Genomic DNA, 113,697 nt, shown 5'->3' with positions numbered 1-113,697 from the left:
GGGCGCGTCGGTCGCGGCTGCATCGGCTGCATCGGCTTCGACGGCGTCGAGCGCGATGCCATTGGTCTCCGGCAACATCAGCGCGGCGAGCACCGCGAAGCAATAGCCGACGCCAGCCACGAGCGGAATCGCGAGCGTCAGCGTGAAATGGCCGTTCGCGAGCCAGCCCGCCGCGAACGGGAACACCGAGCCGATCACGCGTCCCACGTTGTACGCGACGCCATAGCCGGTCGCGCGGATGGCGTTCGGATAGGTCTCGGCGATGGTCGCGGCCACGCCGGAAAACGTCCCCTGCATCAGCACGCCGAGCAGAAAGCCGATCAGCAGCATGACCGGCGTCGGCGCGTCGATCAGCATGTACGCGATGCTCATCGCGAACGCGCCCGCCGCAAACAGGATGTACGTGGGGCGTCGTCCGAAGCGGTCCGTGGCCCATGCGCCCAGTGCGTAACCGGCCAGCGAGCCGCCGATCGTCACGGCGAGCCACACGCCGGTGCCCGTCACTGAAAGGCCGCGCTCCGACTTGAGCCACATCGGCATCCACGTCGCGATCGCGTAGTAGGAGCCGAGCATGCCGCCCGACAACAGGCTGCACCACAACGTGCGCGCGGCGAGCCGGCCGCTGAACACCGCGCGCAACGCCTCGCCCGCGCTGGTGTTGCGGCGCGCAGCGAGCGTGCGGTGGAACGATTCCGGCTCGAGCAGATTGCGCCGCAGCCACACCACCAGCAGCGCGGGCAGAATGCCGACGAACAGACACACGCGCCACGCCCACTCCGGCGGCAGCCAGTTGAACAGCACGCTATACGCGAGCGCGGCGCCGGCCCAGCCGAACGAATAGCTGCTCGCCGTGAAGCCCGAGAATTTCCCGCGATGCGCGGGATTGCGGATCATCTCCGTGACCAGCACCATGCACAGCGACGACTCGCCGCCGAACCCGAGCCCCTGCACCGCGCGCAGTACCGCGAGCTGGGTCGGCGAATTCGCGAACCCGCACGCGAAGCACGACAGCGCGAACAGCGCGATGGTCCAGCGCAGGATTCGTACGCGGCCGTATCGGTCGGCGAGCAGACCGGCGCCGATCGCGCCGACCAGCGACGCGACCAAGGTCCACGTGACGATGCTGCCCGCCGTCGCCTTGCTCATGTGCCAGGTCTGCATCAGAACGGGGATGAGGAACGAATAGATCATGAAGTCGTAGACGTCCACCGCGTGACCGACGAACGCGCCGGCAAACGCCTTCTTTTCGTTTTTTGACAGTGAGGTGAACCAGGACATGAGCGTGGGCTCCGTGTGCGATCGAGTGAGTCGGGTTCGGCGCGCGGCATCAGCGCTTAACGGGTTTGTTCACAGTGCACCGGGCGGTGCGTATGCGGCGTAGCCTTCGGCTTCGAGCAGGCTTGCCACCTGAATCGAGCGTAGGTCGTGATACAGCGGCGCGACGATCTGCACGCCCACCGGCAAGCCGTTCGCGGTGCGTCCCGCTGGCGCGACCGTCGACGGCAAACCGCACAGACCCGAGTGCCCGGCCCAGAACAACTGAGTGGTGAGCGGCTGCGGCTCGCCGTTCACATCGAGCGTGCGCTGCCACGGCGCGCCCTCTTCGTTGAGCGTGAACGCTGCCGTCGCCGCTACCGGACATAGCAACACATCGACGCGCGTGAAAAGCACGCGCCACGCCGCCGCATATTTCTCGCGCAGCGGCTGCAATTTCAGCCAGTCGCGATGACGCATCGCCGCGCCCGTGTATTGCAGCGACGCGTAGGTCGTGTCGGCGGGAATAGCGGCGTCCGCGGCGGCGAGCGCGCTCGCGAAGGCTTCGTCGCCGAGATAGCCGCACGTCGATGCGCGCAGCAGCAGCGTGTACGTGCGCAGCAACTCCGCGGCGTCTAGTTGCGGACGCGCATTCCACAGCACTTGCGCGCCGCGCCGCTCCAGCGCGCGGCCAAGCTCGACGATGCAGCGCTCGACTTCGGCATCCACCGGCGCTACCGGATGGTTGCTCAATACGCCGAAGCGGATCTGATCGAGATTCTTCGTATCGCAGCGCGGCAGCTCGAAACGCACCGCGCACGCGGCATCGGGCGGCGGGCCCATGATCGCTTCGAGCACGAGCGCGAGATCGTTCGCGCTGCGTGCAAGCGGTCCGGCAACGTTGATGTCGGGACACGCGACGCCGCCCGGCAAGCCATGTCCGTCGAGCGACACGAGGCCGTGCGTGCTCTTGTGCGAGTAGATGCCGCAATAGTGCGCGGGGTTGCGGATCGACGAGCCGATGTCGGAGCCCACATCGAAAAACGCCAAGCCGGTACTCACCGCCGCCGCGCTGCCGCCCGACGAACCGCCCGGCGTGCGCGCGAGATCATGCGGATTGCGCGTGGTGCCGTAGATGTCGTTGTAGCTTTGCCAGTCGCGCAGCCATAACGGCACGTTGGTCTTGCCGAGCAGCACTGCGCCGGCATCGCTCAGACGCTGCACGACGGCGGCATCGCGCGCGGCGATGTTGTCGCGGAACGCGGGATCGCCCACGGTGGTCGGCCAGCCGGCGACGTCGAAGGACTCCTTGATCGTGAACGGCACGCCGTGCAACGGACCGCGCGGGTGGCCCGTCGCGAGTTCTTCGTCGCGCCGCCTCGCGATGGCGTGCGCGCGCTCGAAGTCGCTTAGCACGAGGGCGTTGACCCGCGGGTTAGCCTCGCGCCAAGCCGCTTCGCACGCGGCAACGAGCTCCCGGGAACTGACTTCGTGGCGGCGCAGCGCGGCCGCTGCGCGCGCAGCCGACGCATAGCGCCAGGCTTCAGCGGCCTGTCCCGTTCCGACGCGGGCGACGTTCTCTGCGAGATCTGACATCGGCGTTCACTTTTCAGTATTTTGTATACCGTCTCAGGACAAATTTGCGTTGTCAAGTGCTCGCGGATGGGCGCTGCGGCACGCTGACATGCAGCTGCCGCCGGAAACGGCTTCGGTGCGGCCGCGCGAGGCGGTCAGGCCGCGTGGCATCTACTGGCGCTTCGCGCGCCATGCAGTCTTTGCGGCGCGGGGTCGGGCGGGGTTGGAGGCCAATGATTACGGGTACCTTCCGTCTTGATCAACGGGAGGAGCGTCCATCACAAATAAACGACGCGTATGTACTATGCCGCGCTATTGGGCGGGTTCCGACGGAGCTTGCCATGCGGGGATCAGTGGGATGAGATCCACGTCGGCGATTGAGTCCGCGTCAGCTTAACGGCAGCGGACGGGGCGGTTGAATGCCCGCTTGTTGGTGCTCAACCGACACCTCAATGTCCGGAACTCGGTGGGGCGAACGTCCCTTCATGGCCGACCTCTGCCCGACGGCGGTCGGCCCTTCGCGACCCGTTGCTGACGGTCGTTTTCCGCGAGCCAATGTCTGCTCTCGATCGCGAGGCGGTCGCTCATCGTAATGCATCGCCAACAGTCGTGCTCGACGAGACTTCAGCTGTCTCCGGTTCGCCCTTAGCAACGACTCGGGCTGCCCACGAATCAGGCATCGAAGGCATTGACCGGGCCAACGAAATCCAACTTCTTGAGATCGACGCCATTCGTGCGCATAATCGCGTAAGCCATGGCTACGTGGAAGTAGATGTTCGGGATCACGATCTGCAGCAAATAGTTTTCGCCAGTCAGCTTACCCGGCACCCAGGATACTTTTACGATCTGACTGGCGGCGTCAGCGTACCGGTCTACCGCCACGCTTTCAGCAAAGTCGATCGCCTTGCGGATGCGCGCACGTGCTTCATCAAGCGTCTGCTCATTGTCTTCATGCCGCGGCGGCTGCTGTCCTGAAAGCCAGGCGGCTCCGCCTTTCAGATAGTCGCAAGCGCTTTGTATCTGATAGAGCAGCCCGCCCATGTCGGGAGCGAGACGGGTCGACAACAGCACGGCAACATCGAACTTCTTTGCATTCGCGTGGCGCTCAGCCTTGTCGAGATAAGTCTCGATTGTCTTTACTGCTTGCACGCATTGCGCAATAGCCTCTGCATACATCGGATTCTCCAGGGAGATGTTTTTCGCCAACTCATGCTTTGATACGACCGTTTCAGCTTGTGCGTGGAAACTTCACATACAATACTGCGACCTTATCCCCACGTGAGCGAACGCGTTGGACCGACTAGAAGCCATGGAAATGCTGCTGACCGCCGTGGACAGAGGAAGCCTGTCGGCAGCAGCGCGCGAACTCAAGATTCCTGTCAGCACACTCACTCGTAAGGTCGCCGATCTTGAGGAGTTGCTCGGAACTCGGCTGCTGATACGAACCACGCGAAAACTCACATTGACCGACGCGGGCATGTCATACGTCGCGGCGGCACGGCGCATTCTCGACCTCGTGCGTGAACAGGAGCACGAGGCCACGGGCGAGTTCGCGACCGCGAAAGGCGAGTTGGTAGTGACTGCGCCCATGCAACTTGGCCGTCTGCATGTCTTGCCCGTCATCAATCAGTTCCTCGCGCAGTATCCGGACATCACCGTTCGGCTCCTTCTCTCCGATCGAAACATCGATCTCATTGATTCGCACGCCGACCTCGCCTTGCGGATCGGAGAACTTGCGGATAGCAGCATGATCGCCACGCGCATCGGCTCATTGCGCCCGATCGTCTGCGCGAGTCCCGCCTTCCTTGCCAACCATACGCCGCCGCGCGAACCCGACGATCTCGTGAAGTACTCGTGCGTCGTGTTCAATAGCCCGTATCTTTCGCCCTGGCGCTTCCGCCTTCCCGCGACGAGCAAGATCTATGTCCTCGGCGTGAAACCCCGGCTCGAGGTCACGACACCCGACGCTGCCGTCAGCGCCGCCGTGGACAACGCAGGCATCACCTACGTCTTCGAGCACGATGCCGATGAAGCGCTCCGTAACGGGCAGCTCGAGATACTCCTGCCACAGTTCGAGATCGAGCCCGTGCCGGTCCATCTGGTTCATGTGTCCAGAAATCTGATGGCCATCAAACTGCGGCATTTCATCGACTTCGCGGCACCCAAACTTAGGCAATCGCTCTCCCGATTCGGCAAGCAGAAGCGGCACTAGCGATCTCTCGATTCCCTTCGTTCACGACTCGTCGCTCTCGTCACCGAGTACCCGATCATTCCGGTTCTCGATAACGCCCCGCGTCGCCTTCGTTGCACCCGGACCGGCAGCGAACCGCACGTCCCGGTATGTCAGCGCCTGCCCGCCCGTCGCGCGTACTTCGACGGCCTCCACGGGACTCCCGCTTGCATGCTCCACCAAGGTGATCGGCGGCTTTCCATTTGGCCTTAGCCACTTGTCTCCCCATTGCATGAGCGCGACCAGCACCGGGTATAAATCCGCCCCTTTCGAGGTCAAACGGTAACCAAACGTGTTCGCGCGTTCCGCGACCGGGAAACGTTCAAGGATATCCAGTTCGATCAAACGTTCCAGCCGGGCCGTGAGGACATTGCGGGCGATACCGAGCCCGCTCTGAAATTCGTCGAAGCGCCTGCTGCCTTGCGTACACTCGCGAACGATCAGCAGCGTCCACCACTCGCCCACCTCGTCAAGGGCGCGAGCAATCGAACAGTCCATTCCATCGAAGCGTTTTCTATACATGATGGAGCATATCCTAGCGCAAGTTTCGTCACGCAACTTAACCGGATTGTGGGGAACAGCTTCCCGGTTTCGCCCAGTAGTGTGACGCAACGGCGTTGCCTATAGTTGCGTCACGAAACTTAGCCGGCAGTCGTTCACGGAGAAGCCTCCCAGGAACGCGGCCAGATTCTGGACTACGCGGCTTTCTTCATACGAGAGAGCAAAGATTGATCATCTGACGGGCGAGTTGGGCCACAACCCTATGTTGTATAGCCTGCTCCCATAATTAGGAATGCGATGAATACTGAAATTGATCCGGCCGAGACGAGCGTTACGACTCCCGCCAACCCGGCGCCCTCCAACCCGCTTCGATGGGTCGGCAAAGGTGTCGCAGCCGCGGTGATCGTCGCGATCGCGGCCACGGCAGCTCACATGCACTGGTCGAGTGCAGCGCCCGTTGCCGCACCGCCGCCTCCGTCGGTTGCTGTCAGCGCACCGTTGCAGCGTGATATCGAAGGGCGGCTCGGCTTTCTCGGCCAGTTCTCGGCCGTCAATCGAGTCGACTTGCGCGCGCAGGTCGGCGGCACGCTCGTGCAGATCAATTTCAAGGACGGCGACATCGTGCATAAAGGCGACGTCCTGTTCGAGATCGATCCTGAGCCGTATCAGATCAAGCTGAGCCAGGCGACGGCCGGACTCGAATCCGCGAATGCGCGGCTGGCGCTCGCCACGCGCGAGCTTGCCCGCGCGCAGGAACTGCAGCGTTCTGAGGCGGGCACGGTCGAGAACGTCGATCAGAAAGTCGCTGAACAACGTGCCGCTCAAGCGGCTGTCGACAACGCCAATGCACTCGTTCGCGACGCCCGGTTCGACCTGGATCGCTGCAAGATCACGGCACCGTTTACCGGGCGCATCGGCACACACCTCGTCTCGACGGGCAATCTGGTATCCGGCAGCCGCGCCGGCAGCGGCCCCACGACGCTGCTCGCGACCATCGTTTCGCTGGACCCGATCTACCTGGATTTCGACATTAGCGAAAACGACTACGCCGCCTTCCAGCGTTCTCGTGGAAACCAGAAAGGACCACTCGCAGACGCAGTGAAGATTTCGCCGACAGGCGACAGCGACTATGCGCGCACCGGCACCCTCAACTTTATCGACAACACGCTCGATCGTTCGAGCGGAACGATTCATGCCCGCGCAACGATTCCCAATAGCGACCTGTCGTTGACACCCGGTGGCTTCGCACGCCTGCGGCTGGCGACGACTGCACCGCAACCGGCATTGCTCGTCCCCGATGCCGCCGTACTCCAGGATCAAACGGACCACATGGTCTACGTCGTCGGAGACGATAACGTGGCCTCGCCCCGAAAAGTCGAGATCGGCGACCTTCGAGGTGGCCTGCGCGTCATCCGATCCGGACTTGCCGCGACCGACCGGGTCGTAATCGACGGCATTCCTTCTGTTCGTCCCGGCGCGAAGATTTCTCCCCGCGCGGGAGCGATTCAGTTCTCGGCGGAGCACGGTGGCCAAGGAGCCGAATCATGAAACTGACTCACTTCTTTATCGAGCACCCGCGCTTTGCGGCGGTGCTCAACATATTCGCGGTGTTGATCGGTCTGGCAACCATGGTGAAGCTGCCCGTCGCTCAATATCCGAACATCGTTCCCACGACCATTCAGATCACGACTTCGTACCCCGGTGCATCGGCCGACACGATTGCACGCACGGTCGCCACGCCGCTCGAGCAGTCCGTCAATGGCGTCGAGAACATGGATTACATTTCGAGCCAGTCGACCAGCAACGGTCAGTTGACGATCACGGTGATCTTCAAGGTCGGAACCGATCCGAATACCGCGCTTTTGCTGACACGTAGCCGCGTCGAAGACACGCTGTCGCGCCTGCCTGCCGAAGTGCAGTTGCAGGGCGTCCAGGTGAAAAAGACTATCCAGGCGCTGCTGCTCGGCGTTCACGTGTATTCACCCGACGGCTCGCGCAGCCCTGAATACTTGTCGAATTACATGCTCAAGGTCCGCGATCAGATCGCGCGTCTGCCGGGCGTGTCGGACTTTCAGTTGTTCGGCGAACGGCAGTACGCGATGCGCATCTGGATCGATCCGGACAAGGCAGCCTCGTACAACATCAGCGCGAATGAAATACTGGCAGCGCTTCGCGCGCAGAACGCCGCCGTCTCGGCAGGTGTGCTCAACCAGCCGCCTGTATCGAACAATGGCACAGGTGCCTATCAGATCAATATCGACGCGCTTGGCCGTCTGACGACACCCGAACAGTTTGGCGACGTCGTCGTCAAGTCCGATACGCAGGGACGTCTGACGCGCATTCGCGATATCGGCCGTGTGGAGCTCGGCTCGGTGGACTACGGCTCCAAAGCTTACGCTGACAGGTATGCCGCCACGCCGTGGTTCGTCATTGCCACGCCCGATGCAAACGTGGTGCAGGTCGAGCACGACGTGTGGGCCAAAATGGCCGAGCTGAAGAAGAGCTTCCCGCCCGGCGTCGACTACATCAAGATCTACGACCCGACTACCTTCGTATCCCAATCGATCGAAGAGGTCGCGAAAACCATCGGCATTGCGATTCTGCTGGTGGTTGGTGTGGTGTATCTGTTCCTGCAGAACTGGCGCGCCACGATCATCCCGGTTGTCGCGATTCCGGTGTCTCTGGTCGGTACGTTCGCGATCCTTTCGCTGTTCGGCGCGTCCATCAATAACCTTTCGTTGTTCGGACTCGTTCTGGCCGTCGGGATTGTCGTGGACGATGCGATCGTCGTGGTCGAGAACGTCGAACGGAACATGGCGCTCGGCATGTCGCCGAAAGAAGCCGCTCATCGAACGATGAACGAGGTTTCGACGGCCATTATCGCCATCGCCCTCACATTGTGTGCGGTGTTCGGCCCCACTGCGCTGATGTCCGGCATCTCGGGGCTGTTCTTCAAGCAGTTCGCGATTACGATCGCCGCGTCCACCGTCATCTCGTGCTTCGTCTCGCTTACGCTGAGCCCGGCTCTGTGTGCGGTGCTTCTCAAGCCGCACGAGATGGAAAAGTCCCGCGGCGGATCGACCGCGATGGGGCGCCTCCATCACGCGATTTTCGGCCGGTTCAATGCGTCGTTCGAATGGCTGTCGTCGCGCTACGGAAGGATGACGGGCCGCGCCGTGCGTGCGACCACCGTGATGCTGATCGTCTACGTGGGCCTGATTGGGGCAACTGCGTTGCAGATGTCGAGAATGCCGACCGGCTTCATTCCGGAACAGGACATCGGCTATCAGGCGGTAATTGCGTTCCTTCCTCCGGGCGCCAGTCTCGAACGCACCGACAAGGTGATTCGCGAAATCAACGACATCGTGCTCGATACGCCCGGACTCAAGGGCGTAACACACACGTCGCCTGTGTCGGGCCTCGACGTCACGACGGGCACGATTGCGCCCAACGTCGGCACGCTTTTCTACGGGCTGCCTTCGCTGTATGGCAAGCATGTCCCCGGCGTCAATGCGGCGTCGATGCTGGTCGAACTCCGCAAGCGTGTCGCGGGTGTCAAGGATGCGGTGGTCATCGTGATCAATCCGCCGCCCGTGCAAGGGCTGGGCGCGGCAGGCGGCTTCAAGCTGATGCTGGAAGACCGTGGCGGACTCGGCCCGCAAGCGCTCGCCGACGCGTCACGTGCGCTCGTGGCTGCAGCCAACAAGGACAAGGTATTCGGTGGTGTCTTCACGCTTTACAACGCGGGCGCGCCATCAGTCTATGCGGACATTGACCGCCTGAAGGCGGAAAAGATCGGGCTCACGCCCACCGATGTGTTCTCCACGATGGATCTATACCTTGGCTCGCAGTACGTGAACGACTTCAACTTCATGGGCCGCACGTACCAGGTACGCGTTCAGGGCGATGAAGCATTCCGCCGGACACCCGAAGACATCGGACGGCTCAAGGTGCGCAACTCGACTGGCGATATGGTGCCGATCAGCAGCGTAGCGACGTTCAAAAACACGACCCAGCCGTATCGCGTGCCGCGCTACAACATGTATCCCGCAGCGGAAATCATGGGTGCAGCCGGTCCCGGATATTCGTCGGGCGACGCCATCCAGCACATGGAACAGCTCGCAGCGCAGGTGCTTCCGAACGGCATCACATACGAATGGACCGATCTCGCTCACCAGCAGAAAGAGCAGACCATGTCGCCGCTCGTGATCTTTGCTGCCTCGGCACTGTTCGTGTTCCTCGTGCTTGCTGCGCAGTATGAAAGCTGGAAGACGCCTCTCGCGATCGTGCTGATCGTGCCGATGTGTCTGCTCGCCGCAGCGATCGGTCTGAACGTGCGCGGCATGCCGATCGACATTCTTGCGCAGATCGGCTTCGTGGTGCTCGTCGGACTGGCCGCGAAGAACGCCATTCTCATCGTCGAGTTCGCCAGACAGCGCCAGGAGGAAGACGGTGTCGACGCGGAGGACGCCGCCACCCATGCGGCACATGTGCGGTTGCGTCCTATCCTGATGACGTCGTTTGCGTTTATCGCGGGCGTGGCACCGCTCGCCATTGCCAGCGGCGCCGGCTCGGAAATGCGGCAATCGCTCGGCACAACGGTGTTCTTCGGCATGCTCGGCGTGACGCTCTTCGGGCTCGCATTCACCCCTGCGTTTTACGCCTTCGTTCGCAAACTCGGCATCAAGAGCGCGCCTGTTTTGCGGAAACTCGGTAGTGGAGAAGTGGAATGAACGGCTTCGTATCCAGAACTTCGAAAGCGATCACCGGCAGTCTGATTGTCAGCGCAATGCTTGCGGGCTGTGCGGTCGGGCCCGACTACGTTGCGCCTCACACCGAGATGGCGCCGTTTCACAACGCGAAGGTCGTCGCCGACCGGCAAACGACGTTGCCCGCCCCGAACCTCGATAGCTGGTGGAAGGGCTTCAATGATCCCGAACTGGTCAAGGTGGTGCAACGGGCGCTGGATCAAAACCTGAGCCTCCAGGCTGCGATCGCACGCGTCGCGCAATCACGCGCCGCGGCTCAGGCGGCCGGCGCCCGCCTGCTTCCGACAGTCGATGCCAATGGGTCGTACACGGCATTACACCAGAGCACACAAAGTCCGCTTGGCACGATTGCGAGCGCGTTTCCCAACTACAGCCGCGACCAGAAGGAGTATGTCGCCGGTGCAACGGCAAGCTGGGAAATCGATCTGGCGGGCGGCCTGCGGCGCGCGCATGCGGCGGCCACCGACGAAGAGCAGGCCGCCGAGGCCTCTCAACTCGGCACGCGCGTGACGGTTGCCGCCGACGCAGCCGACGCTTACCTGCAAATCAGAGCGCTGCAGGCGCAACTGGCCGTCACCCAGGACCAGGTCGATACCGATGCGCGTCTGCTCGAACTCGTGAAAGCGCGTAAACAGGCGGGCGCATCGGATGAACGCGAGGTGGCGCAGGCTGAAGCCCTGTTGCTTCAGGCACGTGCCACCGTTCCGAGCTTGCGCGTGTCGCTCGAAGCGCAATTGAACCGGCTCGATGTGCTGATGGGCGCCCAGCCGGGGACCTTTGCGGCAGAACTCGGCACGAACGCGGGTGTGATTCCGGACGTGCCCGCCATCGGCAGCGCGGATCAACCCGTCGACGTGCTGCGGCGGCGCCCGGACATCATCGCTGCCGAACGCCACCTGGCGGCTTCCAACGAAGCGATCGGCGCAGCAATTGCCGATTACTACCCGAAGATTTCGCTCTCGGGCGCCCTGGGATTCGACAGCATTTCAGCCAGTCACTTTCTTAGCGCGAAGTCGTTCCAGCCAATCGGCACGGGTGCGCTGCAGTGGCGTCTGTTCGATTTCGGCAAGGTGGACGCCGAGGTCAAGAATGCGCGCGGCGCTTATGCGGAAGCGTTGGCGGAGTATCGGGAGGCCGCCCTCAAGGCAACCGAAGACGTCGAAGACGCGTTGATGACGCTTTCGCAAACAGAGATTCGCGCGCAGGAAATTGAACAGGAAGTCGCCGCGTTGACGAAGGCGCGCGATCTGTCGGAGAAAGCGTATCGCGCGGGTTCGATCACGCTCACCGATGTGCTCGACGCCGACCGGCAACTGCTCGATGCGCGCGACGATCTCGATGCGACGAAGGCAGACGCTGCCCGCGCCGCGGTGAGAACGTTCCGCTCGCTCGGTGGCGGATGGGACGCCTCGCATCAGCACCTCGCGCAGACGAAGTGACCCGGCGCACGACTTAACCGGTTTATGGGGAACAGCTTCCTGCTTTCGGCTCGTAGTGCGATGCAGTCGGTTTCCCTATAGTTTCATCACGAGACTTAATTCGTAATCTTTCTGGAGAAGCCGACATGGATCGCCGCCTTCTAACACTCTCACTCGGTATGTTTGCGCTGGGCACCGACAGCTTTGTTTTCGCTGGCATCCTGCCTGAAATCGCGCACTCGTTTGGCGTCAGCATCGGCGCTGCTGGCCAACTGATCAGCGTCTACGCGCTGAGCTATGCCCTGCTCGGTCCGACCATAGCAGCGCTTGCTGCGAACGTTCCACGCAAGCGTCTGCTGCTCAGCGGCATCGGATTGTTCGTCATCGCCAATCTCGGCACTATCGTGGCGCCGAATCTCGGCATCGCATTGGCCACGCGCGCTTTCGCAGGCCTTGGTGCAGCGATGTTCTCGCCGACTGCCAGCGGAACGGGCGCGTCACTGGTGCCGCCGGAGCGTCGCGGGTACGCGTTGTCCATCATCGTGGCGGGACTGACGACCGCTACCGCGCTGGGTTCGCCCATAGGTGCCGTGATCGGCGGGCTCGCGAGCTGGCACTGGACGCTGGTGCTCGTTGCCGCGCTCGGTGCAGCCGCGTTCGCCGGTATCGTGGCATTCCTGCCTGACGTGCCGTTGCCGCCGGCCATCTCGCTGCGTGAGCGCCTGTCTCCCCTGACGGACTCGCGCGTCGGACTCACGCTCACGACGACTGTGCTTGCACAGATCGGCACCTTCATCATCTTTAGCTACTTCTCCGTTGTGTTCGATCGTGCGGTCGGCCACAGCGCCCTGGTGCTGGGTGGATTGCTTGTCCTCTGGGGACTGGCAGGAACCTTCTCGAATCTGCTGACAGGACGGATACTAGACAAGATCGGTTCGCACAAAGTCGTGCTGATCAAGCTCTCCATCGTCGCAATCGTCATCCTCACCATGCCGATCACCGGCGCACATCTTTGGAGTGCAGCAATTGCGGTGACGATATGGGGCGCTTGTGCATGGGGTGTGCTGGTACCGCAACAGTTCCGTCTCGCAAGCCTGAATCCGCCGATGACGGCTGTGCTCGTCGGTCTCAACACTTCTGCGACTTATGTAGGTGTGTCAATCGCTGGGGCGCTCGGTGCTGCTGTGATCCCGGTCATCGGCAGCCATAACCTCGGCTACCTCTCCAGCATTCCCGTGGTCATCGCGATCCTTGTCTCCGGGCTCGCGACGCGCCGCATCGCATCGTTTGCAAAAACAGCAAAAGACGCTGTAGCGGCTTGAGTTTCCATTTCCGTTCAAGGAAAAAGCAATGTCTAACGTAAATACATTCCGTCAGTTGCACGATAATTCGGTCCCGCTCCGCTTGCCGAACGCGTGGGATGCCGGAAGTGCACGTCTCATTGAATCGCTGGGTGCACCCGCCATTGCCACGACAAGCGCCGGCTTTGCGTGGGCATTGGGTTATCCGGACGGCCGCCTACTTCCTTTCGATGAGGTCGTTGCTTCTGTTCGGCGTATCGTCCGCGTGCTGAACGTGCCCTTGTCGGTCGATGTCGAGAATGGCTATTCGGACGATCCAAAGACCGTTGCGGACCATGTCATGCGACTGGTGGATCTCGGCATCGCCGGCATCAATATCGAAGATGGCTTAGATCCGGCATCGCTTCTCGCCTTGAAGATCGAGGCGATCAAGGATGCGCTTGTGATGTCGGGTTCGGATCTCTTCGTCAACGCACGCTCCGACGTCTTTCTTGCGGGCCTCGCTGAAAAATCCAAACAAGCCGAAGAGTCGATTGCTCGCGGCAATCTATATGCATCGGCCGGCGCGGATGGACTTTTCCTGCCGGCCCTCGTGCAGTCATCCGATATCGAAACGATTGCGGGCGCGACGCGTTTGCCTCTTAACGTCATGGCCGTGCCAGGACTCGCCGATGCAGTGGCGCTCGGCAAGCTCGGCGTGCGCCGGTTGAGCGCGGGCAGCGGCATCTCGCAGGTCGTGCTCGGCAAGGCGAAGGCCCTCGCGCAGGACTTTCTGAACGACGGTCGTTCCGAAACGCTCGCTAGCAATCCCTTGCCGTACTCCGAAATCCAGAACCTTTTCGCCGGACTGATCAAGCGATGAGCGAGAGACGTATCGCGAAGGTTCGATCGTCGACGTCCGCTCGAACTTCTTTCACTACTGAACACACAGGCAACTGGTTGCTAGTTTCGTGGCTGTGCGGCATTGCCGGATACCGGCGGCATTCACGAACCTGCGAAGCAGGATAAATAGTTGCGGTAAATGGCGGCTATTGGGTTGTTCAATTGGATATTCCCATCAGGAATGTGAATGGATGTGACGTGACTATTCTAGCGCTCTGCGCCATTGATGAACTGCGTGACCCTGCTATGGCGCTCAGCAGTAGTGGCGCAGATTGATCATCGTATAGGCTCGCGTCTTGAAGGCGTAGTGCACGTCACTGATGCGTTCGAAGCGCAGCAGCAGACGGTGAAATTTATCTTCCCAGGCGAACACGCGCTCAATGGTGCGAAAGCGCTCTTCAAAGATCGCCGGATCGAAGCGTCGCTTACGACCGCCTTTGAGCTTTTGCGTCCACGCGGCTTCTCGGGAATGTTGGGAACCATGCCGCGATTGATAATCGCCTTGCGGTTGGCCCGGCAGTCGTAGACGCCGTCCAGACTAACGATCGCGCCTTGCAGGTCCATGCCGATGCCGCGCGCTATCTGGCTGAGCTGGGGCAGCGCCTCGCGCAGCAGGGGCGATTCGCTGCGCCCTGCAAGGCTAAAGGCATTCACCGCTTATCTGAAAGATCTGTCGCCCAAGAAGCGGCCTGTCATTGAGGCTTCAGATCCTGTGCCCTACTACACCCCGAAAGTTAAAAAACCGCGACGCGCTATGCATGAAGCTATGCGCGCTGGTTTGAGGTAACGCTATGCCCACTCGCACGAAGGTAGTCGCATTTCTGGTTGGATCGCCCGCTGATCTGATCAACTTGATTTCCATTTCTACGGTCTTCTCCTACCCGCGAGTTGATGGGAAGTCTGTGTACGCGACCAAGATCCTCTCGACTCAGCCGACCCAAGTCGTCCACGGTTCGGGTGGAATCACGCTTGCTGACTGCATCCCCTACTCCGAGTACACAGGTCCAATTGACACACTTGTGGTCGTCGGAGGTATCAGTGCATTTGCTGAGGTTTCGCCGGACTTGATTCAATGGGTGCGTAGACGTGCATCCCAAACACGCCGTCTCGTTTCTGTCTGTACCGGGGCGTTTGTTTTGGCTCCCACAGGCCTACTTGACGGGAAGCGTGTAACTACCCATTGGCATCACGCAGCAAAGCTTGCCCAGCTCTTCCCGAAACTGAAAGTCGATAAGGACAAGATTTTTCACAAAGACGGGAAAGTCTACTCCACGGCCGGCGTAACGGCAGGGATAGATCTGGCACTCTCTATCGTTGAAGAAGATCTCGGACACCAACAGGTTGCTGCAATCGCTCATACGATGGTTCTCTACGTCCGTCGCCCTAGTCATGAATCGCAGTACAGCACGCTTCTTGCCCAACAGGCTGACGTCAGCGGTACACGCCTTCGCGACCTGCCCGCATGGGCACAATCACGCCTAACGCAAAAGCTGGATGTCAACACGATGGCAAAGGCGGTCGCCATGACACCACGAACGTTCGCTCGTCAGTTTGAGTTGCACTTCAAGACGACTCCGGCACGTTGGGTTCAGAAGATTCGAGTGGAGGCAGCTTGTGTGTACCTTACGACCGACGATCTGCCAGTGAAGGCGATCGCAAGACTGACCGGCTTCCGCGACGAACTGTCACTTCGCAGAGCATTCAGTCAACAACTCACGATGACGCCGAAAGACTATCGTCGAAGGTTTGGCATGGCTCGGCATGTTTCAATCAGCTGAATTGCAAAACGTCGCAGCTTCATAGAAAGACGCTCAATGACGAGGTTCATAGCGATACTCGGTTTCATGATTCATGACGGTACGGTGTGCTTTGAGGATAGGAGTGGTCTATGTTGCAAATGAAGAGTTCGTGTGAACGCTGCGGAACCGACCTAGAGAAAGAGACGACGCAAGCACGGACTTGCTCTTACGAATGACATAAGTCCAGAGAGAGGGGTTTCTACGAGAATAAAGAACGCAATCAATGTGCCTACTGCGATTCCAGTGAAGCGGATCAGTCGGGGAGAGCCGACGAAAATCAAGATTGCGATCATGAGGAGAAACGAAATCGCTAGTTCCGCGATGAAAGCGGTCAAAACACCTGCGGCCCCTGGAATTGTGACGGCATAGAGTACCGGCGGCTCTGTGAAGAGCTTCCCGGCTGGAGATCACCCAATCACCAGCTTTCAACGTCTTGAACTCAGTCAGGATCAGAAAGGCAGTAAAGGGGTTCATACCGACTTGAGCCATCTGGCCAAGATCACCTTCGGGCAGAGCCCGCTGCCACGTCTCGTTGGTCTTGATGCGGGTTGACCAGGTTGTGTTCTGAAGCATGGGCGCGATGACTCGATCGCCCACCTTGACGTGTGTAACGCAGCTTCCTACTGCGGACACGCGCCCGACGCCCTCGCATACTAAACCGTGAGGGAGTGGCGGCAGTTCGCCATAGATGCCCGCAATGATGTACTGATCGGTCGGCGAGACCGGCACGGCTTCCATGTCGATAATCCACTCATCGGCTGCCAATGGGCCGAATTCTGGCTGCTCGACCAGCTTGATCACGTTTTTGGGGTCGCCGTAAGCGGTGAGTTGAAGTGCTTTCACCGGAAAATTCCTTTCATGTAGTGGCGCGCCATGAGCGCTGTCGCTGAAGGTGTCGCGTCGGAAGCGCGCGGGGGCGCCTCCGAACGCTTCGGGCTAGTGGCCGGCAGTGCGACCGCCGTCGACATAGTGGATTTCGCCAGTGACGTAGTCGGCATCTTCGAGGTAGTTCATCGCGCGAACGACGTCTTCGATCTTGCCGTTACGGTTCAAAGGAGAGAACGACTTCAGGTCCTCCGGATTTGATCCATCGTGAAGCGGCGTGATCACGATGCCGAGCGAGATTCCGTTCACGCGGATGTTGCTCGAGGCCAACTCCATGGCCAGACCACGCGTAGCAGCAACGCAGGCACCCTTTGAGAGTGAAGCAACAACCGCCGGAACTGTTTGCAGGGCATGCTCGACGAGGCTGGTCGAAATCTGGACGATATGGCCACCTCCTTGCTTCTTCATCGCCGGGACTGCAGCTTGCGTTGCGAAAAACACGCTGTCGAGATTAGTCCGCATTACTTCGCGGTAAGTCTCTTCCGAGATATCTTCGATTCTTCCCGGACGCCAGATTCCTGCGTTGTTGATTAAGGTATCCACGCGACCGAAGCGGTCGAGCGCGGTATGGATGACTTTCCGTGCAATTTCAGGATTGCCGATATCACCAGGGACGGTGATGTAGTCAGGATCATTCGATTCGGCTATGGTGCGTGCATTCCCAACGACTCGCCACCCACGCTCGCGATAAGCGTTCACAAACGCCGCACCGATCCCGTGGGATGATCCCGTCACAACTACAACTTTCTGGATATCACTCATAGTTCTTTATTCCTCAGGTTGGTTGAAGCGGACTTGCCCACAGAGCCGCCCGCCACAAGCGCAAAGCTAAGCGGCTGTCGCAGCAGCCTTCATCTTGTTCACAGCTTCCTCAGTCGTCCAGAGACCGTTCGCCATGAAGCGCCAATTGACCATGGCAGCCACATAGCCGTCGCCTTCCTCGTTCTTCGGTCCCGCTACCGCGTCCCGTACCATTGCAACCTCGAAACCAGCTTCGATGAGGTCACGCATGTGAGATTCCAGGCAGATATTCGCCGCCGGGCCAGCCATGATGACTTTCTCCACTTTGCGCATCCGGAGCTGCTTGACCATGTCATTCGCCATCGTTCCAAAGTGCTTGTGCGGTGATGTGTTGCAGGTGTGTCCGTCCATCAGATACTTCTTGAACGGCTCGTAATAGTCCGCCCGCGAGTGAGCAAAGCCCTCCAGGTCCACCGGGTCCTTGCGCCCGCAGAAACCAATCCCTCCGAGGTAATGCGCGATAGCGCCACCGGGAACCACCCATTGAAGATCTGTTGGGTAGTACCAGTGGGGGGAGTGAAGGATGTAGTAGCCCAACTCTTGTGCAGTTTTGAGAAGCTGTTCCGTGTGTGAGATCACGTTCCGTTCTTTCAGCGAGTCCGCGATCAGCTCGTAGTAGGTCCCGGTCTTTTCTTCAAAAAACTCGTTTTGCATGTCGACCAGCACGAGCGCCGTGCGCTTGTGGTCAAGTTCCATCTCGGGGTTGCGATGCGTGAACAACATATCTGAGCCTCCCTAATGGGGTCATAGCGCCTTAGTATTCAGGCATACCAATTAAGTATTGCAGATTCCAAAGGGGAACACTCTGACAAAAACAGGGCAGATTCTGCCGCCCAACCAAGACTGCCGGAGCAGTCGAAGCGCTCCGCGACGACCACGATCTAGTCTGGAACCGAAGTCGAGGTTCATCTTCAGCTTTTATGCGCTAGTGAAGGAAGTACCTCGTTCAATTGACCGCTTTGGAATCTCAAAGTGGCAGAGTTCGCACTCTATTTGTCAGATCAAATTGATCGGCATTTCAACCAGTTGTGAAGATGCTGGCCGGGAAGCGCTTTACCAGTTCTGCCATTCGCCACAATTCGATCGGGAACTCCTCGTCTGTCTCAAAATGAGCAGCAATAACGTGACCGATGAGGAAAACAACAGCGCAAGCCGTTTGCGGTAGCTCAGGGCAGGAGGCCGGAGCACAGTAGCGCAATCTCCATCGAATGGCCGGACTCGGCAGTGCTCCGGTCATTCGAAGCTGCATGGTCGGTGTCTCTTGATGGCCGACTTGAGACTTCCGGCAACGCGGCAAGCTGTCACAGGTCGAGGCCTGCAAGTAACACATGGCATAATGCGCCGCATTCACCTTCACCAGACCAATATCGAATCGTCGGCCTTATGCTGAGCTGCTTCTGCCGGAAATTGGGCTCCTATCTGGGATTGCTGGCAATCCTGATGGCAACGCTCGCGCCGACGGTTTCGCAGGCACTGGCTGACCGCAACGAGGCTGGGCTTCCTTCAGCCTCGCTCTGCTCCGCACATTCGACTCCAGGCAATCCGCCGGGCAACGAGGACACCTCCCACTCGCTGGCTGCTCACTGGCATGCTTGCGGCTACTGCAACCTGATTGCGCACATGCCCGTACTGCCGAGCGTCCAGCCTGAATTTGCGGTCACGGTCTGGGCCATCCAGCATCGCGTTGCGACGCGGTTCGAGAGCATCCGTCGCGTCGAACCGCTGGCATCCGCCCAGCCGCGCGCGCCCCCCGTTTCATCCTGAATTGAGCCCTGATGGCGATGCGTGCACGAACGCATCGCCAGGCGTCGTCGTGTCTCATCACAGACACGCGGCGGCGCGATGACGACCTCGATCAATGGATGAAACATGAATGCCAATACCTTGCGCCATGGCAAACCCTTCTTCGCCACGGCATCGATCTCGTTCGCCGCAACTGCACTCCTGCTCGCCTCATCGCCAGCCGCTGCCCATGCCATCGCGGGCGACCGCGTCTTTCCGTCAACGTTGGCTGTCGATGATCCAGGTGTCGGCGATGAAGCTAACTTCGAATACGGGCATCAGCGTGTTCCTGGCGACAACGGCGATCAAAGCATCAATACGTTCAGCTTCGAATACGACAAGCTGATCACGTCTAGGCTTGCCCTGTCCGTCGACGGCGCTTACGTGATGCAGAACAATCCGACTGCGCACGGGTTCGATAACTTTGGAGTCGGCCTGAAGTATCTGCTGTATGTGAACGCCCCGCACGAATTCATGACTTCAGTCGGGGTGCATGCGGAATTGGGTGGAACCGGCAGCCACGCGATTGCGAACAGCTTTTCGACCATCTCGCCGACGATCTACGTGGGCAAGGGTATGGGCGATCTGCCTGACTCACTGGCCTATCTCCGACCCGTTGCCATTACCGCCGAAGCTGGGCCTTCGTTGACCACCGGGGCCGGTCAGCCCAATTCTTTCGACTACGGTTTCACGGTCCAGTACAGCCTGCCCTATCTGCAGCAGCAGGTGCATGATTTCGGCTTGCCGCAGCCGCTCTCGAACATTGTTCCCATCGTCGAGTTTCCGCTATCGAGAAGTCAGGGCCAAACCACCGGCACAATCAATCCGGGATTCATCTGGATCAACCGCTATGGGCAGTTCGGTGTCGAAGCCCAGATACCAATCAACAGCGCGAGCGGTTCGCATGTGGGCATCCTGGTACAGGCCCATCTTTTCTTCGACGATATTGCGCCGAAAACGCTCGGCAAGCCGCTGTTCTAACGTGTAAGGAGTCCTCTCATGAAACTGCACACGACTGCACGCGCGGCCATCGCCGCGCTGATGATCGCCGGCTGCAATCTCGCGCAGGCGCACGCCTACCCGACCCAGGAGGCGCCGGGGGCCGGTGCGACCGTCACGACCTCGCAGAAGGACGTGGCGATCGACTTCGACGATGGTCTGGAGCCCGCATTCAGCTCGATCGCCGTCACCGACTCGCGAGGCAAGTCCGTGACGAGCGGCAAAGCTGCGGTTGGCCCATCGAACAGGAAGCACATGTCGGTAGGGCTAAATCCCCTCGTGCCGGGCGCCTATACCGTCTCGTGGGTCGCCGTTGCCAACGACGGCCATCGCACCCAGGGGCATTACACGTTCACGGTGAAGTAACGGTGGATCCGCTCGTCGTCGCCCAGATTGCACTGGCCGCGATGCAGGACATTCTGTTTGCCGTCGCTACCGGCGCTCTTGCATGCGGCGTCCTGGGCGCGCGTAGCGGATTGCCTGGGCAAGACACGATGCGAGTCTGGCGGACCGTCGCGTCAGTCGCACTCGCTCTCACCGCCTTGGCGTACCTCTGGCTTCAGGCCGCAATCATGAGCGGTTCGCCGCTCGGTGAAGCTGGTTCGGCTATCGCCCCAGTACTGACGCAGTCCCACTTCGGTAAGGCATGGTCGATCGGCGTTGCCGGCGCGCTGCTCGCGGCGTTGAGTGGCATCAAGAAAGAGCGCGGCTCAGCGCTCTTTGCTGCGGGGTTCGTCCTGTGGGTCGCGGGCAAGGCAGCCGCGAGCCATGCGGCCGACTCCGGCGACTTCTCGTGGCGTGAGGCGATCCACGTCGTCCACCTTTGCGCGACTGCGCTTTGGGCCGGCAGTGTCATCGTCGCCGCGATCCTGTTGCGCGGGCTCGAACGCGAACCTGGCCGTCCGCCCGGCCAGAGGGCTGCGTTCTGCTCGGCGCTGTCTCATCTGGCGACGGCTGCGCTCGTGTTTGTTCTCGTCACCGGTTTCTACAACGCCGTTCAGGACACGGCGCAGGCCAGCGCGCCGCTGTTGCGCACACACTGGAGCCGGTTGCTCGCCGCAAAGCTTGCATGTGTGGTCCTGGCGACATTGCTCGGCGGCTGGAATCGGATGGCGATTCTGCCCGATCTGCTCGTGCTTGCCGAGCGGAACGATCCGGATTACCCTGCCGCGCAACGCCGCTTCGACGGCGTTCTCTCTGTTGAAGCGATCGTCATGCTCGTCGTACTTGCGCTGGCTGCGGTGCTGGGCCATACGTCGCCCACGGGCGGATAGCGGAGCGACCATGTAGACATGCGACCGATATGACGATCGAGCGGCGCCCCGGTGCCGCGACGTACGTCCCGCCAACCCATCACATTTTCCTTAACGTAGAACAGGAGGTTATGCCATGCACCACCCCTTCTTCCGGCTGGCTATCGCGCTGCCGCTCGCGGCTGCTTCGCTAACCGCTTTCGCCGCTTCGTCGGGCGCCATGATGGTGTCCGACTGCTGGATCCGCTCGATGCCCGGCGACGTGCCGTCCGGAGGCTACTTCAAGCTGATGAACATGGGAGACAAGCCCGTCGATCTCGAAGGTGTTAGCACCGATGCGTTCGGGATGTCCATGCTGCATCAGACGCAGACTACCGGGAGCACGTCGAAGATGGTCATGGTCGACAAGGTGACCGTCCCGGCCAACGGGACACTCGCATTCGCGCCGGGCGGCTATCACGTGATGTTCGAGAAGGAAAAGAAGCCGCTGACGGTCGGTTCGACGGTTCCCGTCACGTTCAAATTCAGTGACGGGGAGAGTATCGTCGGGCAATGCGCGGTGAAGAGCGCAACCGGCCAGCAATGACGCTTGCAGGCCGCGCGAAATCGATCGCGAGACTCGAGAGCGCGGGCTGCAACGATTCGGGCAACCGGCGGACGTTTGTATCTGGTCAATGATGCTCGATGCGCTCGGCAATGTGAAATGATGCTGCGCCGTAGCGACGAGCGAAAAATGCGTGGGTTTAGCGCATCGCCACGCACGGAAATTGAACGTCGCTGTCCGAGGCGGAAGCCGGCCTTCGCGCGTTCTATGGGAAGGCCGGCTGTTGGCCGCGTGCCGCCTCATGCATTGAGCTGCGCAGCTTGAACCGCGCAAGGCTGCGTTCGGCGGCACGCGACCCCGAGCCGCCTTTCGGACTCGCGACACCGCAACGGCCGCTTCGGAGGCGCAACCTGTCGTCTGTTGTATGGCGATGCCCCGAAGCACCCCGCGGATCGTCTAAACTGCAGAATCGACGAACAGGCCATTCCCGCTCGGCTACCCCGCCATGGCGCACATCTTCTTCGCTGCTTCGATTCAACGGCATATCGCAACGCCCGAGCGCGAGATCGACGCGCGCACGCTCGGCGAAGCACTGAAGGCCGTCTTCGCCGCGCAACCTCGACTGCGCGGCTACATCCTTGACGATCAGGGCTCACTGCGAAGACATCTCGCCGTGTTTGTCGACGGCCGGCCGGTGCGCGACCGACAACATCTGTCCGATGCGCTCGGCGAGGAAAGCCGGGTTTACGTCATACAGGCGTTGTCGGGCGGATAAGAAGGTTCCACTCTTACTCGAGCTTTGCATGGGACCAGAGTAAGCGCTAAAGCGCCAACTCTGGTCGACAGGAGACACTCCACATGAGCGACCGATTGCTTGTTGCAACCCGCAAGGGATTGTTCGTTCTGCAAGCCGACGGCGAGGGCGGCTGGACGCTCGGTGAGCCGTATTTCGTCGGCGAGCCGGTGAGCATGGTGCTGCCTGATCCGCGCGACGGTTCGCTGTATGCCGCGCTCAATCTCGGCCACTTCGGCGTGAAGCTGCATCGCCGGCGCGCGGGCATGGAGGATTGGGAAGAGTGCGCGGTCCCCGTCTACCCGCCGCAGCCTGCCGACGAGACGCATACCGGTGACGGCGCGGACACGAGCGCGGACAATCCGAGCGCGGTCGTGCCCAGCCCGCCGGCTCCTCCCTGGACGCTCCAGCAAATCTGGTCGCTCGAAACCGGCGGCCCGGACGAGCCGGGCGTCCTGTGGGCCGGCACGATTCCCGGCGGGCTCTTCCGTTCCGACGATGGCGGCGACACATGGCTGCTCAACCGGGCGCTGTGGGATCGCCCGGAGCGCCGAGAATGGTTCGGAGGCGGCTACGACGCGCCGGGCATCCATTCCGTGATGGTCGATCCGCGCGACAGCCGGCACGTGACGATCGGCGTGTCGTGTGGCGGCGTCTGGCAAACCGCCGACGGCGGCGCGACCTGGCGCGTTAGTGCCGAAGGCATGGAGGCCGACTACATGCCGCCGGAGCGGCGCGGCGACGCCAACGTGCAAGACCCGCACCGCGTCGTGCAATGCGCCGCAAATCCAGATGCGCTGTGGACGCAGCATCACTGCGCGATCTTCCGCTCGACCGACGGCGCGGCGCACTGGCAGCGGATCGAAGCGCAGCCATCGAGCTTCGGCTTCGCGGTTGCCGTGCATCCGCGCGAGCCGGACACCGCGTGGTTTGTGCCCGCCGTGAAAGACCAGTGCCGGATCCCGGTGGACGGCCAGTTCGTCGTCACGCGCACACGCGACGGCGGCCGCACGTTCGAGCGTTTCTCGAACGGGTTGCCGCCTGCACCGGCGTATGACCTCGTGTATCGGCACGGGCTCGCTGTAGATGACTCCGGCACGCGCCTCGCAATGGCGTCGACCACCGGCGCGCTATGGACGTCCGACGACGGCGGCGAAAGCTGGCATTTGATTTCAGCGCATTTGCCGCCTGCTTATTGTGTTCGGTTTGGATGAGGGCGCGGGGCGGGCTGGTGAGACATGAAACGCCTACATTGCCATTCATGCGCCGGACATAGCCTGAATGCGTGCATCGGCGTGATGGATCGATACTTCGAGCCGTACGCGCCGGCGAAGCGCTTTGTGTAGCTCGGCTTGTCGCAAGAGACCTTTTGACACTTCGCCGAATGTCTGATCAGCACCAGCAGTCACGCGGACGCTCCTGCGCGAGAGACAGCTTTTGGCGGAGGACGCAGCAACTACAGCGTCAAGGCGTGCGAGTCTGCAGTGCTACTTTTCCGCCTTTTTCTCCTCGTCTGCTGTACGTAGTGCTGCGTTAGCTGTGACCAGCAGTTTCGCATCGTGGTCTTGGACTGCAGCGTCAACCGTGTCGAACGCTTTCTTCAGATCCTTTTGTGCCAGCTTTGTCGCGCTTCCATTTTCCAAAATGGTTTCGGCTTCCTTTCTCAGGCGCTTAACTAGTTTCGCGGCGCATCTGGTGTCGAGCGTCCCATTGATGACGAACTCACTGATGTAATTCGCCAGCGCGGCCAGCGTCGCAGCGGTCGACTCATTCGCGCCGCTCTTACCGCTCGTTTCGGACTTCTTGCTCATCAGGACTCTCCCGTTAGGACACACTTCCGCAATGCAGGACCAACGCTACGCTCACGGCCGGTGTCGCATGAAATGGTGACAGATTTCGAGCGAAAATAAGACGGTTTTTTTGGATGAAGAGGTGCTGTCATATCGCAACGTTCGGATATCGGTCGATTGTTGCCGCGTGGGGCTATGGGCGAGGTACCGCGGGGTTGAATTTTGGTTTGCTACAGAATTGCTGCAGCTGGAGTGAGCGGCTATATCTGACGGGCCCGGAAGGCCATTATTCAACGACTCATCTGTTCGCTCTCCCGATATCTGATCGGGAGCGGGCGCGATGCCGTACGGCTGCCGGCGACTGCTGATGCCCTTACTCGTTTCTTCCTTGTTCAACCTGTCCGTGCATCGCCGCGATCAGCGCATGCAACTGTTCGATCGCGAATGGCTTGCGGAGCGACGTGCAATCGAATCCGACCTCCTCTGGCGTCGGAGCGTCGCGACCGGAAGCAAACACGATCCTGATGCCCGGATTGCGCTCGACGGCAGCTCTCGCCAGCTCGATACCCGACCGCCCCGGAAGGACGATGTCCGTGAGAAGCACATCGGTCTTCCCTGTCATCAATGCGCGCATTGCTGCTTCTCCATCGGCAGCCTGACGCACGTCATAGCCCAGGGTGGTCAGCAGTTCACTGATCGCCTCCCGCGCGCTTCTGTCATCGTCCACGACAAGGATTGCGATGCTTTCTGGCGCGTGAGACGGCTCGGACGACGGCGAATCTGCCGACGGCGATGCGACCGGCGGGTGCACCTCGGCCGTGCGGGCCGGTCCCAGCATCCGGCGGATTTTCGATGCAAGCTGCTCCCGGCTGTACGGCTTGCTCAGCAGATGCACACCCGTGTCCAGCCGGCCGCCATGGACGATGGCATTCTGGGTATATCCCGATGTAAACAGGACCTTCAGATGCGGCAGCACCCTGGTCGCGAGTTTCGCGAGTTCGGTGCTGCGCATCGTGCCGGGCATCACCACGTCCGTGAACATCAGATCGATATGTATCCCGCTTTGCACGATCACGAGCGCGCTCTGGGCGTCGTCTGCCTTCAGTACGGTATAGCCAAACTGTCTGAGCGTTTCGACCACGGTTGCCTGAACGCGTCTGTCATCCTCAACGACCAGAATGGTTTCAGACCCGCCGGTGAGCGCCACCGGCTGTCTGGGTTCGAGGTCAACGGCATTCTCCATCGAGCGGGGCAGATAGATCTTCACGGTTGTCCCGTGCCCGGGCTCGCTGTAGATCCTGACGTGACCTCCGCTTTGCTTGATAAACCCGTACGCCATGCTCAGGCCCAGGCCCGTGCCTTGCCCTTCCGGCTTGGTCGTGAAGAACGGCTCAAAAGCGCGTTCGAGGACATCGCGGGTCATCCCTGTTCCAGTGTCGGTGATGGCGAGCAGCACGTATTGCCCCTCGCGAACGTCAGCGGCCAGCGCGCTGTAGTGCTCGTCGAGCATGGCGTTCGACAGCTCCAGCGTCAGCTTGCCGCCTTCCGGCATGGCATCGCGCGCGTTGATGGCCAGGTTCAACACCACGTTCTCGAGGTGGTTCGGGTCGACCAGCGTGTTCCACAGCCCGCCGGCAATGACGGTTTCGACCTCAATCACTTCGCCCAGCGCCCGTCTGAGCAGGTCGTCCATGCTCCGCAGCATGACAGCCAGGTTCACGACAATGGGCTGCAACGCCTGACGGCGTCCGAACGCGAGCAGTTGAGAGGCCAGGTTGGCCCCGTGCTCGACCGCATCAATTGCCTTGTAGAGGCGCTCTCTTGTCCAGGCATCACGGCCATGGCGGCCTTCGAGCAATTCCAGATTGCCGCGTAACACCTGCAGCACATTGTTGAAATCGTGTGCGACGCCCCCCGTCAGTTTTCCGAGCGCCTCCATCTTCTGGGACTGAAGCAGCGCCGCGCGTGCCTTTTCCAGTTGCTCCTGAGCGGTCTTGCGCTCCGTCACGTCGCGGGTAATCTTGGCGAAGCCGACCAGCGTCCCTTCCTCGTCGCGGATTGCATCGATCACGACATTGGCCCAGAACCGGCTGCCGTCTTTCCTGACCCTCCAGCCCTCGGTCTCGAACCGCCCTTCCGTTGCGGCTGTATGCAGGCCGTGTTCCGGCAGACCCTGAGCCGCCTCTTCGGCTGTGTAGAACCGCCTGAAGTGCGTTCCGAGCACTTCGCTGGCCTCATAGCCCTTGATCCGCGCCGCGCCCAGATTCCAGTTAGTCACGTGGCCCTCGGGGGACAGCATGAAGATCGCGTAATCGGCTACCCCTTGCACCAGCAGCCGGAACCGCCGCTCGCTTTCGATCACGGCTTCATAGGCCATGCGTTTGTCGGTTGTGTCGCGCACAATCTTGCCAAAGCCGATGAAGGTGCCGTCAGCCGCATAAAGAGGCGTAATGAGAACGCTGGCCCAGAACTTCGTGCCGTCCTTGCGTACGCGCCAGCCTTCGGAATCATATTGACCGTGCTCGCGCGCCGCGCGCAGCGCGGCGTCAGGAACACCGGTGTGCCGGTCGTCGTCCGTGTAAAAGACGGAGAAGTGCCGGCCGATGATTTCATCGGCCGCATAGCCTTTGATGCGTCTCGCGCCGGGGTTCCAGCTGGCGACCTCGCCGTGCCCGGTCAGCCTGAAGATCGCGTACTCCGATACATGCGCGATCAGCAGCGGCGGCCAACTTGATTCGATATCGTCCTCGTCGCCGTGCATTCGCCCCCCGTTGAGTATTAGCGGTCCGACATATCCTTCCAGGACTGCACACGAATCATCCCTCGAGCAGTACCCGGGGCGTTCCATACCACCTGCCATTGTGCCCTGGCCGGCGAGTGGCGAGGCAGGAGTGACCGGATAACGCTTTCGCAACGTAATGGCCAGGCGGACAAACCACTGAGCATTCGGAACTGCTCGATCGGCGGAGAACGGACAAGGCCTTCACAAACGGGTTCGGGGGCGAAACAGGAACGAAGCGTTTAGCTTCGCACACCATACGTCAGCCCAGGCTCGAATCTGCGAACCCGGCGCCATCTGTTTTGGCTGGGCAACCGAGATCTGGTTCTGCGCCGGATGTCCGGCGTCGACGACTGAGTTGAACTTCAACCGGTATGCGCAACGAAGCGCGTCATGCAAGTCAACGCCGTTTCTCCGCTAGCGATGACGGCCGTGCAATCCGGCTTTGTGTCGTTCGGTTGCGCCGCGCTCGCTCTGGGCGTCGCGAGATGGGCGCCTTTCGCTAGCGTTTGGCCCGGGGAAAGGGTAATTCGAAGAGCCGAAACGGGTAGACGCCCGCCACTGTCGTAAATATCTGACTCTGTCTGTCCAGTTCACGAACGGTGCCAAGAACGAAGTCGACAAAGAACATGTCGTTGTGACGGTCAAACGCCGTGGTGATGAAGTAGAGGAAGCCGGCTGCGGCCGCGGGGCCGCTGGCCGGACCCGCTCCATTTATGAATGGAGCAATTCATCGCTGACCTCCCGGAGTTGTCCCGCCCAAATGATTTTCACGACAGCATCTGTGTCGTGTCGAGTTTCCCCCTTGCCGACAAGCCTTCGCCATCTACTGACCCAGTTGCCACCGCAGCACGGGGTGCGTTGCTCCGGCGGGCATGGCCCATACCCCGCCAGGTCCGAAGTCGTATGTGGAACCGAAGCTGACGGGGTTGCTCATCTGGGCTGTGGTCAGGCCCTGGGCGTTGCCAACCTGGGCGCCATTAGCCACACTCACTACAGCGACGGTGGCGCCGGTCGTCTGTGTATTCCAGAACACGTCGCTGCTTATGGTCACTGGCCCGTAGTTGAAGCCCGCGATGCCACCTCCGCCTCCCTGCCCTTGAACGCTGCCAGTGGCAAATGATTGCTCAACACTGCTATATAGATTCACTCCCACTAGCGCTCCCGCGGCTGCATCAGTCGCGCTGACTGCACCCGTGGCGTACGACTGCGTGATCGTTCCTGCGTTTTGACCGGCCAGCCCGCCGGCATAGGTCGAAGTGCCCACAACGCTCCCCGATGCGAAAGACTGCCTGATGACTCCCGCGTTGTAGCCGACGAGTCCACCATCGGAGAAACCTTGAGACGACGACACGTCAGCATTGCTGGATCACGCTTGCGTCCCGGTCGCCCGACAGCGTGAGGGAACCACCGCCCTGCATGAACGCGGAGTCGCAGACATCGAGCGTTGACGCGACGAAACGGCCTCCCGTGCTGATCACGCCCGATGGCCCCACAACGATGCCTTGCGGATTGATCACATACAGGCTGCCCGTCGCACTGAGCCTGCCGAAGATGGCGGACGGCGAGCCGCCCGTCACGCGGTTCAGCGTCGCGCCCGAGCCGTTGTCGAACATCACGCTGTTGTTCCTGCCGATCGAAAAACTGTTCCACTCGATCACGCCGCGCGTCGAACCCGGTTGCGTAACCACGAGGCCGTCTCCATGGCTTGCTATCGCGCCGGCGCCGGCCACGTAAGTGCCGCCTTGTGGAAGTTTGCCCGCCGCGAGCGTCGCATGGGCAAAGGACAGTCCGGTGAGCGCGCTGCCGATGACGAGCCACAGGCGTCCGGCCGACTGCCGACGACGCAGCGCGCGTCGCGCGGGCCGAGGTAGTTCTGGACGTGACATACCCCATTTCCGCGTGGGGCGCGGAATGGCTGACGACGACCCGCAGAGCCGGCCTGAACCGCGATAGTCGTAGCGTCTGAAGAATAGCCGCTGGCGTGGCGGATGCATGCCGACACCTCTGCTTTCTGCGCCTTTTTGACCGGGCGTTTGTGGCCGCTCGTCCTGTTGGGACCCTTCTGACGCGCTTCTTCTATCCCTCAGGTTGTGCGTTGTTCAAGTGCCCAGGACTAATATTTTCCCGATGAAATATAAGCGGTCTCGTAAGCGATTCTTGAACTGGACTCTAAGGCTTGCTAAATTTCAGGGACATTTCCAATGTAAGTTGATGCGGCGATCGATAAGCAAAGGAGAAAGATCTATGGCTGTCGTCGTTCACAACATCGCTGTGGGTCATTCGAGCTGGAGCGTGGCGTGATGCCGAACCAGGCAGCGCCCGGTACGTGCGCCTATCAGCATATCGTGCGCGCCCAAGGTATCAGCCTGTCCTACGGCAAGATACGGGCGCTGTCCGGCATCGATCTGGCCATTGGGCGAAACGAGATCGTCGGCCTGATCGGTGATAACGGCGCGGGTAAGTCGACGCTCATCAAGGTACTGACTGGTGTCGTGCGGCCGAGCACGGGCAAGCTGTTCATCCGGGACGAGGAGGTCGACTGGAACCGCTTTTCGGTGCGCGAGGCGCACCGACTGCGCTTCGAGACGGTCTATCAGGAAAAATCGCTGGGCGAGAAGCAGCCGCTGTGGCGTAATTTTTTTGTCGGCCGGCAGATCACCAACCGGTTCGGCTTCATCAAAGTTGCCGAACAGCGGCGTATTGCCAACGATATTTTGAAGCGCCAGCTCGGTTTCCGCGGCGTGGGGATCGACGCGGATTCGCTGATTGCGAAACTCTCCGGTGGCGAGCGCCAGGGCATCGCGATCGGACGGGCGATGTATTTCGACAGCGATCTGATCATTCTCGATGAACCCACGGTTGCGCTTGCCATTAGCGAGGTACGTAAGGTTCTCGACTTCGTACGGTCGATCAAGGAGTCCGGCCGCGCCTGCATCTACATCGAACATAACCTCGCCCATGTGCACGAGCTCGCCGATCGGCTCGTCGTGCTCGATCGTGGCCGGATCGTCGCGGATATGAAGTCGGGTGAGATGAGCCTCGAGGAACTCACCCGGTTTTTGATTTCGCTACAGCAGAGCGGGCACGGGCCGGCGCTGGCTGCGGGGCAAGGACGTGAGTGATCCGATAAAAGACGAACAGCCGGCGCGGCTGGTGCGTTTTCGCCTGCCGGATTTTGCACGCATCGAGGGAGTGCCGAGCCTGGTCGTGTTCGCGTTGGTGGTCGGCCTGTTCATGGCAACCGCACCGCGCGTCTTTTTAGGCTGGCCAATCTACTTCTCGTTCCTGACCACCGTGCCACCGCTGGCGGTGTTGGCGATCGGGCTCACTCTGGTGGTTGCGGCGGGGGAAATTGATCTGTCCTTCCCCTCCGTGATGGCATTCTCGGGCTTCCTGTTCGCCTGGTGCGTGAACACCACCGGATCAGCCTGGCTAGCCGTGATCGCGGCATTGGCGGGCGGCGCGCTGGTCGGCGTGGTGAACGGGGTGCTGGTCGCGGTGGTCGGTGTGCCTTCGATCATCGTGACAATCGGCACGCAGTTCCTCTGGGCTGGGGTTGCTTCGATCCTGTCCGGCGGGCTCTCCAATGCGCTACAGGAGCTCGCCAACGGTTCAGCCTATGCAGTATTCGCGGGCACGTTGTTCGGTGTGGTCCCTATGCAAGCGCTCTGGGCGCTCGGGCTTGCAGTGTTCATGTGGTTCATCCTCAATCGTCACCGTTTTGGCGAGCACCTGCTGTTCATCGGAGACAACCGAAACGTGGCGAAGGTCGTGGGCATCAATGTCGTGCGTGAGACGGTGAAATTGTTCACGCTGATGGGTGTGCTGGCCGGTTTCGCCACGGTGCTGCTCACGCTCGAGAATCTGAACTATTTTTCAACCCAGGGGCAGGGCTATCTGCTGCCGGCGCTGGCCGGCGTGTTCATCGGCGGAACCTCGGTGTTTGGTGGCACGGCGACGATCGTGGGTACCTTCTTCGGCACTTTCGTGATAGGCATGCTGGAGGCCGGAATCGTTGCGACAGGTATCGCCGGCTTCTGGGTACAGGCGATCGAAGGGGTGGTATTCATCGTCGCTGTGACGCTGCATCTGTTGGTAGAGAATCCCGCCAAGCTGCGCGTGTTGCGCGAAAGATTCAGGCTTGGGGGGCGATAAAGCCGTTAAATCAGGAGAAAGGAGCAGAAATGATCAAGATCATGACGGGATCCCTCCTGGGGGCGAGTATTCTCGCGTTTGGCCTCGCGCAGATGGCCGGTGCCACTGAGCCGACCACGACGGGGCCGCTCGGCGCCGGTATGACAATGTATATGCAGATGGGCGGAAACCCTGGCGACGGCGCGACGCTGCCACGTCAGACCGGGGCTGCGGACGCGGGGCATGCCTTAGGCATCAAGGTAATCGAGCAGTTCTCGGCCTGGAGCCCGGAGACAATGCTTGCGCAGTTTCGCCAGGCGATGGCGGCTCATCCGACGTGCATCGGCATCATGGGCCATCCGGGCGATCCAGCCTTCGCGCCACTGATCAAGCAGGCGGTAGACCAGGGCATCATCGTTACCGTCGGCAACACGCCGCTACCCGAGAACCAGAAACTTTACGACGCGAAGGGCTTCGGCTACGCCGGCGTCGAACTCTACGTAGGCGGGCAGATCACCGCGCAGGCGATGCTCAACGCTGGGATCAAGAAGGGCGACGAGGCGCTGGAATACGGCGTGTTCAACGAGAGTGTGCGCAGTCAGTCTGACCGTGGCCTTGCCGAAACGCTGGAGAAGGCCGGCGTAAAGGTGACGAGGCTCAATATCTCACCTCAGGTGGATTCCGATTCATCGCTCGCCGTGCCGATCCTGGTCGCCTTTATCCAGGCGCACCCTAATCTGAAGGCGATTGGGACTCAGCACGGCGGTGTAACCGGGTTCATTCCGCAGGCGCTCCAGCAGGCTGGCAAGAAGCCGGGACAAATCATCATTGGTGGCATCGATCTGGCACCGGCCACGATTTCGGGGCTGCAGAGCAAATACATCACCGCGACGCTCGACCAGCAACTTTATCTGCAAGGCTTCCTGCCGGTCACGCAATGCGTGCTCTCGGCTGCTTATCATTTCGCGGGACTGACCATCAACACCGGCGCAGGCGTCCAAACACCTGCGACGATCGACTCGCTCATTCCGTTGATCAAACGCGGAATCCGCTAAGGTCGGATGATGTGAGATGGAATGGCGTGTGTGTTGCCGTCACACACGGATCAGGGTTGGCGTTTGCCGCGACCACCAGCGGGTTTGCCAGCCGGCTTACGTGAACCCGGAACTGGCTTGCTGACGGGTTTGCTGCGTGGCTTTTGCACGCTGAATGGGCTACCGCTGGACAAGCTTGTGCCTTTACCCGCGGCCACAGCGCGTTGCGCTGCAGGCTTGCGTTTGTTTTCGCCACTTTGCGGGCGCGGTTTTTCGCTGAGCACCTGCATGGCGCCCGGCGCAGCTTGCGGCACTTTGGGCTTCTTAGGCTTTTTGGGTTTCTTGATGATCTGGCCCGTCGCGCTAGTTTGCGGCACGCGGTGTTCGGCTTCAAAACCCGGCTCTTCTTCACGGGGCAGCGTTTGCCGGATCAGCGCTTCAATCGCGGCCAGTTGCGGGGCTTCATCGGCGCACACAAGGGACACCGCCACGCCGCTGGCGCCCGCTCGGCCGGTACGGCCAATACGGTGCACATAGTCTTGCGCCACGATCGGCAGATCAACGTTGATCACCAGCGGCAGATCGTCGATATCCAGCCCGCGCGCAGCCACATCGGTAGCTACCAGCATATGTACTTCGCCCGTCTTGAAGCGCTCCAGCGCACGCAGGCGCGCGGGTTGCGGTTTGTCGCCGTGGATGGTGTCGACCGCATAGCCCGCTTCATCCAGCATGGCCGCCAGGTAATCCACGCCATTGCGGGTTTTGACGAACACCAGCGCGTGCTTCCAGTCGTTCTCAGCCACAAGGTGCAGGAAAAGGTCGGGCTTGTTCTTTTTATCCACCGGCACCACCCACTGCTTGATCTTACTGGCCGTGGCATTGGGCGGGCTGACGCTGATATTGACCGGGCCGCGCAGAATGCCCGCCGCCATGGCGCGGATCTCATCGGTAAACGTGGCAGAGAACAGCAGGGTCTGGCGCTGAGCGGGCAAGGCAGCGAAGACGGCGTTGAGCTCGCGCGCAAAGCCCAGATCCAGCATGCGGTCGGCTTCATCCAGCACCAGCGTTTGTACCTGATCAAACTGCACCGCGTTCTGGCGATGGAGATCTAGCAAACGGCCCGGCGTGGCGACGAGCACGTCCACGCCTTTGCGCAACTTCATCATCTGCGGGTTGATACTCACACCGCCGTAGGCGGCCAGAAATCGTAAGTCGAGGCCTTTGCCGTAAGCGATAAAGCTTTGCAGCACTTGTTCGGCCAGTTCACGCGTGGGCACCAGCACCAGAACACGCGCGCGGTTGCTGGACACCGCCGGGCCGTGTTGCACCAGCCGTTGCAACAGCGGCAGCGCAAAACCCGCCGTTTTGCCAGTGCCGGTCTGTGCCGCAGCCATGACGTCCTTGCCACTGAGCACAGCAGGAATCGCCTTGGCCTGCACCGGCGTAGGTGTCTGGTAATTGAGGTCCTGCACATTGCGCAGCAAGGGATCGATCAGGCCAAGCGAGGCAAAAGACATTGGCGTATTCCGGGCTAAAGCCGCAATTCTAGCGGTTACCGCCTGAACCGTCGGTCTCTGGACGGCCCCTGCAAATCCCGCCGGAATGATATATGATGGTCATCATGAAAAATCCACCCATCACCCGGAAGCAAGCCAGCCGCAAGGAAATCACGCACGAGCGCATCGTCGAGGTCGCCGCACGCGCGATTCGGCGCAGCGGCTACGACGGCACGGGCGTGGCTGACATCATGAAGGAGGCAGGTCTGACGCATGGCGGCTTCTATGCCCATTTCCCGTCGCGCGAGGTGCTGCTTGCCGAAGCCGCTGACCGCGCCGGAGCTGAATCCGTGGCGCTGTCGGAGCGTATCGCCGCGTCGGTGCCGCCGGAACAGGCATTGCCGGCGATGATGCGCGCCTATCTGTCGAAGCAGCATTGCGAGAGCATCGAGACAGGTTGCCCGATCTCTGCCCTCGGCTCGGAGATGCCGCGCCAGGCGCCGGCCGTACGGCGCGCGGCCACCCGCCGCATCAAGGAGATGATCGATGTCGTTGCGCGCCAATTGCCCGATTGGGGTCAGCCAGGCGCGCACGAACAGGCGCTTTTGATGGTCGCCACAATGGTTGGCACGATGGTGATGGCGCGTGCCGTCGACGACCCCAAACTATCGGAGAGTTTTCTTGAAGCGGCATTGAAAAAACTCGCACCGACTGATGCGTAGATACGCCGGCCCTGTGCCGGTTTTCGTTGGACCGAAAATATGATCATCATCATATTTTAGTGAAACGAATGCTCAACCAACCACGCAAAGACATCTTGGGAAGAACATCATGCAAACCAAAATAGCGCTCGTGACGGGCGCCTCGTCAGGAATCGGCGAAGCCACGGCAAAGCGGCTTGCGAAGGCCGGATACAAGGTCTACGGCACCAGTCGGCGCGGCCAACGAGCCGGCCAACAGTCGTTCGACATGCTGCCGCTCGATGTGACCAGCGATGCATCCGTTGCAGCCGCCGTCAGCGAAGTGCTGCGCCTGCAGGGCCGCATCGACCTGCTGGTGAACAATGCCGGTTTCGGCGTCGCCCCTGCCGCCGCGGAAGAGAGTTCGATCGACCAGGCACGCACGATCTTCGATACGAACTTCTTCGGGATCATCCGCATGACGCGTGCTGTCGTGCCTCATATGCGGCGACAACGCAGCGGCCGCATCATCAACATCGGTTCCGTGCTCGGTTTTCTGCCAATGCCCTATATGGCGCTGTATTCCGCCACCAAGCACGCGGTGGCAGGTTATTCGGAGTCGCTCGACCATGAGTTGCGTACGCTGGGCATCCGCGTATCGGTCATTGAACCTGCCTACATCAAGACGCCTTTCGACGCGAACTTCATCGCGCCCGACGCCCCTCTCGACGAATACCGCGAGGTGCGCTCGGCCGTGGACAAGCGAGTGAAGGAAGTGGTCGAGGGCGCCGACGGTCCCGAGGTCGTGGCCGAAACCGTGCTGCAGGCCGCCATCGCGGCTCGTCCGAAACTCCGCTATACCGCTGGCGGACTCGCCGCCCGTCTGCGATTGCTGCGCAGATTTGCGCCCGCTGGACTGGTGGACGCCGGTATCCGCAAAGATCTGCGGCTGGCAACGTAGACGACGTGACTGTCCCCTCCCTGTTCAAAGGCTCTGCATCCGTGCTACTGCCAGCGAAACAACCAGACTTAACGAGCAACTGACAAGGAACCATGATGCAAGCATTCGTCGTCGATCGATATGGACGCAACAATGGCTTACGATCCAGCGATATGCCGGTTCCAGAGCCGCGCGAGGACGACGTATTGATCCAGATCCACGCCGCGGGCGTGAACCCGCTCGATGCCAAAATCAGAGACGGAGAGTTCAAGCTCATTTTGCCCTATCGTTTGCCGCTGATTCTGGGCAACGATCTGGCAGGGGTTGTCGTGCGCGTCGGCTCGCGCGTGCGGCGATTCAAGCCCGGCGACGAGGTCTACGCGCGCCCGCACAAGGATCGCATCGGCACTTTCGCGGAATTCATTGCGGTCAAAGAGGATGGCGTGGCCCTCCAGCCGACAGCGCTCACGATGGAGGAAGCGGCTTCAATCCCGCTGGTGGGATTGACCGCCTGGCAGGCGCTGATCGAAAAAGGGCAATTGAAGAAAGGGCAGAAAGTGCTGATACATGCCGGCGCGGGCGGTGTCGGCAGCTTCGCCATTCAACTGGCGAAGCATGTGGGCGCGACCGTCGCGACAACAGCGAGCGCGCGGAATATCGAACTGGTGAAGCAACTCGGCGCGGATATCGTCATCGATTACAGGAAAGACGACTTTGCGGCCATCCTGAAGGACTACGACCTGGTACTGGATACGCAAGGCGGCAATGCGCTCGAGAAGTCGCTGCGTGTGCTCAAGCCGGGTGGCAAACTCATCGGGATCGCCGGTCCGCCTGATGCCGACTTTGCGAAAGAGATCGGTGCGTCGTGGTTCCTGAAAACGGTGATGCGCTTTCTGAGTTATCGCATCAGAAAGGCCGCGAAACGTCATGACGTCAGCTATACATTTCTCTTTATGCGGGCCAGCGGAGAACAGCTCAGCCGGATTGCCGCACTGATCGACGCGCGAGCGATACGACCCGTCATCGATCGGGTCTTTCCGTTTGAGTCGACCCAGGAGGCTTTGGCTTATGTCGAAACCGGACGTACCAAGGGTAAGGTTGTCATCAAGATCCGACAGTCAGCGTGAAGCAGGGCAGATGGCAAAAGAGGCGCGATCGAAAAGATCGCGCCTCTTTTTTCAGCGGAGCCCGATCGCCATCACGTCAATCGATCGCCCTACCCGCGGTCTCGCGCATGAACGGCAACGGCAGCAACGACACGACGCTGCAACCGATCAGATACCACGCCGGCGCGAGATTGCTGCCCGAAATCTGGATCAGCCAGGTCGCGAAAAACTGCGCGAAGCCGCCGAAGACCGACACGCCGAGGCAGTACACGATCGACATGCCGGTCGCGCGGATCGCGCGCGGAAACAGCTCGGGCAGCATGACGATATTGGGCACCGCGGTGAACGTGACGAGCAGCGCGAGGCCCGCGACCACCGCAAGCAGCACCGGCACCGTCGGCGACGCGTTGATCGTCATGAAGGCCGGGTAGACGGCGAGAATCAGCAGCACGCGCGATACCCACAGCACGCGCTTGCGGCCGACCCGATCCGACAGCGCGCCCGCGAACGGCGAGCAGATCACCGTGACCACCGCGCCGGTCCACGCGGCCCACAGCGCGGTCGCCATCGGCAGATGCAGGATGCGGATCGCGTACGTCGACAGGTAGAACAGCACGATGTAGTTCGCCGCGGTGCCGCCGATCGTCGTCAGCACGCCGGTCGTGATCGAGCGCGCGTGGTCGCGGAACAGGTCGCGCACAGGTAGCGACGGAACTTGCGCAGCGGGCTTCGCAACGGTATCCGAAGCAGCCTGCGCAACAGCGCCGCCAGACGCTGCCGTGCCATCTTCAACACCCGGCAGCGTCTCGTCGAGATGCCGCCGGATATAGATGCCGACCGGCCCCATCGCCATGCCGATCAAGAACGGCACGCGCCAGCCCCAGCTTTCGAGCGCGGCCGGCGACAGCGTCGCGGCCAGGGCAACGCCGAGGAGCGACCCCACCACCGTGTTCATCCCCTGGCTCACGAACTGCCAGCTCCCGTAGAAGCCGCGCGTGCGATCGCTGCCGTATTCGAGCAGCAGCGCCGTCGATGCGCCCACCTCGCCGCCCAGCGCGAAACCCTGGATCAGCCGCGCGAGAATCACGAGCAGCGGCGCCGCGACGCCGATCGCCGCATAGGTCGGCGCGAACGCGATGATCGCGGAACCGAGCGTCATCAGCCACAGCGTCAGGCTCATCGCGGCCTTGCGTCCGGCGCGGTCCGCGTAGCCCCCCAGCACGATGCCGCCCACCGGCCGCATGATGAAGCCGACGCCGAACGTGCCGACCGCGAGCATCAGCTGCACGAGCTGACCTTCGACCGGGAAATACAGCTTGCCGATGATCGTCGCGAAGAAGCTGTAGATCGTGAAGTCGAAAAACTCGAGGCCGTTGCCGAGCGTGATCGCGGCGATCGCCTTCGCATGGCCGACGCGCTTTTGAGGTTCATCGGCGAGGCGCTGCGCATCGAGCGCGTCGAGCGCATCGAGCCCATTGGCGCTCGCGGACCGCGGTGAGGCTGAATAGTCCATCTGTGTCTCCGTCATTATCTTGTGGCTGCTACGGCAAGGCGCTCGGGCGCCGCCACCGCGTCAAACGAGGAACGTCTGCGCGAGCTTGACCCAGTAGGCCGCGCCGGTCGCGAGGCAAGCGTCGTTGAAGTCGTAGCCGGGGTTGTGGACCATGCAGCCGCCCTCGCCGTCGCCATTGCCGATGATCAGATAGCTGCCCGCGCAGCGTTCGAGCAGGAACGCGAAGTCCTCGCTGCCGGTCAGCGGCTGCATGTCGTGAATCAGCCCGTCGACGCCCAGCCAGTCGAGCGCGACCTGGCGCGCGAGCGCGGTCATGGCCGCATCGTTGACGAGCACCGGGTAGCGGCGCTGATAGTCGACCTCGGCACGCGCGCCGAACACGGCCGCCTGCCCGGTCGCGACCTCGGTGATGCGCTGCTGCAGATGGTCACGCACCTCGGGCCGCAGCGCGCGCACCGACAGGCGCATCTCGGCGGTTTCGGGGATCACGTTCGGCGCTTCGCCCGCGTGAATCGCGCCGACCGTGATGATCGACATATCGAGCGGCGCGATGTTGCGCGACACGATCGACTGCAGCGCGAGCACGATCTGCGCGCACACGACGACCGGATCGACCGCCTTGTGCGGCACCGCGCCATGGCCGCCGCGGCCGATCACCTTGATGATCACCGTATCCGACGACGCCATGAACGACCCCGGCATGAAGCCCAGCTTGGCCGTAGGAAAGCCCGGCATGTTGTGCATCGCGAACACGGCGTCGCAGGGAAACCGTTCGAACAGGCCGTCGTCGAGCATTTTCTTGGCGCCGGCGAGCCCTTCCTCGGCCGGCTGGAAGATCAGATTCAGCGTGCCGTGGAAGCTTTTTTCGCGCGCCAGATGCCTGGCGGCGGCGAGCAGCATCGCCGTATGGCCGTCGTGACCGCATGCGTGCATCTTGCCGGGCAGCTTGCTCGCGTACGGCAGGCCAGTGGTTTCGTGGATCGGCAGCGCGTCCATGTCAGCGCGCAGGCCGAGCCGGCGGGTGCCGTGGCCGAGCTTCAGTTGCCCGACCACGCCGGTCTGCCCCAAGCCGCGATGGACGCTGTAGCCCCACTCCCGCAGGCGGTCGGCGACCAGATCGCCGGTTGCGAACTCCTCGTAGGCCAGCTCCGGATGCGCGTGGATGCTGTGTCGCAGCGCGATCATTTCCTGTTCGACTTCGGCGATGCCCGCCGGAATGACCATCGTGTTCATGCCATCTCCTGTCGTTCGGACCTGGCGCTTCAGCGCTTGGTCCGATCCCATGCAACTGGTTGCGCCCCTGTCAGCGTGAACCCAGCATAGCGGCGCCGATATTTGGGCGGCAGGCGTAGAATCGTTGCGGTGCCAACCCTTGGTTGCCCCCGTCACGCCTCTCATTCGAATGAAACTGCATCAGCTCAATACCTTGGCGGCGATTGCCGATACCGGAAGTATCCGGGCGGCTGCCCGCTCGCTGGGGCTTTCCCCGGCCGCCGTGACCAAGGCGATGCGCGAGCTCGAAGCCGATCTGCACGCGCCGCTCGTCGTGCGCAGCGCGAGCGGTGTCGCGTTCACCGAGTTCGGGCGCGCGCTCGTCGTGCATGCGCGGCTCGTGCTCGGCCAGTTGCAGCGCGCGCAAGCCGAGATCGAGGCGTTGCGCGGAGCCGCGGCCGGCAAGCTGTCGATCGGCGTCACGCCGTGGGTCGCGCTGACTTTTCTGCCGCCTGCCGTGCGGCGTTTTCGCGAGCGGATGCCGGAGGTGCAACTGGAATTTTTCGAAGGCCTGCTCGCGGTCGTGCAGCCACGTCTGCGCGACGGCAGCCTCGATTTTTCCATCGGTCGGCCGCCGCCCGCGTCGCCGCAGTCGGAGTTTCAGAACGCGCCGCTCTTTTCGACGCACGCGGCGGTGGTCGCGCGGCGCGACCATCCGAAGGCCGGTTGCCGCACGTTGCTCGACCTTCAAGACGCGGAATGGATACTGAACTGGGACCCGGCGAGCCGCGAGTCGATGTCGAACAATCTGTTCGTCAAGCGCGGCATGCCGGTGCCGCACACGATCGTGCTCGCGCATTCGCTCGCGATCGTGCTGGGCCTGCTCGCGCACACGGATATGGTCAGCATCTTTCCGTGGCCGCTCGTCGAGGTGATACGCGCGAAGGAAAACCTGTGGGCGCTGCCGCTGCGTGAAACGCTGGACGAAACCATCATCAGCATCACGTCGCGGCGTGGCGCGCCCACGAGCCCGGCGGCCGCCTGCTTTCTCGACTGCCTGCGCGAGACGATCGACGAAGGCGCGCGCTCGCAGGACCCGGAACAGCGCCGCCTGTTTCATTCGATCGAGCTGTTGCTATAGCAGCTGCCGCATTTCTGCATGCGGCACCGCCGCGTAGTCAATCGAGAAACTCGCCCGCCCGCTTTCTGAGCATCGCGCTGAAATCGTCGAGCCAGCCGATCGACAGACGCCAGCTCTGCCAGTACAGATCGACGTCGATATGCTTGCCCGGCGCGATCTCGACCAGTTCGCCGCGCTGCAGAGGCCCGGCGACCATCCGCTCGGGACACATGCCCCAGCCGAGGCTCATCACGCACGCGCGCAAAAAACCGGCGACGTGCGGAATCCAGTGCAGCGGCGGATCGAGCTCCGCGCGCGTAATGCGCCGCATGAAGCGCTTTTGCAGCTGATCCTTCGGATTGAAGTCGACGCACGGCGTGCGCCGCAGGCTGTCGCGCGTGACGCCGTCGGCGAAATAGCGCGCGAAAAACGCCGGCGAGCACACCGCCAGGTATCGCATGCGGCCGAGGCGCGTCGAGCGACAGCCCTGCACCGGTTCGGCCTGCGTCGTGATCGCGCCCTGCACGCTGCCGTCGCGAATGCGCTGCGCGGTGTAGTCCTGGTCGTCGATCACGAGGTCGAGCAGCATTTCGCGTTCGACGCAGAACGGCGCGACCGCGTCGATGAACCAGGTGCCGACGCTGTCGTCGTTGACCGCGACGCGCAGTGCCGGCCACTGCTCGACGAGCGCGCCGGGCAGTGCCGGCAGGCGGCCGTTCAGCTCCGCTTCGAGCAGTTGCACGCGTTCTGTATGGCGGCATAGCAGCGCGCCCGAGGTGGTCGCGACGCACGGCTGCCCGCGCTTCACGAGCACGCTGCCGACGCGCTCCTCGAGCAGCTTGACCCGCTGCGACACCGCGGACGGCGTGATATTGAGCTCGCTCGCGGCACGGTCGAACGAGCCGTGACGGACCACGGCGGCCAGCGCGTCGAGCAAGGCGTAGTCGAGCATTAGCGTTCCTTAATCGGCATTAAGCAAATTAGCTTCTCTTATGAGATGCCAACCCGCAGACTAGCGCTGTTGGATTTTCCCGTCTATCCCCGCTGCTTTCCTTTTTCCGGACCATTTATGAACTGGTTGTCTTTTTCCCATGGCGCGGCGCTGTGCGCGTCGCTGATCGTTACGATCGGCGCGCAGAACGCGTTCGTGCTGCGGCAGGGCATCATGCGCTCGCATGTCGGCAAGATCGTGCTGTTGTGTACGTTGTCCGATTTCATTCTGATCGGCGCGGGCGTCGGCGGCGCCGCGGTGCTGATGGAGCGTTTCCCGCGCTTCGTGCACGCGATGCTCTATGTTGGGCTCGCGTATCTCGCCTGGTTCGGCATCAGCGCGCTGCGCCGCGCGGTGCGGCCCGGACACGCGGTGCTCGATGGCTCGGCCGGCGCGTCCCGCGATCAGGCGCCGCCTGCGCAACGCGCGCTGCCGATCATCCTGATGACGCTTGCGTTCACGTGGCTCAATCCGCACGTCTATCTGGACACGTTCCTGTTGATCGGCACGGCCGGCGCGCGTGAGCCGGAAGGCGCGCGGGTCGCCTTCGCGCTCGGCGCGATGACGGTCAGCGCGGTGTGGTTCGTCGCGCTCGGCTATGGCGCTCGCATGCTCGCGCCGCTGTTTCGCCGCGCAACCGCGTGGCGCGTGCTGGATGGCGCGATCGGCAGCATGGTGTTGCTGCTCGCGTTCACGCAATTGCGTTGAGCGTTCGACGCGGGCCTTATTTCAGCGCCGATTCTTGCGGCTCGCCTCGCGCGGCGGGCGCATCGGCTTCGTCGCGCGGCACGAGGTTCATCAGCCGCGCGAGCACCGGCCACTTCAGCAGCGACTGCTGGTAAGCCTCCTTCGCCCGGGCATCGAAATAGCGCCCCGTCTCGACCTCCGGCAGACGCAGCGCGAGGCCGCCGATGTCGTCGACGGGCCAGCCGCCGCGCGTGGCGGACCGCTGCGCTTGGCGGGCGGCGCTCGTCGGCTATCTGATCGTGAATCGCTGGAACGTCGGCGGCAATCAAGCGATGGCACATCTATTGCTAAATTCCGCTCGCCGGCATCTCACCCGTGAAGCCGCGTGACGTACGCAACGGGGCGCCGTTCAAACGTCATTTCAACAATCCACCGGTGGAGGCACCATGCTTCGATACGCTGTGATTTTCTTCATCATCGCCATCATCGCCGCAGTGTTCGGCTTTGGAGGCATTGCCGCGGGCGCAACCGAAATCGCCAAGGTGTTGTTCTTCATCTTCCTGGTGATCTTCCTCGTCACCCTGCTGATGGGCGTGATCCGACGCTGACGGCTGCATACAGCGTTCGGTGAATTCACGCCTCGCCCGATGCGAACTGGCCACGCTGCGTGGGTACCGCGCTGAGGATTGCGCGGCCGCTGTCGCCGTTGCAATACTTGCCGCAGCATATTGCAATAGTTGCCGAAGCATCGGGCGCTTCAACTCTGCTTTCCTTCCGCTTCTTTTCTCCGTATGCCGGAGGCGTATGCGGCATCGCTTCAGGCCGCATACGCGATCTGCGGCGTCATGGAACGCGATCTGCTGCGTGGCCGGTTGCGGCGTATCGAGTGCGAGTTGCGCATAGCCACGCATCGCGGCCCAATGTTCGGCGAACGCGATCAGTAACGTGCCGATGCCGCGCGTCTGCCATGCGGGATCGACCGCGAACTGACGCAGGCTCGCGACATCGCCGTGCCGGTATAGCTCGCACGATGCTTCGCCATCCGAAGCACAAAGCGTCATCGAGCCGACGATGTGTCCTTCATACACCGCGACATGGCAATCGCCACGCAGCACACGGCCGCGGGTCGTCTCGATGGTTTGATCCACGCACGTGCAATTGAGCCCCTGCGCGCCGAGCGGCGCAAACGCGCGACACACATAGCGGACCGGAACGGATTGCGGATGGCTCGCGCGACGCTTCACGTTGAGCACCTCGTACTGACTGGATGCCCGACGTGTAGGGTTGGCTCTGTCGTTCACGAGGTGTTTTCGGCCTCGTACAGACGACGGCCCGCCGCATCCTTGCTGCCGAGGATGGGCTGAAAGTCGATCGGCCACTCGATGCCGATGTCAGGATCGGACCACAGCAGGCAGCGCTCGAGTTCGGGGAACCAGTACTCGGTGGTCTTCCACATGCATTCGGCGACATCGGACAGCACGACGAAGCCGTGCGCGAAACCGGGCGGCACCCAGATCTGCCGATGGTTGGCTTCGCTCAGATACTCGCCGCTCCATTTGCCGAAGTTCGGTGAGTTCAGGCGCACGTCGACCGAGACGTCGAAGATCTCGCCGCGCACGACGCGCAGCAGCCGCCCCTGGGGACGCTGCACCTGGTAGTGCAAGCCGCGCAGCACGCCATGCACGGCGCGCAGATGGCGGTCCTGCACGAAGTTGAAACCTTGCGCGACGTCGTCCGAAAACTCGTCCGCGCTGAAACTCTCGAAGCAGAAGCCGAACTCGTCGATGAACACTTCCGGCTCGATGAGTTTCACCTCCGGCAATGCCGTCGCCATGACCCTGTTGCCCATCGCCACTGTGCTCGTAAAAAGGCTGGCCAGCGAACATACGGCCGCTCTCGCGACCGCGTCCGACAGACGAGGCGCGCCCGCAACGCGGGCGCCCTATCGCATGCTAAAGATACATGCTACGCCTCAGTGGCCGCCCGGCTGCGAGCGCGATACTCGGTTGGCGACAAAGCCATACGCTTGCGGAAAATTTTCGCGAGACGATCGCCGTTGCCGGTGCCGCTGCGACGCGCGATCTTGTCGACCGGCAATTCGGTCTCGGTCAGGAAGTTGCACGCGATACGCAGCCGCACCTGCAGCAGGTAGTCCGACGGCGTGATCTGCATCTCGTGCTTGAAACGGCGCAGGAAATTGCGCTCGCTCATTGCGGCGACCTGCGCGGCATCGGCGACCGATACCGGACGGTCGCAGTTGGCCTCCATCCAGCGCGCGGCCGCGCGAATCTTTTCGGCGACGCTCAGCGTGCCGCCCTCGGCCGGCAGCGGCACCCACGTCGCAGCCATGCCGGGCATCACGCGATCGGCGACGCTGCGCGCAAGCTCGGCGCCCAGGTCGCGCTTGATGAACATCAGCGCGCTGCGGGCGCAGTCGTGACGGTCGTTGGCCGCGCTGAACGCGCCTTCGCTGGCGCTCGCGCCCGGATAGCGGCTCATCAGGCCGTCATGCTCGGTCGGGCCGGCCGCTTCGAGCACGAGGCGCCCCTCGCCGATCGTTTCGATCGCGCGTGTGCGCGATTGCACGGCGCGCAGCCAGTTCAGCAGGCGTTCGTCGCGCGCGGCCACGTGGGCGCCGTAGCCGCCAGCGATGAACAGCGCGTCGAAACCGCCGCCAAAGCGCGTGTCGATGCGGTCAGTCCAGATGCGCGCCGACGACGAACTGGCGACATTGCCGCCGTCCATCGACAGGAACTGCACTTCGTAGGGCGGATCTTCGCCCGCTCGCGTGCCCGCGAACTCATTGGCGGTCTGGAACATTTCCACGACGGTACCGGGGCCGAGCAGCCAGAAGCCGTCGAACAGCAGAATGCCGATTCGCCGCGCTGCAGTACGGACGTTCAAAGCGGGCGTGTGTAGCCACGTAATTCTCGTTGTATCAAGGTGCATGTGCGGCATGATCTTCCCCAAACGGTCATACGTTGCGGACCCCGATTTGCCCCGTCATCAGACGGAACGAGAGAATGCGTTATTACGGCGAAAAAACAGACACACGCCGCATAAAGGATTAAGCGTGATGTTAGCGGAATGGATCGCTATAGTAAATTTGAAAAACGAGTTTCATCACGACAGCCCATGTCTGAGGAAAAGCGGTTATTGAGCGATTGATATGAGCGCGCGACACGCCGGGCAACTATGCAAGCCGCGCGAAGAGCTTGAGGAGATCTTACCGCAAAGCCTTGATGGACGGGACTCTCGCGCATTCGGACAAAGTTGCCGATAATGCGAAGCCCGGCCATTGCGCGTTACCGAGTACGTTTCTTGCGCGGTTCAAAAATGTTTCAATTGTGAACTGCTTATCGCCCTATTATGTCCGGGCAATTCGGTAGTTTATTCGCAAAGCGTAAATTTATTGCCCGCGGCATTAGGCATTTCCGCGGCATTCTCGCCGCACCACAAATTAATATCAAAATGCTGATTTATCGGGGGTTCTAAAAATGTTTCTATTTTGAAACATCGCCGGCCTCTTTCGTATGATTTAAACGTGCGCATGCGCCGCATTGATCGAACCTCGGATGATTGGATGCAGCGCAGCAATCATGTGTGGCGGACACGCGACGAGGCGCCGGCCGTTGCAACCTGCGAAGTTGCAACGGCATAGCTGATGCGCGCGTCTGGGAATGCGAGCAAATAGTCGGCTGGGGAACGGCATCGCGGCGCGCAACGGCCGCGCCGCCGCTCGTCACCGTGCCTCAGCCATTCGTCCCTTCGCCGGCCAGCGTCGCCGCAGCGGGCGTGCGCGCGAGCACCGGCCGCAGAGCCGCGCCCGTGTGACTCGCGGCCACGCGCGACAGGCTGTCCGGATCCGTTGCCGCAACGATCGTACCGCCGCCCACGCCGCCCTCCGGACCGAGGTCGATGATCCAGTCCGCCTCGGCGATCACGTCGAGATCGTGCTCGATGACGACGACGCTATGCCCGCCATCCACGAGCCGGTGCAGCACACGAATCAGCTTCGCGACGTCCGCCATGTGCAGGCCAACCGTTGGCTCGTCGAGCACGTACAGCGTGTGCGGCGGCTTCTGGCCACGCCGCGTAATGTCGTCGCGCACCTTGCTCAGCTCGGTGACGAGCTTGATGCGCTGCGCCTCGCCGCCCGACAGCGTCGGCGACGGCTGGCCGAGCGTCAGATAGCCGAGCCCGACGTCTTTCATCAGTTGCAGCGGATGCCCGATGTTCGTAATCGACGCGAAGAACTCGACCGCTTCGTCGATTTCCATGGTCAGCACGTCGCCGATGTTCTTGCCGCGCCACGTGACCGCGAGTGTCTCCGGATTGAAGCGCTGGCCGTGGCAGACGTCGCACGGCACCTTCACGTCGGGCAGGAAGCTCATGCCGATCGTGCGCACGCCCTGGCCCTCGCATGCGGGGCAGCGGCCCTCGCCCGTGTTGAACGAGAAACGCGACGCGGTATAGCCGCGCGCGCGTGCCTCCAGCGTGCCCGCGAACAGCTTGCGGATCGCATCCCACACGCCGATGTAGGTGGCGGGACACGAACGCGGCGTCTTGCCGATCGGCGTCTGATCGACTTCCAGCACGCGGTCGATGCTTTCCCAGCCGGTGACCGAATCGCAGCCCTGCCATATGTGCGTGACGTTCAGCGGCGCGCGCGGCGCCGAGCGCGCGAGCACGCTCGAACGCCGGTTCGCGGCCGGCTTCTCCTGGGCGGCCGCACGCGCGCGGCGCGTGGCCGGCGACGACAGCACCGAGCGCCCGACCGCATCGAGCAGATTGGTCATCAGCACGTCGCGCGCGAGCGTCGATTTGCCGGAGCCGCTGACGCCCGTCACCGCGACAAGCCGCGCGAGCGGAATGCCGACCGTCACGTCGCGCAGGTTATGCAGCTTGCCGCCATGCACGGTCAGCCAGTTCTCCGGCACCGCGGCCGCACGCTTGCCCGGCGCGACGACCTCGCGGCGCGGCTGCAACGGATGCACGATCGGCTGCGCGAGGAAACGCCCGGTCAGCGAATCGGGCTGTGCGGACAGGTCCGCGACGCTGCCCTGCGCGATCAGCGTGCCGCCGCGCTTGCCCGCGCCCGGCCCGATATCGATGATGTGATCCGCGCGCCGGATCGTATCTTCGTCATGCTCGACGACGACGAGCGTATTGCCCTTGTCGCCGAGCTTGCGCAGCGCGTTCAGCAAAATCTGGTTGTCGCGCGGATGCAGACCGATGGTCGGCTCGTCGAGCACGTAACACACGCCCTGCAGATTGCTGCCGAGCTGCGCGGCGAGCCGGATGCGCTGCGCTTCGCCGCCCGACAAACTCGGCGCCGCGCGATCGAGGCTCAGATAGCCAAGCCCGACTTCTTCGAGGAACTGCAGCCGGCTGCCGATTTCGCTGACCACGTCGCGCGCGATTTCGGCGTCGCGGCCCGTCATCCGCAGCGTATCGATCCACGCGCGCGTGTCGGACACGGTCCATTGCGCGACGTCGACGATCGCCTGCGAGTCGAACGTGACCGCGCGCGCGACCGGATTCAGACGCGTGCCCGCGCAATCCGGACACGGCTCGTCGACGAGTCCTTCCGGTTCCTGCTCCTCCGAGGGCAGGCTCTGCTCGCGACCGCGATTGTCGTCGACGACGATCGTGTCGTCGTACGCGGCCCGCTGCTCGCGCGTCAGCGACAGCCCCGTGCCGACGCAGCTCGTGCACCAGCCATGCTTGCTGTTGTACGAGAACATGCGCGGATCGAGCTCGGGGTAGCTCGTGCCGCACACCGGACACGCGCGCTTCGTCGACAGCACCTTCACGTCGCCGAGCTTCGCGGTGGACTCGCCGCCGTTGAGCGCGTCGTGCAGACCGTCGAGCGGCGCGAGCAGATGCATGATGCCTTTACCGATGTCGAGCGTCTGATCGAGCGCTTCGCGTAGCTCCGCGTCGTGATCGGCCGAGATGACGAGGTCAGCGACCGGCAGCTCGATCGTGTGCTCGCGGAAACGATCGAGCTTCGGCCACGGATCGACCGGCACGAACTCGCCGTCCACACGCAGATGCGTATTGCCGCGCGCTTTTGCCCATTTCGCGAGGTCCGTATAGACGCCCTTGCGGTTCACGACGAGCGGCGCGAGGAAGCCGACATGCTGGCCCTTGTGATCGCGCAGCAACTGCGCCGCGATCGATTCGGCGCTCTGCGACGTGACCGGCGTGCCGTCGTGAATGCAGTGCTGCAAGCCGAGCTTCACGTACAGCAGACGCAGGAAGTGCCACACCTCCGAGGTCGTGGCGACGGTACTCTTGCGACCGCCGCGCGAGAGCCGCTGCTCGATCGCGACGGTCGGTGGAATGCCATACACCGCGTCGACTTCGGGCCGTCCGGCCGGCTGCACGATCGAGCGGGCATACGCGTTCAGCGATTCGAGGTAGCGCCGCTGACCTTCGTGGAACAGGATGTCGAACGCGAGCGTCGATTTGCCCGAGCCCGACACACCGGTGATCACGTTGAACTTGCCGTGCGGAATGTCGACGTCGAGCGCCTTCAGGTTGTGCTCGCGCGCGTTGACGATGCGCACGACGTCCTCGCCTTCGATCGCGCGACGTGCGCGGGCCGCGCTCAGGGCCTTCTGCAGCGGGATGCCCTGGGGCTCCGCCGCGGTTGCGGTGTCCATTGCGCGGTCGTATTGCAGCAACGCCTCGCCGGTATGCGATTCGGCGCACGCTTTCACTTCGTCCGGCGTGCCCGCGCACAACACGCGGCCACCGCCGTCGCCGCCTTCGGGACCGAGGTCGATGATCCAGTCGGCCGCGCGGATCACGTCGAGATTGTGCTCGATCACGATCAGCGAATGACCGCTCGCGAGCAGCTTGCCGAACGCCTGCATCAGCTTCGCGATGTCGTCGAAATGCAGACCCGTGGTCGGTTCGTCGAACATGAACAGACGCTTCGCGATCACCTGCTTCGCGCCGCGTGCGCCGCGCGCCTGTGCCGACTCCGCGAGAAAGCCCGCGAGCTTGAGCCGCTGCGCCTCGCCGCCCGACAGCGTCGGCACGGGCTGGCCGAGCTTCACGTATTCGAGCCCGACGTCGACGATCGGCTGCAGCACGCGCAATACTTCGGCGTCCTGCGCGAAGTACGCGGCAGCCTCGCTGACGGTCAGTTCGAGCACGTCGGCAATGCTCAACCCGCGCGCCGGCTGGCCGCGCTCGATCTTCACCTCCAGAATTTCCGCGCGATAACGACGCCCGTCGCAATCGGGGCAGCGCAGGTACACGTCAGAGAGGAACTGCATTTCGATGTGCTCGAAGCCCGAACCGCCACAGGTCGGGCAGCGGCCGTCGCCCGAATTGAAGCTGAACATGCCGGGGCCGTAGCCGCGCTGTTGCGCGAGCGGTGCCTTCGCGAACAGCTTGCGGATTTCGTCGAACGCGCCGACGTAGCTGGCCGGATTCGAGCGTGCGGTCTTGCCGATCGGTGACTGGTCGACGAACACGACGTCGGTGACCTGGTCCGCACCGTTCAGCGCCTTGAACGCGCCCGGCGCTTCGATGGCGAGCCCGAAGTGGCGCGCCATCGCCGGATACAGCACGTCCTGCAGCAGCGTCGATTTGCCGGAACCCGACACGCCGGTCACGCAGACGAGCCGCTGCAATGGAATTTCGACCGTGACGTCGCGCAGATTGTGCTCGCTCGCGCCTTCGAGCACGATGCGCGGCGTGCTCGCCTCGACCGCGCGACGCGACCAGTGCGCGGCATCCGCGACATGGCGCCGGCCGCCGAGGTACTCGCCGGTCAGCGTGCCGGTCGAGCGAATCGCCTCGGGCGCGCCGTCGAAAATGATCGAGCCGCCGCGCTCGCCCGGTCCCGGACCCATGTCGATGAGCCGGTCCGCCGCGAGCATCACCGACGGATCATGCTCGACCACGACCAGCGTATTGCCCGCGTCGCGCAGGCGGTGCATCGCCTCGACGATGCGGTTCAGGTCGCGCGGGTGCAGGCCGATGCTCGGCTCGTCGAGCACGAACAGCGTCTTGGTCAGCGACGTGCCGAGCGCGGTGGTCAGGTTGATACGCTGCACCTCGCCGCCCGACAGCGTGCGGCTTTGCCTGTCGAGCGTCAGATAGCCGAGACCGACGTCGCATAGATACTTGAGGCGCGTGCGCACTTCGGCGAGCAGCAGCTTGAGCGCGTCGTCGAGCAACGCGCTCGGCAGCGTGATGCCGTCGAAGAAGCGGCGGATGCGCTCGATCGGCATCAGCATGAGATCGTGCACGGTCAGGCCCGGCAACGCTTCGAGCTGCGCGCGCGACCACTTCACGCCGCGCGGCATGAAGCGCTGCGCGGGCGCGAGCACGTCGTTCGCATTGGCCTTGCTGCCGAGACGCCACAGCAGCGATTCGGTTTTCAGACGCGCGCCGCCGCAGGTTTCGCACGGCGTGTAGCTGCGGTATTTCGACAGCAGCACGCGGATATGCATCTTGTACGCCTTCGATTCGAGATAGTCGAAGAAGCGTTTGACGCCGTACCAATGCGTCTGCCACTTGCCGTTCCAGTCCGGCGAGCCGTTGATGACCCAGTTGCGTTCGCGCTCGCTGAGCTCGCCCCACGGCGTGTCGCGGCGGATGTCGGCTTTCGCCGCGTAGCGCATCAGGTCGTCCTGGCACTCCTTCCACGCGGGCGTCTGCATCGGCTTGACCGCACCTTCGCGCAGCGTCTTGCGCGCGTCGGGGATCACGAGACCGAGGTCGACGCCGATCACGCGGCCAAAACCGCGGCAGGCATCGCAAGCGCCATAGGCCGAGTTGAACGAGAACAGCGCGGGCTGCGGATCGGCATAGCGCAGATCGCTTTCAGGGCTATGCAAGCCGGTGGAGAAACGCCAGATGCGCGGCTCGGCGGCTTCGGCCTGCGGCTCGTCCGAGGTAGCCGGCAGCACGTAAATATTGACGCGCCCGCCGCCGCGCTTCAGCGATGCCTCGATCGCCTCGATCGCGCGTGCTTTATCCACCGAGCGCAGCCGGAAGCGGTCGGCGACGACGTCGAGCAACTTGCGCTTGCCGGTCGGCGAATCGACTTCGCGCTGCGCCTGCACGCGCGTATAGCCGCTCGCCGATAACCACTGCTCGACCTCCTGCGCGGACGCCGACTCCGGCAGCTCGACCGGGAACGTGACGACGAGCCGCGGCTCCTCCTGCGCGGTGCGCTCGAGCAGTTCCGCGTAGATCGTCTCCGGCGTGTCGTGCCGCACCAGATACGCGCTCTGGCGGTCGAACAGCTCGGCCGCGCGCGCGTACAGCAGCTTCAGGTGATCGTTGAGCTCGGTCATCGTGCCGACCGTGGAGCGCGAGCTGCGCACCGGGTTGGTCTGGTCGATCGCGATGGCGGGCGGCACGCCGTCGACGCGGTCGACCTGCGGCCGATCCATCCGGTCGAGGAACTGGCGCGCGTACGCGCTGAAGGTTTCGACGTAGCGGCGCTGGCCTTCCGCATACAGCGTGTCGAACACGAGGCTCGACTTGCCCGAGCCCGACGGCCCCGTGACGACCGTCATTTCGCCGGTGCGCACGTCGAGGTCGACGTTTTTCAGGTTGTGCTGGCGGGCGCCGCGAATGCGGATCGTGCCCTGGATCTTGTTGCCGCTCGGGTTGCCGCCTTGGGGAGTGTCAGCGAGGGTGTCAAGGGTTGCGTCGTTGGAGGACAATTTTTCCGACCGTCTGAAGGAGTGGGTCACCTCTCACGGCCGGCTCTCGCGACCGCGCAAGTTCGGTGCAGCCGGGTCGGCACGAGGAGCGCCCGGAAGCCTGGCTGTAGGGGGATACTATACTGTATGTTTATACAGTTTTCCATGGCGGGTGCAGACGCGCCTTGACCTCTGGATCGGCTGCGAGGCGCAAACGGCTGCGCCGCGGTCACGCTGCCTGACTAGCCGAGCGCGCTTTCAACCCGCGAGCACCCGGCCGCCTGCGGCGTCGCGCAACCCGCCGGTGTGCCACGTGCGACACCGTCGCCAAGCGCATACGCAACGCAGCGCCGCGCCAGCACCTCGGTCGGATCGACGAGCCGCACCGCGCGCCCGCCCGGACACGCGAGCACCGGTTCGCGCAACAGCAACGGCAACTCCGTGCACGCGAGCACGATCACCTGCACGCCCTGCGCGACCAGATCGTCGACGGCCGCCGCGAGGTCCTCGCAACAGTCGCCCGACGTGTGCCCCGCCTTCAAGCCGCGCGGGCCGTAGATCGCGTTCATCAGACGCGCTTGCGCAGTGGCGGACGGCGCGATCTGCACCAGGCCGCGCGCGTCGAGCGCCTGTTCGTAGACGCGGCTCGCGAGCGTGCCCGAGGTAGCCAGCACGCCCACTTCGCGCAGACCCGGAACGGTCTCGCGCAGATAATCGGCGGTACAGGTCAGCATATTGACGATCGGCACGCGCAGCGCCGGCTGGAGCCGCTCGACGAACGCATGCGCGGTATTGCACGGAATCGCGATCAGATCCGCGCCGCCGTCCTCGAGCGTCTTGCAGGCCGCGTACAGCGCGAGGGTGGGATCGTCGCCGCGCTCGAGCAGCGCCGCGGTGCGGTCGGGGATCTGCGGATTCTGCTCGACCATGATCCGGATATGGTCCTGGTCGCGCGCGGCCGGCGTGTTGCGCACGACCTTGGCCATGAAATCGACGGTCGCGGCCGGCCCGATGCCGCCGACCACGCCGAGGCGGAACGCCCGCTGCGGCTGCGTGTACTGCGCCGCCGCGACATAGCGCGCATACACCTGGTTCGTATCGACGAGCGGCACCTCGATGCGCCCGAGCGCGCGCAGCACGAGGCCGATCTCCGCGAGCCCCGGCACGATCAAGTCGACGCCCTGCGCGACCAGATCCGCGCACGCCGCGCGCAACAGCTCGACGGGCCGCCCGTGCAGGCGCCCATCGCGGATGCCCCCGACACCAAGGACGGCGCTCGTCACGCCGTCGAAACCGGTGTCGTTGCGCGGATAGCACACGTCGAACCGCCCGGCTTCGAAGTAGCGCTCGAACAGGCCGTTCGCGCGAATCGCCGCCGACGTCAGCACGCCGATTCGGCGCGCCGACGGATAGGTGCGCCGCACGTGCGCGGACAGCGCGGTCATGATGTTGGCGACCGGCACGCTGACGTTGGCCGCGAGTTCGTCGATGAAGGTGTGGCTCAGAAAGCATGGCAGCACGATCGCGTCGACGCCGCGTTTTTCGAACGCGCGCATCGTATCGAACACGTGGATCTTGAACTGCGGGTCCGTCGCCCCGGGCGCGGCGGGCCCCTGCCACGCGCGCGGTTCGAAAATCAGATCGAAGGGGCTCGCGGCGCCTGGCCGGCGCGACGCCATGCTCATCCGGCTGAGGATGTCGGCACTGGCGAACTGCGCCGCGCCCGTCGCCACACCCAGCGAACGAAAACGATTCATGATCAGATCCCCCGGTCGTTCTGTGCGTCCACCCTCGATCACGGGCGGCTTTCTGCGCGCTTGAGAATGACATTATGCGAGGCGCACATGTCCAGGCGTTAACCACGAAAACGCATTCCTTTGCGTTTTTCGCTCCCTCAGCTCACCGGCTCGAAAATCTCCCGCAGCCACTGCGCGAACACCCGCACGCGCGACGACAACTGCCGGTTCTGCGGATACAGCACCGACACCGGCATCGGTGGCGGCGGATAGTCCGCCAGAATGACCCGCAGCCGCCCCGCCGCCAACTCGCCATCCACGCGGTAACGCGGTACCTGCACGATGCCGAGCCCGGCGAGGGCCGCGCCCGTGTACAGTTCGGCGCCGCTGACCGACACCGCCGACGGCAGCACGAGCGCGGTATCCCGCCCGTCGACGCGGAATTCGAGCGGCACCGGCTTGCCGGTCGCGCTCGACACGTAGTTGACCGCGCGATGCGTCGACAGCGCGTCAGGATCGGCCGGCTCGCCATACGCGGCCAGATACGCGGGACTCGCGACCGTCACCTGCTGCAGTTGCGCGACGCGCCGCCCGACCATCGACGAATCCTGCAGCACGCCCGCGCGCAGCACGCAATCGATGCCCTCGCGCACGAGGTCGACGAGCCGGTCGTCCTCGCCGATCATCAGCTCGATGTCGGGAAAGCGCGCGAGAAACGCGGGCAGCGCCGGCACCACGAAGTGCCGCGCGAGCGTGCCCTGCACGTTCACGCGCAACAGCCCCTTTGGCGCGAGATTGGAAAACGCCCCCTCGGCCTCCTCCATATCGGCGATCAGGCGCACGCAGCGCTGGTAGTGCGCTTCACCGTCGGGCGTGAGCCGCACCGTGCGGGTCGTGCGTTCGAGCAACCGCGCGCCGAGCCGCTGCTCGAGGCGCTTCATCAGGTTGGTGACGGTCGCGCGCGGAATTTGCAGATCGTCGGCGGCGCGCGTGAAGCTCTGGCGCTCGGCGATCCGCACGAATACGCGCATTTCCTCGAAACGGTCCATAGCGGCGGATTATTAAAGCAAACGGAATGATGATGGCGAGTCTAACCGGATTATCTCTGCGCGCAAAGCGTTCATGATTCACCTCACCGATCCACCACCTTCTATGAGGAAACCAATCATGAGCACGAATCCACAACCGAAAGTCGCCATCGTCACGGGCGCATCGCGCGGCATCGGCACGGCGATCGCACAGCGGCTCGCGAACGACGGCTACGCGGTCGCCGTCAACTACGCAGCGAGCGCGGGCGAAGCCGACGCGCTCGTCGGCGCGATCCGCGAAGCTGGCGGCAAGGCGGTCGCGGTGCAAGCCGACGTGTCGAAGCCCGGCGACGTACGTCGCATGTTCGAAATCACCGAACGCGAACTCGGCAAGGTGGATGTGCTCGTCAACAACGCGGGCGTGATGAAGCCCACGCCGCTCGCCGACACGCCCGACGCACTCTACGACCAAACCTTCGACATCAACGTGCGCGGCACCTTCAACACGCTGCGCGAAGCGGCCGCGCGCCTGAACGACGGCGGGCGCATCGTCAATTTCTCGACCAGCGTGCTCGCGCTGAACCTGCCCGGCTATGGCATCTACACGGCGACCAAGGCAGCCGTCGAAGCGTTCACGCGTGTGTTCGCGAAGGAACTGCGCGGGCGCAACATCACAGTGAATGCGGTCGCGCCGGGACCGATCGCGACCGCGCTGTTCCTCGAAGGCAAGACCGACGAGCAGATCGAGACGTTCGCGAAGATGCCGCCGCTGCAACGCCTCGGCGAGCCGGAAGACGTGGCGGGCGTGGTCGCGTTTCTGGTCGGCCCGGATGCGGGTTGGGTCAATGGGCAGGCATTGCGGGCCAATGGCGGTTTGGCTTGATGGGATGCGCTTAGTCCAGCGTGCGGCCGCGCTGGACCAGCGCATTGCGCCGGCTGCGGCGCCTGGAACGTGGTCGACCCGCCGCTCAAACCGCCTTTGGATTGCGTTCCGCGAAGCCTTCCTGATGCCAGTACGGATACGCGGGGCGCACCGTGCTGGCCGCGTCGAGCTTCGCGACCTGCTCCGACGTCAGATTCCAGCCGACCGCGCCGAGGTTCTGCCGCAACTGCTCCTCGTTGCGCGCGCCGATCAGCAGCGTCGCGACGGTCGGCCGTTGCAGCAGCCAGTTCAGCGCGATCTGCGGCACGGTCTTGCCGGTTTCGGCGGCAATTTCGTCGAGCGCATCGAGCACGCGGAACAGATAGTCTTCCGGCACCGGCGGCCCCATGTCGGCGGTCTTGTGCAGACGGCTCGTCTCCGGCAGCGGCTGGCCGCGCTTGAGCTTGCCGGTCAAGCGGCCCCAGCCGAGCGGGCTCCACACCACGGCACCGACGCCCTGGTCGACGCCGAGCGGCATCAGCTCCCACTCGTAGTCCCGCCCGACCAGCGAGTAGTAGGTCTGATTCGCGACATAGCGCGGATAGCCGTAACGGTCGGCGATATCGAGCGACTTCATCAGATGCCAGCCGGAGAAATTCGACACGCCGATATAGCGGATCTTGCCCGCGCGCACGAGGTCGTCGAGCGTGGACAGCACTTCGGGGATCGGCGTTTTCGCGTCGAAGCCGTGCAGTTGGAACAGGTCGATGTAATCGGTTTGCAGACGCTTGAGCGCTGAATCGACCGCCTGGATCAGATGGAAGCGCGACGAGCCGACGCCGTTCGGATCGTCGTCGAAACGAAACGTCGCCTTGGTCGACAGGATCGCCTTGTCGCGCTTGCCCTTCAGCGCCTCGCCGAGCACCGACTCGGACGCGCCCTTCGAATAGATGTCGGCGGTGTCGAACATCGTGACGCCCGCGTCGAAGCAGATGTCGATCAGACGCCGCGCTTCGGCGACGTCGGTCGCGCCCCACGCCTCAAAAAATTCACCCTTGCCGCCGAACGTACCGGTGCCGAGACTCAGCACCGGCACCTTGAAACCCGATGCACCCAGATGTCTGTATTCCATTGAAGAACTCTCCGTGGCATTGCCATCGATGAACGGAGGTTCAGTCTACGCGTGTCCGCCCAAAGGCGTCACGAAGGCGGGGCGCTCAGATCCCCCAATGCATCGCGCACGGCATCGATCACGCCGCCCCAATCGCCGAGCGCCGGTTGACGGAACAGACGTGCGGACGGATACCACGGCGTGTCGCTGCGTTCGAGCAACCAGCGCCAGCAGGTGTCGAAGCGGTTCAGGATCCAGACGGGTTTGTCGAGCGCGCCGGCCAGATGCGCGGTGGACGTGTCGACCGAAATCACCAGATCGAGACTGGCGACGAGCGCGGCGGTATCGGCGAAATCGTGCAGCAGCCCGGTGTAATCGGCGACGCGTTCACCGTAGGCGCTTTCGGCTAATTGCGGCGCGGCCGCGCCCTTCTGCACGCTGAAGAAGCGAACGTTCGGCACCTCGAGGAGCGGCGCGAGTTGCTCGAACGTGAGCGACCGACGCGCGTCGATCTTGCGCAGCTCGGCGATCTGCGCGCGGTTCTCGCCGGCCCAGACGAGGCCGACTTTCAGCGGCCTGATTGCGTCGGCATCCGCGTTGATGTTGCCGTCGTGTTCGATCCGCTCACGCCATTCGCTGACGGCCGCCGGCTGCGCAAAAAGATACGGCGTCGCCGCCGGAATGCTCGCTTCGTTCGTGCCGAACGCAAGCGGCAAGCTCAGCAGCGGGCAATGACAATCGAACGGCGGCAGCGGCTGCCCCGCTTCGATCAACTGATCGACACCATCGAGCGTCGACAGCAATCGCAACAACGCGCCCGGCACTTCGAGCACGACCTTCGCGCCGAGCTTCGCAACGAGCGGCGCATAGCGGCAGAACTGCAACGTGTCGCCCAGGCCCTGCTCCGCATGCAGCAGGATCGTTTTGCCGTCGAGCGGAACATCGCCGAGCCACAACGGCTGCGCGAACGCGCGCCTGCCGGCCTTGATGCGGCTGCGCTCCCAACGCCATTCGTATTCGCGCCAGCCGGTATCGAAGCGACCCATTTGCAGCAGGCACAGCGCCTGGTTCCAGCGCGTTTCGACCGACGCCGGATTCAACGCAAGCGCGCGCTGATAGCTCGACAACGCCTGTTCGCGCTGATTCAGATCGATCTGCGCGAGACCGAGGTTGTTCCATGCATCGACGAAAGCAGGCGCAAGTTCCAGCGCGCGTTGGTAGCAGTGTTGCGCTTCGTGCGGTTGGTTCAGATCGCCGAGCACGTTGCCGCGATTGCTCCATGCATCCGGATAGTTCGGCTGCAACGCGAGCGCCTGGTCGCAGCTATCGAGCGCATCGGCATAGCGGCCGAGATCGCGCAGCACGCATGCGCGATTGTTCCACGCCGGCGCAAACTCCGGCACGAGCGAAAGCGCGCGTTCGTAGCTTGCGAGCGCATCGAGCGGACGGTTCAGCGCCGCCAATGCGTTGCCGCGATTGTTCAACGCATCGGCGAATCTCGGCTGCATCGCGAGCGCCCGCTCGGCACACGCGAGCGCTTCGTCATGACGCTGCAACGCGTTCAGCGCATAGGCGAGATTCGAATGCACGGCCGGCTGTCTCGCGTTGACCACGAGCGCCTTCTTCAGCAGATCGACGCCTTCCTGCAAGCGGCCCGTTCGCAGCGCGAGTTCGCCGAGCCAGCGCAACGCATCGCCATGCTTCGGCTTCAGTTCGAGTATCTCGCGATACATCTCCTCGGCTTCGACGAGCGCGCCGTTCTGCTGGAGCGCGACGGCTTGTCGAAGCAGATGGTCCAACTGTTGCGGCAGACTGGCGTGCTTGCTCATGCGGTACCTGGAATCGGAGGCGCGAAGAATCGTCGGAAGAAGCGCACGATTATCGCCGAAAAGCCCGGGTTCGAAGTACCGCCGCCTGCCGCGTAGCGACGTGACGCCGCTTATTGCGCGGCCACGGACAGATGCTTGCGCTTCGCGAGATCCTGCGCCATCGCATAGTGCTGCTGGATCGTCGGCAGCGCCTGTTTCGCGGCGGCCTTCAACTGCTCGTCACGGCCCGCTGCGATTTCCGCCTGGAAAGCGGACAGCGCCTTCTGTTCACCCGCGAGCGCGACCTGCTCGATGTACACCTTGTCGAAGTCCGCGCCGCGCAGATGGTTGATGCTTGCGAGCACGGCCGCATCGGGATCGTTCTTCGGCACGTCGACACCGCGCGGACTCGCCGCGCGCAACGCGTCGGTGATCTTGGCGTCGTCGCTCGACACGCGCTCGGCGAAGGCCTTCACGTCGCGGTCGGCCGAACGCGCGGTGGCGATACGCGCGGCATCGCGCTGCGTCGCGACGGCTTGCGTGCCGTCCGCGATGAAGGTCTGGTCGGCGGCATGCAGGCGGCCCGTGTCCGTGGACGCGGCGCTCTGCGCGCTGGCCACCGAGGCGGCCGTCAGAAGACCACCGAAGCAGGCAGCGGCGGCGATGCGGGCCAAAGCGACGGAAGGGACGGAAGGCAGGCGGATCATACGTTCTCCTTGAGGTGAAAGCATCTGAAAGCAAAACGACGGACACGTGTGCGCCGCGAACGAAGCGGGCGATGCAAAACGCTGCGGACTGCTTGCGAGCCCAGCGCGACGCCACGCTTTTATCGCTGCCGATTCTAGAAGCCACGCCGTCGGGCAGGTGAAACGCTGCTGTCGCTTCTGTAACCTTAGGTAACCCTCATATGAATGCGCACACGTTTGCCGTATTCGCGTGAATCGCGCGCCGCTCGACGCTGCCACGCAGTGCTGAATTTTTCGCCATCGGCGCCGATAACCAGATACAGGCACGCTCAGCACCGCTCAGCACCGCAATTCTGGAGAACGATTCCGATGGCAGACGACCACCGTGCCAATCACGAGCGCCACACCGAACGCAGCAACCTGACGAGCTCCAACAAGTTCGAGCTGCTGCTATACCGCCTCGGCCACGTGCCGGGCAGCGACGCGCACGAGTTGTATGGGATCAACGTGTTCAAGGTGCGCGAAATCTCGACGATGCCGACCGTCACGCCGATCGCCGGATCGTCGCCTTACGTGATGGGCGCGGTCGACATTCGCGGGCAGATCATCCCCGTGATCGATCTGCCGCGGTTGATGGGCTGCGAGCCGACGCGCGGCCTGAACATCCTGCTGGTCACCGAATTCGCGCGTTCGACGCAGGCCTTCGCGGTCGAGGAAGTCGACGACATCGTGCGACTCGAATGGAACCAGGTGCTGTCGGCCGATGGCTCGGCGGGCGGCAAGCTCGTCACGAGCATCGCGCGCATCGACGGCAATACCGGCGACTCGCGGCTCGCGCAGGTGATCGACGTCGAGCAGGTGTTGCGCGACGTATTCCCGTCGCAGCATCCGAGCGTCGATCCGGCCTCGGTCGGCCAGGCGCTCGGCATCCGCCGCGGCGCGAAGATCCTCGCCGCCGACGACTCCGGCTTCGCGCGCAAGCTGATCGAACAGGCGCTCACCGCGATCGGCGCTGACTACATCATGACGAAGACCGGCGAGGAAGCGTGGCAGACGCTGCAGCAGGTCGCGCGCGAAGCGCAGAAAAACGGCGCGCGCGCGAAAGACACCATCGCGCTCGTATTGACCGATCTGGAGATGCCGGAGATGGACGGCTTCATGCTGACGCGCCAGATCAAGGCCGATGAACGCACGCGCGATATTCCGGTGATCATTCACTCGTCGCTGACGGGCGCGGCCAATGAGGCGCATGTGAAGAACGCAGGCGCCAACGGCTATGTCGCGAAGTTCGCGGCGAGCGAGCTCGCCGATGCGATCCGTGATGCGCTGGGTGCCGCGCCGGCGAAGGCGGCGGCGGCTTGAGGTCTGGGGTGTCGAGCAGTGAATCGGGTCGCCGCGCTCAACGATGCGCCGCAAGCTCGATCGAGAAGTCCATCCGGCCGATCTCGACGCCCATCGTGTTGAGCCGCTGCGGCGCATGAAAGCCGTCGAGCGCCGCGCGTTGTTCAGGCGTACCGATATCGAGCACGGCGAGCAACTCGGCGGTGACCGCGTAGAGCACGGCGGGATTGCCGTCCTCGATCTTCAGCGCGATGCCTAGCGCGCCCTTCGCGCCGAGCCGCGCGGTCTGCCGCGATGCGCGTACGCCGATCGCATAGCTGCCGTCCGCGCCGACCTTGCCGACCAGCGCGCCATCGAAAGCCCGCATCAGCAGCGTACAGAAGCGCCCCTCCCCGCCGACCAGTTCCGGGTACGACGTCATCGCGCGATAGATGCGCGCGAGCGCGGCCGCGCGCGGCGTCGTCGCGGCGGCTTCGGTTTCCTGTTGATCCTGCGCCGCCGCGAGCTTCGCGAACAGACGTGCGAGCCGGTCGAGCGCAAACGCCGGCGTCGGCAGATTGCAGCCGTCGATCGCCCATTGCACGCCCTCGTCGGGCAGATCGCAGACGCTCGCGACCGTCTGCTTCACACGCACCTGCAACGGATGCCCCGGCAGCTCATAGCCGGCGAGCGCCGCGCCGATCGAACGCGCGCCGGCCAGCATGCCCGCGTGCTTGCCCGAACAGTTGCTGCATACGCCGGTGGGCGTAAAGCCCCGCCGGAGCCAGTCGACGTACACCGCATCCGATAACGGCGGATGGCCGCCGCAACGCAGATCGGCCTCGCTCGCCTGCGCTTTCGCGAGCATGCCGCGCGTGCGTTCGATATGACGCGGCTCGCTGCTGTGCGATGCGCACATCAGCGCGAGATCGGCTTCGTCGAAACCGCAACGCTCGAGCGCGCCGGTTTCGAGCACCGCCAGCGCCTGGGCCGGCTTCGCGGCGGAACGCGCGAGCGTCATGCGCGCGGCGTCGCCGAACGAATACAGCAGACGACCGTCCGCATCGACGACCGCGACGTGCGCGAGATGCGTGTTCTCGACGGATTCGCCACGATAGATCGTCGCCGCGACCGGCGCGGCGGGGTGCAGTTCGGACTGGCTCATGTGGTTCGTCTCCTCGTGTCATGGATCGGGCGATGGCGCCCAGGCCCTGGCAATCAGGCGCTCGCCGCGAGCGCCTCTTCGCGCTCGAGCGTGCGCGTGTGCCGCAGTTCGGGAAAGAACCGCATCCACAACAGCGCGATCGCGATCGTCGCGACACCGCCGACCAGCACCGCCGGCTGCGCGCCCCACCATCCCGCGGTCAGGCCCGATTCGAACTCGCCCAATTGATTCGACGTCCCGATGAACAACGAATTGACCGCGCTGACGCGGCCGAGCATTTCATCGGGCGTGCGCAATTGCACGAGCGACAGCCGCACCACCACGCTGATCGTGTCCGACGCGCCGAGCACCATCAGCGCGAACAACGACACGAGGAACTGATGCGACAGCCCGAACACGATCGTCGCGATGCCGAACGCGATCACGCCGCCGAACATCGCCGCGCCGGGCCGGTTGCGCAATGGAAAATGCGCGAGCCAGATCGTGCCCGCGAGCGCGCCGATCGCCGTGCCCGAGCGCAACAGGCCGAGACCGAGCGGGCCCGCGTGCAGCACGTCGCGCGCGAAGATCGGCAGCAACGCGGTCGCGCCGCCGAACAGTACCGCGAACAGATCGAGCGACAGCGCGCCGAGAATCACCGGCTCGCGACGAATGAACGCGATGCCCGAAAAGATCGATTCGAGCGTGACGGGCGCGCGGCTCGCCGGCTTCATCTGCAACGGAATGCTCCACACCGACGCGGCCGCCGCCGCGAACGTCAGCATGCACGCGAGATACGCGGCACCGGGACCGATGCCGTACAGCAGACCACCGAGCGCGGGCCCGGCGATCTGCGCGGTCTGATTGGCGGACGTCGCCCACGCGGTCGCCTTCGGCAGATAGCCGCGCGGCACCACGGCCGGCAGCAGCGACGCCACGGCCGGCGATTCGAACGCGCGCGACGCGCCGACGCAGGCAGCCAGCACGTAGATCACCGGCGCGCTGATCCAGCCGCCGAAGGTGCCGATCGCGAACAGCAATGCAGCGACACTTTCGAGGCTCTGGCAGACGGCGGCGATGCGGCGGCGATCGTAACGATCGGCGACATGGCCGACGACGAGCGTCAGCAGGAACATCGGCAGAAACTGCGCGAGACCGACGAGGCCAAGGGCGAACGCGCTATGCGTGAGCGCGTAGACATGCCAGCCCATCGCGACCGCGAGCATCTGGAACGACAGCGACGACAGGATGCGGGTGCACCAGAAACGCTGGAACGGCGGGTGTTTCGGCAGGCTGAAATGCGGGGAATCGGCGGGATCGATGGAGGCTGGGGGCATCGGTTGTTGCTCGTGACGGGGCGCATCGGGGCGTGGCTTGGGCGGGCGCTAGTTTAGAGCAAGACCGGAGGGCATGCACAAAGGAGGCTGGCACGAGCGGCGTGATGGCGGGCGGCCCGTGCCGGGGCGGGCGCGCTCGAACGCATGCTTTGGGCGCAGGCGGGTCGTCAACCCGGGTGACTGTGCGCGCGAGACGCGGACAAAAGTTTTCGACATGCACCTTCCGCGAACTTGCCGAAGCAGGCCGCCTTCGCCTGCTTCGGCGCCACGCATGACTCAGGGCCGCAACGGCCGGCCTTCCGCGCGGCCGAAGTCGACGAAGTGATCGACCGGGTCGACGCCCGCCGCGGCAACGTCGGGATTCGCTTCGAGGTAAAGCTTCGGATCGAAACCGTCAGGCAGTTGGGCAAGCCGCGCCTTGCGTTGAAACGATTCGGCGCTGCTCAACGGGCGACCTTCGAATCGACCGTAGTAGATGTAGTGCTGCAATGCATTGCCGCCGCTCGCGGCGACGTCCGGATTGGCCTCGAGGTACGCCTCGCCGTCGAAGTCGACGATTGGCGTCAGGCTCGACGGCATGCCGGTCAGGTCGTGATAGCACAAACAGCCATCCGCGAAAAAATGGCAAACCAGTGCCTTGCGACTCACGTGCTCCGGATCGCGCATCTTGCTGCCGCCGTGCAGCAGGTTCGCATGCCACAACAGCACATCGCCCTTTTTCGGGTAGAAATGCTTTGGGCCGGATGAACGTTCAGCGATGAGCTTCTGAATCGCGGGTTCGTAGATGTCGTGATAAGCGGAATACCCGCAACCGAACGGCATGCCCAATTCAGTCGACATCAGATACGGCAGCTTGTGCGTGCCGGGGTGATAAACGAGCGGCCCGGAGTCGGGATGAATATCCTCGAAGGCGATCCAGTTCGCGACCAGATACCCGTTCGGATAGGTCGACATGTGAATCGAATCGGAATGCTCGAGTTGCTCGCTGCTCTTGTGACCGCCGATCGTCTGGAACGGCGCCGATTTCGCGCCCAGCAGCAGACTCACGATCTCGTTCATGCGCGCGTCGAACAGCATCTCGCGAACAGCCGGCACGTTGAAATGCGGATTCAGCGTGCGCCCAGGCAGCGTATCGCCTTCGAAAAGCGGCTCGGGCGGCGGCCGCAGCGTGCCGTCGGCAATCGCGTTTTCGTAGGCTTGCCACGTCGCATCGAGCTGTTCCGTCTTGAAGAAACCCTCAATGATCAGGTAGCCGTCGCTCACCCATTTGCGGCACCATTCGGCCTGCTGCTCGCTGATTACGCCTTGGGACAACAGCTCGGCAACCCGCTCCAGCGCATCCGGTCGATCGAGCCAGGGAACGGGGCCCGCCGCGGGAAATTTTTCGAATTTGAAGACCTGGGTCTGATTGTCGATCGGAACGTCCGCGACGACGGGTTTATCGAAAAAGCGCTGATTCTCGAGAGTATTCATGTTCGGGAAACTTTCCGGGTTCGCGTTTTAGGGTAACTGGCTTGAACACGACGCTGGCTGCGCGGTGTCGATCACTCGAACGAGCGCCCTTCCGCACGGCCATAGCGGATGTAGTGTTCCGCGCCAGAGCTGATGTGCTTGTGCGCAACGGCTTCTGCTACGTCGGGGTTGCGCTGAAGATACTGCGCATCGTTGAAATGCGGAATACGAGCAGCGTAAAGAAGAATCGACGGGCCGGCCGGATGTTGTTCGCGATCGTCCACGCCGACGATCACCGTCATACCCAGTGCGTCGAGGACCGTCATCAGGCTTTCACGGGTCATCCAGTTGGCTTGCGGAGCAGTCCCGCCGATGAATTTTACGTTGTTGATGCTGTCGAGATAACTATGTCGGTGGAGATGCACTTCGCGTCCGCGAAACGCCGAGACGGTTGGCGTCGGATCGACGTGCCTTTGCAGGTTCGCATTCGTCCGCGCGACTTCGGCATCGTAATAGTGCGTCCAGAGGCAGATCGAATCTGACGCATATGCCATATCTTCCAGTAGCGATACCGGATCCATCATGTGATAGAGCACACCGCTTGCAAGAATCAGATCGAATCGCTGATCGCGCTTTTTCAGCAATTCTCTGAAATCGCCATACATGAATTCGGCATTGAACTTCAATGCATTCTGCACGAGCAGGCATTTGAGAAAGGACTTCGAATTCGCCTCGATAGCAAGGACACGTGAGGCGCCGGCTTTGGCCATCATGAAAGTATGGCCGCCTTCCATGGGTCCGAGTTCGAGCACGCTTTTTCCGGAAAAGCCGCCGCACATGATCTCGAACCAGTGGAGACGCCCATCGTCGAAATGGGGCGCCATACCTAAACCGTAGCCCGGCACATCGGACACCCATGTGCCATCGAAAAGATTGAAAGCCAAAGTGTGGCCTGGCTCTTCTGTTGCATACAGATCCAGTTCAGTTCCTTTCAATTTGGCGCCTCGATTGATCGTCAAGTTTGCCGATTATGGTGCATCAGCGCGCCGCATGTCACGCGACGGGTGTTAAATCGAACGCGCGTCCGCATCAATGGGCATGATTGGGCATCGGTCGCGCTCGCCGCCCGCTTCGCGGTGCGTATATTTATGCTTGATGTATCGATGTGAACTGCCGGGCTGTTTGCGGCTATGATTGTGCCCCGTGGGCAGCCGCCCGGCTGGCGGCACGCCGGCCCACTCCCCACCGGCCAGCCACACCGTCTAACACTCGAACTACCGGAGGGCATCGAATGGTACTGGGGTGGCTCGTCCTACTTCCGTTCATGGCCGCGGCGCTCATTGCGCTCACGAGGCCGCGCGCCGCCGCGCTCTGCACCTGGATCGCGTTCGCGACGGCGCTGTTCGGCTGCGCGCTGCTGCTGAGCGAGCGCGTGGGCATGGGCGACCACGACGTGCTGCAATGGCGCCATGAGTGGATGCCCGACATCGGCCTCGCGCTGTCGCTGCGCCTCGATGGCCTCTCGTTCATGTTCGCGTTGCTCGTACTCGCGATCGGCCTGCTCGTCTTCATCTACGCACGCTACTACCTCGCCGGCAGCGATTCGTTGCCGCGTCTGTACCTGCTGCTACTGCTCTTCATGGGCGCGATGCTCGGCATTGTGCTGTCGAACAACCTGCTGCTGCTCGTCATCTTCTGGGAACTGACGAGCCTCGTCTCGTTCCTGCTGATCGGCTTCTGGCCATCGCGGCCCGACGCGAGGCGCGGCGCACGCATGGCGCTCACCATCACCGGCGCGGGCGGTCTCGCGCTGCTTGCGGCCGTGCTGTTGCTCGGCCACGTATGCGGCAGCTACGAGCTGAACGACGTGCTCGCCCAGCATGACAAGGTGCAGCACGATCCGCTCTACCCGGCCATTCTGCTGCTCACGCTGTTCGCGGCGTTCACGAAGTCGGCGCAGTTTCCTTTTCACTTCTGGCTACCGCACGCGATGTCGGCGCCCACACCCGTGTCGGCCTATCTGCATTCGGCGACGATGGTGAAGGCCGGCGTGTTCCTGCTCGCGCGTCTCTATCCGGTCCTCGAAGGTACCCACCTGTGGGCTTACACGGCGACAGTGGCCGGGCTCGTCACGCTGGTGGGCGGCGCGGGGATGGCGTTGTTGCAGCGCGATCTGAAGGGCCTGCTCGCCTATTCGACCATCAGCCATCTCGGCCTGATCGTGCTGCTGTTCGGCCTCGACACGCAGCTCTCGACTGTCGCCGCGCTCTTTCACACGGTCAACCACGCGGTGTTCAAGGCGTCGCTCTTCATGGCCGCGGGCATCGTCGATCACGAAACCGGCACGCGCGATCTGGGCCGTCTGCGCGGCCTGCGCAGGTACATGCCGCATACGGCCGTGCTCGCGAGCGTCGCGTCGCTGTCGATGGCCGGCGTGCCGCTGCTCAACGGTTTTCTCTCGAAGGAAATGTTCTTCGGCGAAACACTCGCGCAAAGGATGTTCGGGCCGCTGAACCTCGCCGTGCCGGTCATCGCGATCGTGGCGGCGGCGCTCTCCGTGGCGTACTCGCTACGTTTCGTCTGGGGCGTGTTTTTCGACGGCGAGACGCCGCGCGATCTGCCGCACTATCCGCCGCACGAGGCGCCGCGCTTCATGCGGCTGCCGGTCGAGATTCTCGTGGCGCTGTGCCTGCTGATCGGCCTGTTCCCGCAGCAAAGCATCGGCAGGCTGCTCGAGTCGGCCGCGTGGGTCACGCTCGGCGGCAAGCTACCCGACTACAGCCTGAGCCTGTGGCACGGCGTCAATACGCCGCTCGTGATGAGCGCGGTGTCGTTCGCGGCGGGTGCGGCGCTCTTTTTCCTGCGCCGCAATGCGTTCCGCCACCGTCGCACGGCGCTCACCGAGTTGAACGCGAGCGAAATCTTCGACCGCTTCGTGCAGCGTCTCGAACAGTGCGCCGGCGTGATCGTGCGCTTGTTCGAGACGCGCTCGCTGCCGGCCTACCTCGCATGGATGATCGCGGCGATGCTGATCGTGCCGGGCGTGGCGCTCGTCGCGCTCGACACCTGGAGCGGCAGCCACACGCGCCTGCCGCCCGATCCGTTCACGCTGGGCGGCCTCGTGCTGATGGCGTTGCTCGCCGTCGGCGTGGTGTGCGTGCGTGCGCGCACCCTTTACGCGCTCGTGATGCTGAGCACCTGCGGCCTGCTCGTGTCGCTCGCCTTCGTGCGCTTCTCCGCGCCCGATCTCGCGCTCACGCAGATCTCCGTCGAACTGGTCACGATCCTGCTGCTCGTGCTGGCCGTCTATTTCCTGCCCGCGCTGCAACGCGCCGTCGAGCCGCTCCCGGTCCGGCTGCGCAACGGCGTGCTCGCGCTCGCGGGCGGCGCGCTGCTCGGCGCCGTGTCGTACAGGATCATGACGAGCGCGCCGCTGCCAGGCATCGCTCCGTACTTCCTCGCGAATGCGCTGCCCGGCAGCGGCGGCCACAACGTCGTCAACGTGATCCTCGTGGATTTCCGCGGCTTCGATACGATGGTCGAAATCAGCGTGCTCGTGGTCGCGGGGCTCGCCGTCAAGGCGCTGCTGCGCGGGCTGCGCCTGAAGTCGCCCGATGCGGGGCCGGATGGCCGGCCATGGTCGTCGCAATCGCATCCGCTGATGCTCGCGATCCTCGCGCGGCTGATGCTGCCGCTCACCGTGCTCGTCGCCGTGTTCGTGTTCCTGCGCGGCCACAACCTGCCCGGTGGCGGCTTCATCGCGTCGCTGATCCTCTCGATCGCGTTGTTGCTGCAGTACGTCGCGAGCGGGGTGCTGTGGACCGAGTCGCGCATCCACCTCAACTACCGCGCGCTTGCGGGCTTCGGCATTCTGATCGCCGCGGCCACGGGGCTCGGCAGTCTCGCGTTCGGCCAGCCGTTTTTGACCAGTGCGTTCGGGCACCTGCACGTGCCGCTGATCGGCGAGATCGAACTGTCCACGGCGATGCTGTTCGATCTCGGCGTAACGGGCGCGGTGGTCGGCACGACGCTCACGATCGTCTCGCACCTCGGCGTACGCGACAAGGACATGCAGTCCGTGGAGAAAAGCTGATGGAAGCCGCCTTTGCCATCGCGATCGGCGTGCTTTGCGCGTGCGGCATCTACCTGCTGCTGTGCGCGCGCGTGTTGCCGGTGATTCTCGGCATCACGCTGTTCTCGTATGCGATCAACCTGTTCCTGCTCGGCATGGGCCGGCTTGCGATCGGCAAGCCAGCGGTCATCGCGGCGGGGGCGCAATACGTCGATCCGGTGCCGCAAGCGCTCGTGCTGACGGCCATCGTGATCGGCTTCGCAATGACGGCCTTCACCGTGGTGCTCGCGCTGCGCTCGTTTTCGATCACGGGCAACGATCACGTCAATGACGAGGAGACGCGCGGCGAATGAACCACGTTCTCCTGCTCCCGATCCTGATTCCGCTCTTTTCCGCGGGCGTCATCGTCGTGCTGCCGCCGCGCGCGAAACGCCTGCAACGCGCGCTGAACGCGCTCGCCATCATCGCGCTGCTGCCCGTCGCGTGCCTGCTGATGGCGCGCGCCGCGCAAGGCGAGATCGCCAGCTACGCGCTCGGCGCATGGCCCGCGCCGTTCGGCATCGTGCTGGAACTCGACCGGCTCGGCGCGCTGATGCTGGTGCTCACCGCCGTGCTGGCGGTCTGCTGCCTGCTCGGCACCTCGAGCGAGGACGCGAGGCGCGGCCGCTATTTCCGTGCGCTGGTCCAGTTCGAGCTGATGGGCCTGAACGGCGCCTTCCTCGCGGGCGATCTCTTCAACCTGTTCGTGTTCTTCGAGCTGCTGCTGATCGCGTCGTACGCGCTGCTGCTGCATGGTGGCGGCGCGCGACGGGTGCGCAACGGGCTGCACTATCTGTTGATGAACCTCGTCGGTTCGTCGTTCTTTCTGGTCGCGATCGGCGTGCTCTACGGCGTCACGGGCACGCTCAACATGGCCGACATGGGCGAACGTCTGGCGCGTCTCGGGCCGGAGTCGCTGCCGCTCGCGCAGTTCGCGGGCGCGACGCTGATGCTCGTGTTCGGCCTCAAGGCCGCCGTGTTTCCGATGTCGTTCTGGTTGCCACAGGCCTACCGCAGCGCCATCGGCCCGGTGGCCGCGCTGTTCGCGATCATGACCAAGGTCGGCATCTATGCGATGCTGCGCTGCGACGCGCTCGTGTTCGGCGCGGCGGGCGGCGTGCTCGATGCGTTCATGCATCAGTGGGCGTGGTGGCTCGCGATCGCGACGATCGTGTTCGGCGCCTTGGGCGCGTTGGCGGTGTCGAGTCTCAAGACCACGACGGGCTATCTCGTGCTGGTTTCGGTGGGTCTGCTGATCGCGGCGATCGCACTACAGACGCCGCTTGCATGGAGCGCGCTGCTCTACTACCTGATCAGCACGACGCTCTGCACTGGCGCGCTGTTCCTGCTCGCCGACACGCTCGAACCCGAGCAAGCCCCGACCCCGCACGCCGCCCATGCCGCCGTTTCCGCCGATGCCAATTCGATCGAGCCCGGCTCGCTCGAAGCGCTCGACGACGCGGCCGCGGCGGCCATCTCGCCCGACCCGGACGGCGAAGCGGTGGCGACGCTGGCGCGGGTGCAGCCGCTGCAGGTCGAGACGGCCGGCGCGCTCGCCGTGCTGGTCGGGGAACCGGCTCGCACCGAAGCCGAAGCTACGGTCGAAGCGGTCCCGCGCACGCATGCACCGTGGCCGTCGAACCTCGCCGCGCTGCTCTATCTGATCGCCGCGGTGGGCGCCGCGGGCCTGCCGCCGCTGTCCGGGTTCCTCGGCAAGGCGATGGTGCTGGCCGCCACGCCGCTCGGCGCGGCAGTCGTGCTGTGGCCGGCCGTACTGCTGTCGAGCCTGCTCTCGATCGTCGCGCTGAGCCGCACGGGCACGCGCCTGATGTGGGCCGCGCCGGCCGCGCGCGCCGCCGCCGGCAAAGAGGAGCGCGCACCGCGTGGCAGTAATGCGAAGCTCGCCGCCTGCGCGATCCTGCTCGGCTGCGTCGTGGCCATCACGCTCGGCGCGGGCGCGGTGCGGCACTATCTCACCGATACGGCGACACAGCTATTCGATCGCGCCGCCTACGTGCACGCGATCCTGCCCGCGGCGCGCTCCTCGCCACCAGCGGCCGCCGCGACCACGGCCGACGCACAGGGGAACTGACGATGTTGAAAAGGCTCTTCCCCCACCCGTGGCTCGCGGTCTTGCTGATCATCTGCTGGGTGCTGCTGATGAACGACGTCTCGCCGGGCAATCTGCTGCTCGGCGCCGCGCTCGGCTACGCGATCTCTTTTCGCGTCGCCGAAGGCTTGTGGCTGCGACCGGTGCGCTTCGGCCGACCGTGGCTGCTCGTGCTCCTCGCCTGGCATGTGTTGGTCGATATCATCGTGGCCAACGTCGAGGTCGCGCTGCTCGTGCTCGGCCCGACGCAGCGGATGCGCCCGGCGTTCATCGAAGTGCCACTCGACAGCACCCACGAGATCGCGCTCACGGTGCTTATCAGCGTGGTCTCGCTGAGCCCAGGCACGCTGTGCGCCGAACTCAGCGACGACCGCACGCGCCTCTCCGTGCACGTGCTCGATCTCGGCGACGAAGCGGCACTCATCGCGCTCATCAAGTCCCGTTATGAAGCCCCTTTGATGGAGATCTTCGCATGCTAGCCATCGTGATTCCGATCTCGCTCGCGATCCTCGGCATCGCGTTCCTGCTCGCGCTGTGGCGCCTCGTGCGCGGGCCGTCGCTGCCCGATCGCATCGTCGCGCTCGACACGCTCAACATCAATGCGATCGCGTTGATCGTCGTGTACGGCATCAGCTTGCGCTCGACGGTGCTCTTCGAGGTTGCGCTTCTGATTGCCGTGATGGGTTTCGTGGGTACCGTCGCGCTCACCAAGTACCTGCAGCGCGGCGACATCATCGAACTCAACTAGCGTGGGGTATGCCGATGGAAACTTTTGTCGAAGCGATCGTTTGTTTGCTGCTGCTGGCCGGCAGTCTGTTCACGCTGGTCGGGGCGGTCGGGCTCGCTCGGCTGCCCGACTTCTTCATGCGGCTGCACGGTCCGACCAAGTCGACCACGCTCGGTGTGGGCGGCATCGTGCTCGCGTCGGTGGTGTATTTCAGCGCGCATAACAACTTCGCGAGCCTGCATGAATTGCTGATTCCGGCGTTTCTGTTTCTCACCGCGCCGATTAGCGCACATATGCTGGCGAAGGCTGGGATTCAGCAGGGAGTGACGCTGTCGGAGGCGACGCGGGGGCGGCCGCCTGTTACGGGCGCTTGCGCGGAACGGGGGAATACGGGGGAGTTGCGGGAGGGGGATGAGGGGTGAGGCTTGTCGAAGCTTCGCGCCTCTCGGGAATTGCACGACAGACAGGAAAATTGACGCGGATGAATGAGGTTGTCGTTGTACTGAAATATCAAACCTACAATGGAATGCCGTACTACATTCTTACTGCATATGTTGGATGATCGTTACCCGAAACTGTATCAGTTGTTTGGCGCATACCTTAATCAGGATTCTGATTTATGGGGAGATACGATTCCGGAAATTGTTTCATGCTACAAGAGGGACTGCCCGCGGGAAAGCCACCTCGAAATGATCCACGAAATAGATTCGTTCATAAGCGAGCACCCGGATGATCTGGATTCAGCGTTTGAAACGGATTACGGGCAAGATTTCGACCCGGCGTTGTGGGGCTACACGACCGCTTCGTTTCTCGAGGAATTGAGGCGTCTTCTGAGCGAGTAAGCGACTCGTCGGAGCGCGAGGTTGGTTCGATCTCACCTGGCGTGGCCACTCCGAGCCCGACCTTGCCGATCTGATGGCTGAACCGGCGTGGATCGAATACCCCACGTCTCAGAGAAACTTCCACCGCCGCCCTTCCCGACACCCGTGTTCAAGGTAGTGTGCCGCCGGATCTGCATTGGCTGCCGCAACGTCCGGATTGAGTTGGAGATAGACGGCGGAATCGAAATCCGGTGGGAGTTTCGGCCTTGCGTAAGGCTCAAATGCATCAGGCATGCTGCGTTCGATGACGGCATGCTCGACCTCGACTCCAGAATAAATGTTGGGCTGAACAAAACCTGTGCTGGCATCCTTGATCTGTCGATAGTGGGTCTGACCGAACGCCGGGTCAGATACCACAGGGGTGTAGTACACGCAGTTTTCGAAGTAATAGTGCGTGACCTGACTCCAACGGGTACGGGTTGGATCGGTCTGCTTCGAGCCGCCATGCAGCAGGTTCGAAGCCCAAATCAGTGCCTGCCCCTTCCTGGCGTGGAACGTTACAGGGGCGATTCCTGCTTTCCTGATCAGTTGCTGCCAGAGGCTCAAGTATCGAGCGTAGTGCGCCGTGGGCTTGTGCTGCGTTGCCGAGCAGACGCCCATGTGCTCATTCACATAGGTCGGAAATTTGTGGCTGCCCGGATAGTATTCGAGCGCGCCATTGGTGCCGTCCACGTCTTCCAATGCGACCCACACACCGCACATGAAGCGCTCTGGAACGCACGAAAAGTGTATGGCGTCGTTGTGGATAGGCTGCTGGGTTCCGACAGGAAAGTTCAGCGTCTGGAACGGGATGGCACGGCGTCCGTAGAGCTGGGAAAGAAGATGAAGAATCTGTGGATTGGAGGCCAGCGATCGCACGTCCTCGTCGGTCTCCCACGCGTCCTGCACCCTCATGCCGTCATTTTTATGCCAGAGCTCGTCGCGCCAGTGGTCAAAATCAAACCTTCCATGGAATTTCGTTTTGATTCGTTCCGCGCGCGCGTCGAACTCGGCATCCGGAAAATCGATAATCGCGAAGCCATTCTCACGGAGTTGTCTGGCCACACGTAAAACGTTTTCAGATGCCTCCTTCTGGGCGAAAAGCTCGTCGAAGAACGGCGATTCAACATCTGGAACGCCTGACAACGGATTCACGAAGGAAGTATTCATGTTGGGTGTATCGGCAATGTTTATGTTGCGAATGACCACCGATGCAGTCTAGCACGTTGGTTTTGCCGCACCACCGTTACCTTGTCATCACCATGTGCAGCGCCGCTCGCGCCAACCTCAATCTGGAGCACAGTCCGCACGACCGGACTATCGCGGGAGGAATTCGGAATGCAGTTTCAAAGCTCGAGAACGAGGTCCGATGTGCGTCGGCTGCAGCAAAGCAAACGGAAGCCCTTTTGAACCTCTCTTTCACGAATCCCACCGTTGTGCTTCATATCCACAGTGCCCTCGAGCACCCTGGTTTTACACGTCCCGCATACACCCTGACTGCAGGACGACGGTATCGGGACGCTGTTCTTCCTGGCAGCAGCCAGCACGGTTTCAGACGGGCTCATGGTGAACGTCCTGGCCGAGCGGGAAAGCCTGACCGTGAACACCTCTCGAACCGCACCGTTCTTTTCCTCCACAGGCTCCGGCGCCACAGCCGGCGCGAAAGTGAAGCTTTCCTGATGGTAACGGTCCGGGTCGTGACCGCCTTCGTGGAGCAATTCTTTTACTGCGGACATGTAGCCGGCAGGGCCGCAGGTGAAGAATTCCCGCTCCTTGAAGTCGGGCAGCCATTCAGAAAGCCGTTGCAGGCTAAGCCGACCTGTCGCGCCAGCCCAGTCGCCTTCGTCACCGATGCCTTCGCATACGAAGAACAGCTTCAGTCGCGGCGACAGCTTCGCCAGCCTCTGCAGTTCCGCGCGAAAAACGATATCGGCAGGCGTCCTCGCGCTTTGCACAAATGCGATATCCCGGTCAAGCCCGAGGTCGATGCTCGCCCGGGTCATCGACATCAGTGGCGTCACTCCCGAACCGGCTGACAGATAGAGCGACTTTGGCGCAGCGGAAACCGTAGACGTGAAGGTTCCCGACGGACCATATGCGCGCAACTGCCCCCCCCCCCGGCTTCATATTGTCGTGAAGCCAGTTCGACATGACGCCGCCAGGCACGCGCTTGACGGTAATGGACACCAGATATGGACGCGTTGGCGGCGAAGAAATCGTGTAGCAGCGTTCGACTGTGTGTCCCTGTACGTTCGCGGACACCGTCATGAACTGCCCCGGCTCAAAGCGCACTGGCAAACCATCCTCCGTGCGGAACTCGAAGCTCTTGACGTCGTGCGTTTCGTCAACGATGCGGCAGCACGTCAGCGTTTGCTGTTCACCACTCGGCCAATGCCGGGCACCACTTTCCCAGGTTCCGGCGTGAGTGAGTCGGTCGACAATCTCCGGTGCCCGGTCAAACATCTTTTCTACGGAATTCATGATGGTGACTCTGCTTCAGATGCCGTGCGCGCTCAGGCGGACCGCATACCAGCGTGAAAACTGGTCGACATAGGCTTCGGTGAACGGCGAGAACACACCCGGCACATATGCGGGGTCTTGCGTACCTTCGTGCGTGATTTCCACCAGGTGCTTGTCCTGTGTGTTGGTCGCTATCCAGACTTCAGTCAAATTCTTGAGGTTGTAATCGGCACCCTCAACCGCATCGGCATGAACCAGCCACTTGGTGCGCACCAGCGTCTTGTCGGGGGCAACGGGAATGATGTACGAGATGACCGCGTGGTCGCTCATGACGTGAGTCCATGAGTTGTGTGTCCACAGGTGCTGGTCGCCGAGGTCGCGTCGCGTGAGATTGCCGAACAGCTTCGTGCTGGCGACCCTGGTGCTGATGGTCTGCGACTCGCCTTCGCCGGCGATGCCAAGTTGCTGCGCCCGGAACTGGGTGACCGCATCTTCGTCAAGCCACTCGACGGCCTCGCCTATGAACCCATCGCGCTCCCAGCTCGTCTGGCACGCCGCGTTACGCGTCTTGTAGTCTTCGAGTGCGCGCAGCGATTCTTCGCTCAGATTCTCTGGACAGAAGCCGAAGTCTTCGGGCAGGAATGAGGCCGTCAGTTCCGGATGAGTGGCCTGGCAGTGGTAGCACTCGCGGTTATTTTCCATCACGAGTTTCCAATTGCCGTTCTCGATGATTTCCTGCTCGAAGGCAATCTTCGTATTTCGCAAATCGTACGGTGCGAATCGAGGCGTCATCGTCTCTTCCAGCTTCGAGATGTCCTCGGGTTGTTCTCCGTTTCTGCCGGACAGCGCGAAACGGACAAGCTCTCTATGGTGCCGGAGTGACAGAAACGAACTGTTTCAGCTCCAGCTTGTATTCAGCCAGCAGGCTCAGAATGGCAGCGCCAAAACGACGTGCGAACTCGTCGTCAAGCTTGAAATCGAATTCTTCCAGCAGTACGGGAATGTCCAGTTTCCCCTCGCACAACGGACGTATTGCCGCTTCGGCGACAGCATTGCACACCAGCATTTTTTCTCGGTGTCGTAGCGAACGACGATCGAACTGGGGTGCAAGGATCGGCTTTTACTTTTCACTCGAAAGACTCAGGGGCGACGGCCCCACCTTTAATCACAAGATGCGCCGCGTCAACGCCTGGGGCGAAAAATCGCCAGTCTTCGGCTCCTTCGATTCCATCCGGGGTAACGACGAGACGAAATCCGCGCGACAGCGAAACGATCATGCCCCCGTCGTCACTGACTGACACGCCATCGACAATACAAGGTCCGCGCTCTACCAGCAGTCCTCGAAGGTGATCCGCAGTCGCGTATGCGCTTTCGTCGGACCCGCTGAGATCTTCTTGAGTTGCCACAACTTGAGCCGTTTCCTCTAGCCTCCAAGCGCATTGGATATGGAGTGCCCATTCGCCGACATGTTTGATAACGCCGCGAAAGTTGGTGACGGGCCGCAGATCGCCAAACCCCAAAGTCAGCATATCGGCAGCACGGTTCACGCTGCTCAATTGCAGGCCCTGAAGCGCCGATAAACGACGCCCGATTTCTTTCTGTGTATCAACCATCAAAATTCTCCTGTTCTGACCTTGTCAATTACCACAGGTTAAACATATCTTTCGCGCGCTCCATGATTTCATGAAACCCGAGCCCTTGACCGGTAATCTCGTCGTGAAGCTGCCGGGATTGACCGGGCGTTAGCCGCAAAATTCGAGCGATGTCATCGGTTTGTTTGTTCTGTGCCTGATTGTTGCGAGGTGTTCCCTGATTGCCAGCGACCTGCACGGCGTCTACATCAGGCATGTCAGGCCGATACTCGAATGGCTGCGCATCACCAAGCAGCGTTGATGCACCCCTATCGCCAGCCCTGGCTGCGCGCGCAGCGTTCGGCCGGGTTTGCCAGGTGGCCGGATCATACTGGACGGACAGAATGGGCTCGCCGTTCGTGTGACTGCCGGTCCTCCCTACGGGATTCATTAACGGCGTGCTGCTGTACGGTGACGGAAACAGGCCATTACGCGGACCTTTAACGGCAAGCAGTTTGCCCCGGCGAACCTCTTCGAGAAGAGCAACGATCACCCACCAGCCATCGGTATCAGGGTTGCGGTCCCGTACATCATGAAAAAACAGCCAGTGACTGCCAATGAGATTCCTAATCAGCTTCCGGTCCTCCTCCCACTTCCTGTGATTCAGTTCGGCAATAGCAAGAAATTCCCGGGTCTCTGCCGTGGCCCTCTGAAGGTCTGCGGCCTTGCCGAGGCACGCTTTATAGTGCCATTCGTCGCAGATGACATAACAGGCACCCGGTGGCCGCTGGCAGAACAGCTCCACGGAGTGCATTTCAAATACGGACAGGGACATAGGTGTGTCGATGGTCTATCTGAAGTCGCTGCCGGAGTTGACAGCAGTCAGATAATTACCGTGCGACAGGCAGTCCGTACATGGGCGACCGCCCAAAATCTCGACGGCTCTCGCTGAAACGGAAAAAAAAAGACGCTCGCGGGAATGGCTTCGCGGTTCAACTTTTCCAAGCATTTGGCGGAGGGCCATATGGGGGAAAAACAGACAGGCACGCTGCGTCGCAGGGGGCACGGATTAGCGGAGCAGATCTTGGTCCGCGTGCGCTACAGTGCTGCACTCGTGTACGTATGGGAAAGACCTATGAGCCTTTTGAGTCATGCCGCCAAGACGGCGGTTGGCGTCGTCGTCGGAGCCCTCGCGGTAATCGCTGCCTACTGCGGGCTAACTGCCACGCAATGGCGACTTGGCTTCATTCAATGGTCAAGACAATGACTGCCGAGAGGACGGTCCACCAGATCAATCAGACGGACGATTCATTACCGTCTCTGATACCCAATATTGGAATGGCGCGTTATGATCTGGCACGACCAAGCCAGCGTCCGCCAGTAGACGAAAGAGCCAGTAACAAGACATCGTAGGCTGCCACCTCGCCCGCTGGCTAGATAACCGGGAAAGCTATGCTTACTAAGCTCGAAGCTCACGGATTCAAAAACCTGCTCAACTTTTCCGTGTCGTTTGGCCCTTTCAATTGCATCGCAGGGCTCAATGGCGTCGGCAAGTCGAACATTTTCGATGCGATAAAATTCCTCTCGCTGCTGAGCGATAAGTCCATTATGGAAGCTGCATTGGCGGTACGCGATTCGGAGTCTTCCGATCCGCTTGACGTCTTCTGGACCAGCAGTGATTTTCGGGCGGAGCGACTTTCACTGGCGGTAGAAATGATCGTGCCACTGGACCTCGTCGACGACTTCGGTCGAAGAGCACGAGCAACATCAACCTTTCTGCGCTACGAGGTGGAACTCGCTCGCGGTCCACAGGACGAGTCTTCCGGATCCTTGGGGCTTTATCTCGCCCGCGAAGCGCTGACATATATCAATAAGGGCGAAGCGGCCAACAAGCTTCATTTTCCTTTGAGTGCCGCGCTGTTTCGCGATCAGGTAGTCGTGAATAAGCGGAAGGGAGCCGGATACATTTCGACACAGGTCGTGGACGACGGCATAACCGAAATTCATTTGCACCAAGACGGGGGCAGTGGCGGTCAACCGCAAAAAATCCCCGCGCATCGAATTCCAAAGACGGTTGTTGCAAATACCAATAGCGCAGTGTGGCCCACTGTTCTCGCAGCGCGCAGGGAAATGCAGTCATGGCGCTTTCTTTCCTTGGAGCCGAGCGCCATGCGGCGTTCAAACAAGATGCACGAAGAAAGCAGTGTCGGTGCAGACGGGGGGAAACTGGCCGCCACGTTGTATAAACTTCAGCGACGAGATCAGAACGTCTGTTCGCGTATTGCCAGTCGATTGTCGGAGATTGTTCCTACTTCGGATGTCAGGGTCGACGTCGATCAGGTCCGACAACTATTAACCATTGAAGTCAAGGAACGCTCGGGCGCCTTCCTTCCAGCACGAGCGCTTTCTGACGGTACATTGCGATTCCTTGCACTGTGCATTATGGCTGAGGACCCAGATTTCAAAGGGTTGCTCTGCTTTGAGGAACCTGAGAATGGCATTCATCCCGCCAAGATGAGTGCGATGCTTGGATTGCTCAAGGAGTTGGCAGTCGATGCGAACCAGCCTGCAGGCGAGGACAACCCCATGCGGCAGATTTTTATTGCCACACACTCACCAGTACTGGTGAAGCTCGAGACGCCGGACGACCTGATCTACGCAGATATCGTCAAAGTTCGTGGGCCAGATGGCAAACCGGCATCAACGATTCGCTGCAAGAGTTTGCAGGATAGCTGGCGAAACGTGCCAAACAACGCCTGCGTCGACCGAGGGTCGATCATTGCTTATCTCACACTTCCGCCGAATGCTCAAATAGAGCTGGACTTAGAAGAATAAACGATGGGGAGGCGGACATGAAAATACGTTTCATACTCACGGGCGAAGGCACATCCGATTTGAATTTGGTGGACCATATCGAAAATGTCTTAATTGAGGAGGGTTTCTCAGAAGTCAGCGGCGAAGCTCCGGATTTGAGCATGTTCCAGCGTCCAGTTGGGCGCACGGTTCGTGAGAAGCTTGATGCTCTATTGAGGCACTATCCAAACGCCGACGTGATATTTGTCCATCGAGACGCGGACAACGCTGGGATCGTCCAGCGGGAACAAGAAATCATCGCGGCCGCAGACGGTCTGGTGGCAGCAGACAGGGTCATTCCAGTCATTCCGGTGACGCAGTTGGAAACGTGGCTCCTCACCGATCGCGAGGCAATCAAGCGCATAGCCGGCAACGCGGATTACAGAGGGAAGTTGGATTGTATTCCCGCGATTCGCCGACTGGAGGATGTTAGAGACGCCAAGGGGCTGTTGCTCGAGGCCCTATGTGAAGCGAGCGAGACTCAGGGCGCTCGCTTGAGGAAATTTAAGAATCGTTTCTTTGAGATGCGAGCGCGCCTAGCGTTTGATCTCAACACTAGCGGACCGGTGCAGGATTTGCCGTCTTATCAACGTTTCCGTGGAAAGATCACAACTTTTGCCCAACGCAAAATGCGCGGCCTCGCCGGAGCAATGTGATTGTTGCCGACCCCACGGGGCGCGGCGCGCACTGCTCGAACATCTTGCCAGTACGAATTTGCCCTCTCAGGGTGCGCACGATACGCTTTCAGCGGGGCGCGGTCAGCGATGCGCTTATGGTGTCCCTGACCCGCGCCCCGCCGAAAGTCGTTTGAAGGTCGTTTGAAGGTCGTTTGATAGTCGATTTGTCAGTCAGAAAAACAAAAACCCTGCAATTCACTGAACTTGCAGGGTTTTGATATTTCATTCTGGCGGAGAGAGGGGGATTCGAACCCCCGATAGGCTATTAACCTATACACGCTTTCCAGGCGTGCGACTTAAACCGCTCATCCATCTCTCCGGCGGGGAGCCGAATTATAGCAAACTTCGCGCCCTGCGCCACACCCTGGCCAAAGCCCCACGCAAACCGCCTACGGATGCCGGATATAGTCGACCAGCGCGATCGTATAAGCGTCCGCCTTTCGATCGAGCAAACTCACCCCGATCGCCACGAGAAAACCCGCCGGCACACCGAACACGCCCGAACTGATCGGCTCGATGCCAAACCAGCGCGCACCTGTGAATCCCGTCATCTGCGTGAAGAACGGATACGTCGACACGATGTAGTAGATGCACACGACGAGCCCCGCGACCATCCCCGCCACCGCCCCGAGCCGCGTCGTGCGTTTCCAGAACACGCCGAGCACGAGCGCCGGGAACAGACTCGACGCCGCCAGCGAAAACGCCGCCCCGACCAGAAACAGAATATTCCCCGTATTCAGCGACGCCACGTACGACGCGAACAATGCGACACCCAGCAGCAGAATCTTCGAGATCGTCACGCGCCGCTGGCTCGACGCGTTCGGATCGACCATGTGGTAGTACACGTCATGCGATAGCGCGTTCGCGATCGTCAGCAGCAGACCATCCGCGGTCGATAGCGCCGCCGCGAGCGCCCCCGCCGCGATCAAGCCCGACATCACATACGGCAGCCCCGCGATCTCGGGCGCCGCGAGCACGACCATATCGGGCTGCATCTGGATCTCGCTCCAGCGCACGATACCGTCGCCGTTCGTATCGGCGAGGCTGATCAGGCTCGGTTCGACCTTGCGCCATTGCGTCAGCCACTGCGGCAGATCGGCGAAATGATGGCCGACCAGATTCGACAGGATCTCGTACTTGATCAGCACCGCCAGCACCGGCACGGTCAGATAGAACAGCGCGACGAAAAAGAGCGTCCAGCCGACCGAGCGCCGCGCCGACGCCACCGAAGTCGTCGTGTTGTAGCGCGTCAGGATATGCGGCAGGCTCGCCGTGCCAAGCGACAGACACAGCAGCAGCGATAGAAAGTTACGCGCGTGCGTGCTCCGGTCTTCATCACCGACAGCAGGAAACGGTTCCTGCATCGGCACCGGCGCGCTCGCCCGCATCAGCATGTCGTCGCGCTTCTGACTCCAGACGATCTGCGCGGCGGCGGCATCGCGCGGAAACTGTTCGAGCGCGCGCTCGCGCTCCTTGATCTCCCGCAACGGACCGTTATGGCGGCGCAGATCGCCGACCTCCTGCGTGAGCCGCTGCTTTTCCTCGATGAACGATTGCGGCAGCGTATCGAGCCGCAGTTGCATCAACGCGGCGCGGCGTCGATAGTCGTCGCGCACGCGCTCCTCGAGCGGCGCGTCGCGCACCTGTTTCTCGAGCCCTTCCATGCGCTCCATCAGGCGCCCATAGCTAAATTGCGGCACCCAGCCGAGGCCGTCCTTGTGCGCGATCATCGATACCGGTATCAGCATCGCGAGGATCAGGATGATGTACTGCGCGACCTGGGTCCACGTGACGGCACGCATGCCGCCCAGAAACGAGCACACCAGAATGCCCGCGAGTCCGCAGAAAATGCCGACCGCGAAATCGACGCCGATAAAGCGCGTCGCGATCAGGCCGACGCCCTGGATCTGCGCGACCAGATAAACGAACGAGCACAGGATCGCGGCGAGCGCCGCGAGGCCGCGCACCGCGTTGCTCGAATAGCGCGTGCCGAGAAAATCGGGAATCGTGTAGCGCGCGAGCTTGCGCACATACGGCGCGAGCAGGAACGCGACGAGGCAATAGCCGCCGGTCCAGCCCATCAGGTACGCGAGGCCGTCGTAGCCGGTCGCGTAGATCGAGCCGGCCAGACCGATGAACGACGCGGCCGACAACCAGTCGGCCGCGGTCGCCATGCCGTTGAACGCCGACGGCACGCGCCGCCCCGCTACGTAGTATTCGACCAGGTCGGACGTGCGCGACAGCACGCCAATCACCGCATACACCGCGATCGGCACGAACAGGAACACATAGCCGATCCACACCCCGGGACCGGTGCTGCGCTCGATGCGCCACATCACGTAGATGAACAGCAGAAAGCCGAGCGTATAGAGCGCGTAGGAGCGGATCAGCCGATGCGAGAGCTTCATCGGCTCAGCGCCCGCGCGCGGCCGGCGCGTCTGTGTCGATCTTGACGTCATCGTTCGCGCCGGTGGTGGAATCCGCGGCGGGACCGCTTGCCGCATCGCGCTGCGAATCCGCTTCGAACGCGTGCTGCAACTGACGATCGGCGCGCTGCATCAGCACGATATAGACGACGATCAGCGCGAGGTAGATCAGGATCGCGCCTTGTGCGCCAAAGTAGAACGGCAGCCTGAAGCCGCCTGCGTGCACCTGCGCGAGCGCGAGCGCCAGCAATGGCACGACGAAGGAGACGAAGAAGCCAAGCGTCATCAGCACCGCGATCAGCGCGAGGTTGAAACGCCAGTACTTGCGATGCGCGAGCGCCATCGCCGCCGAGACCGGTGGCGGTTCGGGCGGGGGGTTCAACGTGGCGTGGGAGGATAGGTGCGGCGCGGCCATGCGCCTATGTATCAAAAAGGCATCGGCGAGGCAATTGGGATTGTCCGCGCGACGCCGCGATGCAAGCCGTCAGCTCGAATAACGGGTCTGCGCGGCATGCCCGCAAGCGTATCGATCGACACGCCGCCGCCGTCCGCGCAGATCCGCTTACAACGCTTTAAATCGACTCGCCGAGCTGATCGAGAATCGCCGGGTTTTCCAGCGTCGACACGTCCTGGGTGATTTCCTCGCCTTTCGCGAGCGAACGCAACAGACGACGCATGATCTTGCCCGAACGCGTCTTCGGCAGGTTCTCGCCGAAGCGGATGTCCTTCGGCTTCGCGATCGGACCGATCTCCTTGCCGACCCAGTTGCGCAGGTCGTTCGCGAGCTTCACGGCCTCTTCGCCTTGCGGACGCGCACGCTTGAGCACCACGAACGCGCACACCGCCTCGCCGGTCGTCGCATCGGGGCGGCCCACCACGGCGGCTTCCGCGACGAGCGGATTGGCCACCAGTGCCGACTCGATTTCCATGGTGCCGAGACGATGGCCCGACACGTTCAGCACGTCGTCGATGCGGCCCATGATCGTGAAGTAGCCGGTCTCCTTGTCGCGCACCGCGCCGTCGCCGGCGAGGTAGAGCCTGCCGCCGAGCTCGTCGGGGAAGTAGCTCTTCTTGTAGCGGTCCGGATCGCCCCACACGTTGCGCAGCATCGCCGGCCACGGACGCTTGACCACCAGAATGCCGCCCTGCCCGTTCGGCACGTCCTGCCCGGTTTCGTCGACGACCGCAGCCATGATGCCCGGCAGCGGCAGCGTGCACGAACCCGGCACGAGCGGCGTCGCGCCCGGCATCGGCGCGATCATATGGCCGCCGGTCTCGGTCTGCCACCACGTATCGACGATCGGACAGCGGCCGCCGCCGACGTTCTCGTAGTACCACACCCACGCTTCCGGATTGATCGGTTCGCCGACCGTGCCGATGATGCGCAACGTCGACAGGTCGTAGCTCTTGGGATGCACTTTAGCGTCGGCCTCGGAGGCCTTGATCAGCGAGCGGATCGCAGTAGGAGCCGTATAGAACAGCGTGACCCTGTGCTTCGCGATCATCTGCCAGAAGCGCCCGGCGTCCGGATAGGTCGGCACGCCCTCGAACACGACCTGGGTGCCGCCAAGCGTGAGCGGCCCGTACGTAATGTAGCTATGGCCGGTGATCCAGCCGATGTCGGCGGTACACCAGAACACGTCGGAGGGGCGCCAGTCGAAGGTCCATTTCAGCGTTTGCGCGGCCCACAGCAGATAGCCGCCGGTGCTGTGCTGCACGCCCTTCGGCTTGCCGGTCGAGCCCGACGTATAGAGGATGAAGAGCGGATGCTCGGCGTCGACCCATTCGGGCGCGCACTGATCCGACTCGGCCTGTGCGAGTTCGTGCATCCACAGGTCGCGCCCTGCGTCCCATGCGACCTTGCCGCCGGTGCGCTGGTACACGATCACGCTCGTGACCTTCTCGCAGCCGCCGAGGGCGAGCGCTTCGTCGGCGATGTTCTTCAGCGGCAAAGCCTTGCCGCCGCGCATCTGTTCGTCGGACGTGATCAAGGCGACCGCGCCGACGTCGACGAGCCGCTCGTTGAGCGACTTCGACGAGAAGCCGCCGAACACGACCGAGTGCGTCGCGCCGATCCGCGCGCACGCCTGCATCGCGACGATGCCCTCGATCGACATCGGCATATAGATGACGACCGGGTCGCCTTTCTTCACGCCGCGTTTTTTCAGCGCATTCGCGAAGCGCGATACGCGTTGCAGCAGATCCTGATAGGTGACGTTGGTGACGCTACCGTCGTCGGCTTCGAACATGATCGCGACGCGCTCGCCGTTGCCGGCCTCGACGTGACGGTCGATGCTGTTATACGACGCGTTCAGTTGGCCGTCTTCGAACCACGTGTAGAACGGCGCCTTCGATTCGTCGAGCACCTTCGTAAACGGCTTGTGCCAACTCAGCGTCTCCTTCGCGAGACGCCCCCAGAAGCCTTCGTAGTCGCGCTCCGCTTCGGCGGCGAGCGCCCGGTACGCGTCCATGCCGGAGATCGTGGCGCCCTTCGCAGTGTCAGCGGAGGGCGGAAAAACGCGGCGTTCCTGAAGAACCGATTCAATCGCAGACATCGACAACCCCTTGGTGAAGATGAAACGTAAAACCTGTACCGGCGCGCATCGGGCGCGCGGGCCTTATCCCGTGCGAGCCGCCACGAGCGGCGCTGTCTCCCACCTCGCGATACCGTCAAACGCGCGTGCGTGCGGCATCGCAACATCCGTGCATGCGGGCGCCCTGCGCGATCCTATCCCGCGTCAAGGCTTAACCATATGCGCTGCAACTTACCGGCCACTTACGCGCATCGTATTGATCTGCAAGCGAAAACCCTTAGATCGCGCCAGCCATCGACGCAGTTACGCGTTGATCAGACGAGATGCGCGCGAAAAAGATCGCCGTTCTACAGAGCCTTCTACGCTCGCTCGCAGCACATTGCATACCGTTGATGCGAACTCGACGCACCGCCAGCGCGCCCGCTTTCGCACCCTTATGCTCTCTCGCACGGCCTTTTACAATGCTAACTGAACTAGCCGTCCGGATTCCAGCTTGAATCGCTACGCCCTGCTTCTCATTACCTCGATGCTGCTCGTCGGCAGCAATGTCGGAATCGGTAAATCGATCGTAGCCTTCGTTCCCGTCCCGCTGTTCGCGCTGCTGCGTTTCGTGATCGCGATGGCCGTGCTATGGCCGCTGTTGCGCGTGACCAAACTGCGCCGCGTCAAACGCGATGAATGGATCAACCTGTTTTTGCAGGCGCTATTCGGCACCTTCGGTTTCACGCTGCTGATGCTCAACGGCGTCGCGCGTACCAGCGCGGTCGCGGCCGGCGTGATCACGAGCACGATTCCGGCGGTCGTCGCGCTGCTGTCGTGGCTGATCCTGAAGGAGCGGTCGGATGGCCGCACGCTCGCGCATTTCGACTATCGCGCGGTGCCGTCGAGCGTCTGGATGCTGGTGCTGTGGTACGGGCTGTCGGCCAGCATCTTCTCGTTCTGGCTGTGGATGAAAGGCATCCGTCACGTGCCAGGCAGTCTTGCCGGCGTGTTCAGCGCGGTGCCGCCAGTCGCCGCGGCGCTCTACGGCATCGAGTTCCTCGGCGAGCGGCCCACTCTCGCGCACGGCATCGCGCTTGCCTGCGTGGTCGCCGGTATCGGCCTCGCGAGCCTGAAAGCGCGCTGCGTACCGCCGATCGCATCGTAATTCTGGTGTGGCGGGCGCGCTGCCCGCCGCAAAGCAGCAGATTCGACCGACGCTGTACAATAGCGCGCCTGACGCGAGTCTCGCGCCCCTTCGATGGCCGCGCCCCGTACCGCCGTCGGCGCCTGGCCCCCTGTTCCGTCACCCGCGCTTCATCTGACCGTTGCCTATGTCCGCTTCGCGACCCGCCTCCGCCCGTCCGCGCCGCCCCATGCACGCGCTGCCCCACCTCATTTTCATGGGCCGCTGGCTGCAGGTGCCGCTGTACCTCGGGCTGATGCTGATCATGGTGATCATCGGCGGGTATGAAACGTTCGTATCGCGCCTCGGCCTCGACGGTCATCCGGACGAACCGGAATGGCTCGATCACGTGAACGCCGGCGTGCTGAAAGTGAAGCTATCGATGGCGCTGATCAGCTTCTCGTCGATCCATGTGCTGAAGACCTTCATCAGCCCCGATCAGAACACCACGCACACGCTCCCCAAACATTTCGAAGGGCCCGCGGCATTGCACGCCGTGGGCGGCATCAAGGTTTCCACTCCCATGAAGGCGCAAGACTGACCGCACCGTGCTGCGATCCGACAACAAGCGCCACTCCCCACTGAGCTAGCCATGACCGTCATCAAACAGGAAGACCTGATTCAGAGCATCGCTGATTCGCTGCAGTACATCAGCTACTACCATCCGCTCGACTACATCGAAGCGCTCGGCCGCGCGTACGAGCTCGAACAGAGCCCCGCAGCGAAGGACGCGATCGCGCAGATCCTGACCAACAGCCGCATGTGCGCCGAAGGCAAGCGCCCGATCTGCCAGGACACCGGCATCGTCACGGTGTTCGTGAAGGTCGGTATGGACGTGCGTTGGGACGGCGCCACGATGAGCGTCACCGACATGATCAACGAAGGCGTGCGCCGCGGTTATCTGAATCCGGACAACGTGCTGCGCGCATCGATCGTGAGCCCGCCCGAAGGCGCGCGCAAGAACACCAGGGACAACACGCCGGCCGTGATCCACTACGAGATCGTGCCGGGTAACACCGTCGACGTGCAGGTCGCGGCCAAGGGTGGCGGCTCGGAGAACAAGTCGAAGTTCGCGATGCTGAACCCGTCGGATTCGATCGTCGACTGGATCCTGAAGACCGTGCCGACGATGGGCGCGGGCTGGTGCCCGCCGGGCATGCTCGGCATAGGCATCGGCGGCACCGCTGAGAAAGCGATGGTGATGGCGAAGGAATCGCTGATGGACCCGATCGACATTCAGGACGTGATCGCGCGCGGCCCGAAGGACTGGATCGAAGAGCTGCGCGTCGAGTTGCACGAGAAGGTCAACGCACTCGGTATCGGCGCGCAGGGCCTCGGCGGTCTGTCCACTGTTCTCGACGTGAAGATCATGGCCGCGCCGACGCACGCCGCATCCAAGCCGATCGCGATCATTCCGAACTGCGCGGCGACGCGCCACGCGCACTTCACGCTCGACGGTTCGGGCGTCGCCAGGCTCGAAGCGCCGTCGCTCGACGCATGGCCGAAGGTGCACTGGGAACCGAACACGGAAACCAGCAAGCGCGTCGACCTCAACACGCTGACGCCGGAAGAAGTGGCGGGCTGGAAGCCGGGCCAGACGCTGCTGCTGTCGGGCAAGATGTTGACGGGCCGCGACGCCGCGCACAAGCGCATCGCCGACATGCTCGCGAAGGGCGAGAAGCTGCCGGTCGATTTCACGAACCGCGTGATCTACTACGTCGGCCCGGTCGATCCGGTGCGCGACGAAGCGGTCGGCCCGGCGGGCCCGACCACTGCGACGCGGATGGACAAGTTCACCGAGACGATGCTCGCGCAAACGGGCCTCATTTCGATGATCGGCAAGGCCGAGCGCGGCCCGGTCGCGATCGAGGCGATCAAGAAGCACAAGGCCGCGTATCTGATGGCCGTCGGCGGTGCGGCGTACCTCGTGTCGAAGGCGATCCGCAGCGCGAAGGTGCTCGCGTTCGAAGACCTCGGCATGGAAGCGATCTACGAGTTCGACGTGCAGGACATGCCGGTCACGGTCGCCGTCGATTCGAACGGCACCTCCGTGCACCAGACCGGCCCGAAGGAATGGCAAGCCAGGATCGGCAAGATTCCGGTCGCCACCGCTTGATGAGTCGCAATTAACGCTACTCAGGTCAGTCGAAAAGCCGGGGCCGCGATCCCGGCTTTTTCTTTCCGTGCGTCATGCACGCGCAAGGCGCCGCACGCACGAGGCCGCCAACGCCGCCAACGCCGCCAACGCCGCCAACAGTTGTATCGGATCTCTTGGCTTTTTTGGACATGACGTTTATTGTTGTTGGAAATTCAAGGTCCCCGAAAAAGGAAATAACATGCAAGGCGACAAGAAGGTCATCGAATATCTGAACGCGCAGTTGAAGAACGAACTGACCGCGATCAATCAATACTTCCTGCATGCCCGAATGTACGGCCACTGGGGCCTCGACAAGCTCGGCAAGCACGAGTACGACGAGTCGATCGGCGAAATGAAGCATGCCGACATGCTGATCGAACGGATCTTCATGCTCGACGGTCTGCCGAATCTGCAGGACCTGCACAAGCTGCTGATCGGTGAGGAAACCAAAGAGATCCTCGAATGCGATCTGAAGCTCGAACAGATTTCGCAAGGCACCTGCAAGGAGGCGATTGCCTACTGCGAATCGGTGCGCGATTTCATCTCGCGCGAAATCTTCACGAAGATTCTCGACGACACCGAAGAGCACATCGACTGGCTCGAAACCCAGCTCGATCTGATCGACAAGGTCGGTATCCAGAACTACCAGCAAAGCGCGATGGGCTCGGTCGAGTCCTGATCGAAGCACGCTGAAGCATCCCGCGCGGTAGCGGCACGACGCCTGCCCAGCAGGCATTCGCGCCGGACCGTACCGCACGGGCGATATACTTGCGCGCTCGTTCGCGCCTCACCGTGGTTTCACCCTTTTCGCCGACCGCCACTTCACGCTCGTTTTTTTCGCCTATGCCCGCCCCTTCGCCGTCCCCGACTGTCCGCAGTGTTGCCGCTGGCGCCGCGTCGCAGGCGCCGATCGGCATTTTCGATTCGGGGCTCGGCGGCCTGTCCGTGCTGCGCGCGGTGCGCGCGCAACTGCCTGACGAGGCGTTGCTGTATGTCGCCGATTCGCTGTACGCGCCCTACGGCGAGCGCGACGACGACTTCATCACCGACCGCACGCTGGCCATCGGCCAATGGCTCGCCGCACAAGGCGCGAAGGCGCTCGTGGTCGCATGCAATACGGCGACCGCGCAGTCGATCGCGTTGGTGCGCGAAAAGCTGCCGATTCCGCTCGTCGGCGTCGAGCCGGGTGTCAAGCCCGCCGCGCTGCAATCGAAAAGCCGCGTCGCCGGCGTGCTGGCGACCCAGGCGACACTGCGCAGCGCCCGCTTCCAGGGGCTGCTCGAACGCTACGCCGCCGATTGCCGCTTTCTGTGCCAGCCCGGCCACGGGCTCGTGCAGGCGGTCGAGCGCTGCGACGTCGGCTCGGCCGAGCTGCACGCACTGCTGCGCAGCTACCTGGAACCGATGCTTGACGCGGGCGCCGACACGCTGGTGCTCGGCTGCACCCATTACCCCTTTCTCGACGCGGCGATCCGCGACATCGTCGGCGAGCGGCTCGCGCTGATCGACACGAGCGTGGCGATCGCGCGTCAGCTCGAACGCGTGCTCGAGCAGCACGGCCTGCGCGCCGCCGCGTCGGCCGGGGGCACGCCGCTGCCGCGCTTCTATTCCACCGACGACGGCATCCATCAGCAGCAACTCGCCGCCACGCTGCTGCGGATCGAGGCCGCGGTCGTGCAGGTATCGATACCGTCGGGCCGCACGGCCGCATCGGATTCTCGCGCCGCCTAGCGCCGGCAACCGGCGCGCGCCCCGCCCTTCCTGCCGACGAAATCCATTCTAAGAGTCTGGTTTTGTTACAAAAAATCGCATGGGACGCTTGCCAAACGAACCAAACAAAATGATAATAATTCGCATTAACGTTAGCTATGACGCCTGCCATGATCGTCTGTGTCTGCAAATCCGTATCCGACCGCACAATCCGCTCCTCGATTGCGGACGGCATCGACTCGTTCGACGAGTTGCAGTTTGAACTCGGCGTCGCCTCGTGCTGCGGCAAATGCGAGGAATCCGTGCGTGACGTGATGCTGCAAAGCGGTGTCTGCGCGAGCCGTTGCGGCGTGGTCGAGCATCGGCAGGTGCAGAGCGTCGCCGAGGTCGTGCAAGTCGCGTTCTACGAGCGCAAGGCAGCCTGAGCTCGGCTAGCAGGGCCCGGTGCAGGCCGTGTCGGTGCGTCTAAAAGCCCCTCTGCTTCACGCACGCTTTATGTAGCGCTCCGATGCGACGTTGAATGTGCCGCACGTCTGCAACACAACCGCAGTACTGTCCGCCGTACTGCGTTATCCCACTGCCGTCAGCAAGCCAGTACTCGTACCAGCCAGCTACCCCGCTCCCCCTTCGAAAGGAGTTCGAGATGGAATTGCTGATTGGTTTCGTGACTACTTTGTTCATTTCGCTGCTGATTTTCCGAACATGACGATGTCCTGTCTGATGCGCCGCCCGCGCGGTGCGCTGCCACACTGACCATGCAGGCTCCGCATCCCGTTTCCGCCGGCGCCCCGCTGGCGTCGTCCACCCGACCGAATTCCCGCGCGCTGACGGCCACTGCCATAGTCGCCGCGGTTCACGTCGCTCTGCTCGCCGTGATCATGACGCTGCGTCACGAGCCTGTGCCGGTCGCGCTCGAATCGCACGTGATGACCGCCGAACTGCTGCCGCCCGCGCCGCTCGCCGCGCCGGTCGCGCTGCGATCGATCGCTCCGCCGCCGCCCCGGCCAACGCCGCCCGTCCATACGAGGCCGAAAGCCCAGCCGAAGCCGACTCCGACGCCCAAGCCGACGCCAACTCCGTTGCCACAGGCCGCTGCGCCATCGCCGACGCCGGTCGCGGCGCCCGATCCGACGCCGGCCGCGCCCGCCGCGCCGGCGACACCGCCCACCGCGGCAGCGCCCGCGATCGGCAAGCCGACGATGGAAATCAGCGCGCCGAAAAACGTGTCGCACCTCGATTGCAATATCACCCAGCCCGAATACCCGGCTCTATCGCGGCGCCGCGGCGAATCCGGCACCGCGTACGTGCACTTCGTCGTCGGTCTGACCGGCAAGCTCGAGAACATCGAGTTGAAGAAAAGCAGCGGCTTTAGCCGTCTCGACGACGCGGCCGTGGCCGCCGTACGCGCGAGCGCCTGCAAACCGTATCTCGAGAACGGCGAGCCCGTCAGGGCCGCGTACACCCAGCCTTTCAACTTCAATCTGACCGACTGAAGCAAGATTTCAAAAACAAGGAATTGCAATGCAAAACTACGGATTGGCACACGTGTGGGCGCAAGGGGATTTCGTGACGCGCGGTATCGCGCTCGCGCTATTGCTCATGTCGGTGATGTCGTGGAGCGTGATCGTCGTCAAAGGCTGGAACGTGATGCGCCTGAAGCGCCTGACGAAGAACGCCGAGCAGGCGTTCTGGCATTCGGACGACCTCGCCGACGGCGTGAAGAAGCTCGGCGGCGGCGCCTCGACGCCGCATGACAACCCGTTCCTCGCGCTCGCGCTGTCGGGCCAGGAAGCGGCCGACCATCATCACCAGACGCAGCCGCATCTGCATGACCGCATGGACGTATCGGACTGGATCACGCGCTGCCTGAAAGACACGATGGACGAAAGCGTCGCACGCATGCAGAGCGGTCTCGCAATTCTTGCGTCGATCGGCAGCACCGCGCCGTTCGTCGGCCTGTTCGGGACCGTGTGGGGCATCTATCACGCGCTGCTCGCGATCGGCGCGAGCGGCCAGTCGTCGATCGACCAGGTCGCCGGCCCGGTCGGCGAAGCGCTGATCATGACCGCGTTTGGTCTGTTCGTCGCGATTCCGGCGGTGCTCGGCTATAACGCGCTGACGCGCGCCAACAAGGCGATCGTCGCGAAGCTGAGCCGCTTCGCGCACGGCCTGCATGCGTTCTTCGTGACCGGTGCCCGTCTGTCGTCGACCAGGCACGGCGACGGCCTGCGTCTCGCAACCCGCGCCAACTGATCGACGAGGCATCCCAATGGCAATGAGCCCTTTCGCCGGAGACGATGACGACGGCCTGATGAACGAGATCAACATGACGCCGCTCGTCGACGTGATGCTGGTTCTGCTGATCGTCTTCATGGTGACGATTCCAGTGATCCGTCACGCGGTCAAGATCGATCTGCCGCACGCGAGCAGTCAGAAGGAAGACACGAAGCCCGCGCAGGTGACGGTGTCGATCGACGCGGACGGCAACGTGCTGTGGGACAGCACCAAGGTCGACGATGCGGCGCTCGCCGCGAAGATCGCCGCGGCCGCGCAGGCGAGCCCGCAGCCGGAGTTGCATCTCGATGCGGACCGCAAGGTGCCGTACGAGAAGGTCGCTCAGGTCATGTCCGCCGCGCAGGCTGGCGGACTGACGAAGATCGGTTTCGTCACGCAGCCCAAAGCGAAGTAAGCGGTAACGTGGCAAGTGGAGCGGCAAGCGGAGCAGCGCGCTCGTCCACGAGAACACCCCTTTAAACAGGGCCAAAAAGTAAAAGGCCTTCATCGTCGGATGAAGGCCTTTTTTTGTGCGCACTCGGCGCCTTCGGGCGGCGGGATCATTTGCCATCGGCCGAAGACTGATAGCTTTTATCACCGCATGCGAGGGCCGTGGTCGACACGGACAACGCGGTCAGCCCTATCAGGCCCGCTATGATAGCGGCCATGAGTTTTCGCATAGGACACTCCTTAGCGAAAGGGATTTCACTATATGCCTGTGTGCGCGCGCATTCAAGCAAACGACCATTGAAAGTAATCATGACAGGCCGCGCTTAAATGCTAAAAACGATTTCCGAAGCGCGCTAGGGGCCCGCAGCGCACCGTGCCCCCTTAAGTTGCCACAGAGCCTCATGAAACCGCCGCTGACACAGCGGAGGAAGCCCTCGCCGCCGATGCCTGCGCCGCCGCTTTTTCGGCGCGCTCAGGACACTCGCCGATGATGTGCTTGCCCTCATCCGGATCGAGCATCTCGACCAGATAATCGACGAACGCGCGCACGGCCGGCACCATCCCCTGACGCGACACGAACACCGCGTACAACTGCGGCGTCGGAAAACTCCAGCCCGGCATCACGGGCGACAACTGCCCCGCTCTCAACGCGGCTCCATACATCATCTCCGGCAATGCGGCAATGCCGACGCCGGCGAGCACCGCCTCGCGAATCGTCATCAGATCGGCGGTCACGAGGCGCGGCTCGTGTTCGTGAGCATGGCGCGTGCCGTCGGGCGAGATCAGGTTGTACACGTGGCGGCCGTCGCTCGTCGGCACGTCGAGTGTTTCGAAGCGGTTCAGGTCGCCCGGCGTCAGCGGCGGCGCATTCTGCTGCAGCAGGCTCGGCGCGCCGACCAGCATCTGCTCGGTGCGCCACAGCGGCCGCACGACGATGTTCGCGTTTTCCGGCGGATCCGAACGCACGCGCAGTGCGACGTCGATCGAATCCTCGAACAGATCGACCACGCGATTCGTCACGCGCATCACGACGCGCACCTCCGGAAAGCGGTGCATGAATTCCGGCAGAATCGTCGACAGAATCGTCTGCGAGATCGTAACCGGCACGCTGACGCGCACCGTGCCGCGCGGCGACGAGCGCAGCTGCTGCACGACATTGACCGCCGCCTGCGCTTCGCTGAGCATCGCCTGACAGTGCTGGTAGAACAGCTGCCCCGCTTCGGTCAGTGCGAGCTTGCGAGTGGAACGCTGCAACAGGCGCACGCCGAGCGACGCCTCCAGCTCCGTGAGCCGACGCGACAGGCGCGACTTCGAGATGCCCAGCACCCGCTCGGCGGCCGAAAATCCGCCATGTTCGACGACCTGCGAAAAGTACATGAGGTCGTTCAGATTGTGTGAATCGATCTTCATCTCATCGTTCCATGAATAGAACAATCCATTGCTGAGGGACGGCTGGCACCGCCAAAAACGGTCCCTATAATAGCTCCATGTTTCAGAAATCGCGCTATTCCCCATTTTTCGAGGTGATATTGATGACTACGTCACGCACGATCGAACGCACGTTCCCGTCGGTTCGCACAGTGGAGGGCGGCGGATTTATCGTTTATCGACCGTTTCCGACGCGTCTGCTGATGGACTTCGATCCGTTCCTGCTGCTCGACGAAATGGGGCCGGTCGACTATGCGCCAGGCGAGGCCATCGGCGCGCCCGATCATCCGCATCGCGGCTTCGAGACGGTCACCTATGTGCTCGAGGGCCAGTTCGGCCACAAGGATTCGGCGGGCCATTCCGGCACGCTCCACGCCGGTGACGTGCAATGGATGACCGCGGGCGCGGGCGTCGTGCATAGCGAAATGCCGGACCCGGAATTCACGCGCACCGGCGGTCGCGTGCACGGCCTGCAGCTATGGGTGAACCTGCCGCGTCGCGACAAGATGATCGCTCCGCGCTATCAGGAAATCCCGTCGACACGCATTCCGGCCGCGACGTCCGAAGACGGTCAGGTGCGCGTGAAGGTCATCGCGGGCGAAGCGCTCGGCGTCAAGGCCGCGATCGAAACGCACACGCCGATCCTGTATCAGCATTTCTCGTTGCAGCCGGGCGCGACGATCCGCCAGCCGGTACCGGCCGACTATCGCGTGTTCGCGTATGGGCTGTCCGGCAAGGGCGTGTATGGCGAAGGCGACGCGCGCGCGGACATCGACGCGCGCACGATGGTGGTGTTCGCCAACGACGGCGACGCGGTGACCATCACGGCCGGCGACGAACCGCTCGAAGTGCTGCTGCTCGGCGGCGTGCCGCTGAAGGAACCGGTGGTGCGCTATGGCCCGTTCGTGATGAATACCGAAGACGAGATCCGTCAGGCGGTGATCGACTATCAGGCCGGGCGGATGGGCGCGATCACGCACTGACAGGCGAGCGCCTGCCGCGCGTTTGTCACGCCTGTCGGCGCGAGGCGAAGCTTGCCACCAGCCACGCGCGCCGCCAAATCATCCGCCACGGGCCGCGAACGCCGCTAAATTCGTTCACAATAACGGCTCATGTCGCGCGGCCCGCGTTGATTTCGACAGTCCGCGGCGCGCGACGCTATTAGATCCCTAGCAGAGGAGCCGCGCATGGCAGAGCCCACCGTCACCGCCCACATCGGTTCGACGAATTTCCAGGTCGTGTTCGACGACGGCAAGCACACCTGGCTTGCCGACGAACCCGAATCGCTAGGCGGCGGCGACCGCGGCCCGACGCCGGTCTCGCTGCTGCTGTCGAGCCTCGGCGCTTGTACGTCGATCACGCTAAAGATGTACGCGCAGCGCAAAGGCTGGCCGCTCGCGGGCGTACGCGTCAATCTGTCGATGGAAACCGGCGACGCAGGCTCGACGATCGACCGTCAGATCATGCTCGATGGCGATCTCTCCGGCGAGCAGCGGGAACGGCTTTTGCAAATTGCCAATGCGTGCCCGGTCCACAAGATCCTCACGCACACGATCTCGATCCGCTCCGCGCTCGCGGTCGCTTAACAGTCGCAGCAAACGCGCATAGGACGGTCGGACGCCGTCCGTTCGGGTCACGGGTATTGCAATATTTTCATAGGACGCAGTCGTCTTGAATTTCGAACACCTTATTCAGATCAACGATCCGTTGAATCCCTTCGTCGAATCGATGACCCGCGAGCAGCTGTGGGAAGGGCTCGTGCTGCGCGCCGAGCAGCCGCAACTGTTCGTGATTGGTCTCGACAGCTGCACGATCCTGTCGCGCGACGCCAATGTGCTCGAGCGTGAGTTGCACTACGGCCAGGCCACCGTGCGCGATCGCGTCACGCTGCAGGAACGCGAAAGCGTGCGCTACGACATCCTGCCGACCGCCGAGCACGTCGGCGGCTCCCTGACGATGACGATCGAGCAGCCCGATGAGCTGCAGTTGTTCCTACGCTTCGAGTACGCGACCACGCTGCCCGTGTCGACCGACCAGGACGCCGTGCAGACGCAGGAGATCGTCAAGTCCGCGTATCGCGAGAACGATATCGACACGGTGCGGCTGATCCGCCAGTACGTCGCGGCCGGGCAGGAACCGGGACCGTTGCACTGACATACCGCGCGGGCGCCCTGCCCGCGCTTTCGCGGGGCCATGTCAGAATGGCTTCCAGAATCGCCATCGAGACGCACTTTCATTCAGCTATCAAAAGTCGGACCCGATCAATTTCTCGATCTTGCAAATAGGAATGGTTATCATTTAGAATGATCACATCGAATCGACGAACAAGCTAAAACGAATGACCGATATGACTCGCTCCTCCACGCTCAGCCTGCGCCGCTCGGCGGCCGCGCTAACCAGCCGCCCGAAATCGTCGACGACGGCCGCGCCCGCGGCGAAACCCGGCGCGCAACGCGCCGCCGGCCAGAGCGAGACGTCGGAACGGGTCGTGCGCAGCGACGCGCTGCTGCAAGGCCATAGTCACATCAGCATCGTGCACAACGGCGACACGTATCAACTGCGTGCAACGCGCCTCGGCAAGCTGATCCTGACGAAGTAGCAAGACACGAGGTAAGTACCGGGTATTGTGGGGACCACCTCCCAGAGAGGTGTTAGGCATTAGCCAGCCACGACGGTTTGCACGCGAGAATTAGACCCCTTCGTGCAGACACCAAGCCAGCCGTCGCAGCAAGCCAGGCCGCTTTTTTGGTTCTCGCTCGAAAGCCGATGCGCGCAACGGCGTACATCGCTGAAAATGATAAAGCCGTGGGGTGTCACCATCCCACGGCTTTTCGTTTGCGCTTGCGCCTGCGTTCGCACCGGACACAGGCTGAAGACTTACTTCGAGGCCCAGCCCCAGAACATCAGCCACCACGCGCTATTGACGACCGCCAGCGCCACGACGAACCACAACATCGCCAGCGCGCGTTGCACGAAGCGCTCGCTGTAGCGGCGCGTGACGAGCCACGCGAGCCATGCGCTCCATGCGCTCGCAATCACGAGAATTGCGATGCGCAGACCCGACGCCCACCACAGCGACACGTGCTCGGCGCGCAGCAGCGACAGCGTCGTCGCCGACAAACCGAGGAATACGCCCGCGCCCGCGATCGGAATCAGCCCCTGTGTCAAGTGATGCAGACGCGTTGCGTCGAAGCGCCCGAGCATGCGCGTCGCGCCCGTCAGCAACAGCAGCAGCACGGTGCCGTAGACAAGCGCCGTCGCGAGGATGTAGCCGATCAGCAGCGAGCCGTCGAGCCACGAGAACACGTCGTTCTGGTCGGGGTAATGGGTGAACAGGAACCACGGCGCGTTGGTGTCGAGCGGCCACGTGATGTCGCGATCGACGAGCCATGTCGCGGCGAACATCTTCAGGTCGATGAACCAGCGCGACGCGGTCCAGTGGAACGCGCCGATCGCGATGCCGAGCAGGCCGTACAGGATCAGCGCGGTGTCCCACGGGTTCGCCTTCTTGTCGCCCAACTGCACGATTTCGGTCGACGGCTTGCGCCACGTCAGCGCGATCGCATCGCGGTGTCCGCTGCAACGGCCGCACATATGGCAGTCCGCCGCACCCTTCATGTTGCGCAACGGCACGAGCGGCGCGCAGTTGATCGGAATCACGCGATGCCCATGCTCGCCGTTCGTGTACGAGCGGCGCCACGCGTCTTCGTCGACCTTGTAGTGAAACGGCGCGAGCCGTGACAGAAGCGAAAAAACCCCGTTGACGGGGCACAGGTATTTGCACCAGACGCGCTTCTCGCGTCCGTATAGCAGACCGATCACGATTGCCGCGAAGGTCGAGCCGCCGAGCACCAGCAACACCGCTTTCGGATACTGGTAGACGCTCACCATCTGCCCGTAGATCGTCGTGATGCCGAACGCGACGAACGGCCAGCCGCCCCAGCGCATCCAATGCGGAATCGCGCGGCCGCGGCCGAATTTGCTCGCGAATTCGGCGAGCGCGCCCTCCGGACACAGCACGCCGCACCAGACGCGGCCGAGCATCACCATCGACAGCAACACGAACGGCCACCAGATGCCCCAGAACACGAACTGCGCGGCGAGCGTCAGGTTGTTCCACAGATGCGCGGTGTCGTCCGGCAGCGGCATCAGCGCGGGCACGACGATCAGGAACGCATACACCGCGACCACGACCCACTGGATGCCGCGAATCACCGCGCCGTGGCGCTGCATCCACTGGCCGGCCGCCGCGAGGCGGCCCTGCCGGGAAGCCATCACGGCGCTCATGCCGCGCGCCCTGCCGTCTGCTGCGCGGGCTTGCGACTGGCGCGGCGCAGGAGCAGATAAACGACCGCCCAATACACGGCATAGGCGAGCAGATTCATCAGCGCCGGATGCGCGCGGTAGCCGGTCAGCGTCGCGACGAGCGAACCGAAGGTGCTCGAGTCATCGAGAATCGCCGACGAATTCCACAGCTGGTTGACGAGCGTCGGCAGGATTTCCTTGTCGATCAGCTTGTCGACGCCGGTCTGGAACAGCCCCGCGCCGAGGAACAGCAGCATGATTTCGGTGACGCGAAAAAAGAGCCGCCACGAGATGATCTTGCCGCCGATCTGCAACACGTAGAAGGTCAGGAACGCAAGCGCGAGACCGATCACGACAGCGAGCATCTGACTGCCGTCGACATGACCCGACTGGCCAAAGCCGAGGCCGTACAGGAAGATCACGGTTTCGCTGCCTTCGCGCGCGATCGCCAGTGCGACCAGCAGCGCCACGCCCCACCAGTTCGAATCGCGCTGGCTCTTTTGCAGCGACTGTTCCATGTCGCGCTTCAGCGTGCGGCCGTGTTGCTTCATCCACAGCACCATCTGCACGATCAGCACGCAGGCGATGAGCACCATCGCGGTCTGGAAGTAATCCTGCGCGTCACCGGAGAGCACCTCGGTGAAGCCGATTAGCGCCGCGCCGAGCGCCACCGCCGCGATCACGCCGGCTGCCACGCCGCCCCACAGGTACGGCAAGCCGCGGCGGGCGTCGTCGTCGCCATTTTTCAACCACGCGTACAGGATGCCGACGACCAGCAGCGCCTCAACGCTCTCCCGCCACACGATGAACAGAATCTGACCCATTCAAGCTCTCCCTTCGATCCTTCTACTGCCCGCTTCCGTTGCCTCGCGCGACCGACAGCGCCCGCTTGCCGTGGCGAGTTCGCGTTCGCATTCGATCGAGACCACTGCTTACTTCGCGACGATCACGCCTTGCGCCTGCTGGTGAAAGTCGTCGAAAAACTTGTATTCGCCCGGCTCCAGCGGAGCGATCACGACGAACGAATCGGCGCCCGGCGCCAGAACCTTCTCTTTACGCAACTGCACGCTTTCGAATTCGGCCGCGCCCTTGCCGGTGTTGCGTACTTCGATCTTGATACGCTGGCCTGCCGGCACTTCGATGCGGGCCGGGTTCAGTTTGCCGTCGTTCATTTCGAGCTTGAAGGTCGGCAGGTCGGCTGCATGAGCCGTGGCCGCCAAGCAAAACGTGGCGGCAAGCATCGCGATCTTTCGGTTGATTCTCATTGCCCTTTCCGGAAAACGCGACGCGCCAACGCCAGATATGACTCCGACTGTCCGCGCGCCGTCTGCTGCATTCACTGATACGTTGAGCGACGCATTGGCACCGCGCGCCGGTCAGTAACCGCCCTTCTTGCCGATGCCAGCGAAGGTGAAGTCGTATTCGAGCGTGATTGGCTTGAACCACGGACCCACGCCGGTTTCCTTGTCGACGTGACGGCCGAACGCCATGTGGCCCATTTGCATCGGCGGTTCGACGATCAGCTTCAGGTGATACTTGCCCGGGCCTTGCAGCTTGACGTTGTCGCCGTAGTGCGGACCATCGTTCGCGACCATCGGCATCAGGTCGCCCTTCAACGGCTGGTTCGAGCCGGCCTTCGTCAGTTCGTAGTGCACCTGCAGATACGGCATCCAGTCGCCTTCGGCGAAACCGGTCGGATTGTTCTTGACCGCGTGGATGTCGGACTCGAGGTGAATGTCCGAATCCGACGCCTTGCGCATCATGCCTTCAGGTTCCATCGTGACCGGCTGCAGGTAGACCGCGCCGATTTCCATGCCGCCCTGGATCTGCTGCTTGCCAATCGGATATTCGGCGGCCGAGGCCGACAGCGCCGCGACAGCAGCTACCGCTGCCGCGCCACCGCGCACAAAGGAAGAAATCCGCATTGAAGCTCCTTGTTTCTATCAGACTGGAATCGATTTCATTGAAACACTGCGGCCGCAAGTCAGATGTAAATTTAAATGCGAACCATTCTCAATATTGGGGCGAGTTTATCATCGATCGTTGACGAGAACAAACCTGTCAGCACGCTCTGCCTGATGTCAGCAGGGTCTTAAGGCTCGCTTAAGAAACCTTCGTGCGGCGGGGAAACAGGTACGGAATTCGTCACGGCCAGGTTGGCCGCGCCGACGGCTGCAGCGGGACCTAAAGCGCCGGCCGATGTGAACAGGCGCGGCGAATGGCCGCGCCCTTTCGTGGTGGACAAAAGCGGTGGAGGGACGCTAGCTATTCGACGCCCGACACGTGGTCGCCGACGTTCGCGCCGAACACGCGCTGACGCAGCAGCGCTAGCTGGTCGCGGGTCTGCGCGGCCTTCTCGAATTCGAGATTCTTCGCGTGCTCCATCATCTGCTTTTCGAGGCGCTTGATCTCCTTGGCGAGTTGCTTCTCGGACATGTCCTCGAACTTCGCGCGAGTCTGCTGCTCCTTCAACTCGGCACGCGCTTCGTCGATGTTGTACACGCCATCGATGATGTCGCGAATCCGTTTCACGACGCCGCGCGGCGTAATGCCGTGCGCGGCGTTGAACGCGATCTGCTTCGTACGGCGCCGCTCGGTTTCGTCGATCGCGCGACGCATCGAGTCCGTGATGTTGTCTCCGTACAGAATCGCCTTGCCGTTCACGTTACGCGCCGCCCGGCCGATGGTCTGGATCAGCGAACGCTCGGCGCGCAGGAAGCCTTCCTTGTCCGCGTCGAGAATCGCGACGAGCGACACCTCGGGAATATCGAGCCCCTCGCGCAGCAGGTTGATCCCGACCAGCACGTCGAACGCGCCGAGACGCAGATCGCGGATGATCTCGACGCGCTCGACCGTGTCGATGTCGCTGTGCAGATAGCGCACCTTGATGCCGTGGTCGGCCAGGAACTCGGTGAGCTGCTCGGCCATCCGCTTGGTCAGCGTCGTGACCAGCACGCGGTCGCCGGCCTTGATGCGCTCGTTGATCTCGCCAAGCACGTCGTCGACCTGGCTGCGCGCCGGCCGCACCTCGATTTCAGGGTCGACGAGGCCGGTCGGACGCACAAGCTGTTCGGCGACCTGCCCCGCGGTCCTCTTCTCATAATCGGCGGGCGTCGCCGACACGAACACGACCTGGCGCATCTTGCGCTCGAACTCGTTGAACTTGAGCGGCCGGTTGTCGAGCGCCGACGGCAGCCGGAAGCCGTAGTCGACGAGGTTTTCCTTGCGCGCGCGGTCGCCGTTGTACATGCCGTTCAGCTGGCCAATCAGCACGTGCGATTCGTCGAGCATCATGATCGCGTCGGGCGGCAGGTAATCGACGAGCGTCGGCGGCGGCTCGCCCGGCGCCGCGCCCGAGAAGTGCCGCGAATAGTTCTCGATGCCCTTGCAGAAACCGAGCTCCTGCAGCATTTCGAGGTCAAAGCGGGTGCGCTGCTCGAGGCGCTGCGCCTCGACGAGCTTGCCTTGGCTATAGAAGAATTCGAGGCGCTCGCGCAGCTCGGCCTTGATCGTTTCGACGGCGCGCAGCACGGTATCGCGCGGGGTCACGTAGTGCGACGACGGATAGACGGTAAAGCGCGAAATTTTCTGCCGCACGCGGCCGGTCAACGGATCGAATAGCTGCAGCGTCTCGACCTCGTCGTCGAACAGCTCGACGCGCACCGCCATCTCGGCGTGCTCGGCCGGGAAGATATCGATGGTGTCGCCGCGCACGCGGAACGAGCCGCGCTGGAAGTCGGCTTCGTTGCGGCTGTACTGCATCGCGATCAGCCGCGTGATGACGTCGCGCTGGCCGAGCCGGTCGCCGGTGCGCAGCGTCAGGATCATCTGGTGATATTCGGACGGATTGCCGATACCGTAAATCGCCGACACCGTCGCGACGATCACCACGTCGCGCCGCTCCATCAGGCTCTTGGTCGCCGACAGCCGCATCTGCTCGATATGCTCGTTGATCGACGAGTCTTTCTCGATGAACAGATCGCGCTGCGGCACATACGCTTCCGGCTGGTAGTAGTCGTAGTACGAAACGAAGTACTCGACCGCGTTGCGCGGAAAGAACTCGCGGAACTCCGAATACAGCTGCGCGGCGAGCGTCTTGTTCGGCGCGAACACGATCGCCGGGCGGCCGAGCCGCGCGATCGTGTTGGCCATCGTGAAAGTCTTGCCGGAGCCGGTCACGCCGAGCAGCGTCTGGAACGCGAGACCGTCGCCGACGCCTTCGACGAGCGTGTCGATGGCCGTGGGCTGGTCGCCGGCGGGCGGATACGGCTGGTAGAGCTTGAACGGTGAACCTTCGAACGTGATGAATTTTGATTCGTCGAGCGTATCGTCGGCTTCAGTCAGATGGTGTTCGGACATGAGGGGCGGCACCGGGCCTTGGGCAAAGAATCATTCTAACGGGTTGCGGAAAGCGAAGATCGAGCGGGCTTACGTAGGGCGGCCCTGGGCGCCGGTGTGTTATGGCCCTTTGCGGACTTGCGCGCCCTGACGGGGTTTACCGCGAACTCCCATCCCGGGCTCTGTCCTCCACGCCACGCGTCATCGTGGCGCAGTCAGCGCCAATGGACAGCGCACCTCGGCCTGTTCGCGCCGTCGACATCGCCACGCCCGCTCGAATTCCCTACTGCCACATGGCTCTCCAGTGCCTGTTTTTCAAGCAAATAATCGCCTTTTGCCCGTCTGGTCGTCCGAAAAAAAGCGCCCGGATTCGTTACAATGCGAAGTTGCGCTCGCTCGCCGCTGTCCATAGGCCGTCCCCGATTTTCGCGTTTCGTCGAACTCACGCCCACCCGCGAAACGCCGCCGACGCTCCAGATGAGCCCGCACGCGCGCGAAGCCGCCCTCTTTTCACTACTGCTGCCCACCCATCATGTCTCTGTTCTCCGCCGTCGAACTTGCTCCCCGCGACCCGATTCTGGGCCTGAACGAAGCTTTCAACGCCGATACGCGCGCCACCAAGGTCAACCTCGGCGTTGGCGTGTACTTCAATGAAGAAGGCAAGATTCCGCTGCTGCGCGCCGTGCGCGAGGCGGAAAAGGCTCGCGTCGAAGCCGCGCTGCCGCGTGGCTATCTGCCGATCGAAGGTATCGCCGCTTACGATGCCGCCGTGCAAAAGCTGCTGCTCGGCAACGACTCGCCGCTGATCGCGGCCGGCCGCGTCGTCACGGCGCAGGCGCTGGGCGGCACGGGCGCGCTGAAGATCGGCGCGGACTTCCTGAAGCGCGTGAATCCGAATAGCAAGGTCGCAATCAGCGATCCGAGCTGGGAAAATCACCGCGCGCTGTTCGAAGGCGCGGGCTTCGTCGTCGAATCGTATCCGTACTATGACGCGCAGACGCACGGCGTGAACTTCGACGGCATGTTGAGCGCGCTGAACAGCTATGAGGCGGGCACGATCGTCGTGCTGCACGCGTGCTGCCATAACCCGACCGGCGTCGACCTGAGCGTCGAGCAGTGGAAGCAGGTCGTCGAGGTCGTCAAGGCGCGCAACCTCGTGCCGTTCCTCGATATCGCCTACCAGGGCTTCGGCGACAACATCGAAGCGGACGCGGCAGCCGTGCGTCTGTTCGCGGCGCAGGAACTGAACGTGTTCGTGTCTTCGTCGTTCTCGAAGTCGTTCTCGCTGTACGGCGAGCGCGTCGGCGCACTGTCGATCATCACCGCGAGCAAGGAAGAAGCGGCGCGCGTGCTGTCGCAACTGAAACGCGTGATCCGCACCAACTACTCGAACCCGCCGACGCACGGCGGCTCGGTGGTCGCGGCCGTGCTCGCATCGCCGGAACTGCGCGCGACGTGGGAAAGCGAACTGGGCGAAATGCGCGAGCGCATCCGCGCGATGCGCAATGGTCTCGTCGAGCGTCTGAAGGCAAGCGGCGTCGATCGTGACTTCGGCTTCGTGAACGCACAGCGCGGCATGTTCTCGTACTCGGGTCTGACGGCACCGCAAGTGGACCGTCTGCGCGAAGAGTTCGGTATCTATGCGGTCAGCACGGGCCGCATCTGCGTGGCTGCGCTCAATACGCGCAACCTCGACGTCGTCGCCACCGCGATTGCTCACGTGCTGAAGTAAGGCGACTCACAGCGCGGAGGTTTGCCGTGCAAGTGCAGCAGGTTCGCCGCTGCCACCGACTGTAAAGACGGCGCCCTGTTCTGAAAGAGCGCCGTTTTCTTATTTTCCGACGGTTCGGCCTTGGTTGGCGCAGCGTCGGGGCTCTCCGCGAGGAATCAGCGCGAATCCCGATGAATATCGTGCGTGACGAACCCGGCATCGTTTTCCGGCATATCGAGCCAGTCGGGCTGCTCGAGAGAACGGAGAATATCTTCGAGACCGCTTCGCCAATGCTCGCGCATCGTCGACAGACCGAATTGAAAGTCCTTGTAGTGTCCTTCGTATTCCTTGTGCCGGTAGATCAGGTGAATCACGTTGTAGCGCTTTGAACACGACAGATCTTCGGCCAGCTTGCACCACGGATCGTCGCGTTGGTCTTCTGGCACACGGTCCAGCACCTCGCGCAGTACGTGGCGGAAACGCTGCGAGCGCTGCAGCATGTCGGTCACGAGACGCGTACGGCTCGAATACTGGATGTCTTTCATGCGGCCCTGCACGTCGGTGATGTTGTCCGGAACCGGCCCGATCGCACTCCATAGGTCGACCTGAAACGCGAGCGTGTCGCGACGCGGCGTGGACTGGAGCACCTCGTAGAGCGGCGTATTCGACATCAGGCCGCCGTCCCAGTAGAACTGACCGTCGATCTCGACGGCCGCGAAGCCCGGCGGCAACGCGCCAGACGCTATGAAATGCTCGGGTCTGAGCGTGGTGTGGGTATTGTCGAAGTACGCGAAATTGCCCGTGCCGCAATTCACCGCGCCCACCGACACGCGTATTTCGCCGGAATTAATCCGGTCGAAATCACACAGCGACTCGAGCGTGGCCTTCAGCGGCGTGGTGTCGTAGTAGCTCGCCAATTGCGGCGGACCGGACACCGTGGGCAACAGCGGTGGGAAACGCGGCACGAAAAAGCCCTTTTGCCCTTCGACGATCGCGCTCATTGCCTGCGCTGCCGTAAATGCCTTGCGCACCGCTTCGCTCGAATTGAACAGCAGGTGCTCGATCGGAGCCGGCAAGGGCGCCCCGAACGCCGGCTGGCAGATCGTCTCCCAGAATTGGAGCAGACGCTCGACGCGTCGTTCAGGTGGATTGCCCGCAATGATCGCCGTATTCAGTGCACCGATCGAGATGCCCGCGATCCAGTTCGGTTCGATGCCGGCTTCGTAAAGTCCCTGAAAGACGCCGGCCTGATAGGCGCCGAGCGCGCCGCCGCCTTGCAGCATCAGCGCGACGGTTTCGTAGTTGGGCAACCGGAGATGCCGGCGCGGGCGGGCGGCGACCGACGGACCCGCGCCCTCCCCGTCGCCCGACACGCCCACCCGCGCCCGCTTCAGATTGCGTTGCGCCATGGGCCGCCCCTTAGTGCATGTACCAGCCGTGGCTCACGACGAACGACTGGCCGGTCAGCGCCGCGCTCGGGAACGTCGACAGGAACAGCACGGTCTGCGCGACGTCTTCGACCGTCGTGAAGATACCGTCGACGGTACCGCCCAGCATCACGCGCTTGATCACTTCCTCTTCGCTGATGCCGAATTCTTTCGCCTGCTCGGGAATCTGCTTGTCGACGAGCGGCGTGCGCACGAAGCCCGGACACACGACGTGCGAACGCACGTTATGCGCGGCGCCCTCCTTGGCAAGCACGCGCGACAGGCCCAGCAGAGCGTGCTTCGCGGTCACGTACGCCGACTTCAGCGGCGAGGCGAGATGCGAGTGGACCGAGCCCATGTAAATCACGACGCCGCCGCGATTGTCCTTGTACATGTGCTTGAGCGCGGCCTTGGTGGTCAGGAACGCGCCGTCCACGTGAATGGCCTGCATCTTCTTCCAGTCCGAGAACGAATAGTTTTCGATCGGATTGACGATCTGGATGCCGGCGTTGGAAACGAGAATGTCGATCGAACCGAATTCCTCGGCGACCTTCTCGATCCCCTGGTTGACGGCATCCTCGTTCGTCACGTCCATTGCCACGCCGATTGCCTTACCGCCGCCCTTTCTGATTTCTTCAGCCACGGCGTTCGCGCCGTCCTGGTTCAGGTCGGCGATCGCGACCGCTGCACCCGCGGCCGACAGAGTCAACGCGATCTGTTTGCCGATGCCGCTCGCGGCGCCAGTGACGACGGCAACCTTGCCGTTCAGATTCGAGTTCAGAGACGACATCCAGAACCTCCATGCAGTTGATGAGCAATGAGACCACGAGACCGCGCGCGGCGAGAAGTCGGCCAAACGGTATAGACCGTTCGGCGGATGCAGCGCGGCGGCCGACTTTGCTATTGTGCATGAACCCTGTGAACGACATAGGTAAAACGCACATCGAACCGTATCTCTTTAAACTGGACGCTTTCGGGCTGAATCCGGGCTCCATTCCCGTGGCATCACCAACCAGGAGACAGGCATGAATTATCGACGTCTGGGCCGCTCGGGCCTGCAAGTGAGCGAGTTGTCCATCGGCTCATGGGTCACGTACGGCAACCAGGTGGATCACCGCGCCGCGCGCGAATCGCTTGCCGCGGCGCGCGACGCGGGCGTCAATTTCTTCGACAACGCCGAAGTCTACGCGGGCGGCAAATCCGAGGAGATCATGGGCCATGCGTTGAAGGAGCTCGCGTGGCCGCGCGTGAGCTACGTCGTGTCGACGAAATTCTTCTGGGGACTCAACGAAGCGCCGAACCAGTACCACACGCTGAACCGCAAGTACCTGATGGACGCGATCGACGCGTCGCTGAAGCGCCTGCAGCTCGACTATGTGGATCTCGTGTTCTGTCATCGTCCGGACCCGAACACGCCGGTCGAGGAAACGGTGTGGGCAATGAGCGACATGATCGCGCGCGGCAAGGCGCTGTACTGGAGCACCTCGGAATGGAGCGCCGACGAGATTCGCGCCGCCTATGAAATCGCCGAGCGGCATCATCTGCACAAGCCGGTCATGGAGCAGCCGCAATACAACCTGTTTCACCGCAAACGCGTCGAGCAGGAATACAAACGGCTCTACGAGGACATCGGCCTCGGCCTGACCACGTGGAGCCCACTCGCATCGGGTCTGCTCACCGGCAAATATCGTGACGGCGTGCCAGCCGACAGTCGCGGGCAGTTGCAGGGCTATGACTGGCTGCGTCAGCAGCTCACTGACCCCACCCGGAACAACGTGGTCGGCCAGCTCGGCGCGGTCGCCGACGAGCTTGGCTGCACGGTCGGTCAGCTCGCGATCGCGTGGATTCTGAAGAATCCGAATGTCAGCACGGTGATCACGGGCGCCTCGCGGGTCGAACAGATCGGCGAAAACATGCAGTCCGCCGAGGTGGCCAAGCGCATCACACCGGAGATAAAGCAGCGGATCGAGGAGATCATCGGCGACGCGCACGAGTAATCGCGCGCGCAGCGCCCCGCACCGGGTGGCTAACCGGGCACGCGCGGTCGCGTACAATACGCGACCGCGCGTCGCCGGCTCCTTCGGGCCAGCCTGCGCTCTCTCAGTGTCCTCTCATCATGCTCAGCTACCGCCACGCCTTTCATGCCGGCAATCACGCCGACGTTCTGAAACACGCCGTCGTGTTGCAGCTCCTGCGCTACCTTGGCCAGAAGGACAAGGCCTACTGGTATATCGACACGCACGCGGGCGCCGGCGTTTACTCGCTGAAGGAAGGCTACGCGACGAAGACCGGCGAGTTCGAGACGGGTATTGCGAAACTGTGGGGCCGCAACGATCTCCCGCCGCTGTTCGCCGAATACGTCGATGAAGTCAGCGCGCTCAATGCCGATGGCCAGTTGCATTTTTATCCGGGCTCGCCGTATCTTGCGTGGCGACAACTGCGCGCGCAGGATCGTATGCGGCTCTTCGAATTGCACAGCACCGAAATCGACGTGCTGCGCCACAATTTTCGCGACGCGGGCCGACGCGCAATGCTGTATGCGGGCGACGGCTTCGACGGGATTCTCACGCTGTTGCCGCCCGCGCCGCGCCGCGCGCTGATCCTGCTCGACCCGTCGTATGAAGACAAGCGCGATTACGGGCGCACGCTGCGCTGTGTCGAGGAAAGTCTGAAGCGGTTTCCGACCGGCACGTATGCGGTTTGGTATCCGCAGGTCAAGCGCCCTGAGTCGCAGCGCTTTCCCGATCAACTGAAGCAGTTGCAGAAGGACAACTGGCTGCACGTCAGCCTGACCGTCAGCAATCCCCCGGAAGACGGCTATGGGCTGTTCGGTAGCGGCATGTTCATCCTGAATCCGCCGTATACGCTAGCCAAGACGCTGAAGGATCAGATGCCATGGCTCGTCAAAACGCTCGGCGAGGACAAGGCTGCGACGTTCAAGGTCGAATATCGCGGCAATTGAACGTGATGAGCGGCGCGTGAGCGTGCCGCGCGCGGTTCCCCGCCACCTGTCTTGCGCAACCCGATCTCCGCATACGCTCACTTGAACTGCGCGGCCGCCTTGCTCGCGAACTGGTTCGTATAGGTAGCACTCAGATCGATCTTCTTCGGATCGAGCCGGCTATCGAACGACGACAACGCGCGCAGCGACGTCGCCGGGCCATCAGCGGGCATCAGTCCGTCCGGCGAATACGCGTCGCGCACGTTGTGAAAGGCGTCGAGATAGAGCGTCGGGTCGCCCAATAGATAGGCTTGCGGCACCATCTTCAGCAGATCCGCGTCGCTCGCAGTCTGCAGCCAATGATTCGCGCGCACGATCGCGTTGGTCAGCGCCTGCGTTGTCTTCGGATTCTTCTGGATGAAGCTTTCGGCCGCGTAAAGCGTCGCCGCGGGCATCATGCCGCCGAACACCTCCTGCGTGCCTTTCACCGTGCGCGTATCGACAAGCACCTTGATGGCGCCGCTACGCGTGAGCTTGGTCATCATTGGATCGACATTGGACAGCGCGTCGATCTGCCCACTGCCCACCGCGGCCAGCACCGTCGCGCCGCTGCCGACGCCGATCGCCGAAATGTCGCTGCGCTGCACGCCGGCCTTGCGCAACGCAACGGTGAGCACGAGATCCGTCGACGAACCCGGTGCGCTCACGCCGACCTTCGCGCCTTTGAAGTCCGCGAGCGACTTGATCTGATCGGCCTTCGACTTCACCACGCCGATCACGATCTGCGGTGCGCGGCCCATCAACACGAACGCGCGATAGTGCTGACCCTTCGCCTGCATGAACAACGTGTGCTCGAACGCGCCCGCGCCGACTTCGGCGCTGCCGCCCACCACCGCTTCGAGCGCTTTCGAGCCTCCCGCGAAATCTTCGAGCGTGACGTTCAGGCCTTCGTCCTTGAAGTAGCCGAGCTGCTGTGCGGCGAGGACCGGCAGATAGTACAGGCCAGGTAAGCCGCCGACGGCCATCGTCAGTGTCGGCATTTCCGGCGTGTCCTTCGCGAACCCAGCGCCGGGCAACGCAGCCAGTGCGAGCAGCATCACGCAGGTGCGCGTCGCACGCTGCGTCCATTGATTGAGCATGGTGACGTCTCCTTGTTGTGTGTTCCGTTCGAAGCAGTGACGCAGGCGCACTTGCCGAGATCGAAGCTCACGGCGGCGAGGCGTGCAACGATTGTCGTCGGACGGTTTCACGGACGCCATGCGCCCAAACCCGAATGAGATTTCGGGTGCGAGGCAAGCTGGCGTATGGGAGAGAAACGGGACCGCAGAAGCACCGCCGACGATCTTTCGCGCCGTCGGTACCTATTGCGGAAGGGGCACCGCTCGAGGCATCGACTGCGGCGGCACGCCACCACCCGCCGGCAATTGGATATACGGCGCGACCACGAATGGCGGCGACGATTCCGGAGGCAGCTCGACCGGTGCCGCGATCGGCGGCGCGGCGACGATCGGCTCCGGCGCAGGCGGCGAGCTCAGCAGTACGGTACCGCTCTGGCCATTATTGACGCCGCCAAGCGTATCGAGGATCACGGGGGGACGCCCGTTATCGGACACCGCGAATGCGTCCGACGCGGCGCAGAGGGCGGCGAGCGTCGCCATGGCGGCCGCGGCCATCACGGCTCGGAAAGTTTGCAGCGAACGGACGGAGGACATGGACAGCCCGATTGGTTATGAATGCCGTCTTGCGCGAAAAACGCCATACATTACCGCGGGGCGCGTTACGAAGCTAGTCGATATTCGCCATCAGCAGCTTTCTTGCGCCGTTCACTCGAAAAAACGTCGAAGGCACACGCGGATTTCGATGTCCAGATACGACAAAGCCCCGCTTTGACGGGGCTCGACATTGGTACTGCACGGCCGCGCAAAAGCAGGCGCTACCAGGTCATACTCAGAGCGGAAACTTACAGCGAATAGCCGTTGGTTTCGAGCGAACGGATGCGCTGTTCGAGCTGAACGATATCCGACGACGAGGCGAGATATGCCTCACGACGGCTACGTTCCGCGGTTTCGAACCAGGTGCTGAGTTTCTCAAGAATGAATGCAAACATGATGTTCTCCAAGGATCAGATCGAATCCCCGGTGATTTGACATCAGGGATTTCCCGTAAAAGGGTTAACCCGCATTATAGCCTTTAGGTGCAACCTGAACAGTGAAATGCCCGCATGGCGTGCATTCCGTTTTGGAATAGTGCATCAGAAAGGTGCAACGCAGTTCCTGATTTTATTGGGTTTATCCAAGCGTCCTTTAAGTGGACGTCATTTCCACAATTTTTATGCTCACTTTCGGTGCATGAATCGCTCGACCTTAAGAATCGGCAGGCCGGGTTGCACTTCGATTAGCCGCTAAAGCGGACGGCAACCTTGTCCCGATACAAGATCGGTGTCCGCCAGTCGCTCGATAATCGGACAATCTGGCCGGTCATCACCATGGCAATGATCGGCCAGATGCGCGAGAGTGTCGCGCATGTCCGTCAGTTCGGCGATGCGGCGATCGAGTTCGGCGACATGTTCGAGCGCGATCCGCTTTACTTCGGCACTTGCACGCGAGCGGTCGTGCCATAGAGCAAGCAGCCGCCGGATATCCTCGACCAGAAATCCGAGCCGGCGAGCCTGGCGAATAAAGCGCAAGGAATGCACTTCCTGCGGGCCATACACGCGATAACCGGCACTCGTGCGCGCCTTCGCAGTCAATAGGCCGACACTTTCGTAGTAGCGGATCATTTTTGCCGTAACGCCCGACACGCGGGCCGCTTCGCCTATGTTCATGACTGTTTCCTCAAGGTTGCGACTGAACTCCAATCGATCCTACACCTTCCCATGGTGGGAAGGTCAGCAACCCAAACAAGGTACGGCAGGCATAATTCGACTATCCGCAATCTGATTCCGCCGAGGTCTTTGCAATGACAATCGAACTCCATGTAGAAGGCATGAGCTGCCAGCACTGCGTTGCCGCTGTGACGAGCGCGATTCGCGAGCACGACGCCGCCGCGCAGGTCCAGGTGGATCTCGCGACCGGCCGCGTGCTCGTGGAGTCGGCGCAACCCGTCGATGCGCTGAAGGCCGCGATTGACGAGGCCGGATACACGGTCACGTCTGTGCGCTGAGGGTGCCGCGCATGTTCAAGGTTGCCGTAATAGGTGGTTCCGGATTGCTCGGCCGCGCGCTCAACGACGAACTCGCGCGCCAGACCGGCTGGCAGACCGTCTCCACCGCATATAGCCGAACGTCTCCGCGAATGGTCGCGTTGGATGTTCGCGATCGCTTTGCGGTCGAGCGTTTCATCGACCGCGTAGCGCCGGATGCCGTCGTGATTGCCGCGGCGGAGCGCCGTCCCGATGTATGCGAGCGCGATCCGGCGCTTGCTCGCGCGCTGAACGTCGATGCCGTGCGAATGATCGCCGGGGCGGCAAACCGACACGGCGCGTGGACACTGTCGATCTCGACCGACTACGTGTTCGACGGCACGCACCCGCCCTATCGTCACGACAGCACACCTGCGCCACTGAACGCGTACGGACAGAGCAAGCTCGAAGGCGAGCGAGCGCTGACCGACACGGCCGAGGGCGGATGCGTGCTGCGTCTGCCGCTGCTATATGGTCCGATCGTCAGTTGGTCGGAATCGGCCGTGACTAGCCTCGTGCCGGCGATTGCAGCGGCGGCGGCGCCGGGGGCCCAGGCTGCCAGGATGGACGCTTGGGCGATCCGCTATCCTACGTACACGCCCGATGTCGCTTTCGTGATCCGACAGATGCTCGAGCGGCACGCGCGCGGCGAAACGGTCTCTGGCATCGTGCAATGGTCGGGCGACGAACCGATGAACAAGTACGAGATCGCCGCGCGCCTGGCAGAAGCGTTGCAACTCGACGCGCGTCTGACGCCCCAGCGCACGCCCACCGACGCGACGCCGCGCCCGCACAACTGTCATCTGGCATCGAGCCGTTTAGAGGTACTCGGAATCGGCCGACGCACGCCTTTCGATATGGCGATCCGGCTGGTGCTGGCCGCGTTTCCGTGGCAGGGACAGGCCAACTTCCGTATGATCCGGCACCTTGCGTGCGTGCGGTAAGCGGCTGGCGAACAATCAGATCCTATGTAGCGTGAGAGTCGTCAAGGCCCGAGTCGTAAGATTGACCGTGCCAAGGTTTGCTCAACGGAGGGCATCATGGACGCAAATCACGTTACCGGACCACATGCTGAGGGCGTCATCCTAGCAGTGTCGCTTGAACTGTCTGCCGCCCAGTGGAAGGTCGCGCTTCACGACGGATTCAGGGAGAAGCCGGCGGTCCACACGGTCAGCGCGCCACAGGCGAACTTGCGACTGCAGGCCGTTCTCGAACTCATCGCGCAGCACAAGCAGAAGTGGTCGCTGCCGTCGAACGAGCTAGCGTCAAGACTAATGGGATGGACGCCCCCACCCGAAGCTGGAGTTGCCCCGCTTTCGTGGACGCCTATCCTTTGGAACAGGAGTTCTCCACGAAAGCGGGGCAACTCCACTTCTGTCGAGCATGTTGCTGTTGATTTGGGCCGCGTAAACGCAAAAACCCCACCGCGGCGGGTGGGGTTTCTGACTGGGGGGAGCCTGACGATTACCTACTTTCACACGGGCAATCCGCACTATCATCGGCGTGGAGTCGTTTCACGGTCCTGTTCGGGATGGGAAGGGGTGGGACCGACTCGCTATGGTCATCAGGCATGACGGGTTGCTGCGTCGCAGGGTTGGAGTCAACCGCTTGCGCCACAGCCAATCGGGAAGAAGCGTAAAGGATTCGGGTGTGGGGGGTTGTGTTGTTTCTGGCACAACACTGAATCCCAACCGTGCGTTTCTGTCAGCTCCCGCGGGAGGTCACACCAATCCCCTTCGGGGATCGGACCCGCGTCAGTGCTCAGGCACTGGCGCGGGTCGAGACACACCTGTTATAGGATCAAGCCTTACGGGCAATTAGTATCAGTTAGCTCAGTACATTACTGTACGTGCACACCTGACCTATC

100 protein-coding genes, 1 tRNA gene, 1 rRNA gene and 5 pseudogenes (1 of these 107 only partly in view) are annotated in these 113,697 nt (G+C 62.6%); 56 read left to right on the top strand and 51 right to left on the bottom strand.

The genetic code is table 11. From position 1 onward, the window contains the following. The 3 genes from HDG33_RS20860 to HDG33_RS20850 form a co-directional block, all read right to left on the bottom strand. A protein-coding gene (locus tag HDG33_RS20860; protein ID WP_184032777.1) for an MFS transporter crosses the window boundary here: on the bottom strand, nucleotides 1-1,278 show its 5' portion. It extends 54 nt beyond the left edge of the window; the window shows 1,278 of its 1,332 coding nt (coding positions 1-1,278); it begins with the start codon at nucleotides 1,276-1,278; the stop codon falls past the left edge of the window. A gap of 69 nt (nucleotides 1,279-1,347) precedes the next feature. Then, nucleotides 1,348-2,850 carry an amidase gene (locus HDG33_RS20855; protein WP_184032775.1) on the bottom strand — a complete coding sequence of 501 codons (1,503 nt, stop codon included), beginning with the start codon at nucleotides 2,848-2,850 and terminating at the stop codon, nucleotides 1,348-1,350. Nucleotides 2,851-3,501: 651 nt separating this feature from the next. Beyond that, the gene (locus HDG33_RS20850) at nucleotides 3,502-4,035 is read right to left on the bottom strand and encodes a DUF1993 family protein (protein WP_260330534.1); all 534 of its coding nucleotides are present in this window, start codon (nucleotides 4,033-4,035) and stop codon (nucleotides 3,502-3,504) included. A gap of 103 nt (nucleotides 4,036-4,138) precedes the next feature. Here HDG33_RS20850 and HDG33_RS20845 point away from each other — a divergent pair, with 103 nt between their 5' ends. Further along, the gene (locus HDG33_RS20845; RefSeq protein ID WP_260330533.1) at nucleotides 4,139-5,041 is read left to right on the top strand and encodes a LysR family transcriptional regulator; all 903 of its coding nucleotides are present in this window, start codon (nucleotides 4,139-4,141) and stop codon (nucleotides 5,039-5,041) included. Nucleotides 5,042-5,062: 21 nt separating this feature from the next. Here the strand turns inward: HDG33_RS20845 and HDG33_RS20840 are convergent, their stop codons facing one another. After that, nucleotides 5,063-5,581: a helix-turn-helix domain-containing protein gene (locus tag HDG33_RS20840; RefSeq protein WP_184032769.1), complete on the bottom strand. Its 519-nt coding sequence runs from the start codon at nucleotides 5,579-5,581 to the stop codon at nucleotides 5,063-5,065. Nucleotides 5,582-5,959: 378 nt separating this feature from the next. On the opposite strand from HDG33_RS20840, the gene HDG33_RS20835 reads away from it, so the two are divergent. From HDG33_RS20835 to HDG33_RS38355, 8 genes are all read left to right on the top strand, one after another. Next, nucleotides 5,960-7,108: an efflux RND transporter periplasmic adaptor subunit gene (locus tag HDG33_RS20835; protein ID WP_311548364.1), complete on the top strand. Its 1,149-nt coding sequence runs from the start codon at nucleotides 5,960-5,962 to the stop codon at nucleotides 7,106-7,108. Continuing rightward, nucleotides 7,105-10,293 carry an efflux RND transporter permease subunit gene (locus HDG33_RS20830; protein ID WP_184032765.1) on the top strand — a complete coding sequence of 1,063 codons (3,189 nt, stop codon included), beginning with the start codon at nucleotides 7,105-7,107 and terminating at the stop codon, nucleotides 10,291-10,293. The genes HDG33_RS20835 and HDG33_RS20830 overlap by 4 nt, the downstream gene beginning before the upstream one ends. Then, a complete protein-coding gene (locus tag HDG33_RS20825; protein WP_184032763.1) occupies nucleotides 10,290-11,768 on the top strand; it encodes an efflux transporter outer membrane subunit in 1,479 nt (492 codons plus the stop codon). Before HDG33_RS20830 ends, HDG33_RS20825 begins: the two co-directional genes overlap by 4 nt. 125 nt (nucleotides 11,769-11,893) lie before the next feature. Beyond that, nucleotides 11,894-13,069, top strand: coding sequence for an MFS transporter (locus HDG33_RS20820; RefSeq protein ID WP_106313501.1), 1,176 nt, complete (start codon nucleotides 11,894-11,896; stop codon nucleotides 13,067-13,069). A 28-nt stretch (nucleotides 13,070-13,097) separates the two neighbouring features. After that, nucleotides 13,098-13,910 (top strand): isocitrate lyase/phosphoenolpyruvate mutase family protein, encoded by an 813-nt coding sequence (locus HDG33_RS20815; RefSeq protein WP_184032761.1) that lies wholly within the window; start codon nucleotides 13,098-13,100, stop codon nucleotides 13,908-13,910. Between the two features lie 255 nt (nucleotides 13,911-14,165). Then, nucleotides 14,166-14,456, top strand: coding sequence for a hypothetical protein (locus tag HDG33_RS20810; RefSeq protein WP_184032758.1), 291 nt, complete (start codon nucleotides 14,166-14,168; stop codon nucleotides 14,454-14,456). A gap of 265 nt (nucleotides 14,457-14,721) precedes the next feature. After that, the gene (locus HDG33_RS20805; protein WP_184032754.1) at nucleotides 14,722-15,708 is read left to right on the top strand and encodes a GlxA family transcriptional regulator; all 987 of its coding nucleotides are present in this window, start codon (nucleotides 14,722-14,724) and stop codon (nucleotides 15,706-15,708) included. 110 nt (nucleotides 15,709-15,818) lie between these two features. Next, nucleotides 15,819-15,905 carry a DUF1272 domain-containing protein gene (locus tag HDG33_RS38355; RefSeq protein ID WP_409259049.1) on the top strand — a complete coding sequence of 29 codons (87 nt, stop codon included), beginning with the start codon at nucleotides 15,819-15,821 and terminating at the stop codon, nucleotides 15,903-15,905. A gap of 382 nt (nucleotides 15,906-16,287) precedes the next feature. Here the strand turns inward: HDG33_RS38355 and HDG33_RS38350 are convergent. The 3 genes and pseudogenes from HDG33_RS38350 to HDG33_RS20790 form a co-directional block, all read right to left on the bottom strand. Next, nucleotides 16,288-16,530, bottom strand: a pseudogene (locus tag HDG33_RS38350) (alcohol dehydrogenase catalytic domain-containing protein); the annotation flags it as partial. 135 nt (nucleotides 16,531-16,665) lie between these two features. Further along, nucleotides 16,666-17,376: an SDR family NAD(P)-dependent oxidoreductase gene (locus tag HDG33_RS20795; RefSeq protein WP_184032736.1), complete on the bottom strand. Its 711-nt coding sequence runs from the start codon at nucleotides 17,374-17,376 to the stop codon at nucleotides 16,666-16,668. A gap of 66 nt (nucleotides 17,377-17,442) precedes the next feature. Further along, nucleotides 17,443-18,138, bottom strand: a complete 696-nt coding sequence (locus tag HDG33_RS20790) for a cysteine hydrolase family protein (protein ID WP_184032731.1) — start codon at nucleotides 18,136-18,138, stop codon at nucleotides 17,443-17,445. 660 nt (nucleotides 18,139-18,798) lie between these two features. On the opposite strand from HDG33_RS20790, the gene HDG33_RS20785 reads away from it, so the two are divergent. The 7 genes from HDG33_RS20785 (at nucleotide 18,799) to HDG33_RS20755 (ending at nucleotide 24,000) form a co-directional block, all read left to right on the top strand. Beyond that, complete coding sequence (locus HDG33_RS20785; RefSeq protein WP_184032729.1) at nucleotides 18,799-19,179, top strand: DUF2946 domain-containing protein; 381 nt, start codon at nucleotides 18,799-18,801, stop codon at nucleotides 19,177-19,179. Between the two features lie 105 nt (nucleotides 19,180-19,284). After that, entirely contained in the window at nucleotides 19,285-20,178 is an 894-nt protein-coding gene (locus tag HDG33_RS20780; protein ID WP_184032727.1) for a hypothetical protein, read from the top strand. A gap of 18 nt (nucleotides 20,179-20,196) precedes the next feature. After that, nucleotides 20,197-20,562: a copper resistance protein CopC gene (locus HDG33_RS20775; RefSeq protein ID WP_184032725.1), complete on the top strand. Its 366-nt coding sequence runs from the start codon at nucleotides 20,197-20,199 to the stop codon at nucleotides 20,560-20,562. Between the two features lie 206 nt (nucleotides 20,563-20,768). Continuing rightward, a complete protein-coding gene (locus tag HDG33_RS20770) occupies nucleotides 20,769-21,470 on the top strand; it encodes a CopD family protein (protein WP_221311485.1) in 702 nt (233 codons plus the stop codon). Between the two features lie 115 nt (nucleotides 21,471-21,585). Beyond that, the gene (locus tag HDG33_RS20765; protein ID WP_260330532.1) at nucleotides 21,586-22,035 is read left to right on the top strand and encodes a copper chaperone PCu(A)C; all 450 of its coding nucleotides are present in this window, start codon (nucleotides 21,586-21,588) and stop codon (nucleotides 22,033-22,035) included. A 463-nt stretch (nucleotides 22,036-22,498) separates the two neighbouring features. Further along, nucleotides 22,499-22,768 carry a MoaD/ThiS family protein gene (locus tag HDG33_RS20760; RefSeq protein WP_090803938.1) on the top strand — a complete coding sequence of 90 codons (270 nt, stop codon included), beginning with the start codon at nucleotides 22,499-22,501 and terminating at the stop codon, nucleotides 22,766-22,768. Between the two features lie 83 nt (nucleotides 22,769-22,851). Beyond that, nucleotides 22,852-24,000: an exo-alpha-sialidase gene (locus tag HDG33_RS20755; protein ID WP_184032712.1), complete on the top strand. Its 1,149-nt coding sequence runs from the start codon at nucleotides 22,852-22,854 to the stop codon at nucleotides 23,998-24,000. A 273-nt stretch (nucleotides 24,001-24,273) separates the two neighbouring features. Here HDG33_RS20755 and HDG33_RS20750 read toward each other — a convergent pair whose 3' ends face one another. The 4 genes and pseudogenes from HDG33_RS20750 to HDG33_RS20735 form a co-directional block, all read right to left on the bottom strand. Continuing rightward, nucleotides 24,274-24,597, bottom strand: a complete 324-nt coding sequence (locus HDG33_RS20750) for a hypothetical protein (protein WP_090803934.1) — start codon at nucleotides 24,595-24,597, stop codon at nucleotides 24,274-24,276. A 352-nt stretch (nucleotides 24,598-24,949) separates the two neighbouring features. Then, nucleotides 24,950-27,337 carry a PAS domain S-box protein gene (locus HDG33_RS20745; protein ID WP_184032710.1) on the bottom strand — a complete coding sequence of 796 codons (2,388 nt, stop codon included), beginning with the start codon at nucleotides 27,335-27,337 and terminating at the stop codon, nucleotides 24,950-24,952. A gap of 844 nt (nucleotides 27,338-28,181) precedes the next feature. After that, nucleotides 28,182-28,622, bottom strand: coding sequence for a GLUG motif-containing protein (locus HDG33_RS38345; RefSeq protein ID WP_409259048.1), 441 nt, complete (start codon nucleotides 28,620-28,622; stop codon nucleotides 28,182-28,184). Between the two features lie 100 nt (nucleotides 28,623-28,722). After that, a pseudogene (locus tag HDG33_RS20735) lies at nucleotides 28,723-29,244 on the bottom strand (filamentous hemagglutinin N-terminal domain-containing protein); the annotation flags it as partial. Nucleotides 29,245-29,658: 414 nt separating this feature from the next. Between HDG33_RS20735 and HDG33_RS20730 the strand changes: the two are divergent. Genes HDG33_RS20730 through HDG33_RS20720 form a run of 3 tightly spaced genes read left to right on the top strand, consistent with a single transcriptional unit; the run spans nucleotide 29,659 to nucleotide 32,547 of the window. After that, nucleotides 29,659-30,480, top strand: coding sequence for an ATP-binding cassette domain-containing protein (locus tag HDG33_RS20730; protein WP_221307813.1), 822 nt, complete (start codon nucleotides 29,659-29,661; stop codon nucleotides 30,478-30,480). After that, a complete protein-coding gene (locus HDG33_RS20725; protein ID WP_311548363.1) occupies nucleotides 30,473-31,513 on the top strand; it encodes an ABC transporter permease in 1,041 nt (346 codons plus the stop codon). Before HDG33_RS20730 ends, HDG33_RS20725 begins: the two co-directional genes overlap by 8 nt. 29 nt (nucleotides 31,514-31,542) lie before the next feature. After that, the gene (locus HDG33_RS20720; RefSeq protein WP_184032708.1) at nucleotides 31,543-32,547 is read left to right on the top strand and encodes a substrate-binding domain-containing protein; all 1,005 of its coding nucleotides are present in this window, start codon (nucleotides 31,543-31,545) and stop codon (nucleotides 32,545-32,547) included. A 50-nt stretch (nucleotides 32,548-32,597) separates the two neighbouring features. Here the strand turns inward: HDG33_RS20720 and HDG33_RS20715 are convergent, their stop codons facing one another. Further along, the gene (locus HDG33_RS20715) at nucleotides 32,598-34,043 is read right to left on the bottom strand and encodes a DEAD/DEAH box helicase (RefSeq protein ID WP_184032706.1); all 1,446 of its coding nucleotides are present in this window, start codon (nucleotides 34,041-34,043) and stop codon (nucleotides 32,598-32,600) included. Between the two features lie 92 nt (nucleotides 34,044-34,135). Between HDG33_RS20715 and HDG33_RS20710 the strand changes: the two genes are divergently transcribed. The 3 genes from HDG33_RS20710 to HDG33_RS20700 all read left to right on the top strand — a co-directional run bounded on the left by HDG33_RS20710 (nucleotide 34,136) and on the right by HDG33_RS20700 (nucleotide 36,769). Beyond that, nucleotides 34,136-34,744 (top strand): TetR/AcrR family transcriptional regulator, encoded by a 609-nt coding sequence (locus HDG33_RS20710; protein WP_184032696.1) that lies wholly within the window; start codon nucleotides 34,136-34,138, stop codon nucleotides 34,742-34,744. Between the two features lie 109 nt (nucleotides 34,745-34,853). Beyond that, a complete protein-coding gene (locus tag HDG33_RS20705; protein ID WP_184032694.1) occupies nucleotides 34,854-35,663 on the top strand; it encodes an oxidoreductase in 810 nt (269 codons plus the stop codon). Nucleotides 35,664-35,758: 95 nt separating this feature from the next. Next, nucleotides 35,759-36,769, top strand: a complete 1,011-nt coding sequence (locus HDG33_RS20700; protein WP_184032692.1) for an NADP-dependent oxidoreductase — start codon at nucleotides 35,759-35,761, stop codon at nucleotides 36,767-36,769. A 76-nt stretch (nucleotides 36,770-36,845) separates the two neighbouring features. Here the strand turns inward: HDG33_RS20700 and HDG33_RS20695 are convergent, their stop codons facing one another. Further along, on the bottom strand, nucleotides 36,846-38,261 hold the full coding sequence (locus HDG33_RS20695; protein WP_184032689.1) for an MFS transporter: 1,416 nt from the start codon (nucleotides 38,259-38,261) through the stop codon (nucleotides 36,846-36,848). A gap of 60 nt (nucleotides 38,262-38,321) precedes the next feature. Next, the gene (locus HDG33_RS20690) at nucleotides 38,322-39,494 is read right to left on the bottom strand and encodes a M20 aminoacylase family protein (RefSeq protein ID WP_184032687.1); all 1,173 of its coding nucleotides are present in this window, start codon (nucleotides 39,492-39,494) and stop codon (nucleotides 38,322-38,324) included. A gap of 169 nt (nucleotides 39,495-39,663) precedes the next feature. Here HDG33_RS20690 and HDG33_RS20685 point away from each other — a divergent pair, with 169 nt between their 5' ends. After that, nucleotides 39,664-40,614 carry a LysR substrate-binding domain-containing protein gene (locus HDG33_RS20685; protein ID WP_184032685.1) on the top strand — a complete coding sequence of 317 codons (951 nt, stop codon included), beginning with the start codon at nucleotides 39,664-39,666 and terminating at the stop codon, nucleotides 40,612-40,614. A gap of 37 nt (nucleotides 40,615-40,651) precedes the next feature. Here the strand turns inward: HDG33_RS20685 and HDG33_RS20680 are convergent, their stop codons facing one another. After that, a complete protein-coding gene (locus tag HDG33_RS20680; RefSeq protein ID WP_184032683.1) occupies nucleotides 40,652-41,545 on the bottom strand; it encodes a LysR family transcriptional regulator ArgP in 894 nt (297 codons plus the stop codon). Between the two features lie 117 nt (nucleotides 41,546-41,662). Between HDG33_RS20680 and HDG33_RS20675 the strand changes: the two genes are divergently transcribed. From HDG33_RS20675 to HDG33_RS20660, 3 genes are all read left to right on the top strand, one after another. Further along, nucleotides 41,663-42,292, top strand: coding sequence for a LysE/ArgO family amino acid transporter (locus tag HDG33_RS20675; protein WP_018418582.1), 630 nt, complete (start codon nucleotides 41,663-41,665; stop codon nucleotides 42,290-42,292). Nucleotides 42,293-42,495: 203 nt separating this feature from the next. Further along, nucleotides 42,496-42,660, top strand: a complete 165-nt coding sequence (locus HDG33_RS20665) for a hypothetical protein (protein ID WP_184032681.1) — start codon at nucleotides 42,496-42,498, stop codon at nucleotides 42,658-42,660. Nucleotides 42,661-42,717: 57 nt separating this feature from the next. Further along, nucleotides 42,718-42,879, top strand: coding sequence for a DUF1328 domain-containing protein (locus HDG33_RS20660; protein WP_013089029.1), 162 nt, complete (start codon nucleotides 42,718-42,720; stop codon nucleotides 42,877-42,879). A 249-nt stretch (nucleotides 42,880-43,128) separates the two neighbouring features. On the opposite strand, the pseudogene HDG33_RS37515 reads toward HDG33_RS20660, so the two are convergent. The 6 genes and pseudogenes from HDG33_RS37515 to HDG33_RS20630 form a co-directional block, all read right to left on the bottom strand. Beyond that, a pseudogene (locus tag HDG33_RS37515) lies at nucleotides 43,129-43,386 on the bottom strand (GNAT family N-acetyltransferase); the annotation flags it as partial. A 182-nt stretch (nucleotides 43,387-43,568) separates the two neighbouring features. Continuing rightward, nucleotides 43,569-44,120 (bottom strand): dTDP-4-dehydrorhamnose 3,5-epimerase, encoded by a 552-nt coding sequence (rfbC, locus tag HDG33_RS20650; protein ID WP_184032679.1) that lies wholly within the window; start codon nucleotides 44,118-44,120, stop codon nucleotides 43,569-43,571. 116 nt (nucleotides 44,121-44,236) lie between these two features. Continuing rightward, complete coding sequence (locus tag HDG33_RS20645) at nucleotides 44,237-45,229, bottom strand: GlxA family transcriptional regulator (protein WP_184032677.1); 993 nt, start codon at nucleotides 45,227-45,229, stop codon at nucleotides 44,237-44,239. A gap of 794 nt (nucleotides 45,230-46,023) precedes the next feature. Further along, nucleotides 46,024-51,972 carry an excinuclease ABC subunit UvrA gene (gene uvrA, locus HDG33_RS20640; RefSeq protein ID WP_184032676.1) on the bottom strand — a complete coding sequence of 1,983 codons (5,949 nt, stop codon included), beginning with the start codon at nucleotides 51,970-51,972 and terminating at the stop codon, nucleotides 46,024-46,026. A gap of 221 nt (nucleotides 51,973-52,193) precedes the next feature. Beyond that, the gene (locus HDG33_RS20635) at nucleotides 52,194-53,708 is read right to left on the bottom strand and encodes an amino acid racemase (protein WP_184032674.1); all 1,515 of its coding nucleotides are present in this window, start codon (nucleotides 53,706-53,708) and stop codon (nucleotides 52,194-52,196) included. Nucleotides 53,709-53,845: 137 nt separating this feature from the next. Then, nucleotides 53,846-54,736 carry a LysR family transcriptional regulator gene (locus tag HDG33_RS20630; RefSeq protein WP_184032672.1) on the bottom strand — a complete coding sequence of 297 codons (891 nt, stop codon included), beginning with the start codon at nucleotides 54,734-54,736 and terminating at the stop codon, nucleotides 53,846-53,848. Between the two features lie 118 nt (nucleotides 54,737-54,854). Between HDG33_RS20630 and HDG33_RS20625 the strand changes: the two genes are divergently transcribed. Further along, nucleotides 54,855-55,598, top strand: coding sequence for an SDR family oxidoreductase (locus HDG33_RS20625; protein WP_184032670.1), 744 nt, complete (start codon nucleotides 54,855-54,857; stop codon nucleotides 55,596-55,598). A gap of 85 nt (nucleotides 55,599-55,683) precedes the next feature. Here the strand turns inward: HDG33_RS20625 and HDG33_RS20620 are convergent, their stop codons facing one another. From HDG33_RS20620 to HDG33_RS20610, 3 genes are all read right to left on the bottom strand, one after another. Then, nucleotides 55,684-56,709, bottom strand: coding sequence for an aldo/keto reductase (locus HDG33_RS20620; protein WP_184032668.1), 1,026 nt, complete (start codon nucleotides 56,707-56,709; stop codon nucleotides 55,684-55,686). A gap of 68 nt (nucleotides 56,710-56,777) precedes the next feature. After that, nucleotides 56,778-58,517, bottom strand: a complete 1,740-nt coding sequence (locus tag HDG33_RS20615; protein ID WP_184032666.1) for a tetratricopeptide repeat protein — start codon at nucleotides 58,515-58,517, stop codon at nucleotides 56,778-56,780. Between the two features lie 110 nt (nucleotides 58,518-58,627). After that, nucleotides 58,628-59,203, bottom strand: coding sequence for a DUF4142 domain-containing protein (locus HDG33_RS20610; protein WP_018418601.1), 576 nt, complete (start codon nucleotides 59,201-59,203; stop codon nucleotides 58,628-58,630). Between the two features lie 348 nt (nucleotides 59,204-59,551). Between HDG33_RS20610 and HDG33_RS20605 the strand changes: the two genes are divergently transcribed. After that, nucleotides 59,552-60,544, top strand: coding sequence for a chemotaxis protein (locus tag HDG33_RS20605; protein ID WP_090803881.1), 993 nt, complete (start codon nucleotides 59,552-59,554; stop codon nucleotides 60,542-60,544). 37 nt (nucleotides 60,545-60,581) lie between these two features. Here the strand turns inward: HDG33_RS20605 and HDG33_RS20600 are convergent, their stop codons facing one another. The 4 genes from HDG33_RS20600 to HDG33_RS20585 form a co-directional block, all read right to left on the bottom strand. Then, on the bottom strand, nucleotides 60,582-61,667 hold the full coding sequence (locus HDG33_RS20600) for an asparaginase (RefSeq protein WP_184032659.1): 1,086 nt from the start codon (nucleotides 61,665-61,667) through the stop codon (nucleotides 60,582-60,584). 53 nt (nucleotides 61,668-61,720) lie between these two features. Then, the gene (locus HDG33_RS20595) at nucleotides 61,721-62,983 is read right to left on the bottom strand and encodes an MFS transporter (protein ID WP_184032657.1); all 1,263 of its coding nucleotides are present in this window, start codon (nucleotides 62,981-62,983) and stop codon (nucleotides 61,721-61,723) included. A gap of 276 nt (nucleotides 62,984-63,259) precedes the next feature. After that, nucleotides 63,260-64,456, bottom strand: coding sequence for a phytanoyl-CoA dioxygenase family protein (locus HDG33_RS20590; RefSeq protein WP_184032655.1), 1,197 nt, complete (start codon nucleotides 64,454-64,456; stop codon nucleotides 63,260-63,262). 71 nt (nucleotides 64,457-64,527) lie between these two features. Next, nucleotides 64,528-65,430 (bottom strand): bifunctional 2-polyprenyl-6-hydroxyphenol methylase/3-demethylubiquinol 3-O-methyltransferase UbiG, encoded by a 903-nt coding sequence (locus HDG33_RS20585; protein WP_184032645.1) that lies wholly within the window; start codon nucleotides 65,428-65,430, stop codon nucleotides 64,528-64,530. Nucleotides 65,431-65,726: 296 nt separating this feature from the next. Between HDG33_RS20585 and HDG33_RS20580 the strand changes: the two genes are divergently transcribed. From HDG33_RS20580 to HDG33_RS20550, 8 genes are read left to right on the top strand one after another with little or no spacing between them, the layout of a single operon-like run. Next, nucleotides 65,727-68,528: a monovalent cation/H+ antiporter subunit A gene (locus tag HDG33_RS20580; RefSeq protein WP_184032640.1), complete on the top strand. Its 2,802-nt coding sequence runs from the start codon at nucleotides 65,727-65,729 to the stop codon at nucleotides 68,526-68,528. Then, nucleotides 68,528-68,860 carry a Na+/H+ antiporter subunit C gene (locus HDG33_RS20575; protein ID WP_184032638.1) on the top strand — a complete coding sequence of 111 codons (333 nt, stop codon included), beginning with the start codon at nucleotides 68,528-68,530 and terminating at the stop codon, nucleotides 68,858-68,860. The genes HDG33_RS20580 and HDG33_RS20575 overlap by 1 nt, the downstream gene beginning before the upstream one ends. Further along, complete coding sequence (locus HDG33_RS20570; protein ID WP_184032636.1) at nucleotides 68,857-70,638, top strand: monovalent cation/H+ antiporter subunit D; 1,782 nt, start codon at nucleotides 68,857-68,859, stop codon at nucleotides 70,636-70,638. The genes HDG33_RS20575 and HDG33_RS20570 overlap by 4 nt, the downstream gene beginning before the upstream one ends. Before the next feature lie 2 nt (nucleotides 70,639-70,640). Beyond that, entirely contained in the window at nucleotides 70,641-71,135 is a 495-nt protein-coding gene (locus tag HDG33_RS20565; RefSeq protein ID WP_184032634.1) for a Na+/H+ antiporter subunit E, read from the top strand. After that, nucleotides 71,129-71,404 (top strand): K+/H+ antiporter subunit F, encoded by a 276-nt coding sequence (locus HDG33_RS20560; protein ID WP_018418609.1) that lies wholly within the window; start codon nucleotides 71,129-71,131, stop codon nucleotides 71,402-71,404. The genes HDG33_RS20565 and HDG33_RS20560 overlap by 7 nt, the downstream gene beginning before the upstream one ends. An 8-nt stretch (nucleotides 71,405-71,412) precedes the next feature. Further along, nucleotides 71,413-71,805 (top strand): Na+/H+ antiporter subunit G, encoded by a 393-nt coding sequence (locus HDG33_RS20555; RefSeq protein WP_090803870.1) that lies wholly within the window; start codon nucleotides 71,413-71,415, stop codon nucleotides 71,803-71,805. Between the two features lie 59 nt (nucleotides 71,806-71,864). Beyond that, nucleotides 71,865-71,945, top strand: a complete 81-nt coding sequence (locus HDG33_RS38340) for a hypothetical protein (RefSeq protein WP_409259047.1) — start codon at nucleotides 71,865-71,867, stop codon at nucleotides 71,943-71,945. Further along, nucleotides 71,935-72,225, top strand: coding sequence for a contact-dependent growth inhibition system immunity protein (locus HDG33_RS20550; RefSeq protein ID WP_184032965.1), 291 nt, complete (start codon nucleotides 71,935-71,937; stop codon nucleotides 72,223-72,225). The genes HDG33_RS38340 and HDG33_RS20550 overlap by 11 nt, the downstream gene beginning before the upstream one ends. Nucleotides 72,226-72,333: 108 nt before the next feature. Here the strand turns inward: HDG33_RS20550 and HDG33_RS20545 are convergent, their stop codons facing one another. From HDG33_RS20545 to HDG33_RS20520, 6 genes and pseudogenes are all read right to left on the bottom strand, one after another. Further along, entirely contained in the window at nucleotides 72,334-73,413 is a 1,080-nt protein-coding gene (locus HDG33_RS20545) for a phytanoyl-CoA dioxygenase family protein (protein ID WP_184032632.1), read from the bottom strand. Between the two features lie 176 nt (nucleotides 73,414-73,589). Then, nucleotides 73,590-74,724 (bottom strand): annotated as a pseudogene (locus HDG33_RS20540) (2Fe-2S iron-sulfur cluster-binding protein). A 15-nt stretch (nucleotides 74,725-74,739) separates the two neighbouring features. Next, nucleotides 74,740-75,531 (bottom strand): annotated as a pseudogene (locus tag HDG33_RS20535) (RHO alpha subunit C-terminal catalytic domain-containing protein); the annotation flags it as partial. 37 nt (nucleotides 75,532-75,568) lie between these two features. Further along, nucleotides 75,569-75,769 carry a hypothetical protein gene (locus tag HDG33_RS20530; protein ID WP_184032630.1) on the bottom strand — a complete coding sequence of 67 codons (201 nt, stop codon included), beginning with the start codon at nucleotides 75,767-75,769 and terminating at the stop codon, nucleotides 75,569-75,571. Nucleotides 75,770-75,830: 61 nt separating this feature from the next. After that, entirely contained in the window at nucleotides 75,831-76,316 is a 486-nt protein-coding gene (locus HDG33_RS20525) for a hypothetical protein (RefSeq protein ID WP_260330531.1), read from the bottom strand. A 28-nt stretch (nucleotides 76,317-76,344) separates the two neighbouring features. Then, on the bottom strand, nucleotides 76,345-77,109 hold the full coding sequence (locus tag HDG33_RS20520; RefSeq protein ID WP_260330530.1) for a hypothetical protein: 765 nt from the start codon (nucleotides 77,107-77,109) through the stop codon (nucleotides 76,345-76,347). A gap of 617 nt (nucleotides 77,110-77,726) precedes the next feature. Here HDG33_RS20520 and HDG33_RS20515 point away from each other — a divergent pair. Next, on the top strand, nucleotides 77,727-79,109 hold the full coding sequence (locus HDG33_RS20515; RefSeq protein ID WP_184032628.1) for an AAA family ATPase: 1,383 nt from the start codon (nucleotides 77,727-77,729) through the stop codon (nucleotides 79,107-79,109). A gap of 17 nt (nucleotides 79,110-79,126) precedes the next feature. Beyond that, nucleotides 79,127-79,783 carry a hypothetical protein gene (locus HDG33_RS20510; protein ID WP_184032626.1) on the top strand — a complete coding sequence of 219 codons (657 nt, stop codon included), beginning with the start codon at nucleotides 79,127-79,129 and terminating at the stop codon, nucleotides 79,781-79,783. A 249-nt stretch (nucleotides 79,784-80,032) separates the two neighbouring features. On the opposite strand, the gene HDG33_RS20505 is transcribed toward HDG33_RS20510, so the two are convergent. The 4 genes from HDG33_RS20505 to acs form a co-directional block, all read right to left on the bottom strand. Continuing rightward, nucleotides 80,033-80,123, bottom strand: a tRNA-Ser gene (locus HDG33_RS20505). A gap of 70 nt (nucleotides 80,124-80,193) precedes the next feature. Next, nucleotides 80,194-82,212, bottom strand: coding sequence for a sodium:solute symporter family protein (locus tag HDG33_RS20500; RefSeq protein ID WP_184032624.1), 2,019 nt, complete (start codon nucleotides 82,210-82,212; stop codon nucleotides 80,194-80,196). 4 nt (nucleotides 82,213-82,216) lie between these two features. Next, nucleotides 82,217-82,645 carry a DUF4212 domain-containing protein gene (locus HDG33_RS20495; RefSeq protein ID WP_184032622.1) on the bottom strand — a complete coding sequence of 143 codons (429 nt, stop codon included), beginning with the start codon at nucleotides 82,643-82,645 and terminating at the stop codon, nucleotides 82,217-82,219. A gap of 157 nt (nucleotides 82,646-82,802) precedes the next feature. Beyond that, the gene (gene acs / locus HDG33_RS20490; RefSeq protein ID WP_184032620.1) at nucleotides 82,803-84,785 is read right to left on the bottom strand and encodes an acetate--CoA ligase; all 1,983 of its coding nucleotides are present in this window, start codon (nucleotides 84,783-84,785) and stop codon (nucleotides 82,803-82,805) included. Between the two features lie 472 nt (nucleotides 84,786-85,257). Here acs and HDG33_RS20485 point away from each other — a divergent pair, with 472 nt between their 5' ends. The 9 genes from HDG33_RS20485 to HDG33_RS20445 all read left to right on the top strand — a co-directional run bounded on the left by HDG33_RS20485 (nucleotide 85,258) and on the right by HDG33_RS20445 (nucleotide 92,465). Next, on the top strand, nucleotides 85,258-85,911 hold the full coding sequence (locus HDG33_RS20485; protein ID WP_184032618.1) for a DMT family transporter: 654 nt from the start codon (nucleotides 85,258-85,260) through the stop codon (nucleotides 85,909-85,911). 166 nt (nucleotides 85,912-86,077) lie between these two features. Beyond that, nucleotides 86,078-86,470: a YqhA family protein gene (locus HDG33_RS20480; RefSeq protein ID WP_221311484.1), complete on the top strand. Its 393-nt coding sequence runs from the start codon at nucleotides 86,078-86,080 to the stop codon at nucleotides 86,468-86,470. A gap of 51 nt (nucleotides 86,471-86,521) precedes the next feature. Further along, complete coding sequence (locus HDG33_RS20475; RefSeq protein ID WP_184032610.1) at nucleotides 86,522-88,045, top strand: fumarate hydratase; 1,524 nt, start codon at nucleotides 86,522-86,524, stop codon at nucleotides 88,043-88,045. A gap of 220 nt (nucleotides 88,046-88,265) precedes the next feature. Then, a complete protein-coding gene (bfr, locus tag HDG33_RS20470; protein ID WP_018418627.1) occupies nucleotides 88,266-88,745 on the top strand; it encodes a bacterioferritin in 480 nt (159 codons plus the stop codon). A 164-nt stretch (nucleotides 88,746-88,909) separates the two neighbouring features. Then, nucleotides 88,910-89,797, top strand: coding sequence for a glutamate racemase (gene murI, locus HDG33_RS20465; protein ID WP_184032608.1), 888 nt, complete (start codon nucleotides 88,910-88,912; stop codon nucleotides 89,795-89,797). A 149-nt stretch (nucleotides 89,798-89,946) separates the two neighbouring features. Then, entirely contained in the window at nucleotides 89,947-90,201 is a 255-nt protein-coding gene (locus HDG33_RS20460) for a bacterioferritin-associated ferredoxin (RefSeq protein ID WP_090803857.1), read from the top strand. Nucleotides 90,202-90,531: 330 nt separating this feature from the next. Continuing rightward, nucleotides 90,532-91,269, top strand: a complete 738-nt coding sequence (locus HDG33_RS20455) for an energy transducer TonB (RefSeq protein WP_184032606.1) — start codon at nucleotides 90,532-90,534, stop codon at nucleotides 91,267-91,269. 28 nt (nucleotides 91,270-91,297) lie between these two features. Continuing rightward, nucleotides 91,298-92,029: a MotA/TolQ/ExbB proton channel family protein gene (locus tag HDG33_RS20450; RefSeq protein WP_184032605.1), complete on the top strand. Its 732-nt coding sequence runs from the start codon at nucleotides 91,298-91,300 to the stop codon at nucleotides 92,027-92,029. Nucleotides 92,030-92,045: 16 nt separating this feature from the next. Then, nucleotides 92,046-92,465, top strand: coding sequence for a biopolymer transporter ExbD (locus tag HDG33_RS20445; RefSeq protein WP_184032602.1), 420 nt, complete (start codon nucleotides 92,046-92,048; stop codon nucleotides 92,463-92,465). Nucleotides 92,466-92,899: 434 nt separating this feature from the next. Here the strand turns inward: HDG33_RS20445 and HDG33_RS20440 are convergent, their stop codons facing one another. Continuing rightward, entirely contained in the window at nucleotides 92,900-93,910 is a 1,011-nt protein-coding gene (locus tag HDG33_RS20440) for a LysR family transcriptional regulator (RefSeq protein WP_184032600.1), read from the bottom strand. Nucleotides 93,911-94,032: 122 nt separating this feature from the next. On the opposite strand from HDG33_RS20440, the gene HDG33_RS20435 reads away from it, so the two are divergent. The 4 genes from HDG33_RS20435 (at nucleotide 94,033) to hemP (ending at nucleotide 96,527) form a co-directional block, all read left to right on the top strand. Then, a complete protein-coding gene (locus tag HDG33_RS20435; protein ID WP_184032598.1) occupies nucleotides 94,033-94,911 on the top strand; it encodes a pirin family protein in 879 nt (292 codons plus the stop codon). Nucleotides 94,912-95,115: 204 nt separating this feature from the next. Further along, nucleotides 95,116-95,514, top strand: coding sequence for an OsmC family protein (locus HDG33_RS20430; protein ID WP_184032595.1), 399 nt, complete (start codon nucleotides 95,116-95,118; stop codon nucleotides 95,512-95,514). A gap of 85 nt (nucleotides 95,515-95,599) precedes the next feature. After that, nucleotides 95,600-96,082, top strand: coding sequence for an SRPBCC family protein (locus tag HDG33_RS20425; protein WP_184032593.1), 483 nt, complete (start codon nucleotides 95,600-95,602; stop codon nucleotides 96,080-96,082). 184 nt (nucleotides 96,083-96,266) lie between these two features. Continuing rightward, the gene (gene hemP, locus HDG33_RS20420; protein ID WP_184032591.1) at nucleotides 96,267-96,527 is read left to right on the top strand and encodes a hemin uptake protein HemP; all 261 of its coding nucleotides are present in this window, start codon (nucleotides 96,267-96,269) and stop codon (nucleotides 96,525-96,527) included. 278 nt (nucleotides 96,528-96,805) lie between these two features. Here the strand turns inward: hemP and HDG33_RS20415 are convergent, their stop codons facing one another. The 5 genes from HDG33_RS20415 to uvrB form a co-directional block, all read right to left on the bottom strand. Then, the gene (locus HDG33_RS20415) at nucleotides 96,806-98,215 is read right to left on the bottom strand and encodes a 4Fe-4S binding protein (protein ID WP_184032589.1); all 1,410 of its coding nucleotides are present in this window, start codon (nucleotides 98,213-98,215) and stop codon (nucleotides 96,806-96,808) included. Then, a complete protein-coding gene (locus HDG33_RS20410) occupies nucleotides 98,212-99,057 on the bottom strand; it encodes an FTR1 family protein (RefSeq protein ID WP_184032587.1) in 846 nt (281 codons plus the stop codon). The genes HDG33_RS20415 and HDG33_RS20410 overlap by 4 nt, the downstream gene beginning before the upstream one ends. Nucleotides 99,058-99,165: 108 nt before the next feature. Further along, nucleotides 99,166-99,498 carry a cupredoxin domain-containing protein gene (locus HDG33_RS20405; RefSeq protein ID WP_018418640.1) on the bottom strand — a complete coding sequence of 111 codons (333 nt, stop codon included), beginning with the start codon at nucleotides 99,496-99,498 and terminating at the stop codon, nucleotides 99,166-99,168. A gap of 111 nt (nucleotides 99,499-99,609) precedes the next feature. After that, nucleotides 99,610-100,158, bottom strand: coding sequence for an iron transporter (locus tag HDG33_RS20400; protein WP_184032585.1), 549 nt, complete (start codon nucleotides 100,156-100,158; stop codon nucleotides 99,610-99,612). 340 nt (nucleotides 100,159-100,498) lie between these two features. Then, nucleotides 100,499-102,592: an excinuclease ABC subunit UvrB gene (gene uvrB, locus HDG33_RS20395; protein WP_184032583.1), complete on the bottom strand. Its 2,094-nt coding sequence runs from the start codon at nucleotides 102,590-102,592 to the stop codon at nucleotides 100,499-100,501. A gap of 511 nt (nucleotides 102,593-103,103) precedes the next feature. Between uvrB and HDG33_RS20390 the strand changes: the two genes are divergently transcribed. Further along, entirely contained in the window at nucleotides 103,104-104,303 is a 1,200-nt protein-coding gene (locus HDG33_RS20390) for an amino acid aminotransferase (RefSeq protein WP_184032581.1), read from the top strand. 155 nt (nucleotides 104,304-104,458) lie between these two features. On the opposite strand, the gene HDG33_RS20385 is transcribed toward HDG33_RS20390, so the two are convergent. Beyond that, complete coding sequence (locus HDG33_RS20385; protein WP_184032579.1) at nucleotides 104,459-105,691, bottom strand: patatin-like phospholipase family protein; 1,233 nt, start codon at nucleotides 105,689-105,691, stop codon at nucleotides 104,459-104,461. 10 nt (nucleotides 105,692-105,701) lie between these two features. Continuing rightward, entirely contained in the window at nucleotides 105,702-106,499 is a 798-nt protein-coding gene (locus HDG33_RS20380) for a 3-hydroxybutyrate dehydrogenase (protein WP_184032576.1), read from the bottom strand. A gap of 235 nt (nucleotides 106,500-106,734) precedes the next feature. Between HDG33_RS20380 and HDG33_RS20375 the strand changes: the two genes are divergently transcribed. Together HDG33_RS20375 and HDG33_RS20370 are read left to right on the top strand one after the other, a co-directional pair. Beyond that, the gene (locus tag HDG33_RS20375; protein ID WP_184032568.1) at nucleotides 106,735-107,706 is read left to right on the top strand and encodes an aldo/keto reductase; all 972 of its coding nucleotides are present in this window, start codon (nucleotides 106,735-106,737) and stop codon (nucleotides 107,704-107,706) included. A 119-nt stretch (nucleotides 107,707-107,825) separates the two neighbouring features. Continuing rightward, entirely contained in the window at nucleotides 107,826-108,671 is an 846-nt protein-coding gene (locus tag HDG33_RS20370) for a 23S rRNA (adenine(2030)-N(6))-methyltransferase RlmJ (RefSeq protein WP_184032566.1), read from the top strand. 77 nt (nucleotides 108,672-108,748) lie between these two features. Here the strand turns inward: HDG33_RS20370 and HDG33_RS20365 are convergent, their stop codons facing one another. The 4 genes from HDG33_RS20365 to cueR form a co-directional block, all read right to left on the bottom strand. After that, nucleotides 108,749-109,789 (bottom strand): ABC transporter substrate-binding protein, encoded by a 1,041-nt coding sequence (locus HDG33_RS20365; RefSeq protein WP_184032564.1) that lies wholly within the window; start codon nucleotides 109,787-109,789, stop codon nucleotides 108,749-108,751. A 222-nt stretch (nucleotides 109,790-110,011) separates the two neighbouring features. Next, nucleotides 110,012-110,362 carry a hypothetical protein gene (locus HDG33_RS20360; RefSeq protein WP_260330529.1) on the bottom strand — a complete coding sequence of 117 codons (351 nt, stop codon included), beginning with the start codon at nucleotides 110,360-110,362 and terminating at the stop codon, nucleotides 110,012-110,014. Nucleotides 110,363-110,610: 248 nt separating this feature from the next. Further along, entirely contained in the window at nucleotides 110,611-110,757 is a 147-nt protein-coding gene (locus HDG33_RS20355; protein WP_018418650.1) for a DUF3563 family protein, read from the bottom strand. Nucleotides 110,758-111,051: 294 nt separating this feature from the next. Next, complete coding sequence (cueR, locus tag HDG33_RS20350; protein ID WP_018418651.1) at nucleotides 111,052-111,474, bottom strand: Cu(I)-responsive transcriptional regulator; 423 nt, start codon at nucleotides 111,472-111,474, stop codon at nucleotides 111,052-111,054. A gap of 134 nt (nucleotides 111,475-111,608) precedes the next feature. On the opposite strand from cueR, the gene HDG33_RS20345 reads away from it, so the two are divergent. Both HDG33_RS20345 and HDG33_RS20340 read left to right on the top strand, forming a co-directional pair. Next, nucleotides 111,609-111,812 carry a heavy-metal-associated domain-containing protein gene (locus tag HDG33_RS20345; RefSeq protein ID WP_090803824.1) on the top strand — a complete coding sequence of 68 codons (204 nt, stop codon included), beginning with the start codon at nucleotides 111,609-111,611 and terminating at the stop codon, nucleotides 111,810-111,812. Nucleotides 111,813-111,823: 11 nt separating this feature from the next. Then, on the top strand, nucleotides 111,824-112,774 hold the full coding sequence (locus tag HDG33_RS20340) for an SDR family oxidoreductase (protein WP_184032561.1): 951 nt from the start codon (nucleotides 111,824-111,826) through the stop codon (nucleotides 112,772-112,774). Between the two features lie 511 nt (nucleotides 112,775-113,285). Here the strand turns inward: HDG33_RS20340 and rrf are convergent. Further along, nucleotides 113,286-113,399, bottom strand: a 5S ribosomal RNA gene (gene rrf / locus HDG33_RS20335). Nucleotides 113,400-113,697: the final 298 nt, after the last annotated feature.

The organism is Paraburkholderia sp. Cpub6, assembly GCF_014201065.1.
GTDB lineage: Bacteria > Pseudomonadota > Gammaproteobacteria > Burkholderiales > Burkholderiaceae > Paraburkholderia > Paraburkholderia tuberum.
This window is presented reverse-complemented; position numbering and strand designations above follow the sequence as displayed.

Excerpts from the sequence above, each read along its gene's own strand:
- bfr (WP_018418627.1), top strand. The coding sequence starts at position 88,266 with ATGCAAGGCGACAAGAAGGTCATCGAATATCTGAACGCGCAGTTGAAG.
- HDG33_RS20830 (WP_184032765.1), top strand. The coding sequence starts at position 7,105 with ATGAAACTGACTCACTTCTTTATCGAGCACCCGCGCTTTGCGGCGGTG.
- HDG33_RS20610 (WP_018418601.1), bottom strand. The coding sequence starts at position 59,203 with ATGATCCGCCTGCCTTCCGTCCCTTCCGTCGCTTTGGCCCGCATCGCC.
- HDG33_RS20820 (WP_106313501.1), top strand. The coding sequence starts at position 11,894 with ATGGATCGCCGCCTTCTAACACTCTCACTCGGTATGTTTGCGCTGGGC.
- HDG33_RS20665 (WP_184032681.1), top strand. The coding sequence starts at position 42,496 with ATGTCGTCGACGGGCCAGCCGCCGCGCGTGGCGGACCGCTGCGCTTGG.
- HDG33_RS20445 (WP_184032602.1), top strand. The coding sequence starts at position 92,046 with ATGGCAATGAGCCCTTTCGCCGGAGACGATGACGACGGCCTGATGAAC.
- HDG33_RS20635 (WP_184032674.1), bottom strand. The coding sequence starts at position 53,708 with ATGAATCGTTTTCGTTCGCTGGGTGTGGCGACGGGCGCGGCGCAGTTC.
- HDG33_RS20775 (WP_184032725.1), top strand. The coding sequence starts at position 20,197 with ATGAAACTGCACACGACTGCACGCGCGGCCATCGCCGCGCTGATGATC.
- HDG33_RS20825 (WP_184032763.1), top strand. The coding sequence starts at position 10,290 with ATGAACGGCTTCGTATCCAGAACTTCGAAAGCGATCACCGGCAGTCTG.
- HDG33_RS20435 (WP_184032598.1), top strand. The coding sequence starts at position 94,033 with ATGACTACGTCACGCACGATCGAACGCACGTTCCCGTCGGTTCGCACA.
- HDG33_RS20570 (WP_184032636.1), top strand. The coding sequence starts at position 68,857 with ATGAACCACGTTCTCCTGCTCCCGATCCTGATTCCGCTCTTTTCCGCG.
- HDG33_RS20790 (WP_184032731.1), bottom strand. The coding sequence starts at position 18,138 with ATGTTGTTCACGCATCGCAACCCCGAGATGGAACTTGACCACAAGCGC.
- HDG33_RS20355 (WP_018418650.1), bottom strand. The coding sequence starts at position 110,757 with ATGTTTGCATTCATTCTTGAGAAACTCAGCACCTGGTTCGAAACCGCG.
- HDG33_RS20730 (WP_221307813.1), top strand. The coding sequence starts at position 29,659 with ATGCCGAACCAGGCAGCGCCCGGTACGTGCGCCTATCAGCATATCGTG.
- HDG33_RS20605 (WP_090803881.1), top strand. The coding sequence starts at position 59,552 with ATGGCAGACGACCACCGTGCCAATCACGAGCGCCACACCGAACGCAGC.
- HDG33_RS20495 (WP_184032622.1), bottom strand. The coding sequence starts at position 82,645 with ATGGCCGCGCCGCACCTATCCTCCCACGCCACGTTGAACCCCCCGCCC.
- HDG33_RS20595 (WP_184032657.1), bottom strand. The coding sequence starts at position 62,983 with ATGCCCCCAGCCTCCATCGATCCCGCCGATTCCCCGCATTTCAGCCTG.
- HDG33_RS20555 (WP_090803870.1), top strand. The coding sequence starts at position 71,413 with ATGCCGATGGAAACTTTTGTCGAAGCGATCGTTTGTTTGCTGCTGCTG.
- HDG33_RS20745 (WP_184032710.1), bottom strand. The coding sequence starts at position 27,337 with ATGCACGGCGACGAGGACGATATCGAATCAAGTTGGCCGCCGCTGCTG.
- HDG33_RS20460 (WP_090803857.1), top strand. The coding sequence starts at position 89,947 with ATGATCGTCTGTGTCTGCAAATCCGTATCCGACCGCACAATCCGCTCC.
- HDG33_RS20580 (WP_184032640.1), top strand. The coding sequence starts at position 65,727 with ATGGTACTGGGGTGGCTCGTCCTACTTCCGTTCATGGCCGCGGCGCTC.
- HDG33_RS20530 (WP_184032630.1), bottom strand. The coding sequence starts at position 75,769 with ATGCTGGTGTGCAATGCTGTCGCCGAAGCGGCAATACGTCCGTTGTGC.
- HDG33_RS20345 (WP_090803824.1), top strand. The coding sequence starts at position 111,609 with ATGACAATCGAACTCCATGTAGAAGGCATGAGCTGCCAGCACTGCGTT.
- HDG33_RS20405 (WP_018418640.1), bottom strand. The coding sequence starts at position 99,498 with ATGAGAATCAACCGAAAGATCGCGATGCTTGCCGCCACGTTTTGCTTG.
- HDG33_RS20430 (WP_184032595.1), top strand. The coding sequence starts at position 95,116 with ATGGCAGAGCCCACCGTCACCGCCCACATCGGTTCGACGAATTTCCAG.
- murI (WP_184032608.1), top strand. The coding sequence starts at position 88,910 with ATGCCCGCCCCTTCGCCGTCCCCGACTGTCCGCAGTGTTGCCGCTGGC.
- HDG33_RS20695 (WP_184032689.1), bottom strand. The coding sequence starts at position 38,261 with ATGGACTATTCAGCCTCACCGCGGTCCGCGAGCGCCAATGGGCTCGAT.
- HDG33_RS20600 (WP_184032659.1), bottom strand. The coding sequence starts at position 61,667 with ATGAGCCAGTCCGAACTGCACCCCGCCGCGCCGGTCGCGGCGACGATC.
- HDG33_RS20450 (WP_184032605.1), top strand. The coding sequence starts at position 91,298 with ATGCAAAACTACGGATTGGCACACGTGTGGGCGCAAGGGGATTTCGTG.
- HDG33_RS20590 (WP_184032655.1), bottom strand. The coding sequence starts at position 64,456 with ATGAATACTCTCGAGAATCAGCGCTTTTTCGATAAACCCGTCGTCGCG.
- HDG33_RS20550 (WP_184032965.1), top strand. The coding sequence starts at position 71,935 with ATGTTGGATGATCGTTACCCGAAACTGTATCAGTTGTTTGGCGCATAC.
- hemP (WP_184032591.1), top strand. The coding sequence starts at position 96,267 with ATGACCGATATGACTCGCTCCTCCACGCTCAGCCTGCGCCGCTCGGCG.
- HDG33_RS20710 (WP_184032696.1), top strand. The coding sequence starts at position 34,136 with ATGATGGTCATCATGAAAAATCCACCCATCACCCGGAAGCAAGCCAGC.
- HDG33_RS20845 (WP_260330533.1), top strand. The coding sequence starts at position 4,139 with ATGGAAATGCTGCTGACCGCCGTGGACAGAGGAAGCCTGTCGGCAGCA.
- HDG33_RS20380 (WP_184032576.1), bottom strand. The coding sequence starts at position 106,499 with ATGTCGTCTCTGAACTCGAATCTGAACGGCAAGGTTGCCGTCGTCACT.
- HDG33_RS20515 (WP_184032628.1), top strand. The coding sequence starts at position 77,727 with ATGCTTACTAAGCTCGAAGCTCACGGATTCAAAAACCTGCTCAACTTT.
- HDG33_RS20645 (WP_184032677.1), bottom strand. The coding sequence starts at position 45,229 with ATGCCGCACATGCACCTTGATACAACGAGAATTACGTGGCTACACACG.
- HDG33_RS20680 (WP_184032683.1), bottom strand. The coding sequence starts at position 41,545 with ATGCTCGACTACGCCTTGCTCGACGCGCTGGCCGCCGTGGTCCGTCAC.
- uvrB (WP_184032583.1), bottom strand. The coding sequence starts at position 102,592 with ATGTCCGAACACCATCTGACTGAAGCCGACGATACGCTCGACGAATCA.
- HDG33_RS20455 (WP_184032606.1), top strand. The coding sequence starts at position 90,532 with ATGCAGGCTCCGCATCCCGTTTCCGCCGGCGCCCCGCTGGCGTCGTCC.
- HDG33_RS20620 (WP_184032668.1), bottom strand. The coding sequence starts at position 56,709 with ATGGAATACAGACATCTGGGTGCATCGGGTTTCAAGGTGCCGGTGCTG.
- HDG33_RS20390 (WP_184032581.1), top strand. The coding sequence starts at position 103,104 with ATGTCTCTGTTCTCCGCCGTCGAACTTGCTCCCCGCGACCCGATTCTG.
- HDG33_RS20560 (WP_018418609.1), top strand. The coding sequence starts at position 71,129 with ATGCTAGCCATCGTGATTCCGATCTCGCTCGCGATCCTCGGCATCGCG.
- HDG33_RS20755 (WP_184032712.1), top strand. The coding sequence starts at position 22,852 with ATGAGCGACCGATTGCTTGTTGCAACCCGCAAGGGATTGTTCGTTCTG.
- HDG33_RS20805 (WP_184032754.1), top strand. The coding sequence starts at position 14,722 with ATGCCCACTCGCACGAAGGTAGTCGCATTTCTGGTTGGATCGCCCGCT.
- HDG33_RS20440 (WP_184032600.1), bottom strand. The coding sequence starts at position 93,910 with ATGAAGATCGATTCACACAATCTGAACGACCTCATGTACTTTTCGCAG.
- HDG33_RS20415 (WP_184032589.1), bottom strand. The coding sequence starts at position 98,215 with ATGAGCGCCGTGATGGCTTCCCGGCAGGGCCGCCTCGCGGCGGCCGGC.
- HDG33_RS20795 (WP_184032736.1), bottom strand. The coding sequence starts at position 17,376 with ATGAGTGATATCCAGAAAGTTGTAGTTGTGACGGGATCATCCCACGGG.
- HDG33_RS20340 (WP_184032561.1), top strand. The coding sequence starts at position 111,824 with ATGTTCAAGGTTGCCGTAATAGGTGGTTCCGGATTGCTCGGCCGCGCG.
- acs (WP_184032620.1), bottom strand. The coding sequence starts at position 84,785 with ATGTCTGCGATTGAATCGGTTCTTCAGGAACGCCGCGTTTTTCCGCCC.
- HDG33_RS20565 (WP_184032634.1), top strand. The coding sequence starts at position 70,641 with ATGTTGAAAAGGCTCTTCCCCCACCCGTGGCTCGCGGTCTTGCTGATC.
- HDG33_RS20545 (WP_184032632.1), bottom strand. The coding sequence starts at position 73,413 with ATGAATACTTCCTTCGTGAATCCGTTGTCAGGCGTTCCAGATGTTGAA.
- HDG33_RS20615 (WP_184032666.1), bottom strand. The coding sequence starts at position 58,517 with ATGAGCAAGCACGCCAGTCTGCCGCAACAGTTGGACCATCTGCTTCGA.
- HDG33_RS20400 (WP_184032585.1), bottom strand. The coding sequence starts at position 100,158 with ATGCGGATTTCTTCCTTTGTGCGCGGTGGCGCGGCAGCGGTAGCTGCT.
- HDG33_RS20575 (WP_184032638.1), top strand. The coding sequence starts at position 68,528 with ATGGAAGCCGCCTTTGCCATCGCGATCGGCGTGCTTTGCGCGTGCGGC.
- HDG33_RS20780 (WP_184032727.1), top strand. The coding sequence starts at position 19,285 with ATGAATGCCAATACCTTGCGCCATGGCAAACCCTTCTTCGCCACGGCA.
- HDG33_RS20520 (WP_260330530.1), bottom strand. The coding sequence starts at position 77,109 with ATGTCCCTGTCCGTATTTGAAATGCACTCCGTGGAGCTGTTCTGCCAG.
- HDG33_RS20765 (WP_260330532.1), top strand. The coding sequence starts at position 21,586 with ATGCACCACCCCTTCTTCCGGCTGGCTATCGCGCTGCCGCTCGCGGCT.
- HDG33_RS20770 (WP_221311485.1), top strand. The coding sequence starts at position 20,769 with ATGAGCGGTTCGCCGCTCGGTGAAGCTGGTTCGGCTATCGCCCCAGTA.
- HDG33_RS20685 (WP_184032685.1), top strand. The coding sequence starts at position 39,664 with ATGAAACTGCATCAGCTCAATACCTTGGCGGCGATTGCCGATACCGGA.
- cueR (WP_018418651.1), bottom strand. The coding sequence starts at position 111,474 with ATGAACATAGGCGAAGCGGCCCGCGTGTCGGGCGTTACGGCAAAAATG.
- HDG33_RS20700 (WP_184032692.1), top strand. The coding sequence starts at position 35,759 with ATGCAAGCATTCGTCGTCGATCGATATGGACGCAACAATGGCTTACGA.
- HDG33_RS20365 (WP_184032564.1), bottom strand. The coding sequence starts at position 109,789 with ATGCTCAATCAATGGACGCAGCGTGCGACGCGCACCTGCGTGATGCTG.
- rfbC (WP_184032679.1), bottom strand. The coding sequence starts at position 44,120 with ATGGGCAACAGGGTCATGGCGACGGCATTGCCGGAGGTGAAACTCATC.
- HDG33_RS20855 (WP_184032775.1), bottom strand. The coding sequence starts at position 2,850 with ATGTCAGATCTCGCAGAGAACGTCGCCCGCGTCGGAACGGGACAGGCC.
- HDG33_RS20625 (WP_184032670.1), top strand. The coding sequence starts at position 54,855 with ATGAGCACGAATCCACAACCGAAAGTCGCCATCGTCACGGGCGCATCG.
- HDG33_RS20510 (WP_184032626.1), top strand. The coding sequence starts at position 79,127 with ATGAAAATACGTTTCATACTCACGGGCGAAGGCACATCCGATTTGAAT.
- HDG33_RS20815 (WP_184032761.1), top strand. The coding sequence starts at position 13,098 with ATGTCTAACGTAAATACATTCCGTCAGTTGCACGATAATTCGGTCCCG.
- HDG33_RS20630 (WP_184032672.1), bottom strand. The coding sequence starts at position 54,736 with ATGGACCGTTTCGAGGAAATGCGCGTATTCGTGCGGATCGCCGAGCGC.
- HDG33_RS20690 (WP_184032687.1), bottom strand. The coding sequence starts at position 39,494 with ATGAACACGATGGTCATTCCGGCGGGCATCGCCGAAGTCGAACAGGAA.
- HDG33_RS20410 (WP_184032587.1), bottom strand. The coding sequence starts at position 99,057 with ATGGGTCAGATTCTGTTCATCGTGTGGCGGGAGAGCGTTGAGGCGCTG.
- HDG33_RS20370 (WP_184032566.1), top strand. The coding sequence starts at position 107,826 with ATGCTCAGCTACCGCCACGCCTTTCATGCCGGCAATCACGCCGACGTT.
- HDG33_RS20360 (WP_260330529.1), bottom strand. The coding sequence starts at position 110,362 with ATGTCCTCCGTCCGTTCGCTGCAAACTTTCCGAGCCGTGATGGCCGCG.
- HDG33_RS20750 (WP_090803934.1), bottom strand. The coding sequence starts at position 24,597 with ATGAGCAAGAAGTCCGAAACGAGCGGTAAGAGCGGCGCGAATGAGTCG.
- HDG33_RS20715 (WP_184032706.1), bottom strand. The coding sequence starts at position 34,043 with ATGTCTTTTGCCTCGCTTGGCCTGATCGATCCCTTGCTGCGCAATGTG.
- HDG33_RS20675 (WP_018418582.1), top strand. The coding sequence starts at position 41,663 with ATGAACTGGTTGTCTTTTTCCCATGGCGCGGCGCTGTGCGCGTCGCTG.
- HDG33_RS20500 (WP_184032624.1), bottom strand. The coding sequence starts at position 82,212 with ATGAAGCTCTCGCATCGGCTGATCCGCTCCTACGCGCTCTATACGCTC.
- HDG33_RS20840 (WP_184032769.1), bottom strand. The coding sequence starts at position 5,581 with ATGTATAGAAAACGCTTCGATGGAATGGACTGTTCGATTGCTCGCGCC.
- HDG33_RS38355 (WP_409259049.1), top strand. The coding sequence starts at position 15,819 with ATGTTGCAAATGAAGAGTTCGTGTGAACGCTGCGGAACCGACCTAGAG.
- HDG33_RS20525 (WP_260330531.1), bottom strand. The coding sequence starts at position 76,316 with ATGGTTGATACACAGAAAGAAATCGGGCGTCGTTTATCGGCGCTTCAG.
- HDG33_RS20660 (WP_013089029.1), top strand. The coding sequence starts at position 42,718 with ATGCTTCGATACGCTGTGATTTTCTTCATCATCGCCATCATCGCCGCA.
- HDG33_RS20760 (WP_090803938.1), top strand. The coding sequence starts at position 22,499 with ATGGCGCACATCTTCTTCGCTGCTTCGATTCAACGGCATATCGCAACG.
- HDG33_RS20705 (WP_184032694.1), top strand. The coding sequence starts at position 34,854 with ATGCAAACCAAAATAGCGCTCGTGACGGGCGCCTCGTCAGGAATCGGC.
- HDG33_RS20720 (WP_184032708.1), top strand. The coding sequence starts at position 31,543 with ATGATCAAGATCATGACGGGATCCCTCCTGGGGGCGAGTATTCTCGCG.
- HDG33_RS20785 (WP_184032729.1), top strand. The coding sequence starts at position 18,799 with ATGCTGAGCTGCTTCTGCCGGAAATTGGGCTCCTATCTGGGATTGCTG.
- HDG33_RS20385 (WP_184032579.1), bottom strand. The coding sequence starts at position 105,691 with ATGGCGCAACGCAATCTGAAGCGGGCGCGGGTGGGCGTGTCGGGCGAC.
- HDG33_RS20475 (WP_184032610.1), top strand. The coding sequence starts at position 86,522 with ATGACCGTCATCAAACAGGAAGACCTGATTCAGAGCATCGCTGATTCG.
- HDG33_RS20480 (WP_221311484.1), top strand. The coding sequence starts at position 86,078 with ATGTCCGCTTCGCGACCCGCCTCCGCCCGTCCGCGCCGCCCCATGCAC.
- HDG33_RS38340 (WP_409259047.1), top strand. The coding sequence starts at position 71,865 with ATGAATGAGGTTGTCGTTGTACTGAAATATCAAACCTACAATGGAATG.
- HDG33_RS20375 (WP_184032568.1), top strand. The coding sequence starts at position 106,735 with ATGAATTATCGACGTCTGGGCCGCTCGGGCCTGCAAGTGAGCGAGTTG.